Genomic DNA, 114,166 nt, shown 5'->3' on the forward strand with positions numbered 1-114,166 from the left:
ACTCCGGCCCGCGCCGGATCGTCGACGACGGCGAATCCGAGGCCGAAGCCCACTCCGGCCGTCGGCATCTCCGAGAAGACGGGGCGGCCGACGCTCTGGAGGTCGGCCCCGCCGGGGAGATGGTTGCGCAGCATGTGCCGTACGGTGCGCGGGCCGAGGACGCGGACGCCTTCGTGGCTCCCCTCGCCCAGCAGCATCTGGGAGAAGCGGTGGTAGTCGGCGAGGGTCGTCACCAGGCCCGCGCTGCCCGAGAGCGCGGCGGGCCGGTGGAGCGCCGCGGCTCCGAGTGCGTCGGCGCGGACCGCCTTTCCGTCGGCCGGGTTCACCGTGTAGAAGGCGGCGAGCCGGTCGGCCTTCTCCGGCGGCACCTGGAATCCGGTGTCGTGCATGCCGAGGGGTTCCAGGATCCGCCGGGCGAAGAACTCCGCCAGGCTCTGCCCCGAGACGACCTCGATGAGCCGGCCCAGGACATCGCTGGAGACTCCGTAGTTCCAGGCGGTGCCGGGTTCGAAGAGGAGCGGGAAGGAGGCCCACTGCTCACAGCAGGCGGCGAGGTCGAGGCCGGGCGGGGTGGCCCATTCGTAGCCGTTCCTGGTGTAGATCTCGTCCACGGGGTGGGCCCGGTGGAAGCCGTAGGTCAGTCCTGAGGTGTGGCTGAGCAGATGGCGCACTCTGATCGGTTCGGCGGCGGCGGTGGTGACCGGGCGGTCCACCGGGCCGTGCCGATAGACCCGGACCCCGGCGAAGGCGGGGAGATGGCGGTCGATCGGGTCCTGAAGCCCTATCAGTCCTTCCTCCACGAGGATCATGGCGGCGACCGAGGTGATGGGTTTGGTCATCGACCAGGCCCGGTAGAGGGTGTCGCCCTCGGCGGGCAGGCCGTTCTCGACGTCCCGTGCTCCGTACTCGGCGAGATGCGCGACCCGGCCGTGCCGGGTGATCGCGAGCTGCCAGCCGGGCAGTCGTCCGTCGTCCACATAGGCGGCCAGGGCCCGGTCGAGCCGGCGCAGCCGGTCCGCGCCGAGCCCCGCGTCCGCCGGGTCCACCTCGATTTTGAGCCGGGACACATCGCCTCCTGGTGAGCCTGGAACGGCCATAACTTCAAAGGTTCGCGAGTAATAGAACTATAGAATCGGGAGAGTGTGCCGACAAGGCCGCCGGCAACCGGCAGTTGGCCGGCGCTCAGTCCAGCGGCGCGAGGGCCCGCAGCGCGGCGAGCATCGCGTCCGGGCCCGCGCCGAATTCCGGTGCGGGCACCACCGCCAGCAGGGGTGTGGTCACTCCGGCCCCGGCATAGCGGGCCACGTGCTCGCGGCACCGCTCGGGGCTGCCGTGGACGAGGAGTTCGTCGACCAGCGCGTCGGGCACCGCCTCGCACGCCCCCCGGTGGTCGCCCGCCGCCCAGGCGCGGCGGGAGGCCGCCAGTTCCTCGCCGCGCCCCAGCCAGGAGTGGAAGGCCGAGTAGGTACGGGCGTTGAGGATCGGGCCGAGGAGCGCGCGGCCCCGGGCCCGGGCGTGGCCGACGTCCCGGGTGGGGCAGACGAAGATCCTGGCGACCACCTCCTTGCCCGCGCCCCCGGGGCCCATCGCCGCCAGCACCGGGCGCAGATCCCGTACCGCGAGGAAGTTGGTGACCAGCCCGTCGGCCTCGCGCGCGGCGAGCCGGAGCATCTGGGGGCGGAGCGCGCCGACGAGGACGGGCGGCGCGGGGTCGGGGCGGACGGCGGGCCGGTACTCCTCGATCGTGAAGGAGTCGAAGACCCCTCGTACCGGCTTTCCGGCCAGCGCCCGCTTCAGGAAGCGCACGGTGTCGCGGACCTGGCGGTAGGGGTGCTCGAAGGGGATGCCGTTGATCCGGGTGACGAAGGGCGGCCCCGAGGAGCCGACGCCCACGGCGACCCGCCCGGGCGCGGCCTCCGCCAGGGTCGCCACCGTCATCGCCAGCAGCGCCGGGCCCCGGGTCTGGACGGGCACCACGGCGGTCCCCAGCCGCAGGGAGGGGGACCAGGCGGCGGCGAGCGCGAGCGGGGTGAATCCGTCGCGGCCGGCCGCCTCGCCGGTCCAGACGTCGGTGTAGCCGAGGTCGGGGAGTTCCTCGACGACGCGCCGGTGCTCGGACAGCGGCACGGTGCTGAGCGGGATCGTCACTCCATGGCGTGTCACACGTCCCCCAAGGCTTCGATTGTTCTATGATTTTCGAATCATCTGGGACTCATCAAGCTAGGGCCGGGCCCGGACGCTGTCAACGCCCCGCCCGCATCACATGTCACGGCCATATGGGGGACATGCCGGAACATTTCCGGACCATGGGCCGTTGACCGTAGTGCGGCTACGGAGGGGACAGTGTCCCCGGGCCCTGCCCTTGGCCCCTGAACCTCAGGGAGCCCTCGCCGAGAGGCGACCGCCCTCCGTGTCCGCGCTTGCCGCCCCCGGCTGGTCATCCCCCCGTCCAGCCGGGGGCTTCCCTCTGCCCTTCGCCCTCTGTCCGAAACGCGCTCTGAAACGCTCTGGAGTCGGCGCGATCGCGTCTCCTGCCGGGGCACGCGGGTGGGCTACCTTGCGGCAGGCGTGTGGTGTCCGCCGTGTCTGTGGCCCAAGGCCCAAGGGGGCGGGATGAACACATGGGCGGTGCCCGGGTACACGGAGTCCGGGAAGGGGGAGCTGGGGTCCGGGGCGAGCGGGCGGGTGGTGCTCGCCGTCCACGACGGGACCGGCGTCCCGGTGGCGATCAAGTATCTGAGCGAGCGGCTGCGGACGAACCCCGTCTTCGTCCAGGGTTTCCGGAGCGAGGCCCGGCTGCTCGGAGAGCTGGCCTCCCCTCATGTGGTGGGTCTGTACGAGTATGTCGAAGGGCCGCACGGCGCGGCCATCGTGATGGAGCTGATCGAGGGCATCGCCCTGCGCGCACTGCTGCGGCAGGAGGGGGCGACCGGGCCCGAGGCGGCCCTCGCCGTGCTCAAGGGCTCCCTGCTGGGGCTGGCCGACGCGCACCGGGCCGGGGTGGTGCACCGCGACTACAAGCCGGAGAACGTCCTGATCGCGGCGGACGGCTCGTCCAGACTGGCCGATTTCGGCATCGCCGCCGGACTGGGCTCCGCGCCCGAGGTCGCGGGCACCCCCTCGTACATGGCCCCGGAGCAGTGGCAGGGGGAGCCCGTCTCCCCCTCGGCCGATGTGTACGCGGCGACGGTGACCTTCTACGAGTGCCTCACCGGCCGCAAACCCTTCACCGGGGAGAACATCGCCGAGCTGGCCCTTGAGCACATGAACGCGCCTGTGCCCGTCGAGGACGTCCCGGAGCCGGTGCGCGCCCTGGTCCTGCGGGGACTGGCGAAGTCGCCCCGGGAACGGGTGCGGAGCGCCGCGGTGTTCGTGGCGGAGCTGGAGCGGATCGCCCTGGCCGCCTACGGGCCGGACTGGGAGGAGCGGGGCAGACGCCGGCTCGCCGCGCTCGCCGCCCTGCTGCCGCTGCTGTTCCCGTCGGCCGGGGGCGAGCCGGCTTCCGCCACCGACCGGGCGGGCACCGTCTTCGGCCGTACGGCGGTGGCCGTCGGGGCGTGGCGGGCGCTGGGCGGCCGGCTGCACCCCCGCACCTGGACCGCTCTGCCGAGGAGGCTGCGGCTCGCGCTCTCCGCATCGGGGTCCCTGCTGGCCGCGCTGATCGTCGCGGTGCTGCTGTTCGGCCTGGTGGTGGCGGCGGAGCCGGACGGCGGACCCTCCCGTACCGACGCCCGGGCCCTCACCACCACCGGCGCGCGGCCGGACGGCGGGCCCGGACCGGAGCCCTCGCCCTCGGCCCCGGCGGCCTCCGGCTCCCGGCCGTCGGCCGGCCCCGCGAGCCCGCCCACGACCCCGGCCCCGGCCCCGGCCCCGTCGCGGAGCGCGGCGCACTCCTCCGGGTCCCGTACCCCCGGAACTCGCCCCTCCGCCTCCCGGACGCCACGGCCCGGGCCCGCCGTCCCCCCGGCGGAGAACGGCTCGCCCAAGCCCTCCTCCGCCGCCCCGGCCCCGTCCTCGTCCTCTCCCGGGACCGGACCCGGCACGGGTCCCACGGCGAGACCCACCGCGAGCGCCTCGGACTCGCCCTCCCCGACGCCGTCGGCCGCTCCCCCGGTACGGGTGAAGTCGGTGACCGTCTCCGATCTCCGGCGGACGCGGCGGGGCCCCGGGGCGACCGTGACGATCGAGGTGGTGACGGACGGGACGGGGCCGGTCAGCGTGCTCGTCAGCTGGTACACCGGTCGCATCGCGGGCGAACCGGGCACGCTGGACGGGACGGAGATCTTCGACCGGGGCGGCTCCCGGCGCTATGTCCTCACCCCCTCGCACCTCTTCGAGGGCGAGGGCTGCTATCTCGCGGTGCGGGCGGCCACCGACCCGCGCGCGGCCAACGGCAGCCCCTGGCAGCAGATCCCCCGGGGGTGCTCGGACCAGTGAGGGACCCACTCGACCGCGCCGCCGGAGAACCCGCCCCGGCCCCGGCCGACGACGACGGCTACCGCGCCACCGCGCTGGGCAGCCACTGGTTCGCCGGTCCGGACTCCGAAGCCGCCGCTCCGGAGAGTCCCGCCGCTCCCGCTCCCGCCCCCGCTCCGGTCCCGGCCGGTCCGGTCCCCCGCCCGAGGGAGGAGGGCGAGCTGCGCCGCTTCGGCCCCGGGGTGACCGCTTCCGCCCGGAGCCGGATCGTCGCCGATCCCGCGACGGCGGCAGCCGTCGCCGCCGGTGTGTGGCACGGCCCGCCCCGCCCCGGCCGGCTCCGCCGGCTGGTACGGCGGTACGCCCCGGCCGCCGTGGTGCTGGCGGTCGTGCTCGCGCTCCTGCTGTGGCAGCGCTACGGCCGGCCGATCGCCGTGGAGGCCGTGTCCGTCCGTGCCGTCGCGGCCTCGCTCGACTGCGGCGGCACGGCGGAGGTGGTGGCGGTGGTGGACACCAACGGACAGTCCGGCACCCTGGTGTACCGCTGGGTGCGCAGCGACGGCACCTCGTCGGGACGGCTGCGGCAGAAGCTGGCCCACGGCCAGGAGGAGGCGCGGCTGCGGCTGTTGTGGTCGTTCCAGGGCCCCGGGCGGTACCGGGCCGGGGCTGAGCTGCGCGTCGTCTCCCCCTCGGAGCACCGCTCCACCGCGCGTTTCGACTACCGCTGCGGCTGAGCCGGGCCCGCTCCTCAGCCGTCCGGCCCGCCGCCTTCCGGTGGCCGGGCGGCGGCGGCCGGGTTCAGCACCCGGTCGAGGAAGTCCCTCGTCCGCTCGTGCCTCGGGTCCCCCACGACCCGGGCGGCCGGCCCCTGTTCGACGACGACCCCGCCGTCCAGGAAGACGTTCCGGCTGTCCTTGAGCCAGCCCTGCACGACGGGGTGGTCGAGGACAACCCCGTCGACCTGTCCGGTGCGCAGTCCGTTCAGCACGGCGTCGGCGCTCTCGAAGGCGACGGGGTCGAAGCCCCGCGCCTTGGTGTAGCTCTCGCCGGTGGTCTCGGACTGGACGCCGAGTCTGGCCTCTCGGCTCCTGGCCTGGTCGAGTGAGGTGAGTCCGCTCTTCTTGGCGGTCAGCAGGGCCTGGGTGGCGTCGAAGTGGGGGACGGAGAAGTCGACGTTCTTCTTCCGCTCCTCGGTGATGGTCATTCCGGCGGCGGCGAGGTCGCACTCGCCGCCGCCCCCGCAACTCCGGCCGCCGCCGGGCCGCGCCCGCCGTCGCATAGGGTGGGGCGGAAGGGCGTGACCGGGACACAGGGGGGCGGGCGGATGCGACAGCGTGTGCGTCTGCTGGTCTCGACCTCCTTGCCGCCGCTGTTGCTGGGCGTGTGGGCGGTCTTCCTGGTGCTCGCGGGGTCCGCCCCCGCCGCCGCCACCGGAGCAGTCGCTTCCGCCTCTTCCGTGGCACCGGTCGTGCCCAACCGCACGGACGCTCCGTCACGGGCCGCGTCGCTGCGGGCCGAGGTGCGGCGGGCCCCCTCCGCCACCGTCCAGGAAGTGCTCCCGGCCGACCCGGGCAGCCGTCCGCCCCTGGTGTCCGAGACGCCCGGGGCCCCGGCCCCCTTCGCGTACGCCCCGCCGCCGGGCAGCCGTGAGTCGGCGGGGCCCCGGCAGGAGCGTGCGCCGCCCCGGCCCGTCCACGGCCCGAGGCACACCCGGGGACCGCCCTCCCCCACGAGCAGCTGAGGTCTCTTCGGCGTCCGCCGCCCGTCCCTGTGGCATGTCCACGGGCGCGCCGGCGCGCGATCGCCGCGTCCCTTACGTATCCGCGGCCGCCCCGACGGCGGTCCGCGTGCTGCCCGTGGAGTTGCCATGTCCTCTCGTGCCACGCTCTGGCGTGCGCTGTTCGCGCTCGTCGTCGTCGCGACATCCCTCTGGGTCACGCTGACCCAGCCGCCCCGGCTGGGGCTCGATCTGCGGGGTGGCACCCGTATCGTCCTGGAGACCCGGGACTCGCCCACCGTCCGCGCCGACGCGGCAGCGACCGACCGGACGATGGAGGTGCTGCGGCAGCGGGTCGACGCGCTCGGGGTCTCCGAACCGTCGCTGGCCCGCTCCGGTGAGCGCCGTATCGTCGTCGAACTGCCCGGGGTGCAGGATCCGCGCGAGGCCGCCGAGGCCATCGGGCGCACCGCGCAGCTCACCTTCCACGAGGTGCGGGAGGCGACGGCGGGGCCGGAGAAGGCCCCCGCGAAGGACGGCTCCCGGGTGCTGCCCGACCCCGATGTGCCGGGGAGTTTTCTGAGTCTCGCGCCGCCCGCGCTGACGGGCGAGGGCGTTAAGGACGCCGAGGCGGTCCTCGACAGCCAGAGCGGCCGGGGCTGGCTGGTCGATCTGTCCTTCCGGGGCGGCGGCAAGGAGTGGGCGCGGCTCACCGGCGAGGCGGCCTGCGCGGCGGTCGGGGACCCGGCGCGGCGGGTGGCGATCGTGCTGGACGACGCGATCGTCTCCGCGCCGGGCATGGAGTCCTCGGTGGCGTGCGGATCGGGCATCACCGGGGGATCGACGCAGATCACCGGCAGTTTCAGTGCGGCCGAGGCCCGCGATCTGGCGGCTCTGGTCAAGGGCGGCGCGCTGCCCGTGCCGGTGACGGCCGTCGAGCAGAGCGTGGTCGGTCCGACGCTGGGCGCGGACGCGATCCGGGCCAGCGCGATGGCCGCCGTGATCGGGCTGATCTGCACCGGGCTGTTCATCATCGCCGTCTACCGGCTGGTCGGAGCGCTCGCCACCCTCGCACTGGCGCTGTACGGGCTGATCTCGTACGCCGCGATCGTGGCGATGGGCGCGACGCTGACCCTGCCGGGACTCGCCGGCTTCGTGCTCGCGATCGGCATCGCGGTGGACGCCAACGTCCTCGTCTTCGAACGCGCGCGGGAGGAGTATCTCCTCGGCCCGTCCCGGACCGCGCTGCGGAAGAGCGAGCGCTCCGGCGATCTGCGGCGACCGCTGCGGATCGGTTTCGAGAAGGCGTGGAGCGCGGTCACCGACTCCCATGTGACGACGCTGATCGCGGCGGGGCTGCTCTTCGTCTTCGCGATCGGGCCGGTCAAGGGTTTCGGGGTGACCCTCGCCGTCGGCGTGCTGACCTCGCTGGTCTCGGCGATGGTGATCACCCGGCTGCTCGCCGACTGGGCGGTGGCCCGCACGGCGGTCCGGCGGCGGCCGGGGCTGACCGGACTGACCGAGAAGGGGCGCGTACGGAAGTGGCTGGAGCGCAAGCCGCCCCGGCTGATGCGGAACCGGCGGCGGTGGCTCGGGGTCTGTCTGGGGCTGCTGATGCTGGCGCTCGGCGGGATCGGGGTGCGCGGTCTGGAGTTCGGTGTGGAGTTCACCGGCGGACGGCAGGTGCTGTACGCGGCCGAGCGGCCGGTGGACGCCGACGCCGCCCGGGCGGCCGTGTCGGAGGCCGGGTTCCCGCGCGCCGTGGTCCAGACGACGGGCGACCGGGGCATCACCGTACGCACCGGTGAGCTGAGCAATCAGCAGCAGGAGGAGATCCGGGCCTCGCTCGGCGAGGTCGCCGGGAAGGTGACCGTGGAGCGGGACGAGAAGATCGGTCCGAGCCTCGGCGACGAGTTGCGCACCCATGCGCTGATCGCGCTGGCGGTGGCGGTCGCCGCGCAGCTCGTCTATCTCAGCGTGCGGTTCCGCTGGACCTTCGCCGCCGCCGCGGTCGCCGCGATGGTGCAGGACGTGCTGTTGGTGGTGGGCCTCTTCGCCTGGCTCGGCAAACCGGTCGACAGTGTGTTCCTCGCGGCGCTGCTGACGGTGGTCGGCTATTCGGTCAACGACACCGTCGTCGTCCTCGACCGACTGCGTGAGCTGCGGCGGGTGTCCCCGCGCGGCCAGTGGCCGGAGCTGGCGGACCGGGCGATCGCCCAGACCCTGCCCCGTACGGTGAACACGGGCATGGGCGCGCTCTTCGTGCTGATCGCGCTCGCGTTCCTCGGCGGGGACTCGCTGGCGGACTTCTCCGTCGCGCTCCTGGCGGGGGTGGTGGTGGGCATCGCCTCCACCGTCTTCACCGCGATGCCCCTGGCCGTGGGCCTCCAGCACCGCTGGCCCGACCGCCCCCGCACCCGGTCGGACCGCCCGCGCGACCGCAGCGGCTCGGGCGCGGTGGTCTAGGGTCCCGCCTTCGGCGGCGGGGGCCGTGCGTGCCCCCGCCGCCGTCCGGTCAGACGGTGTACTCCGCGCCGAGCCGGCCGTTGGCGGCGACGGTGCCGAGGGTGCCGGGGTGTCCTGGTGGATCGTCTGGAGCCTGCCGGCGTCCGGTCCGGCCGCCGAGCCGGGGACGTGGAGGGCTTCGCCGCTGAGGCTCTGCGGCCCGCTGCCGGTGTTCGGTCGCGAGTCGCCGATGACGACATCCTCGAAGCCGTCCTTGTTCACATCGCCGACATCGCAAGATCACAGAAATCGCGGGACGACCGGAACCTTCACCGCCCGGTGATGATCCACGCCTCGACCCCGCACCCCCACTCCGCTCAATTCAAGCCAATTCACCCCAGGGAGCAGGCGGTTCCGAGGCGAAGAAGCGCAGAAGCCCCAGGAGCCGGCCGGCCGGAGGCGCGGTCCAGTGGCGCTCCCCGGGCCTCGGCACGGGGTCGGGCAGCCGGCCGAGGGCCCAGACGAGATGGCACCAGAGCACTCGCGCCTCCCAGGAGTGGGCGCTGTCCGAGGTCTCCTCGCCGGCTTCCCGCCGATAGCCGTCGAGCATCGCCGGGACGAGGGACAGCGGAGTCTTGGCGAACTCGGTCGCGGGGTCCGCCCATTGGGCGTCGCCCCAGTCGACGATGCCGGTGAGTTCGCCCCGGCCCGGGGAGACGAGCAGGTTCTGCGGGGCGATGTCGCCGTGCACCAGAACCTGCCGCGCATCGGCGGGAAGGCGCTCCGCCAGCCGGTCGAACCACCCGTTGAGCCAGCGCGAGGCCCCGGCGTCGAGCCACCCTTCCGCCAGCAGCCGGCCCACCAGCGCCCAGGGGTCTCCCCCGCCGCCGCCGTCCGCCGGCAAGGTCTCCAGGCCCGCCGCCCCCGGGGAGACCCGGTGCAGCCTGGCCAGCTCCCGCCCCACTTGGCGATGGACGCGTTCCGCCTCCGCCGCGGGCAGTTCGACCTGTGCGAGATCCGCTCCGGGGGCCCGGGTCATCACCATGTAGGGCACCTCGACCACCGAGCAGGTGTCGTCGAAGGCGACGATGTCCGGGGCGCGCACACCGGCGCCCCGCGCGACGGGAATGACCATGGCCTCCTTGACCAGGTCGGGCAGGAACTCCTCCGTCCGGGGAATTCTCAGCACCAGCTCTCCGCCCAGCGGATAGACCCGGTTGGCGACCCCCGACGGCATCGGCCGCACCCCCTCGGCGGTGCTCCCGTGCCGGGCGGCGATGGCGGCCAGTGTCTCGTGACTCGCCTCGTACTTCTCGTACTTCTTCACGCTCTTCTCCACGGTCGAGCATGCTGCCACGGGACCGGGCGTCAGCCGTCGGCGCCGACCGGGAAGATCAGTTCGGGACGGTCCCAGGCCACCGCGGGCGGGTTCGCCGGGCAGGTTCCGGTGCGCCGGGCGCCGACGCTCAGATAGAAGCGCTCGGCCGGCGGATGGGAGATCACCCGTACGGAGTCGAGCCCGGCACGGCGGGCCTCGCCGAGCATGTGGCCGACGAGCCGGCGGCCGATGCCGAGACCCTGCGCGCGGTCGGCGACGAACATCAGATCCAGCTCCGGCGGGCTCAGCACCAGGGCGTAGAAACCGAGCAGTGCCCCGTCCCCGGCCACGGCCGCGTACACCGGGTGGGCCTCGATGTAGTCGGGGCCCACCCGGTACCCGGCGACCATCGCGGCGTACGGACCCTCATAGGCGCGTGAGCCGCGCACCAGGGCGGTGAGGCGCTTGGCGTCCTTGGCCGTCGCCCGGCGGATCCGTACCGCGTCGGTCATATGTGCACTCATGGAGCGAGTATTACATCCGCTGGTCACTCCACGGGGGCGAGGAACAGGCAGAAGGGGTGCCCGGCGGGGTCCAGCAGCACGCGGACATCGCTCTGCGGCTGGGCGGCGGCCTCGGTGGCACCGAGGGAGACCGCGTGCCGGACGGCCGGGTCGAGGTCGTCGACGCGGATGTCCAGATGCAGCATCTTCTGCTGGGCCCCCGGTTCCTCGGGCCAGAGCGGCGGCTCATACTCCGGTTCGCCCTGGAGGGAGAGGCCGAGAGCGCCGTCGGGGGAGCGCAGATGGACCCAGTCGTGCTCGCTGGCCTTCACCTCCCAGCCGAGGAGCCGTGCGTAGAAATCGCCGAGGGCGTGGGCGTCCTGGCAGTCGATGACCAGGCTCGCCAGAGTGAAGTGCGGGGTGGTGGTCATGGCCTCTCCCTGTCCGGTGGAATTCGGTCGGCGCGCCGGTCCGTGGGGGCGGTCGCCCCGACAGGCTGCCAGAAGCGGGTCTGGCGCGCGGCGCGGATACGCGGTGGAATGTGCGCGCGCCCCCGCGTGATCGTTCACCTTCCGGATCTGGAGGCACGATGGCAAGAAGCTCCGCGTCACACCCGGCCCGTGCGGTACGGAGGCTGGGGGTGCCCGCGCTGGCGCTCTGTCTCCTCGGGTCGCTGCCCGCGCCCGCCGTCGCCCGCCCGGCCCCGGCCCCGGCCCCCGCCCCGGCGCTCAGCGTCACGGACGGAAGCACCCAGCCCGTCTTCTCCCGTGCCGACGCCGTGTTCCAGCTGGTGGACGTGGAGACGGAGGCCGACAGCGACGAGGACGGCCGGCGGGACACCGTACGGATGCGGATCCTGCGGCCCAAGGAGACCGGCGACGGGCTGAAGGTGGCCACGATCATCGAGGCCAGCCCCTACTGGGGCGGCGGCAACGACGTCCCGTTCCACCCCGTGGACATCGACGAGGACGGGCTTCCGCCGCAGCACGGCGTCGGTCCGGAGACGGCGCGGCTGCCGGGGCTGGTCAGCCCGTCGGCCCCGTTCTCCGGGTACAACGACAACTACTTCCTGCCGCGCGGCTACGCGGTCGCGCAGCTCGACAGCGTCGGCACCGGCGGTTCGACGGGCTGCCCCAGCTCCGGCGGGCGCGGGGAGACGCTCGGCGCGAAGGCCGCCGTGGACTGGCTGAACGGCCGGGCCCGGGGCTGGGACCCGGACGGCCGTCCCGCCCGCGCCTCCTGGTCGACGGGCGACACGGCCATGATGGGGGTCTCGTACAACGGCACGCTGCCGACCGCCGTCGCGTCCACCGGGGTCGAGGGGCTGAAGGCGATCGTGCCGATCTCCGGCATCTCCTCCTGGTACGACTACTACCGGGCGAACGGCGGAGTGGTGGCCCCCGGCGGCTATCAGGGCGAGGACGCGGACATCCTCGCCAAGGGCGTGTACAGCCGGGCCGACCGGGAGATCTGCGGGCCGGTGCTGGACCGGCTGACGGCCGAGCAGGGGCGCGGTACCGGTGACTGGAGCCGGTTCTGGGCCGAGCGGGACTATCTGAAGGACGCGCACAGAATCACGGCCGGGGTGTTCGCCGTGCACGGCGGCAACGACTGGAATGTGAAGACCCAGCACTTCGGCCAGTTGTGGGAGGCGCTGAAGGAGCACGATGTGCCGCGCCGGATGTGGCTGCACCAGGCCGGGCACAACAATCCGATGCCGCTGCGGATGGAGGAGTGGCTGCGGCAGCTGCACCAGTGGCTCGACCACCATCTGTACGGCCTGGAGAACGGGGCCCTGGACGCCCCACCGGTGGAGGTCGAGCAGGCGGACTTCAGCTGGCGGCGGCAGTCCGACTGGCCGGCCCGCTCCACCCGGGAGCTGGCGCTGCGGCTGAATCCGGACGGGCTGGGGGTGCGGCCGGGGCGTGCGGTCCGGCAGTCGATGACGGACGCGGGCCGCACCGTGAGGGCGGAGGCGCTGGTGGCCGACCCCGCCTCCGCGCACCCCAACCGGCTCGCCTACACCACCGGTCCGCTCACGGAGGACCTTCGGGTCAACGGCGTCCCCCGGGTCTCCGTGCGGGCTTCGCTGGACGGTTCCTCGCCCTATGTGACGGCGCTGCTGGTGGACTACGGCCGGGACACCCGGGCGGTCGCGGGCACGGTGCCCGACGGCTCGCCGCCGGTCTGTTACGGACAGGGCGTGCCCGGCGACACCGGCTGCGCCCAGCGCACCCTGCACCGCACGGAGACCGCCGACTTCAAAATCGTCTCTCGTGGCTGGGCGGACCTCCGCAACCGGCACTCCATCGACCGGCAGAGCCCGGTGACGGAGGGGCGCGAGTACCGGCTGCGCTTCGGGATGCAGCCGCAGGAGTACGTCTTCAAGAAGGGGCACCGGCTGGGCGTGGTGCTGATCTCGACGGACCACGACTTCACCCTGCGCCACCCGGCCGGCACCCGGCTGACCGTGCGGACCGGGGTGAGCGCGGTGACACTGCCGGTGGTCCGCTGACCCGCCGCCTCCCGAGCCCGTACCGGCCCGGCCCGAAGCCCGAAGCGGGCCGGGCCGGTACGGGCCGGGGCGTCAGGCCGCGCGCCAGTAACCGAGGGCGTTGACGCGCTCCTTGGGGAGGGCGAGTTCCTTGCGGGCGTACGAGGTGAGGGAGCGGGTCGTCACCGTGTCGCAGGCGATCCAGAGGTACGCGCCGGCCGGGTCGTCCAGCAGGGCGGGCAGCGCCGACCTCACCTCGGCGACCAGATGGGCCCCGCCGTCCCGGCGCGGGACGCAGCGCAGTTCGTGGTGGTCCGCTTCCAGCCGCAGCGGCAGCCGCGGGTCCGATTCGTGGCTGGTCTCGAACCAGATCGTGGCGGGCACTCCGGGCAGTGCCCCGAGGAGCGAGTTGATCGCGGGCAGGGACGCCGGGTCGCCGACGACGAAGAGCCGGGCCGGGGCCGGGGAGGGCGCGGTGAACCCGGTGCCCTGGAGCGTGGCCTGCACGGTGTCGCCCGCGCGCGCCGCCCGGGCCCAGTCGCCCGCGCGCCCGCCGTGCAGGGCGAACTCGATGCTGAAGGTGCCCGCCTCCGGGTCGGGGTCGACCAGGGTGTAGGCGCGCTGATGGGGCTTGGCGCCGTTGTCGAACCAGACCCGGACCCACATCGTGGGGTGCACCCCGGTCCGGGCGAGCATCCCGCCGTCGGAGAAGTGGACGCGCAGGAAGTGTTCGGTGACCTCTTCGCTTCCGGTCACGGTGAAGACGAAGTCCTTGCCGCGCATCAGTTTGAGTACGACGCCCTCCCAGCCATGACCCACGACAAACCCCTCCCCATCGGTCCGGTTCGCTCACCGGACAACCCCTATGAATTTAGGCAAGCCTAACCTAAATCAGCCGGGCGGGGATCACTCGGCGAGGAAGTCTCCGACCAACTCGGCGAACTCGTCCGGCGTCGCCGTACGGGTGCCGAGCTGTTCGGCCTTCTCTCTCTTGGACCCCGCGTTCTCCCCGGCGACCAGGAGCGAGGTGCGCCGGGAGACACCGGCGGAGGACTTCCCCCCGGCCCGCTCGATCAGCTCGTTCATCTGATTGCGCGACAGGGCGGCCAGCGCCCCCGTCATCGCCCCGGTGACCACGACGGTCATACCGGCCAGCGGCCCGGCCTCAGCCTCGGTACCGGCGTCGGCGTCGGCGGACGCGGCCTCCGCCGCCCCGGGCCCGCCCGCCACCACCGTCACCGCCGGGGACCGCGGGGCCGGCGGGGTCGCGCCCGGCTCGCTCATCCGCACACCGGCGGCGGTCAGCTTGTCGATGAGCGGGGCCAGTTCCGCGAGTTCGGCGACGACCACGCGCGCCTTCTCCGCGCCGATGCCGTCGACCTGTTGCAGCGCCTCGGCGTCGGCGGCCCGGATGAGATCCATGGTCGCGAAGTGCCGGGCTATCCGGCGGGACATCGAACGCCCCGTGCCGCGCACCCCCAGGGCGCAGAACACCCGCGACAGCGGCCGCCCCTTCGCGGCCTCCACCGCCGCCAGCAGATTGTCGGTGCTGGTCTCCCCCATCCGGTCCAGGTCCAGCAACTGCTCCCGGGTCAGGGTGAACAGATCGGCGAAGTCCCCCACCAGACCCGCGTCCACGAGCTGGACGACCCGGGTGACGCCCAGCCCCTCGATGTCGAGCTGGTCGCGCCCGGCCGCGTACGAGACACAGGCCACCAGCCGGCAGTCCCGCCCCCGGACACAGCGCCACCGCTGCTCGGAGCCGTCGATCTCCGAGCCGCACCGGGGGCAGGCCTCGGGGAAGACGATCGGCAGCTCGTCCCCGGTGCGCAGATGCGCCACCGGGGCCTCGACCCGCGGGATGATGTCCCCGGCCTTGTGCACCATCACCCGGTCGCCGATCCGGAGATCCCGGCGGGTGATGTCCCCGGGGTTGTGCAGGGTGGCGTAGGAGACGGTGGATCCGTCGATCTCCACCGGCTCCAGAACGGCGCGCGGCGCGATGATCCCGGTGCGTCCCACATTCCACTCGACGGCCAGCAGGGTGGTCATCCTCTCCACGGCGGGCAGCTTGTGGGCCACCGCCCAGCGCGGCGCCCGGGAACCGGATCCCGCCGCCTCCCGGTCCTCGGCGAGATCGGCCTTGACGACGATCCCGTCGATGCCGAACGGCAGCCCGGCGCGGAGCGCCGCCATCTCCTCGATCACGCCCTGGAGGGCCCCGGCCTCCAGAACCGTGCGCGGCGCGACGGCGGTGGCCTCGGCCGTGTGGACGCCCAGCTCGCCGACATAGGCCATGAGCGCGCTGTGCGGGGAGCGGGTCAGCCGCTCGGCGAGCCCGTCGCCGGAGCCCGCCAGCGGCAGCGCGCCGTACCCGAAGAAGGTCATCTCCACCCGGTACTCGCGGTCCCTGGCCCGCAGGGTGCCCGCCGCGCCGTTGCGCGGATTGGCGAAGGGCGCGCCGCCGTGGGCGGTGCGCGCGGCGTTGGCCGCGTCGAACTGCTCGCCGGTCATCAGCACCTCGCCGCGCACTTCGAGCGTGACGTGCTCGGCGAGCCGGTCCGGGAGGCCGACGATCGTGCCGATCGCGTGGGAGACGTCCTCGCCGGCCGTGCCGTCGCCCCGGGTGATCAGCCGGGAGAGCAGGCCCTGTTCATAGCGGGCGGCCACGGCGAGCCCGTCGAGCTTGGCCTCGACGCTCCAGCGCCCGACGGGCCGGCCGATCCGGCGCTCCAGGGAGGCGGTCCAGGTCAGCAGCTGCTCGGCGGAGAAGACATTGTCCAGCGAGAGCATGGGCACGGTGTGCGGCACATCGCCGGTCGCCGCGCCGCCCGCCACCTTGCCGGTCGGCGAGTGGGGCGACGTCTCCCCGGGATGGGCCGCCTCGTAGTCGGCGACACCGCGCACCAGCCGGTCGTACGCGTCGTCGTCCAGAGCGCTCTCGCCCGTCGCGTAGTACGCGGCGGCGGCCCGTGCCGCGGTCTCGACCGCCGACGCGTACGCCTGGGGGTCGACGAGCAGCACCGAGGGGGCGGACTTCGCCTCGGCGGGAGCGGGGGCGGCGGAAGAGTTCGTCATGGTTCACATGGTGCCGCCCACCACTGACAATGCCTCCAAAACCGCCTCCGGCCTGGGCTTTCACCAGGTTCACCGCAACCGGAAGCCGGCCGGGAGGCGGCCGGGAGCGGGGCGGGGGCCGGTCGTGACCCACCGGTGTGAGCCGTGTCGCCGTCAGCGCGTCGGCCATCTTCACAGCAGGCGATTCTCCGCCATTCGGGCGTCCTTTCCCGAAAGAGCACCCCGCGCGCGCCCTTGGCCGGTTCTCCCTCCCCCGGACGCCCGCGCCAACGGCCCGATCCCCCTCCCGAAGACACCCCGGGCAACCGGAGTCGCCCGATCCATGACGCGGCGGCGCGCCCGGCGCGGGACGGTACCGGCGTACAGCGGGAACGAGGAGCCCCAGCTCACCGGCGATCGGCCGGGTGACGGACCGTTTCCCCCGCCGGACGACGGCACGGCCTCCCCGGGGCGCGTCGGCGGATCCGGCGCGCCACGCCCGGGGCCCGCCGGATCCGGAAACCGCGCATGTCCCCGCCGAGCTGCGAGAACACCGCTCCGCGCACATTGGCCTGAACCGTACTCCGTGGACCGTTCGTCCACGACATATGACCCGGGCACCACCCCGCCTAGTGTCGCCAAATCCCTTACGGGTCCTCCCGGCCTGTGCGAGAGTCGTAGCGACCCTTTCTCAAGACCGTTGCTTAAGACCGTGTCTCAGACCTGGCCGAGGCCACGCCTGTATCGGAGTACGACATGCCGTCCCATGTGTTCGCGGAACGTCCCGCATCGCAGCCGCCGGAGCGCGGTGACGTCGACGCTCTGATCAACCGGACGCGTCGGCTGCGCGGCGATGTGGACGCCGTCCGCCGGGACGCCGTGGTGGACGAGGACGGTCCGCACGGCCGGTGGCAGCGCGCGCTGTGCGATCTGGCGGTGCATCAGCTCGATGACCTCGGGGCCCATCTGGGACAGCTCAGGGAAGGGCTGCCGGTCGCGGGGGAGGACGCCTACGCGGACGCGCTCGCCGGGCACACCGCCGACAGCGCCCAGCGCACCGGCTCGCTGCTCAACCGGGTCGGCAGTGCCGAGTGGAACCTCCTCACCGACGAGGTGAGCTGGTCGGACGAGCTGTACCGGATCCTCGGACGCAGCCGCCGGAGCGGCCCCATGACCCTGGACGAGCTGCCGTCCGTCGTCTTCGCGGAGGATCAGGCGCTGCTCACCTCGCTGGTGACCGGGTGTCTGGTGGACGGACGGCCGATCGACGGCGAGTTCCGCATGGTCCGCTCGGACGGCCGGGTGCGGACCGTCCATATGACCGGTGAGCCCGTGCTGGACGCCGACGGCTCGACGGCCTCCATGTGGGCGGTGTTCCGCGACGTCAGCGAATTGCGCCGCAGCGAGCGGACGGTCCGGGAGAGCCGGGAATCGCTCCATCGCAGACAGCGGGCCGAGCACACCGAGCGCCGGCTCGCGGTGGAGCTTCAGGAGGCGGTGCTCCAGCCCTGGCGCGGTTCGCCGCGCTCCCCGGGGGACACGCCCGGCGGGCTGGATGTCGCGGCCCACTCCTTCCCCTCCGCGAGCGGCACGGTGATCGGCGGTGACTGGTACGACGCGTTCCCCCTGCCCTCGGGGGCCTCACTGCTCGGCGTCGGCGATCTCACCGGACACGGTGTGAGCACCACATCGGCCATGGCGATGCTGCTGGGGGCGCTGCGCGGACTGGGGCTCGCGGGCATCGCGCCGGGCGCGCTGATGGGACATCTCAACCAGCTCCTGGAGACTTCGGCCCAGCCCGCCCTGGGCAGCGCGGTGTGCTGCCGCTTCGACCCGGCGAGCCGCACCCTGACCTGGGCACAGGCGGGACACCCCGCCCCGCTGCTGTTCCGCGGCGGGACGGGGCGCGCGCTGACGCCGCCGGACGGCGTGCTGCTCGGCGCGGCCTCGGGGGCCTCGTACGAACAGGCGGACATCCGGCTGCTCCCCGGCGATCTGCTGGTGCTGCACACCGACGGTCTGACCCGCGCCGACGCCGTGGGCGACTGCGATCCGGGCCGGCTGCTCGCCCTGGCCCCGCGGCTCGCCCGGGCGCATGACGCCCAGGAGTGCGTACGGGTGATCGTGGAGAGCCTCGGCGTCAAGGGTCGCGAGGGCGGAGCGTGTGTGATGGCCGTGAAGGTCGGTCTGTAGCCGGTAGCCGGCAATCGGTGATGGGCACGGCCGGAGAGAGGCCGTCCCCGGTGGCGGTGCGGGAGAGGGGGAGCCGGGCTAGGCCATGGCTCCTCTCGGCTTCCTCAGCGGGCTGTTGGGCAGTGCGAGAAGGATCTCCTGGCGGAGGTCGTCGATTCTGCCGTGCCCCGCGTAGTGCCCGGTCAGCCGGTACATCTCCCGCAGTCTGTCCCAGGTGCGATGCGAGGAGGTCTCCCCCATCGAGACCAGCGCGAGCCGGGCGTAGCGGTCGGCCTGCTCGGGGTCGTCCCCGATGAAACAGGCGGAGGCCATCGAGATGTAGTCGAAGATCTTGGACCGCTGCCGTCCGCCCTCGCGCAGCTCCAGGGCCATTCTGGCGTGGCCCTGGGCGATGCCGGCGGCGGCCGGTTCGTGTTCGGCGAGGGTGCGGTACGCCAGTGCCTCCATGCCGTGGAGATCGGCCTCGTCGAACATCTGCATCCAACTGGGCGGCGGTACGTCGGACTTGTCGGAGACGAAGAGTTCCTCGGCCTCTCCGAGGGTGCGGCGCATGGCCTTCCCCTGGCCCATGGAGGCCTGTGCCCAGGCCTCGATGGTGTGAAGCATCGCCCGGGTGCGCGGCAGGGTCTCGTCGCCGGATCCCGACTTGGCGAGCTTCATCAGATCGAGTGCGTCGTCGGGCCGGCCCAGGTGGACCATCTGACGCGCCGCGCGGGAGAGCGCCTCGCCGGCGCGGGGCCGGTCGCCGCCCTCGCGGGCCGCGTGGGCGGCGATGACGAAGTACTTCTGGGCGGTGGGTTCGAGGCCGACGTCGTGGGACATCCAGCCGGCGAGTACGGCGAGATTGGCGGCGACGCCCCACAGCCGCCGCTGAAGATGGTCGGGGTGGCGGTAGGCGAGCATGCCGCCCACTTCATTGAGCTGGCCCACCACGGCCTTCCGCTGGAGCCCGCCGCCCCGGGAGGCGTCCCAGGCGCGGAAGACGTCGACGGACCGTTCCAGCGCGTCGATCTCCTCGGACCCGATGGGGGCCGCCTCGTAGCGGTCGTACCCCACGGGGTCGGCGTGCGATGGATTCCCGGTGTGGGGGGCGCCCTGAGCGGGGTCGGTCTGCAGCCAGTCGTGCATGGCACTGCTGAGCGTTGTTCCCGCGGCGAGCGCGGCGCCCGCGCCCACCAAGCCGCGTCGGTTGAGCATGAGGTCCATTCCCGTGAATTCGGTGAGGACCGCTGCCGTCCGGTCGGGCGCCCACGGCAGGTCGTCAGGGTTCTCCGCGCCCTGCCCTTCCTTCCGCCTGCCCGCTCGCCCGTTCCGTACGAACCCGAGGTCCTCAATGGTCACGACACGACCGAGGCGCTCGGTGAACAGGGCTGCCAGCACCCGGGGCACGGGGTCGCGCGGGGTCTCCCCCATGTCGATCCAGCGCCGCACCCGCGAGGTGTCGGTCGCCAGCTGGGGGTGGCCCATGGCCGCCGCCTGCCGGTTCACGAGTCTCGCGAGTTCGCCCTTGGACCAGCCGGTGAGGCCGAACAGGTCGTACAGGCGGGTGTTGGGTACTCCGGTCACGTCAAGCCCCCAGGTTCTCGGCTGAGTTGACAGTAGCCCTCCGGCGGGGGTGTTCAGCTGGGCGGCGGCCATTCGCCAGGGTTCGCCAGGGTTCGCCAGATGGTGTGCCACCCGCGCGCTGGTGTGACGTAGGAACGCGCCACCCCGGCCCGGCACCGGTCGCATTCCCCAGGGTGCGGACGGAGCCGGGGCGGGCGGCGCACGCAATCTGTCGGCGCGCGAAGGGATCTGTCACCCTCATGCACACAGCATCGTCCTCCGTGTCCGCCCCCTATCGACCGCGGCGACCGACCTCGCCGCCCGGCGCCGGACCGTATCTCGACCCGGTGCACGCGGGCCGGTCGCGGCGGCCCGGGCCGACGGCCGGCCATCCGCTGAGCGGGAGGATCGATCTGTCCGGCCCGCAGGGCGCGCAGCTGCGCATGGCGGTGGCGGCGGTGCACCGGATCTGCCCGGAATTCGCTCCGGTGCAGGTGCTGCGCCGCAGTGGACGGTCCGTGCTGATCGTCGGCACGACGGGGAGGGCGACCGCGGTGGCCAAGTGCCTGCTGGACCGCTCGTGCGTCTGGATCGAGCGGTTCCGCCACGAAATAGCCGCTTACCGGGCCTTTGTCAGGCACCGTCCGCCGGTGCGGGCCCCCCGGCTGATCGCGGCGGACCCGGAGAACGGGACGCTGGTGATCGAGCGGATGGCGGGCCGTCCCGCGGCCCTCAGCAGGCACCCCGCCGAAGCGCCGCCGCGCGCCGACGTCCGGGCGGTTCTCGGGGCGATCGGGCGGCTCAACGCCTGGCGTCCGCCGGCCGAGCTGTTCGACCGCCCGCTGGACTACGCCTCCCGGATCTCGCGCTATCACGAGCTGGGGCTGTTCACCGACCGGGACCTGGGGGACCTTCAGAAGCTGCTGCACGGGCTGGCGCACTCGGGCGGCAGACAGGAGCTCAGCCAGTTCTCCCACGGTGACGCGCTGCTCTCCAATGTGCTGCTGTCGCCGACCGGGCCGGTCCTGGTCGACTGGGAGCACGCGGGCTGGTATCTGCCGGGCTACGACCTGGCGACGCTCTGGGCCGTCCTCGGGGACTCGCCCGCCGCTCGCCGGCACATCAGCCAGACGGCACAGCAGGCGGGATCCCAGGCCCGGGACGCCTTCCTGGTCAATCTGATGCTGGTGCTGACCCGTGAGATCCGTACCTATGAGACGGCCGTGCAGCGGACCATGCGGGAGGCCGCCCCGGCCGGGGGCCCGGCCGCCACGGCGACGCCCACCGGACTCTCGGCCGGCGAGGAGCAGCGGCTGCTGCTGCGCCGGCTCCACGACGACTGCGCCCGCGCCCGGCGGGCGGTGCGTGCCGCCGTCGGCACGCGCTGACCGTCACCCGAAGGGGGGAAGCGTGCCGCGCGCCCGACGACCGCACGGGCGCGCGGCACGCGGCACCGCCGGGCGCTCCCCCTCCGTCCGGGAAATCCGCGGGACAGCGGGGTGTCGGGCTGTCCACACTACGGACATGACTGATGACGATCGCACTTCGCCCGCCTCCGGTTTTCTGGACAAACCCGAACTGAGCGGGGATCTGGTGCTGCTCAGACCCATCACGGCCGACGATGTGCCCGCGCTGATTCCGATGTTCCGGGATCCGGAGTCCGCGCGGCTGACGGGCGGACACCGCGACTCGGCGATGGAAGAGGACCGGATACGGGCCTGGTACGGCGGTGTGGGCGACCGGGACGGCCGTGTGGATCTCGCGGTGGTGGAGCGCGCCACGGGGAGGGTCGTCGGGGAGGCCGTGCTCAACGAGTGGGACGAGGAGAACGAGAGCTGCAACTTCCGGATCTCCTGTGTGTCCGGCGTCCTCGGGCGCGGTCTGGGCACGGAGGCGACGCGGCTGCTCGTCGGTCACGGCTTCGAGACGCTGGGGCTGCACCGGATCTCGCTGGAGGTGTACGCGTTCAATCCGCGTGCCCGCCGGGTCTACGAGAAGGTGGGCTTCACCGCCGAGGGAGTGCTGCGTGACGCCCTGCTGTGGGAGGGCGAGCGGGTGGACTCCGTGGTGATGTCGATCCTCGCACCGGAGTGGGCCCGGCATCGGGGAAGGCCCGTCGAGGGCGACCAGCCCGGACCAACCAGCAAGCTCATATGACTAATTGATGTTGCGCGTGCGCCGTTCGGGGGACGGGTAAAGCTTTTTGCGCAGCAGCCGACTTGACTCGAAAGGCACCTCACGCAATGGCTCAGCCCTTCGTCCTGCCCGACTTCTATGTGCCGTACCCGGCACGCCTCAGCCCGCATGTCGACACGGCACGCACGCACACCCGGGAGTGGGCGCGCGGCATGGGCATGCTGGAGGGGTCGGGCGTCTGGGAGGAGAGCGACCTGGAGGCCCATGATTACGCGCTGCTGTGCGGATACACCCACCCGGACTGCGACGCCGACGCGCTGTCGCTGGTGACCGACTGGTATGTGTGGGTCTTCTTCTTCGACGACCACTTCCTGGAGATCTTCAAGCGCACCCTGGACCGGAAGGGCGGAAAGGCCTATCTGGACCGGCTGCCCGCCTTCATGCCGCTGGACCCGGAGAGCCCCGTGCCCGAGCCGGGCAACCCGGTGGAGGCGGGGCTCGCCGATCTGTGGAGGCGGACCGTGCCGTCCATGTCACCGGCCTGGCGGGCCCGCTTCTCGGAGTCGACCCGCAATCTCCTCAACGAGTCCCTGTGGGAACTGTCCAACATCAACGAGGGCCGGATCTCCAACCCCGTCGAGTACATCGAGATGCGCCGCAAGGTGGGCGGCGCGCCCTGGTCGGCGGGGCTGGTGGAGTACGCGGCGGGGGCCGAGATCCCCGATTCGGTGGCCGCCTCCCGCCCGCTGCGGGTGCTCACGGACGCCTTCGCCGACGCCGTGCATCTGCGCAACGACCTCTTCTCGTACCAGCGGGAGGTCGAGGACGAGGGCGAACTCAGCAATGGCGTCCTGGTCCTGGAGCATTTCCTCGGCTGTAGCACCCAGGAGGCCGCCGAGTCCGTCAACGACCTGCTGACCTCACGGTTGCACCAGTTCGAGAACACCGCGCTCACCGAGGTGCCGGGGCTCTGCCTGGAGAAGGGGCTGACCCCGGACGAGTGCGCCGCCATCGCGCTCTATGTGAAGGGGCTCCAGGACTGGCAGTCGGGCGGCCACGAGTGGCACCTGCGCTCCAGCCGCTACATGAACGAGGGCCTGGCGGTCCGGGAAGCCCCGCCCAGGGGGATCCTCGGCACCTCCGCGCTCGACATCAGGACGCTCTTCGGCCGGTCGGCGAACACCCGGCTGCGCACCCTGACCCATGTGCCGCATCACCGGGTCGGCCCCTCGCTGCTGCCGGAGTTCGACCTGCCGTTCCCGCTGACGCTCAGCCCGCACCACCGGGACGCCCGGGAGAAGTCCGTCGCCTGGGCGGACCGCATGGGGCTGCTGGGCGACATCTGGGACGGGCCGATGCTGCGCGGCTTCGACCTCGCGCTCTGCTCGGCCGGCCTGGACCCGGACGCCACGCCGGAGGAGCTGGAGCTCAGCGCGGAGTGGCTGACCTGGGGCACCTACGCCGACGACTACTACCCCTTGGTGTTCGGCCGGCCCCGCAATCTGCTGGGGGCCAAGCTCTGCAACGACCGGCTCATGGAGTGCATGCCGGTCGGGGAACCGGCCCTGGGCGCCGCGGCGGCGGTGAGCCCGATCGAGCGCGCGCTCGCCGATCTGTGGGCGCGCACCACCGGGCCGATGGGGCTGGACGCCCGCCGGGAGCTGCGCTCCGCGATCGGGGTGATGATCGAGAGCTGGCTGTGGGAGCTGCACAATCAGGCCCAGCACCGGGTTCCCGACCCGGTGGACTATCTCGAGATGCGGCGGACCACCTTCGGTTCGGAGCTGACGATGCTGCTCTCCAAACTGCGCCACGCGGGGCGGATCCCGCGGGAGCTGCTGCTGCACGGCACGGTGCGCGGTCTGGAGCTGGCGGCCCAGGACTACGCCGTTCTCCTCAATGACCTCTTCTCGTACCAGAAGGAGATCGAGGTCGAGGGCGAGGTGCACAACGCGGTGCTGGTGGTGCAGACGTTCTTCGGCTGCGACTATCCCGCCGGTGTCAGGATCGTGGACGATCTGATGCGGGGGCGGCTGAAGCAGTTCCTCCATGTCAAGGAGAATCAACTGCCGCTGCTGTACGAGGACTTCGCTCTCGACGAGGACCGGCGGGCCGCGCTCGACGGCTATGTCCGGGAGATCGAGGACTGGCTCGCGGGGATCCTGAACTGGCACCGCACAGTGCGGCGTTACCGTCCGGAGGATGTGCGCGGGGGCGCGGGCACGGCCCGGCTGGGGCAGCCGAGCGGGCTGGGCACGGCGGCGGTGCGGGTGGCGACGATGCTCGCTCGCTGAGAGGGATCTCCAGGGCCTCCCGTTTCACGAGAGGCCCTCGGCCCGGACGGGGACGCCGTTCCGGGCCGGGTGGTACGTGGGTGGTGCTCAGCCCTGCTGGAAGAGTTCCGCGGGCAGGGGCTTGAGCAGCGCGTAGAGATCGTCGGTGATGGGACGGTCCCAGCTGGCGATGGTGACCAGCACATTGTCGCTGCGGTCGAACTGGACGCAGGAGATCCGGCTCTCGGAGAGCTTCAGCCGGCGCACGATGAGCAGATTGTCGCCCTGCATGACCGGGACGTCCTCGGTGCTGACGACCTCGACGTGCTCGTCGTTCTCCAGGGCGAGCAGCAGTTGGGCCGCCTCGAAGGGGATCTCTCCCTCGTCCAGCTCGCGGGCGGGGGAGCCCTCGGGGAGGTTTCCGATGATCATCGCGGGGCCGCGACCGCCGAAGAGGTCGTACCGCAGGAAGACGCCCTGACAGGTGCCGTCGGGCGCGGGCAGGAGTCCCGCGCCGAGATTTCCGGGCCAGTCCCCCGGGTCCATGGCCAGGACGTCGAAGTCCGGGCCCGCGGGTGTGGCGGCGCTGCGGCGGCGGAGGAAGGACATACCGCCATGGTACGTGTCCGGGGACACCCGGCCGACCGGGGCCCGGGGCCGCTCGGGGCAGGTCGCCGCCGGGCGGCCGTCGGGCGGGGCGGCCCTCAGGTGAGGTCGAACTCTCCGCCGCGGGCGTTCAGCACGAAGGCGCGCCACTCGGCCGGGGAGAAGATCAGCGAGGGGCTCTCCGGCCGGCCTCCGTTGCGCATGGCGATGAAGCCCTCCACAAAGGCGATCTGGACGTCTCCCGCCCCCTGGCTGCCCGACTGCCAGTCTGCGTTGCTGAGGTCGAGTTCGGGCTTCTCCCAGCCCGAAAACAACTGCGTGGTGGTGGTGGTGCTCTCGGCCACGTCCGTGCTCCTCCCGCGTCGGCTCGGGCCACAGCCTAGCGATCGGCCCCCGTCCGGCACAGGCCGCCGACCGGCCGGGTCGGCCCTCGATTCCGTCCGGACCCTCATTCCGGTTCGGGTTCCGGTTCTGGTTCTGGTTCCGGTTCTGGTTCTGGTTCAAGCGATGGCTCAGAGCAGGCTCGGGGGCTCAGCCGGCCGGCGGATCCGTTCCGACCAGCCACATGGCGAAGAACTGCGAGCCGCCGCCGTAGGCGTGGCCCAGCGCCCTGCGCGCGCCGTCGATCTGGTGCTCGCCCGCCCGCCCGCGCACCTGGAGGGCGGCCTCCGCGAAGCGGATCATGCCGGAGGCCCCGATGGGGTTGGTGGAGAGCACCCCGCCCGAGGGGTTCACGGGCAGATCGCCGTCCATCCCGGTGACCCCGGCCTCGGTGAGCCGCCACCCCTGGCCCTCGGCGGCGAAGCCCAGATTCTCCAGCCACATCGGCTCGTACCAGGAGAACGGCACATACAGCTCCGCCACGTCGATCTCCCGGCGCGGATCGGTGATCCCGGCCTGCCGGTAGACATCGGCGGCGCACTCCTTCCCGGCCCTCGGCGAGACGAAGTCCTTGCCCGGGAAGAGCGTGGGTTCGCTGCGCATCGCCCCGCCGTGCACCCAGGCGGGCGGGGCGGGCGAGCGGGCCGCCCCCGCCCGGCCGGTGAGGACCATCGCGCACGCGCCGTCCGAGGACGGGCAGGTCTCCGAGTAGCGGACGGGGTCCCAGAGCATCGGGGAGGCCTGGACCTTCTCCAGGGTGACGCCGTGTTCATGGAGATGGGCGTACGGATTCCGGAGGGCGTTCCGCCGGTCCTTGTGGGCGACGAGGGAGCCGATCGTCTCGGGAGCGCCGGAGCGCCGCATGTAGGCGCGTATGTGGGGGGCGAAGAAGCCGCCCGCGCCCGCGAGCAGGGGCTGCTGGAAGGGGACGGGCAGGGACAGGCCCCACATGGCGTTCGATTCGGACTGTTTCTCGAAGGCGAGGGCGAGCACCGTGGTGTGGACCCTCGCCTTCACGAGCTGGGCGGCGACCAGCGCGGTGGAGCCGCCGACCGAGCCGGCGGTGTGCACGCGCAGCATCGGCTTGCCGACCGCGCCGAGGGCGTCGGCGAGATACAGCTCCGGCATCATCACGCCCTCGAAGAAGTCGGGGGCCTTGCCGATGACGACCGCGTCGATCTCCGCCCAGCCCAGCCCGGCGTCGGCCAGGGCCCGCAGGGCGGCTTCGCGGACGAGTCCGGCGATGGAGACGTCGCGCCGGGCGGCGGCGTGCCGGGTCTGGCCGACGCCGACGACGGCCACGGGCTCATGGGGCATCGCTCTCCTCCTCCTGCTCCGGGACGGCTTCCTGTTCCAGGACGGCGACCAGGTTCTGCTGGAGGCAGGGCCCGGAGGTGGCGTGGGCGAGGGCCCGGCGGGACTCTCCCCGGTGGATGCGGTCGGCGGCCTCGCCGATGCGGACGAGCCCGGTGGCCATCACCGGGTCGGCGGCGAGCGCGCCGCCGGACGGGTTGATCCGTACCTCGGGGCCGAGGCCGAGGGCCCGGCGGAGCACGACTTCCTGGGAGGTGAAGGGGGCGTGGAGTTCGGCGGTGTCGACGGGCCGTTCGAAGGCTCCGGCGCGGCGGGCGGCGAGCCGGGTGGACGGGGAGTCGGTCAGATCGCGGACGCCGAGGCCGTGGGCCTCGATCCGGTGGTCCATGCCCCGGATCCAGGCCGGGCGCTCGCACAGGTCCGGGGCCCGGTGGCGGGCGGCGAGGAGCACGGCGGCGGCGCCGTCGCGGACCGCCGGGCAGTCGCCGGTGCGCAGCGGGCGTACGACGTACTCGCCGCGCGGCGAAGGCCCGCGCCCGGGCTCCGGCGGTCCTGCGGTGTCCGCCCGCCGGGCCGGGCCTCGCGCGGCGATCGCGGCGAGTCCGTCCTCGTCGGTGTGTCCGGCGTCGATCAGGGCCCGCGCCTGGAGGGCGGCGAGCGCCACCCGGTCGGGCCAGAGGGGTGCGGTGCAGTACGGGTCGAGCTGCCGGCTGAGGATGTCGCGGACCTCGCCGGCGGACGGCTTCCCGTACGCGTACACGAGCGCGGTGTCCGCCTCGCCGGTGAGGATCTTCACCCAGGCCTCGTACAGCGCCCACGCGCCGTCGGTCTCGACATGGGACTCGGAGATCGGCGGCCAGGCCCCCACACCGTCCAGGGCCATGGTGAAGGAGAAGGCGCGCCCGGCGAGATAGTCGGAGGAGCCCGAGCAGGTGAAGTCGGTGTCGGCGGCGCTCAGCCCGGTCCGCTCCCGGACCTCGCGCAGGAGCGGCATCACCATCTCCGCCTCGGTGAGTCCGTCGTCGTGCGGCTGGTGGTCGCTCCGCGCGAAGGCGACGATCGCCACCTCCCCGGCGTGCCGCCGCCGGCGCGTCACAGCAGTTCCCGGTAGCTGTCGTAGGCGGCGTCGGGTTCGCCGGCGGGCCGGTAGTGGTCGGGGTGGGCGCCGCCGGGGAGCCACACCGGTTCGACTCGCAGTCCCATGCGGACCCTGTCGTACGGGATGCCGTCGATCCGGCCGTGGAGGGCGAGGTCGGCGCCGTCGAGGGCGATGTGGGCGTAGACGTACGGCACCTCGACGTCGAGGTTCGCGGCCTTGATGTTGACGACGCAGTACGTGGTGACCGTGCCGCGCGGGCCGACCTCGACCTGTTCGGCGGTGGCGACGCCGCAGACGGGGCAGACACCCCGGGGCGGTACGTACACCTTGCGGCAGCGCGGGCAGCGCTCGCCGGTGATCCTGTGGTCGGCGAGCGCGGTGAGGTGGGCGTGCTGGGCGCGGCCGGCGGTGTGGACGTAGTCGAGCCGGGCGGGGGCGGTGATCTCGGTGACGGGGTCGGCGAAGACTCCGTCGTGGGCGGTGGCGGGCCGGCCCGGGGCGCTGTCGAAGGGCTCGAAGCAGGCGATGTCGGTGATGGCTCCGGTGCGGTCGCGGGCCCAGCGGATCCGGACGCGCAGTCCGGTGCGCACCGCTTCGGGACCGGGGGCGTCGAGCGCGTGCAGGAGCGCGGTGTCGGCCCCGTCCAGGCGTACGAGCACCCAGGCGAAGGGGGTGGTCAGCGGCTGGCCCCGGCGGGGGGCCGGGTTCCAGGCCCAGGTGGTGACGGTGCCGGTGGGGCCGACCTCGGCCAGTTCGCGGATCTCGTCGGCGGTGACGGGGTCGTACTCGACGGGCGGCACCAGCACCCGGCCGTCGGTGGCGCGGACGCCGAGGACGGTGCGTTCGCGCAGGCCGGTGAGGAAGGCGCGCTGTACGGGGCCGAGGGAGCGGGTGAAGGGGAACTCCACCCTCAGCGGGGCGCGCGGCGGTTCGGGCATTCGCTCTCTCCTCGGTCCTCGGTCAGGCGCGCCGGTAGCGGGGTTCGCGTTTCTCGGCGAAGGCGCGGAGGCCTTCGCGGGCGTCCTCGGTGGCGAGGATCGGCCATCCCCTGTCGAGTTCGGCGGCGAGCCCCTCGGTCTCGGTGAGTTCGGCGCTCTCGTACACCGAGGCCTTGACGGCCTCGACGGCGAGCGGGCCGCAGGCGTTGACGCGCGCGGCGATGGCGAGCGCCCGTTCCAGCGCCGTGCCGTCGGGGACGACATGGCCGACGAGGCCGATCCGCAGGGCTTCCTCGGCGCTGTAGGGGCGGCCGGTGAGGAGCATCTCCAGGGCGTGGGTGCGCGGGATCTGGCGGGGGAGCCGCACGGTGGATCCGCCGAGGGGGAAGAGTCCCCGGGCGACCTCGAAGAGGCCGAAGACGGCGCTCTCGCCCGCGACGCGGATGTCGGTGCCCTGGAGCATCTCGGTGCCGCCCGCGACACAGGGGCCCTCGACGGCGGCGATCACCGGTTTACGGGGGCGGTGGTGGCGGAGCATGGCCTTCCAGTGAAGATCGGGGTCGGCTTTCAGCCGTTCCCGGTGGTTCTCTCCTTCCGGGTCCGCGCCGCCGAGGGCCTTGAGGTCCATGCCGGCGCAGAAGACGCCGCCCGCGCCGGTGAGGACGACGGAGCGGATCGTGTCGTCGCGGTCGGCCACCGTCCAGCCGTCGTGCAGACCGACCAGCATCGACGGCGAGAAGGCGTTCCTCGCGGCGGGCCGGTTGAGGGTGAGCACCAGGGTGGCGTCCCGGCGGTGCGCGGTGAGGTGCTCGGTGGCGAAGGATTCCGTGTCGATCGGCCGTTCTGCCATGCGCGGGCCTCCCGTCCCAGACCTGGAACAGGTTGCAGCAGGGGCGGTCCCAGTTCAATAGTTTTCTGACAGTCAGTCAGATTTCTTGGCCGCCGCCCCTTCACAGTTGCCGCCCCGAACGCTCTAATGACCGCCGGGCCGGGACGCGGACGGACGCGGCGGGACGCGGACGAACCCGGCCGGACGGGATCGGGTCAGCCGGAACCAGGTCAGGAGGAGCGGTGGAGTACAACCTTGCCGACCTTTTCGAGTCGGTCGTGGAGGTGGTTCCCGATCGCGAGGCCCTGGTCTGCGCCGATCTGCCCGGGACGGGCGCGGAGCGCCGGCTGACCTACGCGGAGCTGGACGCGGCGGCCAATCGGGTCGCCCACCATCTGCGGGACGCCGGCATCAGGCCCGGCGAGCACCTCGGGATCCAGCTCCGCAACGGGGTGGAGTACCTCCAGACCCTGCTCGGCTGCCTCAAGGCGCGGATCGTGCCGGTCAATGTCAACTACCGCTATGTGGCCGACGAACTGACCCATCTCTACCGGGACGCCGACCTCGCGGCCCTGGTCTTCGACGCCGAGTTCGCCGGGCCGGTCGCCGCCGCCGTGCCGAGGGCGGAGCGGCTGCGGCATCTGCTGCGGGTGGGGGACGCGCCCTCGGCCGCTCCCTTCGCCGTCGTCCCCTTCGCCGATGCCACGGCCTCGGCCTCGGCCGGGCGGGGGTTCGGCCCCCGGTCGGGCGACGATCTGTTCATCATCTACACCGGCGGCACCACGGGAATGCCCAAGGGCGTCATGTGGCGGCAGGAGGATCTGTTCTTCTCCGGCCTCGGCGGCGGCGCGCCGACCGGCGAGCCGGTCGCCTCGCCCGGGGAGCTGGCCCGGCGGGTCGCCGCCGGCGGCGACGGGATCACCTTCTTCCCCACTCCCCCGCTGATGCACGGCACCTCGACGCTGACCGCGTTCATCGCCTTCCACTTCGGCCAGCGGGTGGTGCTGCACCGGGGCTTCGCACCGGAGCAGGTGCTGCGGACCATCGAGCGGGAGGCGGTCACCAGCGTCTCCCTGGTCGGGGACGCGATGCTGCGCCCGCTGGTCGACGCGCTGGAGGGGCCGCTGCGGAACGTCGACCTCTCCGCCCTGTTCAGCGTCTCGTCCTCCGGCGCGCTGCTCTCGGAGACGGTACGGGCGCGGTTCGCCGCGCTGGCCCCGAAGGTGGCGCTGCTCAACAACTTCGGGTCCTCGGAGTCCGGCTTCAACGGCACGGCGACCGAGGACTCGGGCCAGGAGAAGGGGTTACGGCTGCGGGTCAACGACCGTACGGCGGTGGTCGACCCGGTGACCCGGGAGCCGGTCGCGGCCGGCGAGGTGGGGCGTATCGCCCAGCGCGGCCGGGTGCCGCTCGGCTACTACAACGACCCGGTCAAGACCGCGGAGACGTTCTTCCGGCGCGGCGCGGACCGCTGGGTGCTGCTCGGCGACATGGCGACGGTGGACGCGGAGGGCGTCGTCACCGTCCTGGGGCGGGGCTCGCAGTGCATCAACACCGGCGGCGAGAAGGTGTATCCGGAGGAGGTCGAGCAGGCGCTCACCTCCCATCCGGATGTGTACGACGCGCTGGTGGCGGGGGTGCCGGACGCCCGGTGGGGGCATCGGGTGGCGGCCGTGGTGCAGTTGCGCGCGGGCGCGCGGGAACCGAGTCTGGCGGAGATCCAGACCCACTGCCGGGCCCGGCTCGCCGGGTACAAGATCCCGCGCGGGCTGGTGGTCGTACCGGAGATCCGGCGCTCGCCGAGCGGGAAGGCGGACTACCGCTGGGCCCGGGCGGCGGCGTCCGGGCACGCCTGACCCTGCCGGGCCCGGGTCCGGGTCGGCCCGGGTCGGGGCCCCGGGGGGGCGGGCGGCTCAGATGCCGAATTCCCGCAGGGCGGCGAGGAACTCCTCCGGCCGGGTCTCGTGGATCAGATGTCCGGCCTCGATGGTGACCATCCGCGCGCCGGGGATCCGCTCGGCCAGCAGGGCCAGCCGGTCCTGCGGAACATGGCTGTCCGGTCCGCCGCCGATGACCAGGGTCGGGGCCTCGACGGCGGCCAGGCGCTCGCTCCAGGACGGGTCCGGCGCGTTCAGCTCGGCGTCGATGCTCAGCACCAACGGCCAGTCGAAGGCCTGCTCCCCCGGCTCCCGCCGGGCGGACGGCCTCGGCGGATCGAGCGGGAACGGCGGTGGCGGGTCCTCGACGACGAGCCGGTCCACCAGCTCGGGTTCCTCGGCCGCGAGCAGGAAGGCGGCCATCCCGCCCATGGAGTGGCCGACGATGTCGACGCTGTCCAGGCCGAGCCCCCGGATGAACGCGCTCAGCTCGTCGCGGAGCCGGGCGAAGCCGTACTCCCCGTGCCAGTCGCTCAGCCCGTGCCCGCCGAAGTCGGGCGCGTACACCCGCCGGGTGGCGGCGAGCCGCTCGGCGATCACGGTCCAGTCGGCCCCGCTGCCGCCCAGGGCATGGGCGAGCACCACCGGCGGGGCGGACTCCTCGCCCCAGGTGCGGTAGGCGAGCCGGACGCCGTCGGCGTCCAGGGCCCGGATGTCGGGGGCGAGGAAGGCGCGGACGGTACGGACGAACGCGCCCGGGTCGTCGAGCCAGGGGTGGTGGGCCGCCGCCTTGCTCTCGTACGGGAACAGCGCCGCCAGCTCGGCGGCGCGGGCCGGCCGGGGGCCGTTCTCGCGGGGCGCGGAGAGCAGCAGCACCGGCGCGTCGAGCAGGGCGAGCGCGGCGCGGGTGGCGGCCGGGTCGAAGACCCCGCCGGCCTCCGGCTCCGAGCCGTCGCCATTGCCGTTGCTGTTGCTGTTGCTGTCGCTGTTGCCGCCGACGCGGGTGCCGGGGGCGATGAGCGTCAGGGAGCGCACCCGCAGCGGGTGCCGGGCGGCGTACAGGGTGGCGAGATTCCCGGAGGCCGAATGGGCCAGCAGATGCACGCTCTCCAGGTTCAGATGCTCGCGGAGCGCCTCGATGTCGTCGGTCTGCAGATCCCAGCGGCAGGTGGCCGGATCGGCGGGTTCCGCGGAACCGCCGGTGCCGCGCAGATCCAGCAGCACCAGCCGGTGGTGGGCGTCCAGGCCGCCGAGCGTTCCGTAGTAGGCGGCGGCGCGCGTGGGGCCGCCCGGCAGGCAGATCAGCGGTTCGCCCGCTCCCTTCAGGTGGTAGGCGAGTTCCGTCCCGTCATACGCGGTGAACTTCGGCATGTGCCGATCGTTGCCCGCCCGGGGCCCTCGGTGCAATGGGCCCCGCCCAGGGCGGGCCGTCCTCTTGCCAGAGGCGCGGGCGAGCTGCCTTACTGATCCCCGAGGAGCACGACCGAACGACCGGTCGGGTGACGGGTGGAGGGAGCGGCGGATGACGGAACTGCTGGACGCCGGGGAGCGGCTGAGCCGGCCCGAGCTGGCCGCGCTCCAGCTCGGGCGGCTGCGGGCGACGCTGCGTCACGCGTACGAGAAGGTCGGCTTCTACCGCGAGTCCTTCGACCGGGCGGGGGTGCGGCCCGAGGACTGCCGTACGCTCGCGGATCTCGCCCGGTTCCCGTTCACGGCCAAGGCCGATCTGCGCGACCAGTACCCGTTCGGCATGCTCGCCGTGGACCGGTCCGAGGTGCGGCGGGTCCATGCCTCCAGCGGCACCACCGGCCGTCCCACCGTCGTCGGCTACACCGCGCGCGATCTGGACATGTGGGCCGATGTGATGGCCCGCTCGATCCGCGCGGCGGGCGGACGCCCCGGCCAGATGGTCCACGTCGGCTATGGGTACGGGCTGTTCACCGGCGGTCTCGGGGCCCACTACGGGGCCGAGCGGCTCGGCTGCGCGGTGGTGCCCGCCTCCGGCGGCATGACCGAGCGCCAGGTGCGGCTGATCCAGGACTTCCGTCCCGACGTCATCATGGTGACGCCCTCGTACATGCTCACCCTGCTGGACGAGTTCGAGCGCCAGGGCATCGACCCCCGGACCGCCTCGCCGTCGATCGGCATCTTCGGGGCCGAGCCCTGGTCGCCGGCGATGCGCGCGGAGATCGAGGAGCGGTTCGCGCTGGACGCCGTCGACATATACGGGCTCTCGGAGGTGATCGGCCCGGGGGTGGCGCAGGAGTGTCTGGAGACCAAGGACGGGCTCCATGTGTGGGAGGACCACTTCTTTCCGGAAGTGATCGATCCGCTCACCGGCGAGGTGCTGCCCGACGGGGAGCGGGGCGAGCTGGTGTTCACCTCGCTGACCAAGGAGGCCATGCCCGTGATCCGCTACCGGACCCGCGACCTCTCCCGGCTGCTGCCGGGCACGGCCCGGGTCTTCCGCCGGATGGAGCGGGTGACCGGGCGCACCGACGACATGATCATTCTGCGGGGCGTCAATCTCTTCCCGACCCAGATCGAGGAGATCGTGCTCCGGACGCCGGATGTCTCCCCGCACTTCGAACTGCGGCTGACCCGCCCGGACCGGCTGGACGTGCTGACCGTACGGGCGGAGGCGCGGCCGGACGCGACGGCGGGGCGGCGGGCGGAGGCCGCGCGGCGGCTCGCGGCGGCGGTGAAGGAGGGCGTCGGAGTCTCGGTGGAGGTGGAGGTGGTGGATCCGAGGACGCTGGAGCGGTCCTCGGGGAAGCTGCGGCGGGTGGTGGACCTCCGGGAGACCGGCTGAGAGTCCGAAAGGCTCAGGCGCTCAGGGGCTCAGGGGCTGAAGGAGAGGAAGACGAAGGCGGCGAAGAGCACCAGGTGCACGCCGCCCTGGAGCAGGGTCGCCCGTCCCGGCACCACGGTGAGGGCGCTCACCACGGCGGTCAGCGCGAGCAGGACCATATGGGTGGCGTCCTCGCCGAGCACCAGGGGTCCCTGGAGCCAGATCGAGGCGAGCGCGATGGCCGGGATGGTGAGCCCGATGCTGGCGATGGCGGAGCCGTAGGCGAGGTTGAGGCTGGTCTGCATCCGGTCGCGGCGGGCCGCCCGTACCGCCGCGAGGGTCTCGGGGAGCAGGACGAGGAGGGCGATCACCACGCCGACGACGGCGGTGGGCAGTCCGGCGGAGTCCACCCCGTTCTCGATGGCGGGCGAGACCAGCTTGGCGTTGCCGACGACGGCGACGAGCGCCACCAGGAGCAGTCCGACGCTCCACCAGGTCTCACGGTCGCCCGGCGGCGGCGCGTGCGCGTCGGGGTCGCTCTCGGTGCCGTCGGCGCTCACCGGGAGGAAGTAGTCACGGTGGCGTACGGTCTGGACGCCGACGAAGAGCGCGTACAGACAGAGCGAGGCCACGGCGGCGAAGGCCAGCTGGTCCCCGGTGAACTCCCCGCCCGAGTGGCCGGTGGTGAAGGCGGGTACGACGAGCGTCATGGTGGCGAGGGTGCAGACGGTCGCGAGCGCGCCGCCGGAGCCTTCGGCGTTGAAGACCGCGACCCGGTTGCGCAACGCGCCGACCAGCAGGGACAGTCCCACGATGCCATTGCAGGTGATCATGACGGCGGCGAAGACGGTGTCCCGGGCGTAGGTGGAGGCCTTTTCGCCGCCCCCCGCCATCAGGGTGACGATGAGCCCCACCTCGATGACGGTCACGGCGACGGCGAGCACCAGCGAGCCGATGGGTTCGCCGACCCGGTGGGCGACGACCTCGGCGTGGTGCACGGCGGCGAGCACGGCCCCGATGAGGCAGAGTCCGACGAGCGCCACGGCGACCCCTGCGAGGTCGCGGCCCCAGGCCAGCGCCAGGGCGAGCACCGCGACCGGGGGCACCCAGGTCGTCCACCGCGATCTGAGCCGTACCGCGCCGGTCGTCATGCCCGCCACGCTGCCAGCAGTCGGTGCGGCGCGCGCGGGATGCTGCGCCAACGGGTTGACGGATCCTAGCCGTGGCCCTCCCAGTAGGGGGCGCGCAGTCTGCGTTTGTAGAGCTTGCCGTTGGGGTCGCGCGGCAGCTCGGCGGTGAAGTCGACGCTTCTGGGCCGTTTGTGTCCCGCGAGCAGTCCCTCGCAGTGGGCGAGGATCTCGGCCGCGAGCGCGTCGCCGGGGAGGTGTCCGGCGGCCGGCTCCACGACGGCCTTGACCTCTTCGCCCCGGTCGGGGTGGGGGACGCCGAAGGCGGCGGCGTCCGCGACGGCGGGGTGGGTCAGCAGGGCCGCCTCGATCTCGGCGGGGTAGATGTTCACCCCGCCCGAGATGATCATGTCGATCTTGCGGTCGCGGAGGTAGAGATAGCCGTCCTCGTCCAGGACGCCGAGATCTCCGACGGTGAAGAAGTCGCCGACGCGGTTTCTCGCGGTCTTGGCCGGGTCCCGGTGGTAGCTGAAGCCCCCGGTGCTCATCCGCAGGTAGACGGTGCCCTGTTCGCCGGGCGGGAGCCGGACGCCGTCGTCGTCGAGGACGGCGATCTCGCTGATGGGCCAGGCCCTGCCGACGGTCCCCGGTCTTCTCAGCCACTCGTCGGCGGTGACGGACGTGCCGCCGCCCTCGCTCGCCGCGTAGTACTCCTGGACGCACCGGCCCCACCAGTCGATCATCGCCCGTTTCACCCCGGCGGGGCAGGGGGCCGCACCGTGGACGGCGTGCCGCATCGAGGAGACGTCGTACCGCGCCCGCACCTCCTCGGGAAGTGCGAGGAGCCGGTGGAAGTGCGTCGGGACCATGTGGGTGTGGGTGCAGCGGTACGCGTCGATCAGCCGCAGCATCTCCTCGGGCGTCCACCGGTCCATCAGCACCAGTGGATGGCCGATGTGCAGGGCCGCCGCCGCGAACTGGAGGACGGCCGTGTGGTAGAGCGGTGAGCAGACCAGATGGACATGGCCGTCGAAGGGTTCGATGCCGAAGAAGCGGAGGAAACCGCCGAGGGGAACCTCCTCGGGGGGTCTCCCGGGCAGCGGGCGGCGGACGCCCCTGGGCCGTCCGGTGGTGCCCGAGGTGTAGTTCATCACCGCGCCGAGGGTGCGGTCGGCGGGCGGCGCGCCGGACCGCCCGTCGAGGAGTCCGGCGTACGGGCGGAATCCGGCGATCGCGCCGACGGCGTAGCGGCGGCCGGCGGGCAGGGAGGCCTGGTCGGCGGCGGCGCTCGCGGTCTCCGCGAACCGCTGGTGGGCGATGAGCAGCCGGGCGCCGGAGTCGGCGGTGATCCAGGCGATCTCGGCGGCGAGGAGATGGTGGTTGACGGGGACGAGATAGAAGCCGGCCTGGGTCGCGGCGAGATGGGCGGTGAGGAGTTCGACGCCGTTGGGGAGCACGGCGGCGAAGGCGTCGCCGCGTTCGAGCCCTGCCGCGCGCAGGCCGTGGACCAGCTGGTTCGCCGCCGTGTGGAGCCGTCCGGCGGTCCACTCCTCGCCGTCGGGGGCGATCAGGACCGGGCGGTCGGGGTCCGCCGCCGCCTGGGCCCAGAAGCCGTGTGGGCGGGCGGTCACCGCTCGGCCCTGCCCGCGACGCGGTTGATCCGGTCCACGGCGCGTTCGAAGCCCCGGGTCAGATCGTCGACGACGGCCCGTACGCTCCGCTCGGAGGTCATCCGGCCCACGATCTGGCCGACGGGCGTGCCCAGCAGCGGGACCACCTCGTACCGCTGGATCCGGGAGACGGCCTCGGCGACCAGGAGGCCCTGGAGGGGCATGGGGAGTGCGCCGGGGCTCTCGGGGGCGTCCCAGGCGTCCGTCCACTCGGTCCGCAGCTGCCGGGCGGGTTTGCCGGTGAGGGCGCGGGAGCGCACGGTGTCGCCGGAGCCGGCGGCGAGGAGTTTGGCGGTGAGCGCGCGGGAGTGGAGTTCGGCCTCGGTGGTGGTGAGCCAGAGGGAGCCGAGCCAGACGCCCTGGGCTCCGAGGGCGAGCGCGGCGGCGATCTGTTCGCCGCTGCCGATGCCGCCGGCGGCGAGCACGGGCAGCGGGGCGACGGCCTCGACCACTTCGGGGGTGAGCACCATGGAGGCGATCTCTCCGGTGTGGCCGCCCGCCTCGTACCCCTGGGCCACCACGATGTCGATGCCGGTCTCGGCGTGGCGGCGGGCGTGGCGGGCGCTTCCGGCGAGGGCGGCGACGCGGACGCCGTGGTCGTGGGCGCGGGCGACGACGTCGTCGGGCGGTGGGCCGAGGGCGTTGGCGAGCAGGGCGAGGGGGTGGTCGAAGGCGATGTCGAGCTGGCGGCGGGCGACCTCTTCCAGCCAGCCGGTGATCCGCCAGCCGGAGGGTTCGCCGTCGGCGAGTTCGGGGACGCCGTGCCGGGCGAGGGTGTCGCGGACGTACTTCCGGTGGCCCTCGGGGATCATCGCCTCCGCGTCGGCCTCGGTCATGCCCGCGGCCCGGGTGGCGGGCATGACCACGTCGAGGCCGTACGGTCTGCCGTCGGTGTGGCGGTCCATGCGGTCGAGATCGCGCCGGAGGTCGTCGGGGTCGGTGTAGCGGACGGCCCCGAGGACGCCGAGGCAGCCCGCGCGGGTGAGGGCGGCGGCCACCGCCGGGAACGGCGTGAAGCCGAAGATGGCGTGCTCGATCCCCAGGGCTCTGCTCAGCTCCGTCTCCATGGACGGCAGGATGCCGCAGCCGGCCGGCCGGGGGAAGAGGTTTTCTGATGCTACGTCAGATGAAGGGGGCGGGGGCACGGGACGGTTGACGGCTCCGCGCTCCGGGAAGAAAGGTTTCCTTGGTGTTCGAGGGCCTTGATGTTCGGGGGCCTTGGTGTTCGAGGCTTTCAGGAGCAGGAGTGGGTGGCGGATGTCGGAGGACGCGACGGGGAGCGGGATCAGCCGGCGGCGGCTGGGGAGCGGAGTGCTCGCGCTCGGCGGGGCGCTGGCCCTGACGCCGATCCCGTTCGCGGCGGCGGACGGCGGGCCGGGCAGCGGTACGGGAAGCGGTACGGCCGTCGGCGGGGACCGGGGGCGGCGGACGCTCCGGCGCGGCACCCCCGAGCGGGCCGGACTGCTCCCCGGGCCGCTGGAGCGGCTCGTCGCCGACGCCGAGAGCTATCTCGGCCCCTCCCCCACGCACCCCTGGTACGCGGGCGCGGTGCTGCTCGCCGGGCGCGGCGACACGGTCGCCCTGCACCGGCCGATCGGCAAGGCGGTGCGCTACTCCTCGTACGACGAGAGCACCGGCACGGCGGTGGAGTTCCCCGCCGAGCGGCAGATCCCCATGGCCGAGGACACCGTCTTCGACCTCGCCTCCGTCTCCAAGCTGTTCACCTCGATCCTCGCGGTGCGGCGGATCGAGCGGGGCGAGTTGGAGCTGGAGTCCCCGGCCGCCGCGCATCTGCCGGAGTTCGGCGGCGCGGGCAAGGCGGACATCACGGTGCGTCAGCTGCTGACGCACACCTCGGGGCTGCGGTCCTGGATCCCGCTGTACACCGAGCCCACCCACGAGGGCCGGCTGCGGATGCTGTGGAACGAGCGCCCGGCGTCCCCGCCGGGCAGCCGGTATCTCTACTCCGACCTCAATCTGATCGCCCTGCAGCTGATCCTGGAACGGATCACCGGTCACCCTCTGGATGCACTGCTCCAGAACGAGATCACCGCTCCGCTCGGGATGCACCGCACTCGGTTCAACCCGCCCGCCTCCTGGAAACCCGGGATCGCCGCCACCGAGGACGCCAGACCGCCCTGGTCCGGCCTGGACCGAGGGCTGGTCTGGGGCGAGGTGCACGACGAGAACGCCTTCGCGTTCGGCGGCGTCGCAGGTCACGCCGGGGTCTTCTCCCGCGCCTGGGACCTCGCGATCCTCGCCCGCGCCCTCCTCAACGGCGGCGTGTACGACGGCTACCGCCTGCTGCGCCCCGAATCCGTCGAGCTGATGTTCACCGACTTCAACACCGCCTTCCCCGGGGACGAGCACGGGCTCGGCTTCGAGCTCTACCAGCACTGGTACATGGGCGCGATGGCCACCCCGCGCACCGCCGGTCACACCGGTTTCACCGGCACCAGCCTGGTCCTCGACCCGGGCAGCGACTCCTTCCTGATCGTGCTGGGCAACTCGGTGCACCCGGTGCGCTCCTGGCGCTCCGGCAGCGCGCCCAGGGCCGCCGCCGCCGACCACATGGCCCGCGCCGTCGCGGTCCGCCCCGAGCGGGGGCGCACCGCCTGGTTCTCCGGCACGGCGACCGCCGCCTCCGCGACCCTCACCCTGCCCGCGCTCCCCCTCGCCTCCCGGCGGGCGCGGCTGCGCTGCTCGCTGTGGTGGGACACCGAGCCCGGGGCCGACGGACTCTTCCTGGAGGGCTCGCCGGACGGCGGGGCGAGCTGGCGCGCGGTGCCGTTCACCACCGTACGGCCGGGGCACGACGAGACCTCGCACCCGTCGGGCTCGGTGACCGGCTGGTCCGGGCGGGTCTGGCACCGGCTGACGGCGGACCTCTCCGCGTGGCGCGGCACCGGGGTCCGGCTGCGCTGGCGGTACACCACCGACCGGCTGCGCTCCGGCCGGGGCGTGTACGTGGACGCGATCCGGGTCGAGGACGGCGGGCGGGCGGTCTTCGACGAGTCCCGGTCCGGCGACGCGGCCCGTATCGAGGCGGCGGGCTGGACGCCGTCCCGCGACTGACGGACAGCACCCGGGCCCCGCGCTCCGGCGGCCGGCCGGTCAGCGCCCCAGGACGGCCATCGCCGCGTTGTGCCCCGGCACCCCGCTCACTCCCCCGCCGCGCACCGCGCCCGCTCCGCAGAGCAGCACATTGGCGTGGTCCGTCTCCACGCCCCAGCGGCCGGTGGGCGAGCCTGCGTCGGCGTCGGCGTGGGGGAAGGAGAGATCCCGGTGGAAGATGTGGCCGCCGGGAAGGCCCAGCTCCCGTTCCAGATCGAGCGGCGACTTGGCCTCCACACAGGGCTCGCCGTTCGCGTCGAGGGCGAGACAGCCGGCGATGGGCTCGGCGAGATGCGAGTCGAGTTCGGCGAGGGTCGCCGTGAGCAGCGCGGCGCGGGCCCCGTCGGGGTCGGCGGCGAAGAGCCGCGCGGGGGTGTGGAGTCCGAACAGGGTCAGCGTCTGGCAGCCGTCGGCGGTGAGCGCGGGGCCGAGGATCGACGGGTCGGTCAGCGAGTGGCAGTACAGCTCCGACGGCGGCGCGGCGGGCAGCTCTCCCCCGGCGGCCTGCCGGTGGGCGGCGGCCAGCTGCTCGTACCCCTCGGAGACATGGAAGGTCCCGGCGAACGCCTCGCGCGGATCCACGGAGGCGTCCCGCAGCCGGGGCAGCCGCCGCAGCACCATGTTCACCTTGAACTGCGCGCCCTCGACGGGCGGCGGCGGGGGCTCGCCGAGCAGCGCGGCCAGTTCGTGCGGCGAGGCGTTCACCAGGACATGGCGGGCGGCGACCGTGCCCTCGGCGTCCGGGGTGCGGTAGGCGACCTCGGCCGCCGAGCCGTCGGTCTCGATCCGGGTCGCCTCGTGCCGGGTCGCGAGGTGCGCCCCGGCCTCCCGGGCGGCCTTCGCCAGGGCGTCGGTGAGCGCCCCCATGCCGCCGACCGGCACCTGCCACTCCCCGGTGCCGCCGCCGATGACGTGGTAGAGGAAGCAGCGGTTCTGCGCCAGCGAGGGATCGTGGGCGTCGGCGAAGGTGCCGATCAGCGCGTCGGTGAGCACCACTCCCCGGACCAGGTCGTGACGGAAGCTCTCCTCGATCACCACGCCGACGGGTTCCTCGAACAGCGCCCGCCAGGCCCTCTCGTCGTCGATCCGCGCCCGCAGCCGCTCACGGGTCGGCAGCGGCTCGGTGAGGGTGGGGAAGACCGCCCGCGCCACCCGGCCGGTCATCGCGGAGAACTCCCGCCACGCCGCGTACTCCCGCTCGCCCCCGGTGAGCGCGGCGAACGACTCCCGGGTCCGGCCGCCGCCGACGAGCAGCCCGCCGTCCCCGCTGGGCGTGTACGAGGAGACGGTGCGCTCGCGCACCCGGAAGTCGAGCCCGAGATCGCGCACGATCTTCCCGGGCAGCAGCGAGACCAGATAGGAGTAGCGGGAGAGCAGGGCGTCCACCCCGGCGAAGGGCCGGCCGGAGACGGCCGCTCCCCCGGTCTCCGCGCCGCGCTCCAGGACCAGGACCGAACGCCCGGCGCGGGCGAGATAGGCGGCGGCGACCAGTCCGTTGTGGCCACCGCCCACGATCACGACGTCGTACGAGCGGGAGTACGAGCCGGAGCGCGAGCCGGAGCCGGAGTGCGAGCTGTGTACGGGCATGGCCGGACTCTAGGCGGTGCCGGGCGGCGGCGGGAGAGGGCGGCGCGGCGCGGGCTCCCCGGGTGCCGCGCGGCTCAGGCTCCCCGGGTGCCGCGCCGTTCGCGCAGGGCGGCCACCCGCCGGTACAGCTCCACCGCCTCGGTGTGCCGGCCGAGCTGCTCCAGACAGTGCGCCTCGTCGTTGCGGCTGGCCAGCGCGTCGGGGTGGTCCGGTCCGAAGACCCGCTCGCGGGCGGCGGCGACCCGGGCGTAGAGGGTCAGCGCCTCCTCCCAGCGGCCCAGCCAGCCGAGGCCGACCGCCGTCTCACGGAGGCTGACGAGGGTGTCGGGGTGCTCCGCGCCCAGCACCCGCTCCCGCGCCCCGGCGACCTCGCGGGCCTCGGCGAGCGCCTCCTCCCAGCGGCCGAGCCTGCCGAGGTTGACCCCGAGGCCGTGGCGGGCCCGCAGCGTCTCGGGGTCGTCCGGGCCGTGCACCCGGGCGCGGTCGTCCGCCAGGGCCCGGTACAGCTCCAGGGCCTCCGCGCTGCGGCCGAGGCGGCCCAGGCTTATGCCCGCCTCGTAGCGGGCGGCGAGGGTGTCCGGGTGGTCCGGGCCGAGCGCCCGGGTACGGGCCGACGCCACCTCCCGGTAGATGTCCAGCGCCTGGGGCCAGCGGCCGAGGCGGCCCAGCGCGTACGCCACCTCGTAGCGGGTGACGAGGGTGTCGGGGTGCTCCGGGCCGAGCACCCGCTCCCGCGCCTCGGCGACCTCGCCCACCAGCCGGAAGGAGTCCTCCAGCCGGCCGAGCCTGCTGAGGTTGAAGGCGAGGTTGTGGCGGCAGCGCAGGGTGTCGGGGTGGTCCGGGCCCATGACGCGCTCGCGGGCGGCCAGCACGGCGGTGTAGACGTCGTTGGCCTCGAAGTGGCGGCCGAGCTGCCCCAGGACGTACGCGGTCTCCTGGCGGGCGGCGAGGGTGTCGGGGTGGCCGGGGCCGAGCGCGCGCTCCCTGCCGTCGGCGACCAGGCGGAATTCACTCAGCGCGCCCTCGGCCCGCCCGGTCCTGCTGAGGCTGAAGCCGACCTCGTACCGGCTGGCGAGGGTGTCGGGGTGGTCGGGCCCCAGGGCGTGCTGCCGTTCGGCGGCGACCGCGCGGTGCACCTCGCCGGCCTCCTCCCAGCGGCCCAGGCGGCCCAGGCTCAGCCCCGCGTTGTGCCGCCCGGCGAGGGCGGCGAGCAGCGCGGGCGAGGGCCGCGCGGGCCGCGTCCGGGGTACGGGGAACGCCTGGCCGCGCGGGTCGGCGAGGGTGGTCCACTCGCCGGTCAGACCCGCCGTGTGATCGGGCAGCACGGTCCGCAGCGCGGTGTCCACCGCCTTGTGACCCGCCGTCATGCCCCGGGTCCACCCCGGCAGCCCGCGCGCGCCCCGCTCCGCGGACCCGTCGGACGGCGCGGGGAGCGGGGCGCGGCCCCGGCCCTCCCGGACGATTCTGCGGCGCAGGTCCCCGGCGTCGGCGGGCCGCTCCTCGGGCGTCTTGGCGAGCAGATCGAGGACGATCCGCTGGAAGTGGCCCGGGATGTCGTCCCGGTGGTCGCTCAGCGGCGCGGGCGTCGTGTCCCGGTGCCCCACCAGGACCGACCAGGCGTCCTCGTGGTCGAAGGGCGGCACCCCGGTGGCGATCTCGTACAGCACACAGCCCAGCGAGTAGAGGTCGCTCCGGTGGTCCACCGGCCCGCCGGAGATCTGCTCGGGCGACATGTAGTGCGGGGTGCCCATGGCGATGCCGACGCCCGTGAGCTGGGAGGACGCGCCGATGCCCTCGCCGAGGCGGGCGATGCCGAAGTCGCAGATCTTCACCGCCCCGTCGGTGAGCCGCATGATGTTGGCGGGCTTCAGATCCCGGTGCACGATCCCGCGCTCATGGGTGTACGCGAGGGCGTCGGCGACCTGCTCGGCGATGTCGACGATCTCGTGGACCGGCAGCGGGCGCTGGTCGTTCGCCTCCAGGAGCTGGCTGAGGTTGTGTCCCTCCAGCAGCTCCATCACCAGATAGAGCACCCCCTCGTACTCGCCGAAGTCGTGCACGACGGTGACGCCCCGGTGCTGGAGCGCCGCCGCGACCCGCGCCTCACGGCGAAAGCGCTCCCGCAGCACGGTGGTGAACGTCTCGTCCCGCTCCGGCGACATCGGCTTGAGGCACTTGACCGCGACGCGCCGCCCCAGCGACTCGTCCACCGCCCGCCACACCTCGCCCATGCCCCCGCGCCCGATGACTTCGAGCAACCGGTACCGGCCCTGGATCAGCCTGGTCTCCGCCATCGCGTGCTGTCAGCCCCCGTCGTTCCGCTCCGCCCTCCCGGCAGCTCCAGTATGGCCGCCCGGCCACCCGATCCGCACGGGCCGACGGCGCGGGGGCCTCCGCGCAGGGGTGCGCCCGCGCGGGGGCCGGGGGCGGCCTCCCCGGTTCCGATGGGTCTGTTCACGCCAGGGCGGTGGGCTCCGGCCGCCCGATCGGCCTCGAAACGGCCACCGCGCCGACCGGCTTCGCGCTGTTCAGCGGGTGCGGGCGAGGTGATCACCGGGGACAAATCAGAGCGTTTTCATGCCAATACGACTTTCCCGTCGGCAGGGTGGGCAGGGTGAGGGTGCTCCGAACGGCACCGCGCCGTCCCGGCGTGTCGTGGAAGGACCGGCCATGTCAGCGATGCCCCCGCCGCCCGCGCTGCGCCATCTCGGCATCCTCCCGGACGGGAACCGCCGCTGGGCGAGGCGGCACCGGCTGCCGCCGAGCGAGGGGCACCGTCATGGCTTCCGCCGCATTCCCGGCGTGCTGGACTGGTGCGAGGAGAGCGGGCTGGAGTTCGTCAGCCTGTTCATGATCTCCGACCGGAACATCCAGCACCGGTCCGCGCCGGAACTCACGGTGCTGTACGAGACGGTGAGCGAGATCCTGCCGCGCCTCCTCGCCCGGCCCGCTCGGCGGCTGAGGCACATCGGCGTCGCCGAGCTGCTGCCCGCCCCGCTCGTGGCCGAGCTGCGCGACGCCGAGCGGGACAGCGGCGCGGGTGCCGGGATGACGGTCAACCTCGCTCTCGGCTACGGAGGCCGTGCCGACATCCTCGCCGCCGTCCGGAGTCTGGTCTCCGAAACCGGCGGTCCCGGCGGTCCCGACGGCACCCTGACGGAGGAAACGTTCGGCCGAAAGCTGTCCACCGGCGGCCAGCCCGACCCGGACCTGATCGTCCGCACCTCCGGCGAACGGCGTACGTCCGGGTTCCTGTCCTGGCAGGCGTCCCAGGCCGAGTGGTACTTCAGCCCGAAGATGTGGCCCGAGTTCGAGCGCGAGGACTTCGACGCGGCCCTCGCCGCCTACCGGCGGCGCGACCGGCGGCTGGGCGCGTGAAGAGCCCGGCGCCACCGCCACCGCGGCGACCGCTGGCCGTCCTGGACATGGACGGCACCCTCTTCCCCGGCACCCTGGGCACCGAACTCCTCGCCCGTCTGGCACATGCCGGAATCACCGATACCGCCCACGCCGAAGCCGCACGGGCCGCGCTCCGGCGGTACCGCGACGGCCATGCCCCCCTCACCCCGGCCGCCACCGCCGTCTACGCCCACTACGCGGCGGCGCTCAAGGACCGGCGTCCCGCCGACGTGGAGCGGGCCGCAGACGCGGTCTGGGCCTCGGCCCGCCGGCGGCTGTTCCCTTTCGCCCGGCCCCTGCTGAAACGGCTGAGGGACGCCGGCTTCACCTGCGTACTCGTCTCGGGCAGCCCGCAGGAGGTGGTCCGCCTCGCCGCGGCGGACCTGGGCATCGTCCATGCCCGCGGTACGACCGCCGAGATCCGCGGCGACCGCTACACCGGGACGCTCACCGCCGCCCTCGGTCTGCCGGGCGGGAAAACCGGCGCCCTGGAGGCACTGGGCGTACACCCGCCACCCGCCGCCGGCCCGGACATCGCCTTCGCCGTGGGCGACTCCATCAGCGACGCCGAGATATTCCACCGCACCGCCCACCCGGTCGCCTTCGAACCCGATGCCCAGCTCGCCCTGCTCGCGCGCCGGCACGGGTGGCCGATCGCCCACCGCCACGATCTCCTGGAGATCGTCGACGCCACGGGTCCGTTGCTCCGCTGAGGTGCCGGGACGGGGACGGCGGTGTCAGGCGGGGCCCGGCGGGGGCGGCTCGTCGAGTTCCGCACGCGACTGTGCGAAGAGCCGGGCCAGGTTGTGCATCTGGTAGCAGCCCGGTCCCATCGACATCAGAAGCCCGGTGTCCACCAGGCTCTCCAGCAATTCCTCCGTCGCCTCCGCGCCGCGGCCGAGCCGAGCCGCCATGACCGGCAGGGTGACGAACGGGCCGGCGAACGAGCCGAACAGGCGGAGCGCGCGCTTCTGCTCCTCGTCGAGCTGCCCGTAGCCCAGCTCGAAGGTGGCCTTCACGGCGAGGTCCCCGGCCTGGAGCTCGTCGAGCCGATGGCGTTCGTCCGCGAGTCTCGCCGCGAGGACCGAGACCGTCCAGGTGCGGCGGGCCGCGAGGCGGGAGGCCGCGATCCGGATGGCCAGGGGAAGGAAGCCGCAGGCCGTCACCACGTCCAGGGCCGCCGTGCGTTCGGGGGCGACCCGCTCTTCGCCCACGATCCTGGTGAAGAGCTGGAGCGCCTCCTGCGGGGACATCTCGTCCAGGTCCACCAGATGGGAGCCGGCCAGGTCGAGCATGCGGATCCGTGAGGTCACCAGGGTCGCGCAGCCTTCGCCGCCGGGCAGCAGGGGCCTGACCTGGGCCGCGTCCCGGGCGTTGTCCAGAAGGACCAGCACCCGGCGTCCGCCCAGCACCGACCGGTAGAGCGCCGAGCGCTCGACGAGGGTCTCCGGGATCGCCGAGTCCGCCGTGCCGAGCGCCCGCAGGAACGCCCCGAGGACCGTCCGGGGGTCCGCGGGCCGGGAGCCGGTCCCCTGGAGGTCGGCGTACAGCTGACCGTCGGGGAAGTGCGGGCGGGCGGCGTGCGCGACGTGCACGGCGAAGGTGGTCTTGCCGACGCCGCCGATTCCGCCGATCCCGGCGAGCGCGGACACCGCCATCGCGTCGCCCTCCGCGCGCGTGAGCCGCGCGGCCAGTTCGCGTACGGAGGAGACGCGCCCGGTGAAGTCCGGTACGGCCGCCGGGAGCTGGGCGGGGCGCACCGGGGCCGGGGCGCTCTCCCGCACGGCCTCGCCCGGCCGGGCGAGCTCCTCGTCGGCCCGGAGGATCCGCTGCTGGAGGCGGGAGAGTTCGGGGCGCGGGTCGACGCCGAGTTCGTCGGCGAGGAGACGGCGGGTGTCGGCGTACACGGCCAGCGCCTCGGCCTGCCGCCCGCTGCGGTACAGGGCGAGCATGAGCAGCTCGCGGAGGCGTTCGCGCAGGGGGTGGGCGGCGGTGAGCGCGGTGAGTTCGGAGACCGCCTCGGCGTGACAGCCCGCCTCCAGGTCCAGGTCGAGCCGCACCTCGGTGAGCTGGAGACGCCACTCCTCTAGCCGGGTGCGCTGGGTCTCGGCGTACGGCCCCGGCACGTTCGCCAGGGGCTCGCCCTCCCACAGGGTGAGCGACTCGTTGAGGAGGGTGCGGGCCCGGTGCCGGTCGCCCCCGGCCCGCGCCTTCTCCGCGGCCATCGCCAGCTCCTCGGCGGCGTTGAGGTCGAGGGTGCCCGCGTCGACGCGGATCGCGTAGCCGCCCGACTCGCTCACCAGCACCCCGGGGCCGAAGATCTTGCGCAGCCGCGAGGCGTAGGTACGGAGCGCGGCCAGCGCCTGGGAGGGCGGGTCCTCGCCCCAGATGCCGTCGATCAGCTCGGAGGCCGTCGCGGTGCGCCCGCCGCGCATCAGCAGGGCGGCGAGCAGCGCCCGCTGCTGCGGGGAGCCCGAGGGCAGGGGGTGACCGTCGAAGGAGACCCTGACCGGCCCGAGCAGCATGAAGTACGGGCCCGGCGCGGGCACGGGGGCGGGTGCCTCGATCACCGGCCGCGCCGTCCGCGGGGCCGGTGGTGCCGGCGGGCGCGGGCCCGGAAGGGCGCCCGGGGCCGGGGCGGCGCGCGGGGCCGGGGGGATGCGCGTCCCCAGGCCCAGTGCGCGCCGCCACGCGGTGATCCACGGCTGATGGGCCGCCTCGGCCGTGCGGCACGCCGTCAGATATCCGATCAGCTGTCGCTCGTCCCGCGGCACGGTCCGGCCGAGCACGATGCGGTGCGCCGTGCTGTGCGGAAGCCTGCCCAGTCCGCCGGCCCGCCGCTCCATCTCCCGCATGGACGGCCGCCCCGCCGACGCGTGCAGTTCCAGCAGTCCCGCCCGGAGCGCGTCGATGTCCTCGATCTCCTGGGGATCCGGCGCGCGTCCGCTCGTGACACCGCGCCGCTCCGCCCTGCGGGCCGCCACCCACAGCTCCATGGCCGCGTCGACGGAGGCTCCGCACGCCCGCGCGTACTCCTTCACACTGCGGGCGCTCGGTACCGCCCGCCCCGACGCGGCCCGTTGCAGGGTCGTGGCATGGCAGCCCGCGCGGGACGCCAGTTGTGCGTACGACCAGCCCCGGGCCGCCCGCTGGTCACGCAGCCACTGCGCCAGCGTAACCAGCGCCCGGTTGGACGTCCTTATCGGATTCTCCCTGCGTCCCGCCACCGCGATGCTCTCAGGGCGCGGAGATCGCGTGTGCCATACGCATGATCGTGCGGCCCGGCCCCGGGGTTCCGCACCGCAGGACCCGCACCGTGACGGCCGCCACCAGGCCCGCGCCGCCCAGTACCGCGAGGATCGACGCCGGTGCCAGGCCGGACACCGACAGCCCGCAGGCCAGCACGGCGATGACCACGATCACGACGGCGTCGGACAGGGAGTGCCGATGCGGACCGGGAACACCCTGCACGACACAGCGCGCCGGCGGAGAGGTACTCGACATGGTGCTGCCTCCTGAGAATCGAAGCCCACGCGCGGGGCGTGTGGGCGTGTTGCGGGCTCCAAGGGCATTGCGTCCGACCGGCGTTTGCCGACGCCGGCGGGATCTGAAGCGTGCCACCCTCCCGGGCGCTCGCGGCAGCCCCCGGGAAGTTGATGCGCGCGCGTCCACGCGCCGGAAGCGGCCCCTCGCGGGCCTCTCGCACAAGAACCCGATCTCGACCTGCTGGTCCGCGCGGGGAAGGACGCCCGGGGCGCGATGCGCGGCGTATTGATGCAGGGGCGTCCCAGTGTTGATGCACGGCCGTCCCAGCCGCCTTCACCGTTCGCTTAAAGGTCTCGGCGATTCTCTTCAGGCGACCGGAACACTCCGGCCGTTCCTGAGAGTTGCGGGCTCCAGCCACACGATCAGGAGACCGGTGGGGCACGTTGCCGCGTGTGCCGACCGAGATCGGCGCTCCGCCCGGCGGAGCGCCGATCCAGGCCCTCGTCGGCCGCTCAGCGCCGTACGCGGGGCATGCCCAGGCCGATCCAGGCGATGATCTCGCGCTGGATCTCGTTGTTGCCGCCGCCGAAGGTGAAGACCACGGAGGAGCGGTAGCCGCGTTCCAGCTCGCCGTGGAGGACGGCGGAGGCGGAGCCCTCCTTGAGGGGGCCGGAGGCGGCGAGGATCTCCATCAGCCAGCCGTAGGCGTCGCGGCGCGCCTCGGAGCTGTAGACCTTGACGGCGGAGGCGTCGTGGGGGGTGAGGGTGCCGTCCTCGACGGCGCTGACCATCTGCCAGTTGAGGAGTTTGAGGGCGTCGAGGCGGGTGTGGGCGCGGGCCAGGAGGGTGCGGACCCAGGAGAGGTCGACGACGCGGCGGCCGTCGGCGATTTTGGTGGCGGCGGCCCAGTCGCGGACGTCGCTGAGGGCCCGAATGGCTGTCGCGCCGTGGGCGGCGAGGGTGACGCGTTCGTGGTTGAGCTGGTGGGTGATCAGCCGCCAGCCCTCGTTCTCGGGGCCGACCCGGCGGGTGGCCGGGACGCGGATGTTCTCGTAGTGGCTCGCGGTGGTGTCGTGGGAGGCGAGGGTGTTGATGAGGGTGCAGGAGTAGCCGGGGTCGGCGGTCGGTACGAGGAGGATGCTGATGCCCCGGTGCGGGGGCGCGGCGGGGTCGGTGCGCACGGCGAGCCAGACCCAGTCGGCGGTGTCGCCGTTGGTGGTCCAGATCTTCTGGCCGTCGACGGTGTAGTGGCCGGTCAGCTCGTCGCCGGAGCGCACGGCGCGGGTCTTGAGGGCGGCGAGGTCGGTGCCGGCCTCGGGTTCGCTGTAGCCGATGGCGAAGTCGATCTCGCCGCTGAGGATCCGGGGGAGGAAGTGGGCCTTCTGCTCCTCGGTGCCGAAGCGCATGATCGTGGGGCCGACGGTGTTGAGCGCCATCAGGGGCAGTGGTACGCCCGCCTGGGCGGCCTCGTCGAAGAAGATGAACTGTTCCATGGGGCTCAGCCCGCCCCCGCCGTACTCCTTGGGCCAGCCCGCGCCGAGCCTGCCGTCGGCGCCGAGGCGGCGGATGGTGGCGCGGTAGAAGCGCTTGCGCTCGGCGGGGTCGGCGTGGCGGGCGTAGGCGTTCTCGGGCACGAGTTCGGCGAAGTACTCGCGCAGTTCGGCGCGGAGCCGCCGCTGTTCGGGTGTGTGGGCGAGGTGCACGGCCCCTCCAGAGTCTCGGTCCGTACCGGACGCGGCGCACACGGTAGAACGTGTTGCAAGAATCTGGAAGGGGCGCGGATCCCCGGACTCCGCCGGGCCGGACGGCCCGGAAGACCGTCCGGCCCGGCGGAGGCGGTGGTTCCTACAGCTCGGTCCAGGTGAAGGCCACCCGGTCACCGGCCTTGATCCGGAACTGGCAGCCGCCGACCGGGGTCGCGACGCCGTTGACGGAGATGTTCCAGTACGCCGTGGAGCCGCCGGCGCTGCCCGCGATGGTGGTCACGAAGTAGTCGTCGAACGACGGGTACCAGACGCCGTCCCAGGTGAAGCCCGCCGCGCTCGCCGCGTCGTCGAGGGCGGCGGTGGGGGTGGCGCCGGGGGTGGGGTTGTGGCCGTTGTTGGTTCCGTCGCAGATGTGTGTGCCGCCGGAGGCCGTGGTGACGTTGTGACCGGTGGTCGTGATGTTGGAGCTGTAGATCGTGGAGGTGGGTCCGGTCACCGTGAGGTGGACGGTCACCGGGGTGGCCAGGGCCGTCGCGGGGGCGGCGGTCGCCGCGGGGGCCCAGAAGGTGAGCGCGAGGGCGAGGGCCGCGGTGGCCGCGGCGAAACGCCGGGAGATGCTGCCGATCATGGGGTGGTTCTTCCTCTCGGGAAGGCGGGTGGAACGGAGATGGGGGGTGGTCAGGAGGCGCGCCGGCGCAGACGTACGGCGTAGAGCGCGCCGCCTCCGCAGGCGATGAGGGCCAGGGCCGTCGCGCCGTAGGTCAGGGCGGTCGATCCGGTGGCGGCGAGCGGACCGCCGGAGGAGGCTCCGGTGGAGCCCGTGCCGGTGGAGCCGGAGGCCGCGGTCTCGGTGGCCGTCGCCGTGGCCGTGGCGGACGCCGTCGCGGTCGAGTCGGAGTAATCGGGGTACGAGTCCGAGGAGTCCGACGGATCGGCGGAGGTCGGCGAGGTGTCGCCGGGGGTGTCGGACGACGTCCTGCTCGGCGTCTTGCTCGGCGTGGGCGTCGGAGTCGGCGTGGGAGTGGGCGTCGGAGTGGGGGTGGGGGTGGGGGTGGGGGTGGGAGTGGGCGTCTCCTCCGGAGCGCATTCGATGGCCGCGAGGTCCTCGGCCGCTCCCCTGCCGTCGATGTCGGCGAGCGACTCGCCCGCGAGCGCCGGGACGACCTGCGCGGTGGCGCGCAGCGCCGATCCGTCGGCCTTGGGCTCCATGTAGCCCACCGCGCCCCGGTCGGCGGCCGGCGCGTCACAGCCGAGCTGCATGCTCCGCAGCCAGGCGATGCCCTTGACGGCGGCCTCGGCACGGCCTCCGGCGGCCAGTGCCTGGACGGCCAGGGCGGTGGAGTTGGAGTTGCCGGCCGTGGGTGTGCCGAAGCCGTTGTCGCCGAAGCCGCCGTCGGACCGCTGCTGCTGGATCAGCCAGCGGAGCGCGGGCTTCACGTCCGCCTTGCGGTTCGCGCCCAGGAGCGCCTGGACGGCTATGCCGGTGCTGTCGGTGTGGGACTTGCACTTGGCGGGATCGGCGCGGAAGTTCAGCGGATATCCGCCGTCGGCGCAGCGGGAGGCGGCGAGGAAGTCGACGGCCTTGGCCGGGAGTTTCCCGGTGCGTTCCAGGGCGAGGACGGCCAGGGACTGGCCGAACTGGTTGGACATGTCGCCGCCGACCCGGTCGTCGGTGAAGCGGCCGTTCTCCTGGAGCCGGCCGAGCAGCGTGGCCTCCAGGTCGTGGCCGCCGAACTTCTTGGGGTCCCGGCCCTGGACGGCGGCGACCAGGGCGAGCTTGGCGGTGCCGCCCATGTTGACCCTGCCGGGTGTGCCGCCGGTGATATAGCTCGTGGCGTTGAGCTCCAGCCAGTCGGTCGCCCTGGCCGCCGTCCTGCCGCCCTTCCCGGTGGAGGCGAGGGCGAGGACGATGTCGGCGGTGAGCCCGTGGTCGCCCTTGGCGTTGCTGCCGTCGGCCAGCTTCGAGGCCATCCAGGTGGCCGCCGCGTCCGAGGGGGAGAACAGCGGTGCGGCGGCGGGGCCGTTCGCGGCGGCGGTGTGCGTGCCGCTCACTCCGGCCGCCGCGATCGCGCCCGCGACGGCGAGGGCGGGTAGCGCTGCGGCCAGTCTCCGCAGGGGTCGCGTGGGCGTGCTCATCGGTACTCCTCGGTACGGCGGGGCGGGATCGGGTACGGGATCGGGGCGGGATCGGGGGCGGTCATGCGCGGGGAGGGTCGAAGGTGACGGGAGCGTCGAAGGCGGCGCGCCGGGACGCCCGGCGCAGCACGGCCAGTACGGCGGGGCCGACCAGCACGATGGCGAGGAGGTTGGTGAGCGCGCGTCCGGTGTCCCAGCCGAAGGTGGAGGTGGTCAGCGTGAAGATGAGGAAGGTGTGCAGGTTCTCGGCGACCGGGGCTCCGGGGTCGAAGGAGAGCTGGGTGTCGGTCCCGGCGGTGAAGGGCCAGAACCACATGTTCATGAGGAGGCCGAACGTGTAGGCGGCGACGACTCCGTAACAGGCGAGCAGGGCGATCTCGGCCCGTCCGGTGACCCGCCGGGGCAGCAGCCCCGCGCCGAGCCCGATCCAGGCGGAGGAGATCATCTGGAACGGCAGCCAGGGGCCGACTCCGGCGGTGAGCAGCGCGGAGGCGAAGAGCGAGAGCGCGCCGAGCACGAAGCCGAACCCCGGGCCGAACACCCGTCCGGCGAGGACCAGGAGGAAGAAGACGGTCTCGATGCCCGCCGTGCCCGCGCCGAGCGGGCGCAGTCCGGCGTTGACGGCGGAGAGCACGCCGAGGAGTGCGAGGACCTTGGGGTCGATGCCGCCCGAGGACATCTCGGCGAGGACGACGGCGAGGACCACCGGCATCACGATGATGAAGATCAGCGGGGCGTCGGCGGAGTGGGCCACGGCCTCGGGCCGGGGCGGGGCGAACAGCGGCCAGAAGAACATGACCAGTCCGGCGGCGCTCGCCAGGGCCAGGACGACGGAGGTGCGCGGCCGTATCCGCAGCACGGAGACGCGCCGGCCGCCGGGGCTCATGCCGTGGCCTCCTCTGCGGCGGCGAGGGCGGCGGCGATCTGTTCCACGGTCAGCCAGGGCTCCGGCGCGAGCACCTTGGCGACCTGTGGGGCGAACGCGGGTGAGGCGACCACCACTTCGGCGGTCGGCCCGTCCGCGACGATCTCCCCCTCGGCCATCACGATCACCCGGTCGGCGGCCCCGGCCACGAACTCCACGTCGTGGGTGGCCACCACCACCGCCCGGCCCTCGGCGGCGAGCCGACGGACGATCCCGGTGAAGCGGGCCTTGGCGTGGTAGTCGAGCCCCCGGGTGGGCTCGTCGAGGAGTACGGTCCCGGGGGCCGCGCCCAGCTGTACGGCGAGCACGAGGGCGAGCTGCTGGCCCTCGGAGAGGTCGCGGGGGTGGCGGTCGCCGGGGATCCCGGGGGCGATGGAGTCCAGCAGTGCGCGGGAGACGCCCGTCGCCGCGCCGGACTCGGTGTCGCCCTGGGCGCACTCGGCGTCCACGGTCTCCAGATAGAGCAGGTCGCTCGCGGTCTGCGGCACCAGGCCGACCAGTGCGCGGGCGGCGCGCGCCGACACCTTCCCCGGGTCGGAGCCGAGCACGTCGACCGTGCCGGACCGGCGCGGCCCCGAACCCTGGAGCGCCCAGAGCAGCGAGGACTTGCCGGAGCCGTTGCGGCCCATGAGCGCGACGACCTCGCCGGCGCGGAGTTCGAGATCCACCTCCCGTACGGCGATGGTCCCGCCGTACGCGACGGTCACCCGCGCTCCCGTCAGCAGGGTCTTTCCGGCGGTGGGCGCGGGGGCGGGCGGGGTGCTGCGGGCGAGCCGGCTCCTCAGCGGTCCCGCGGCGCGGCGGGCGTCGCGCACGGACAGCGGGAGCGGTCGCCAGCCGGCGAGCCGGCCCAGCCGTACGACCGGGGGCGCGACGTCACTGTCGGCCATCAGCTCGGCGGGCGGGCCGTCGCGCACGGTGCCGTCGCCGACGAGATGGAGCAGCCGGTCCGCGTACGGCAGGACCCGCTCCACGCGGTGTTCGGCGAGCAGCACCGTCGTACCGAGGTCGTGGACGAGCCGGACGACGGCGGCGAGGACCTCCTCGGCGGCCGTGGGGTCGAGCGCGGAGGTGGGCTCGTCGAGTACGAGGACCCGGGGGTGGGCGGTGAGCACCGAGCCGATGGCGACGCGCTGCTGCTGGCCCCCGGAGAGGGTGCGCAGGGCGCGGCGGCGCAGTTCGGCGATGCCGAGCAGATCGAGGGTCTCCTCGACGCGTTTGCGCATCACGTCGGAGGGCAGGCCCAGCTGTTCCATGCCGTAGGCGAGTTCGTCCTCGACGGTGTCGGTGACGAATCCGGCCAGTGGGTCCTGGCCGACGACGCCGACGAGATGGGCGAACTCCTGGGGCGGATAGTGGGCGGTGTCCTGGTCCGCGACGCTCACCCGGCCGCGCAGACGGCCGCCGGTGAAGCGGGGCACCAGCCCGTTGACCGCGCCGAGCAGGGTCGATTTGCCGACTCCGGTGGCTCCGGTGACGAGGCAGAGTTCGCCCTCGCCGATGTGGAGGCCGACGTCGGCGAGGGCGGGGCGGTCCGCGCCGGGGTAGTGGAAGGTCACCTGTTCGAAGGAGATCACGCGGCCGGCTCCTTGGCGGTGGACACCGGTACCGGTTCCGGTTCCTCCTGGGTGAGGGCGGGCGGGGGTGCCAGCCAGGCGGGCAGCGCGCCGACGAGGATCGCCAGGGCGGGCAGAGCGGAGAGTTCGGGCCAGGTCAGAGGGGTGAGGGAGGGGTAGAGGCCGGCGGGGTCGACCTGGGAGCTGAGATACATCAGGGTCGCGGCGGCGATTCCGGAGAAGGTGACGGCGAGTTCGCCGGCCCGCCAGCGGTCCGGGCGGTAACGGCTGCGGCGCAGCCGCCGTCCGCCGAGCACGAATCCGGCGACGGCGACGAGGAGCCCGGCGGTCAGCATCGGCGCGCCCAGATAGACGGGGGTGGTGGCGTCCATGACTCCGTACAGCCCGGCGCAGATCCCGAGCAGGCCGGTGATCACCAGGAGTCCGGTGATCAGCCGGGTGGCGGGGTCGATCCGGCCGGTGCGGCCGTAGCCGTGCGAGGCCATCGCGGCGGCGAGCGCGAGTGAGCGGTTCAGGGCGTCCTCCAGCACCGGGACGAGGATCCCGCGCAGGGCGCGCGGCCCTTTCCGGCCGCCTGCCCGCAGCCGGCGGGCGCGGCGCACCCGCTGCACGCTCTCGACCAGTTGCGGGGCGACGGTGAGCGCGACGACGACGGCCGTGCCGATCTCGTACAGCGCTCCGGGCAGGGTCTTGAGCATGCGTTTGGGGTTGGCGAGCGCGTTGGCCGCGCCGACGCAGACGACCATGACGGCGAGTCTGAGCCCGTCGTAGAAGCCGCCGAGGAGCTGCTCGGCGGCGACCGGGCCGAAGAGTCTGATGCCTGCGGCCCAGGCGGGCAGGGGGATCTGCGGGAGGGTGAAAAGGACGATGTCGCCCTGTCCGCCGCCGAAGACGATCCGGAACACCACGCGGCCGGTGACGATGAACGCGCCGAGCAGCAGATACATCCGGAAGGCGAGGGCCCAGGGCGCGTCGCCGCGCCGCCGGACGACCACATGGCCGCAGACCGCGAGGATCAGCGCCAGCAGCAGGGGGTTGGTGGTGCGGCCGGCGGCGGTGGCCAGGGCGAGCGCCCACAGCCACCACGCGCCGGGGTGCAGGGCGCGGGGCAGCGGCGGGAACCGGAGGGCCGCGAGGGGCGGGAGGGAGGGGCGTGCGGTCATGCGGAGTCGTCGGCTCGCGCCGCGCGCCGTCTGCGCCACGCGGTGGCCCCGGCGGCGAGCAGCAGCAGGGCGAGGGCGGTGAAGCCGGCGACCGTGCTGAGCGGGATGCCCCGGCCGGCCGCCTCGCCGCTCTCGGTGGCCTCGGCGGCGGAATCGGTTCCGCTGTCGTCGGCTCCGGTCCACTCGGGGGCCTCACTGGGGGTGACGGCGGTGCCCGGGACGGGTTCTTCGGACGCGGCCGGTGCGGTCGCGGCGGAGGGGGCGGAGGGGGCGTCGCTCTTTCCCTCTGTCTTGGCGGGGGCACTCGGTACCGCCGGGCGGGAGGCGTCGGCCGATCCGCCGCCGCTGCCGCCGCTGCCGCTGCCGGAACCGGAACCGGAACCGGAGCCCGTCGAACCGGTGCCGCCCGTGGAGCCGGTCGAACCGTTGGAGCCGCCGGACGAGGAGCCGTCGCCGGTGGGCCCGGCGGTCGGCCCGGACGACGGTTTCGGCTCCGGCTCCGGCTTCGGCTTCGGCTTCGGCTTCGGAGCGGGGGACGGTGCGGGGCGTAAGGGGGCGAGGCGCGGCGGCGTACTGGCCGTCTCCGTCTCGTTCATGGAGAACGACCAGCCCTCGAAGCTGCCCGGCGGGGGCTTGCGGTTCATCACGCCCCACTGGCTGTAGCTCCACTTCCCCCGGTCGGGGGCGTGCCAGTACGACCAGTAGGCGGAGGCGGGCGGGGTGTCGACGCAGGACTCGTCGGCCGGGCCGGGCCTGCCCTCGATCCGGCAGATGAACGCCTCGCCCCAGCGGTTGGTCCCGGCGATCCGGATGCCCGCGTTCTTCAGCGCGGCATGGCCGGTGGCCTGGTCGCCGGGGGCACAGCGGACGATGGTGGTGCCGCCGAGCCTCTGGAAGTCGATGACGACGGTCACCCCCTTGTCGTCGGGGCAGTGTCCAGGCGTGCCCTTGTCCTGGTCGATCGCGAACGCCGGTGGCGCGGCGGCGACTTCACCGGTGAGCCCGATTCCGGCCGAGGCCGCCGTCAGGGTGAGCGCGAGGCCGATCGCGCGCGGGGCGCGGAGGCCGCGCCGGTCGGTTCTCATGACGGCGTGCCCTCCTGGCGCTGCGGGGCGGGGTGTTCGGCGGGGCACGCGGCGGCCTGCGGCGCGACCGCCCGTAATGTCCAGTGCATGACATCCCAGAGGACGGGGGCCGGGCGGGCCGAGGGGCGCGAGGCCCTACGGGGGAGGTGCGGCACACGGCGGGCGTCGACGGCTCGCGCCGTCGCACCCGGTGTCCCGGCCGCGACTCTGGCGACGGGTCTGACGCCGATCATCCGAAGGACCCTCCCGGAGAAGGCCGGCATCGGGATCCCGGGCGGGCTTCGCACACGACAAACCCCTGACGCGTATCCACGGTGAGGACGGATACGTCAGGGGCCCGAGTGGTTCAGATACCGGGCTCCACTCTGCAGACCATGACAGTGAGAAGCAGTGCGCACACACGGCTGGGCGGTCCGACTCGCGGCACAACGGATGCGGTGCCGCTCACGGTTGCAGGTCAGCGCCGGATTCCCACCGGCTTTCCCCATCCGTATGCGTATGAAGTTGTCGGCCCCGGCCACATGGATCACTCTGTTCACGCGGGCAGAGACAGCGGCATCCTATGTGCGTCCCGACCGTGCCGCCACCCCCTGGGCACGGCCACGAACATCACTCGGAAGGAACGGCCCATGGCCCCGGACGCGACCGAAACCGTACTGCTGCGCTCCGAGGGCCGCGCGGCCCGTATCACCCTCAACCGGCCGCGCGCCCTCAACGCCCTGACCCGCCCGATGGTCCGGGCCGTCGACGCGGCGCTCGCCGCGTGGGAGCGGGACGGGAGCGTGGCCGCGGTGGTGATCGCGGGGGCGGGCGAGCGCGGGCTCTGCGCGGGCGGCGACATCCGGGCGATCCGCGCGGACGCCCTCGCCGGCGGGCGGGCCTCCCTGGATTTCTGGCGGGACGAGTACCGGCTCAACGCCCGCATCGCGCGCTTCCCCAAGCCGTACGTCGCCCTCATGGACGGCATCGTGATGGGCGGCGGGGTGGGCGTCTCGGCCCACGGGAGCGTACGCGTCGTCACCGAGCGCTCCTCGGTGGCGATGCCGGAGACGGGCATCGGCTTCGTCCCCGACGTGGGCGGTACGTATCTGCTGTCGCGCGCCCCCGGCGAACTGGGCACCCTGCTGGCCCTCACCGGAGAGCCGGTGGGCGCGGCGGACGCCCTGCTGTGCGGGCTCGCCGACCACTTCGTACCGGCGGCACGGCTGACCGGCTTCGCCGCCGCCCTGACGGACTCCGAGGTCATGGACGCCGTGCACCGGTACGCCGGCCCCGCTCCGGAGGGCCTCCTCGCCGGCCGGCGGGAGTGGATCGACTCCTGCTGCGCGGGGGACTCGGTGGAGGAGATCGTGGAACGGCTGCTCGGCCACGGCGACCCCGGGGCGAAGGAGGCGGCGCGGACGATTCTCACCCGGTCACCCACCTCGCTGAAGGTCACCCTCGCTTCGCTGCGCCGGGCGCGGGCGCTGGCTTCGCTGGAGGAGGTGCTGGAGCAGGAGTACCGGGTGTCGTGCGCGGCGTTCCGCTCCCCCGACCTGGTCGAGGGGGTACGGGCCCAGGTCGTCGACAAGGACCGGAGTCCGCGCTGGTCCCCGGCGGAGCTGTCCGGGGTGTCGGAGGCGGCGGTGGCGCGGTTCTTCGCCCCGCTCCCGGAGGGGGTGCCCGGTCTGTTCGGGGACGGGGAGGAGTACGGGGAGGAGCACGGGAAGGGGAAAGGGCTCTAGCGGGTGGGGCGGAGCAGGAGGAGGGCGATGTCGTCGCCGTGGCGGCCTGCCGGGGTGTCGGGGCCGACGAGGGCGTCGGCGATGGCTTCGAGGGGGCCGGTGGCACGGGCGAGGCGGGCGGCGAGGGCGGCGAGGGCGTCGTCCATGTCGGTGCCGGGGCTCTCGACCAGCCCGTCGGTGTAGAGGGCGAGTACGGATCCGGGGCGCAGGGTCATGGTCGTGGTGGGGTAGTCGGCGGCGGGGTCGACGCCGAGCAGCGGGCCGCCCGCGATGTCCAGGACGCGGACGGTGCCGTCCGGTTCGCGGAGGAGCGGGTGGGGGTGTCCGGCCCGGGCGAGGTGGGCGCGGTGGGCGCGCAGATCCAGGTGGAGGTAGGCGCAGGAGGCCAGCAGGTCCTGGTCGAGGTCGATCAGGAGCCGGTTGGTGGACTCCATGACCTGGCCGGGCGGCTGGCCGACGGCGGTGTAGGCGCGGACGGCGGTGCGGACCTGGCCCATCAGGGCGGCGGCGGTGACGTTGTGGCCCTGGATGTCGCCGATGACGGCGGCGGCGGTCCGGCCGGTGGGGATGAGGTCGTAGAAGTCGCCGCCGATGTCCATGCCCTCGGTGGCGGGCCGGTAGCGGGCGGCGACCTCCAGTCCGTCGAGGGCGGGGAGGGAGCGCGGCAGCAGGGCCTCCTGGAGGCCGTGGGCGAGGCGGTGTTTGGTGTCGTACAGCCGGGCCCGCTCCAGGGCCTGGGCGATCAGCCCGCCGAGGCCGGTGAGCACGGACCGTTCGTCGGTGGAGAAGCGGTGTTCCTCGGCGAAGCCGAGGACGCAGGTGCCGACGGGCCGTCCGGAGGCGATGAGCGGGAGATAGGCCCAGGCGGCCATGCCGTCGGGGGTCGCGTACCGCTCGGGGTAGACGCGCTCCAGCTGTTCGCGGGACTCGAAGAACGAGGGCACTCCGGTGATCAGGGACTGGGCCCCGGGGATCTGCGAGGTGAGCGGCACTCCGTCGAACCGCTCCACGACCTCCGGGTCGCGGTAGCCGCGGTGGCCCAGGACGCGGAGGCGGCCGTTGTCGGCGGCGAGGATCACCAGTGCGCTGCCGCCCAGGGAGGGCATGATCTCGTCGGCGACCAGGCCGATCACGTCGGAGACGCCCACGGCCTCCGTCAGCGCGATCGCCAGGTTGGCGATGTGGGAGATGGTGACCAGCCGGGGCGGACGCTCGTCCCGGCTCTCCCCGGCGGCGATGTCGCTCACCCCGGCCCGGGCCGGGGTGATCTGGACGCTGACGCCGTCGCGGCCGGGGTGCAGCCGGAAGGCGAGCCAGTCGCGCGGCGGTCTCAGGACGCTGAAGGAGGTGGTGTGCTGGCTCAGCATCGCCGCCCGGTAGCGGTCCTCGTACACGGGGTCGTTCAGATAGGGCAGCGCGGTCCACAGCTGGCTGCCCGCGAGCAGGGGGACCGGGATGCCGAGCAGTTCGCCGGTGGCGGCGTTGGCGTAGGTGACGCGCCCGTTCACATCGAGGCCGCACACGCCGTCCGGCAGCCGGTCGAGCATCCGTACCGCCTCGGTCGCGGCGGAGGCGGCGGCCGGGGCGTCGGAGCGGGGGAACTGCGGCTCGACGACGAGCGGGCGGCCCTGTTCGGCGGCGCGCCGGAATCTGAGCGCGAGATGGTCGCAGGCGGCGGTGATCAGGGCGCGCTCGGTGGTGGACAGCTCGGGCGGGTGGGAGGCGGGCCAGGTGATGTAGAGGGCGCCGTAGGGGATTCCGGCGCTGATGAGCGGCGCGGCGGCGAGGCAGTACGGGTACGGCAGGACGACGGCGATGCGCGGATAGCGGCGGGCCATGTCCTCCTCGCCCGCGACCCAGACCACCCGGCTCTCGCGCACCGACTGGGCGACAGGGATGGGGGCGGTGAGCGCGACCCGTTCCCAGGGCGCGGAGAAGGCGCGGGGCAGGCCCGCCTTCACGACCATCTCCAGCATCCGGCCGCTGTCGCCGCCGCCGGCCGGTGAGCCGCTGAGCAGGTACAGCGCGCCCGAGTGCGCGTGGACGTCCTCCATCAGCCCGGCCAGGGCGAGTGACAGCGACGGCTGGAAGCCGCCCTCGTCACCCCGGCGGGCTCCGTCGCCGCCGCGGCCCGACGCTGCGGCCCCGGGGGCACGCGGCCCGGTCAAGCTGAAGCACCTCCTCAAGCCCGCTCATCACCAAGGCTGCCGGGTGAGGCGGTTTCTCGCACGGCGGGACGGGTGACGGCGGGCCGTGGCCGGGGCGGCGGCCCGTACGGTGTGACCGGCGGCGGCCGGGACGGGGGCCCGGGCCACGGCCGGGGCGGCGGCCGGCACCTCGATCACGGCGTGCTCGGTGACCCCGTTCACGGTCACCGCGAGGGTCGCCGTCCCCGGGCGCAGTGCCGTGAGACGGCCCGTCGCCGGGTCGAAGGCGGCCGTGTGGCGGGGACCGGCGGTGTGTGCCGGGCCGAGGTGGAGGCCGCGGGAGCCGGTCCAGTCGACGCTGAGCGGGAAGGCCGCGGGAACCCGGCGTACACCCTGCGTGACCGTGGCCCGGACCTCTCCGGCGGAGCCCGGCGGCAGCAGGGCGGGGGCGTCGAGGGTGAGGGCGTCGACATGGGCGCGGGTCTGCACCGAGAGCCAGTCGGGCCGGGACTGCCAGGGCCTGCGGCGGGCGGCGGAGCGCTCGTCGGGGCCGACCCGGTCGACGCCGACCAGGGACCAGCCGGTGAAGCCGCCCCGGTCGGCCGGGCCCGCCGGGCTCTTCCCCGAGTTGCCGTTGATCAGATACGGCACGCCGTCGATGTGTTCGGCGTGGAAGACTCCGGCGTGCGCGCCGATGAACGCGGCCCCCTTGCCGGTCGTACGGCGGAACTCGGCGAGCCAGCGCTCGATCAGCGCCGCCTCCTTGCGGTCGCTCAGCCGACTGCCCTGTCCGGGCGTCGGATCGCGCGGCGGCACATGCTGGACCAGGACGACCGAGCCGGTGTCCGGGTCGGCCGCCGCCTCGTCGAGCCGCTCGCGCAGGGCCTTGATCTGGGCGAAACCGCCGCCGCGCAGGGTGAGCCGGGAGGTGTCGAGGGTGATCAGCCGGGTGCCCCGGTGGTCGAGGACGCGGTGCGCGGGGCCGAACTCGGCGGTGAAGTTCCCGATGCTCCCGCCCATGACCTCGTGGTTTCCCGGAACGTAGAGCCAGGGCAGCTCGCCGCCCAGCTCCTCGGTGAGCACCCGCCGCGCGAACGCCAGATCCGCCGGTGCGCCCTCGTCCACCAGATCGCCGTTGACGAGGAGGAAGTCGGGGCGCGCCGCTCTGATCTCGCGCAGGGTGCGCCGGGCCTGCCGGACGATGGCGCTGTCGGGGTCGCGGGCGACGAACTGCGCGTCGGACATCACCGCGAACCGCCACTCCCGGCCCAGGGTCTCGGCCCCCGTGTCGATCAGCGGATCGGGGGCGCGCGGCCGGTCGGGCAGATCGACGGTGGGCGGCACCTGCGCGGCGAGGCCGTCGACGACGACCTTTCCGGTGTACTGCCGGGCGGCGGCGGTCTCGGCGAGATAGAAGCGGTGCACCGACAGCGGTGTCGCCGCTGTCGGCGGCACGGTGAAGGTCACCCGCCGCCAGCCGGTCCAGGTGAGATACGGGCCGCGCAGCAGCTGGTCGGAGCCTGTCGCGTCCTTGAGATGGAGGGTGGGCCAGGCCCCCTGTCCGTCGCCGTCGATCCAGAGGGTCAGCGATCTCGGCCGTCCGGCCAGGGCGATCGGGCGGGGCGGGACGGCGTAGGCGGCGCGGGTCGCCGTCGAGCGGGTGAAGTCGTACGTCAGCTCCAGGCCGGTGCCGTCGTGGCCCTGCGGGGTCGCCGCGACCGAGCCGCCCGCGCGGGCGTGGGCGAAGGTCCAGGACCCGGCGTCGTCGAAGTCGGCGACCGGCTGTTCGGTGAGGCCGGTGGTGACCGCGAGCGAGGTGGTCACGGCCCGAGCGCCCCGAGCGCCCCGGACGGTCGCGGTGACCTCTCCCGCGCCGCCGCCGGTGAGCGCGGTGACGGTGAAGGATCCCCCGCCGTCGTCGGCGATGCCGAAGAGCGAGCCGTCGTGGGCGAGGCTCACATCGGCGGGCTCGACGGGCGCGCTGTTGCCCTGGGCGTCGAACCCGACGATCCCGAAGGTGCCGGTGGACCCCGCGCCGTCGAGTCCGAGACGGCCGGTGGTGGGCTCGATCCGTACGAGGTCGTCCAGCACGGTCAGTTCGACGCTGCCCCGGGCCCCGGCGCGTTCGGCGTGCACGGCGGTCGTGCCGCCCCGGCGGGCCCGGAAGACGCCCCGGGCATCGACGCCGCCCACCCGGGGCCGGGCGGTGCGCCAGTTCGGGGACCCCGCGGCGGGCCCGTAGCTCTCGTCGTACCCGGCGGCGGTGAGCCTCCGTGTCAGCCCGGGGAAGACGCGCTCGGGGTGGCCGCCGCGCACCGGGTCGGCGGTGGGCGCGCCGGCGGCGGGCGTTCGGGTGCGCACCCAGTAGCCGTGCGGCTTCCCGCTGCCGTCGGGCGCGGTGAGCGCGAGCCCGTTGGGCACGGTGCGCTCGCTGCCGTCGGACGGGCTGTTCTCCACCTGGAGCGCGTCGCTGCCGGGGGTGCGGGCGAGGAGGGTGGAGGAGCCGCCGCCGTCGAGGTTGAGGGCGCTGTGCGCGCCCGCCTCCTTCAGCATCACCCCGAGTTCGGTGAGGGTGACACCGCCGCTGTCGGCCTGGCGTCCGTCGACGGTGACGATCCGCAGGGCGGAGCCGTCCCGGGAGAAGCCGACGGCGGTGCGGGGCGCGGCGGTGTTGTTCGGCCTGCCCTCGTGGTTCTGCGGCACTCCGTCCACGACGAGGAGTTCGCGTCCGCCGACCGCCGTGCGGGGCACCGGGCCGCCGTCCGCGCGCGGCCGGAACTCCAGGCTCACCGCGTCGCCCGGGCGCAGCGCGGCGAGCCTGCGCGCGCCGTCCTCCCGGCCGGTCAGCACGGTGGTGCCGGGGGCGGGGGGCCCGCTGCCGGGGCGGTCGGCCACGGAGACCACGCGCCCGTCGCGGACGGTCGCCTCGGCGACCGGGCTCGCGCCGTCCACGGTCAGGGCGCGGTCGGCGCTTCCCCAGGCGGGGGTGTAGACCCCGATGCCCCCGGCCGGGACATTGGCCGCGTTGTAGGCGGTCAGCGGGTGCGGGCCCGTGGGCAGGGTGAGCGTTCCATCGAAATAGAGCCGCAGGATCCGGCCGGCGAGGCCGGGTCCGACGCCGACGGCGTGGTGCGCGCCGGGGGCGGGCGAGTGGGTGATCTCGCCGTTCCGGATGCCGGGGCCCTGGGGAGCGCCGGTCTGGCCGATGTCGAAGAAGTCCGCGTTGACGGCGGCGACGGTGCGCCGCCCGGGCCCCGGGTCGTGACGGGCGGCGAGGCCGGAGACGGTGTCGCGCCCGGTGACCTCGCCGGTGGAGAGGTAGTCGGCCGCCACTCCTTCGGCGGTGAGGTCGACGGAGAGCGCGTCGACACGCAGCCAGCGGTCGGATTCGAGACGGTCGTACGAGGTGAGGCTGATCCCCCGGGCGATCGGCCGGGATTCACGGGCGGTCTCGATGCCGTCCCCGTCCACCACGGCGCGCGGCCTCCCGGCGGAGCCCGTACCGCCGGTGCCCGGCGCGCTCGCGGGCGGCGGTGCGACGGGCCGCAGGACTTCGGCGGCGTTCCCCGGGCGGGGGTTCTCGTCTGAGTCGGCCGCGGCCGGGGAGAGTGCTCCCGCCGCGAGGGCGGACACCGTTCCGATCAGCACGAGAACGCGCCGGGTTCCGCCTGTTCCGCCTGTTCCGCCTCGGCCCACGATGCCTCCCGGGTGACCGCCGGCCGCGCGCCGGCCGAGCGCCGTCAGCGGACAGCATCCCGGGGCCTGCCTCCGGACACCAGGGCGCGGGCGTCGCGCGTCACGCCGGGGGGCTCCTCGGGCGGAGTGCCCGGGGGTGTGTCACCGGGAGTGCGCGCCCCGGCGCGGGGGGCGGCGCACGGGCCGAGGCCCGTACCCCCTGGGCCCCGTCCCGGTACCTCCGGCTCTCCCGGGACCGGCGGGAGGCGTGAGCGGCGGACCGGGGCGGCTCCGGGGCGGCCGTTCTCGCACCCCCGCGCGGCGGGAGAGCCGCCGGGGCGTTCGTCACTCGTACGGGCGATGGCGTCCCCGGCGGGTGGGCCGGGCCCGGACGGAGGGGTCAGTGGGCCGGGCCGTCGCTCTCGGTGTGGGTGCGGGCGCGGGCGCCGGCGCGGGTGCGGCCGGCTGAGACGGGGCGGTCCGGATGGCGGCGGAGATACTCCTCCTCCAGCTCGGCCATCCGGGTGGTGTGCGCGGCGAGCGCGGCCGGGGCTCCGTGCAGCAGGGTGTCGTGCCTGCTGCGGTGGATGTTCTCCAGCTCCCGGATCAGCTCCTGCTCGCTGAGGCGGGCGGCCTCGATGCCCCTGCGCTGGTTCTCGGACTCCGTCATGGCGGCCGTTCTCCTTCCGTCCGGCGGCCTGGGCGGGGTCTCGCCCACACCGGGCGGCCCGGGTGTCATTCCCGACTCTGCGGGAACCCGTGGAGTGCGCGCCATCCGGCAACCGTGCCCGGCCGCCGTCCCCCCGGCGGGCCGCGGGACACGCGCGGGAGGCCCGTGACTCGCGGGGAGGAGGGCCCGGGGGCAGGATGGGAGCCGAATCCCCGCCGCGCACCCCGGCCTGGGGAGTGTCTTCGAAGTAGCGTCGTCCTCCCGCAGGGAGGGTCTGGCGGGGTCTGGTGCGTGCGATCGCAAGGCGGAGGAGGGAGTCGACGCGGAGCGTCGGCGACCGACGACAACGCGGCGAGCGTGCGTGCCAGGGCACGACAGGCAGACGGGACTTCGAAGACACGACCCAGCGCCCGGGTCCGCCGAGGGCGGGCCGTGGACCGCGTACATCCCATCCCAGGACATGAGAGCGATGAACGAGAAGACGGACCCGGCCTTCGCGCCGGGGATGGCATCGAGCACCGAGATGGTCGGCGCGCCGTGCTGGGTCAGCCTCATGGCCCGGGACCTCGCCGCGTCGCAGGAGTTCTACGGCTCGGTCCTGGGCTGGGACTTCCGCAGGGGAAAGCTGGGCGACGGATTCAGTGTGGCTCTGGACGACGGCGCTCCGGTGGCCGGGATCGGGGGCCTGGCGGGCACCCTTCAGGTGGCCGTCGCCTGGACGCCGTACTTCGCCGTCGCCGACGCCGACGCGGCGGCGGCGCGCATCCGGGAGCGCAGCGGCACCGTCGCGGTGGGCCCGCTCGCCTTCTCGCTGGGGCGGGGCGCGCTGGCGGCGGACCGGGACGGGGCGGTCTTCGGCATCTGGGAGGGGGCGCTGATCCCCGACTGGCAGTCCGGTCACCAGGACGCGCCCGCGTGGCTGCTGCTGCGGACCCGGGACGCGTTCGACGCGGCGATCTTCTACGGCGAGGTGCTGGACTGGGCCGCCGAGCGGTCCGGCAGCTGCGATGTGAGCTACGAGAACGACGAGGTCGTGCTCATCAGCAATGGGCATGTGCTCGCTCGGCTCGGCTCGGGGGCGCGGGGCGCGGCCCCCGACCCGATGGCGCGCCCGCGCTGGGACATCCACTTCCCGGTCTCCGACGTGGACGCCACCTGCCGGGCGGCGCGCGACGGGGGCGGCACGGTGCTCGGCCGGTGGACGACCGACGCGGGCGTGGACGAGGCGGCCCTGGCCGATCCGGACGGCGCGCTGTTCACGATCACCGGCCGCTGACGGACGGGCGGGGCACGGCCCGCACCGCGCCGCGCTGTCCGCGCGGCGTCACCGGCCCTCCTGCCTGCGGCGGCGGGCCTCCCTCAGCGCGGCCTCCTCGCTCCGGCCGCTCTCCTTCTCGCGCAGCCCCTCGGCCCGCAGCCGCTCATTGTGCAGCGCGATGCCGTCGGCCTCCTTCTTGCGGCCCTTCACCTGCCTCAGCTTCGCCTTCACCCAGCCCATGGCCCGGCCTCCCTCGTGCATCCGGTGGTGTGCCGTACCCCCAGTGTGGCGCGTGCCCCTCCGTACCGCCGTGCACGCCGGCGGGCGGGCCCCCGGAATCCGTCTAGCGGGGCGGGGTGATCTCCGCCCAGACGACCTTGCCGCCGTCGACGGGCTCCGCCCCCCACTTCAGCGAGAGCCGGTCGAGCACGATCAGTCCGTGGCCGCCGGGCTGCGAGACGGCGCGGGGGCGGCGGCGCGGGAGGTCGGGGCTGGGGTCCGACAGTTCGATCCGGAGGCGGTCGGGGGTGTGGCGCAGGACCAGTTCGGTCGGGCCGCCGGCGTGCAGACAGGCGTTGGTGACCAGTTCGGAGACGAGGAGGAGGACGTCCTCGGTCCGTTCGGCCCGCCCGCCGCCCTCCGGGGTCCAGCCCCAGTCGGCGAGCGCGCGCTCGGTGAAGTCCCGGCAGCGGCTGACCACCCGGGCCGTTCCGGACAGCGGCAGCCGCCTGGTCTGGCTCTGCCGCTGCTGTCGCTGCCGCTGTTGTTGTTGTCCGGAACGAGCCGGGTGGTCCGTGCTCATCGGTCTCCTCCGGCCGTCGCTCTGTCGAGACTGGCAGGGCGGGGTGCGTACCGCCAGTGGGACCCGGGTCAGTGCCGTGCGGTACGGCGGTGCTTCCGCTCCTCGGCCCTCCGGCGGAGCGCGTCCAGCCTCGGATGCTTCTCGCGCTGCTCCCGCGCGCCCCGGTCCAGCTCCTCCAGCAGCCGCCGGGAGCGGTGCCCGGGGTCGAGTTCATCCAGGATCCGGTCGATCTCGGTGAGCAGCGCGCCGTGCAGCTGCCAGTGGCGGGGATCGCGGCGGACGCCGTCGAGCAGCAGCTCCGCCGTGCGCTCGCGGGCGGCCGAGGCGGAGGCCAGCTCTCCCGCCAGGCGTCGCTCCGCCGCCTCGGCACTGGCGGTGACCTGGCTGGTGACCAGGACCGCGAAGCTCACCAGGGCGTCGGCGACATGGGCGAGCAGCTCTTCGAGGGCGCGCCCCACCTCCGTGGGGAAGAGCCGCTCCTCGCGGCGTTGCACGGCGAGGTCGGTCATGGTCCGGGCCATCACCCGCAGCACCACCGCGCAGATCTCCAGAGTGTCCAGGCCGGTGCGGAGCACCACCCGGTTGAGCAGCCCCTCCCTCACCCTCGGGTTGAGCCTGAGACTGTCCTCGGCCTGCCGCAGGGCGGCGTCCACCTCGGCGATGTCGTCGTCGATCCGGCGGGCCTCGTGGAGCCGGGCGGCGGCGGTCTCCACGGTGGTGGGGCTGCTCAGCTCCTCGCCCATGCTGAGCAGCAGTCCGCGCATCCGGCGCGACAGGCCCGCCAGGGACTCCCCCGCGCTGCCCACCCACACGGGCGGCAGCAGCACATTGAAGAGCAGCCCCACCACCGCGCCGATGAGCGTTTCCAGGACCCGGTCCCAGGCGGTGTCCGCCACTCGGGTGACGCCGAGGACGAGCATCGCGCTGATGGCGACCTCGGGGACGAACTCGCCGACGCGGACCGTGTATCCGACGGCCAGCGAGGCCAGGATGATCAGCCCGAGGCTCCACCAGGAGAGCCCCACGAGAACGCTGAAGGCGCTGGCGATGAGCACGCCCGCGACCACGGAGTTCACCCGGCGGATACCGGTGGTGAGCGTCGAGTACAGGGTCACCTGGACCACCAGCAGGGCGGTCAGGGGCGCGGTGAGCGGGGCGGGTTCGCTGCTGAGCCAGAGGGCGACGGCGTACGCGATGGTCGCGGCGGCGGTGGCACGCAGGGTCTGGACCACGGCGGGCTCGCCCCGGCACCGTCTGATGAAGGCGGCGATCCGCTCGATCCGCTCCCCGGCCGTCCTGCGTGTCTCAGCCAATGCCGCCACCCGGGTGCCTCGGGGAGCCGGCCGTGCTCCCCCCGCCCGCCAGGGTCACGAAGGAGTACGGGGCCCAGGGGCCGGAGAGCACGGCGCGCACGCCCGGCGCGCGGGGGCTCAGCCAGTTGAACTCCTCCACGAACGCGGCGCAGGCCGCTCGCCGTACGAGATAGGCGGCGTCCAGGAGTACGGGACCGGACCCACCGGACCCACCGGACTCGCCGGGCCCACCGGACTCGCCTGCCGCACCGGGCCGGGGCGTCCCGGGGCCCGTGCGGACGTCCTCGGCGTGCCGGGCGAGCCGTTCGTGAAGCAGCTTCGGCACCGCGCCGACGGGCTCCCCGGTCCGCCGTCCGGGCCCCTCCGGGTAGACCGTCACGCCCCATTCGAGCCGTCCGTCGAGCCGCTCCAGCGTGGGGAGGAACCGGGCGCGGCCGTAGGCGAGCAGCTCGCGCACGGCGTCGTCGTCCGGGCGGACGGTGGCGAGCGGCAGCGGCAGCGGGGAGGTGACGGAGACCAGGGCGGCCACCACGTTCTCGTGGGCGCGGGTCAGTTCGGCGAGCCGGGCGGGGTCGTCGAGGCACCGCAGCAGCGGGATCTCCGCGAAGTCGGCCTCGGGCACGGAGGACACCACGGCGACCAGGCCGCCCTCCGCGACGGTGTGGGCCGGCGCCCCGGCGACGCCGGTGAGGGCGACGGGCAGCGGCGCGCGGAAGGGGCGCGTCACCGCGTACGCATAACGCACGGTGCTCATGCCGGACTCCCATCCGTTCCACGTTCCGCCTCCCCCGCGGTGGGGCTCTCCCAGTGTGCGGGTGGCCGCCCGGGGCGCGCCGGGTGAGAGTGGGAGGGAGCGGGCGGGAAGGAGCGGCCATGGATCCCCGGGAGGCGCTGGACCGGATCGCGTTCCTGCTGGAGCGCTCGCTCGCGAAGACGTATCGGGTACGGGCGTTCCGCGGCGCTTCGGCGGCGCTCGCCCCGCTGTCCGACGAGGAGATCGCGGCCCGCGCCGCCGACGGGACCCTGGAGAAGGTCAAGGGCGTCGGCCCCAGGACGGCCGGGGTCGTACGGGAGGCACTGGCCGGGGAGGTGCCCGAGTACCTCCGGCGGCTCATGGCGGAGGCGTCCGTGCCGCCGGCCGAGGGCGGGCGGGAGCTGCGCGCGCTGCTGCGCGGGGACTGCCATCTGCATTCGGACTGGTCGGACGGCGGCAGTCCCGTCGAGGAGATGGGCCGGACGGCGATCGCGCTGGGGCACGAGTGGGCCGTGCTCACCGACCACTCGCCCCGGCTGACGGTCGCGAACGGTCTGTCGGCCGCCCGGCTGCGCGAGCAGCTGGAGAAGGTGGCGGAGCTGAACCGGGGGTGGGCCCCCTTCCGGCTGCTGACCGGCATCGAGTGCGACATCCTGGCGGACGGTTCGCTCGACCAGGACCCGGAGCTGCTGGACGAGCTGGATCTGGTGGTCGCCTCGGTCCACTCCGAGCTGCGGATGGAGCCGGCGAAGATGACCCGCCGGATGGTCGGGGCGGTGAGCAGTCCGCTGGTGGATGTGCTCGGGCACTGCACCGGACGGCTGCTGATCGGCCGTGAGCGGACGGGCCGGGGCCGGTCGGGCACCAGCGGCACCCGCCCGGAGTCGCGCTTCGACGCGGCGGCGGTGTTCGAGGCGTGCGCGGCCCACGGCACCGCCGTGGAGATCAACTGTCGGCCGGAGCGGCTGGATCCGCCGATGCGGCTGCTGGACACGGCGCTGGCGGCGGGGGTGTTCTTCGCCGTGGACACCGACGCGCACGCGCCGGGGCAGCTCGACTGGCAGCTCATCGGCTGCGACCGGGCGGAGCGCGCCGGGGTGGAGCCGGAGCGGGTGATCAACACCTGGAGCGCCGGGGAGCTGCTCGACTGGACCCGGGGCCGGGGGCCGGGGTCTGGTCCCGGCGGCCGGGGGTAGACGAGCCGGTATGACGGTCGCGAAGACAAGTGTGCTCGTACTGGACAGTGCCGAGCCGATGCAGCTGGCGGAGTTCTACGCCGCGCTGCTCGGCGCGGACCTTCATCTCGGGGACGACCCCGAATTCATCGAGATCATCGGACAGCGCGGGGTCCATCTGGCCATCCGCCGGGACCTCGGCCACGCCCCGCCGAGCTGGCCCCGCCCCGAGGGCTCCCACCAGGCCCATCTGAGGATCCTGGTGGACAGCGACGACATGGACGAGGCGGAGCGGGAGGCGGTCGGGCTGGGCGCGCGGCCGGTGGACGCCAAGGAGAACAGCGGGCCGCGCGAGGTCAGAATCTACGCCGACCCGGCGGGGCACTCGTTCTCGCTGGCGGTCTCCCCGCCGCCGCTGCCGCTCTGACGGCGCACGGCGCACGGCGCACGGCGCACGGCGCACGGCGCACGGCGCACGGCGGACGGCGGACGGCGTGGCTACGGGGTGCCCTGCTCGCGGAGTACGCCGATCTTGTCGATGCGGTGTTCGGGGTTGCCGTGCTCGTCGCGCCAGAAGTTCCCGGCGGCGTCGTCCTCCGGGGTGGCGCAGGTCGAGATGGTGATCATGGCTTGGGTGGGCCGCTCGCCGGGGTGCCCGGGGACCGGGGCGCGCTGTTCGGCGAGGGAGCGGGCGGACCGGAAGGAGGTCCCCCGGGTCTCGGTGATCTCGTACGTATGGCTCCGGCCGCCCGCCGTGACGGTGACGGTGTCGCCCGCGCTCAGTCGCGGCAGCTCGCGCAGCGGGCCGCCGGCGGTGAGCCGGTGCGCGGTCACCAGGTAGTTCCCCTTCTCGCCGGGGCCGACTCCGCCGTGTTCCCCGTAGGGGCTGGCGGCGTCGCCCCGGTTCTGGATGCGGGTCCCCTCGGTGTCGTCGGTGGTGCCCTCGTAGGGGACCACGGGCAGATCACGGAGCCCTATCGCGGGGATGGACAGCTTCGCGGTCAGCGTCCGGGCCTCGCTCTCGGGCGGGGGTGTGGGCGTGGGAGTGGGCGTGGGTGCTATCGCCCGCGCGCTGGTCGCGGCTGTCTCCGCGGGCATCGCGTCCGCCTCGGTTCCACAGCCGGCGACCAGCGCCAGCAGTGCCGAGGCGAGGGCGAGCGACAGGGTTCGGGATGCGGCCATGGGCGGTCCGAAGGGTCGGCCGGCGAGGGCCGGCGGATGTCGGCGGGGGCCGTGGCGACGGGTCGGTCACGTGTTCCCGTACTCCCTCCACCATGCCGACCCGGGCCGGTCATGGCAACGCCGGGGCGGGAGGCCGGGCGGGCCGCAGCGGCCCCGCACGGGAAAACCGCCTGCGTGGCGGGGCTCCCCCGGTGGAGGATGCGTCTGCCGATCCGCCCCCGCCTCTCCCGCGTGGGCGGCTGCCGTTCCACGAAGGGAAACCCGGTGCCCACCCCGGAGAGCATGTTCCTCGCCCACGCCTCGGAAGTCGCCTTCGACGCGGGCCTCGACCGCTTCCGGGTCTCCTCCCTCACCCTCGGATCCCGGCGGCTCGGCCTCACCGAGGCCGACGGCCCGCCGCAACCGCCCGTCTACCGGGACGGAGAGCCCCCGGTACCGGGGCGCGAGGGACGGCGTGCTTACGACTGGCAGCCCGCCGCCGACGCGCCGTCCTGGATGAACATGGCGTGGCTGCTGGAGGATCTGGCGGTCTGGGTCCATCAGATGGCCGACGACCGGATCACCGTGACCGGCGTCGAGGCGCCGGAGCCGGACTGGTGCGACGTCCTGGTGCTCGACGGGGACAGCCGCTACCGGGCCCGGCTCCGGCTGGCCGGCCGGGACGAGCCGCTGGACTTCCCCGGCATGTATCTGCGCGACCTCTTCGCCGAGGGCCGATGGCGGGACCGTCTCGTACCCGGCCGCGTCGGCGGCGTACCCGTGGTGGATCTGCGCGACACCGTCTGAGAGCCCGGCGGGCCGTGGGCGTCACGCGAGGGCGGTGCGGACGCCGAGGGCGAGGAGCACCACGGCGGTGACCCGGGCGATCGCGCGTTGGAAGCCGGCTCCGCGCACGAGGTGCGAGGCCCGGCGGACCAGGAGGGTCCAGAGCAGCAGCCAGAGGGCGATCAGCAGCACGTGCGCGGTGGCCAGGGCGAGGATCTGGCCACCGAGACCGAGGGGGTGCTGACGCACGGCGAACTGCGGGGCCAGGGTCAGATAGACCGACGCGGCCTTCGGATTGAGGACATTGGCGAGCAGCGCCTGTACGTAGACGGAGTCCGGGCCCTTCGGCGGTGGCGGGCGGGAGGGGGCGGGTGCCGCCCTCCGGGTGGCGGACCACCAGGTCCACAGGCCCAGGCCGATCAGACAGGCCGCGCCGACGAGCTTGACGGCGGTGAACGCCCGGGCGGAGTTCATGACCAGGGCCGACAGACCGACCGCGGCGAGCGTCGCGTGGATGTACAGGCCCGTGGCGGTGCCGAGGACGACGGGCAGCGCCCGGCGGCGGCCACCGTCGGCGACGTGCTGGATCAGCAGGGCGAGACTGGCCCCGGGGGTGACGGTCAGGGGAAGGACCGCCGCCAGGAACCCGGCGACGGCGTAGAGGGTGACCACGGTGCCTCCGGGGCTCGGGCGAACGGGTTCGGGGGGGTCAGGGGGTCAGGGGGTCAGGGGGTCAGGGGGTCAGGGGGTCAGGGGGTCAGGGCACGACGCGGTAGTGCGTGGTCAGCCGCCGGTCGTCGCCCAGGAGGTGGAAGGCGAGGCCGGGCGGCTGGTCGCGGTCCGCCGGGTTCTCGCCCTCCCAGGGCATCCGCAGGGTCCAGGTGACGGCCGGTGCGACGATCAGCGGACGCCCGGCGAAGGTCGTGGCGGCGGCGGTGTGGGCATGCCCGGTGAGCACGGCGGCGACCCGCGGGTGCGCTTCGAGCAGGGCCGCCAGCTCCTCGGGCCGCTGGAGCCGGCAGGAGTCGGGCAGCGGATGGTGGAGTTCCACGGGCGGCTGATGAAAGGCGATCAGCGCCGGGGTGTCCCGCGGCAGTCCGGAGAGGGTGGCGTCCATCCAGGCGAGCGTCTCCGCGTCGAGGAGCCCCTCGTCGCGGCCCGGGATGGTGGAGTCGCACATCAGGACGGCGGTGCCGCCGATGTGGTGGACCGTGTTGACCGGCCCGTCACCGGCGGGCGCGCCCAGCAGCGCCTTGCGGTAGGCCGGGCGCGCGTCGTGGTTGCCGGGGCAGCTGAGCACCGGGAAGGGCACGTCGAGTATCCGGGCCGCCTCCTCGTACTCGGACTCCTCGCCGTGGTCGGCGATGTCCCCGGTGACCAGGAGCGCGTCGACCGGGCGGGGCAGGGCGCGCAGATGTTCCACGACCCGGACGGCACGCCGGGTCGACCTCTCGTAGCCGTCCAGATGCAGATCACTGATGTGCGCGAGCAGCAGCGTCATCGTTCCGTCCACCCCAGTCTCTAATGGAAGTTCTTCGTTATCCATTAGGAACTGTAGAGTGGGCGGACGGGGTTGACCAGAGGGCCGACGAATCGGCGGGCGGGAGAGGGGACTTCCTGTGGAGCACAGGCCGGTGCTGGAACTGGTGAGCACGATCCGTCACGACGGGGACGGCGGTGTCGCCGACGACCTGGACACGGTCGAGGGGGCGGCCCGCTGGATCGGGCGGCAGGACCCGTCGGGAGAGGTCTCGGCGGACGAGGAGCTGCGGCTTCGGCTCGTCGAACTGCGGCGGTCAGTACGGGCGCTGTTCGCCGAGGCGGTGCGTCCCGCTCCCCCCAGCCCGGCGGACGCCCATCGGCTGATGCCCCTCGACCGGGCGCTGGCGCATCTCAACGCGGAGGCGGCTCGGGAGCCCGTGGCCCCCCGGCTGGAGTGGCCGGACGGCCGAGCGCCCTCGGTGCGCACCCTGTCGGCGGAGCCGGATCCGGGCGTCCGGCTGGTCGCCGCCCTGGCGAGGGACGCCATCGACTTTTTGGGCGGGCCCGCGCGCGAGGGGCTGCGTGCCTGCACCGCGCCCCGCTGTGTGCGGTATTTCCTCAAGAGCCACGGGCGGCAGGAGTGGTGCAAGCCCGCCTGCGGCAACCGCGCCCGGGTCGCCCGCCACTACCGGCGGCGCGGCGGGGACGGGGACGGGGAAACAGCGCCGAAGACGCCTTGAGCCCGTACGGTCAGCCCGGACCGGCCAGGGGGACCCGCCACACCAGCTGGGTGCCGCCGGTCTCCCCCGGTGCCGTCGTCATCGTGCCGCCGAGGCGCTCCGCCCGCTCGGCCAGATTCCGCAGACCGCCGCGCCGGCCGCCCCCGCTCGCCTTCCCGTCCCCGTTCGCGCTCGCGTCGAGGCCCACGCCGTCGTCGGTGATCTCGGCGGTCAGGGTGCCCGCGCGCACCACGAGCGAGACCTCGGCCCTGGAGGCGCGGGCGTGCCGGGCCACATTGGTGAGGGCCTCCCCGAGGACCGCGACGACCTCGTCGGCGACCGGGCGGGGCACATCGGTGTCGATCAGGCCCTCCATCCGCAGCCCGGGGGCGAATCCGAGGGTGCGGGCCGCCTGCTCCAGGGCGCGGACGGTACGCACCCGCAGGCCGGGCGAGGCCTGCGGGTTCTCCCGCTCGCGGAGCCCGAAGATGGTGGATCGGATGATCTTGATGGTGTCGTCCAGGTCGTCGATCGCCCGGACCAGCCGCTCGGTGGCTTGGGGGTGCTCGACGAAGCGGCGGGCGCTCTGGAGCGTCATCCCGGTCGCGAACAGCCGCTGAATGGCGAGGTCGTGCAGGTCGCGGGCGATCCGGTCGCGGTCCGCGAGCAGCGCCATCTGCTCGGAGTCCCGCCGCCGGTCCTCCAGTTCGAGCGCGAGCGCGGCCTGTCCCGCGAAGCCCGGCAGCGGTGCGGTCTCCGCCTCGGTGAACGCGGGCTCGCCCGCCCGGCGGGCGAGCACCAATACGCCCCTGGCCCGTCCCGTACCGCCCACGGGGACGGCGACGGCGGGTCCGAAGCCGGCCGCCTTCCCCTCGGGGGAGGCGATCAGCGCGCCCGCCGCCAGCGCGGCGGCGGCCAGGCCCTCCCGGTCCGCCCGCTCCGTGCCCGGGGGCGTCCGCCCGCCGTCCTCACCGAGCGCGAGCGCCTCGCGCAGCTCTCCGCCGGGTCCCGTGAGATAGACGACGCCCAGCCCGGAGGAGGTGATCCGGCGGGCCCGGTCGGTCATCATCTCCAGGACCTCGATCTCGGAGGAGCCGGCGAGCAGCGCGCTGGTGAAGTCGGCGCTGGCGGTCAGCCAGCGCTCCCTGAGCCGGACCTTCTCGAAGAGCCGGGCGTTCTCGATGGCGATGCCGGCCGCGACCGCGAGGGTGGTGAGGACCGACTCGTCCTCGGCGTCGAACTCGCCGCCGCCGCGCTTCTCGGTCAGATAGAGATTGCCGAAGACCTCGTCCCGGACCCGGACGGGCACCCCGAGGAAGGAGTGCATCGGCGGATGGTGGGCGGGGAAGCCGGCGGACGAGGGGTGTTCGGACAGCTCCGCGAGCCTCAGCGTCTCGGGGTGCCGGATCAGCTCGCCGAGCAGTCCGTGACCGGACGGCAGCTCACCGATCCGCCGCCGGTCCTCCTCGCTGACCCCCGCCGTCAGAAAGCTGGTGAGGTTCCGCTCCTCGCCGACGACGCCGAGCGCGCCGTACTCGGCGTCCACCAGGACGACCGCCGCCTCCACGATCCCGCGCAGCACCTGCGGCAGATCCAGTCCGCGTCCGACCGAAAGCACGGCCTCCAGCAGGCCGTTGAGCCGGTCGCGGCTGCCGCGCACCTCTTCGACGCGCGAACGGAGTTCGCCGAGCAGTTCATCCAGCCCGAGGCGCGCGACCTTGCCCGCGCCGCCCTCGTCCGCACCCATGAGCCCTCCGAGACTCTCCACCCGACCCGGCCTGCCAGGAGCGCATTCACCGTATCGCCCGCGCCCGCCGCCCTCGCGGGCAGGGCCGTTCGGCCCCCGGGCCCGGCCCCGCCCGGCCCGCGCGGCACGGGGGTCCGCCGCAGGATCCTCGAAAGCGTCAACCGGCCGCCGGAGAACGGGTTCCCGGAGGCGGGATCGAGCACGGAGAGGGACGGTGGGCACCCATGAGGACCACGATGAGCGCTCTGTCGACGGAGCACCGGGGCCGGCTGCTGGACATCGCGCGGGAGGTGCGCTTCGAACAGGGGACGAGGATTTTGGACGAGGGCGGTGTGCCGGACCGGTTCTGGATCGTGCGGACCGGACTGGTCACCCTCGATGTACGGGTCCCCGGCCGCCGGGCGGCGGTGGTCGACTCGCTCTCCCACGGGGAACTCGTCGGCTGGTCCTGGCTGTTCCCGCCCTCGGGCTGGCAGCTGGGCGCGGAGGCCATGACTCCGGTGCGGGCCCTGGAGTTCGACGCGGCCCCGGCCCGGCGGCTCTGCGAGGCGGACCCCTGGCTGGGCCGCGAGGTCGCGATGTGGGTCGGCTCGGTCCTCGCCCACCGGCTGCGCGCGGCGCGGACCCGGCTGCCGGCCATGTACGCCCCGCACTGAAACGGAGCCTTCCAGGACACACAGGGCCGAACGGCCCCTGTCGCCCACGCCGGTGACCAGGCACTCTCGTAACGTACAGTCAAGATCCAGGGAGCCACTCACGTGACCGCGACACCCGTCTTCTCTCCAGAGCGCCCCATCCGGGTCTTCCTCCTCGACGATCACGAGGTGGTACGGCGGGGTGTGCACGACCTGCTCGGCTCCGAGCCGGACATCGAGGTCGTGGGCGAGGCGAGTACGGGCGAACAGGCGCTGGTACGGGGCCCGGCGCTGCGCCCGGATGTCGCGGTGCTCGACATCCGGCTGCCGGACGGCGACGGGATCACGGTCTGCCGGGAGCTGCGGTCACGGCTGCCCGGCACCGCCTGTCTGATGCTGACCTCGTTCGATGACGACGACGCCCTGCTCGACGCGATCATGGCGGGCGCGGCGGGGTACGTCCTCAAGCAGATCAAGGGCTCGGACCTGGTGACGGCGGTCCGTACCGTCGCGGCCGGGCAGTCGATGCTGGACCCGGCCACCACGGCCCGGCTGATGAACAGCCTCCGCGCGCCGGAGGAGCCGCCCGCCGGGGAGTCGCAGCTCGACCATCTCTCCGCCCGGGAGCGGGAGATCCTGGCCCTCATCGGCGAGGGGCTGACCAACCGGCAGATCGGCGAGCGGCTCTATCTCGCCGAGAAGACCGTCAAGAACCACATCTCCCGGCTGCTGGCCAAGCTCGGCGTGGAACGCCGGATCCAGGCGGCCGTCCTCGCGACGCAGTTCGGCCACCCGTCGTAGTGCGGCAGGAGCCACTGCGGGGGCCGGGGGCCGGGGGTGACCACGGGAGCCGCGGGCCGGAACGTGACGGAGCCCGGGAGCATGTCCAGCTCCCGGGCTCCAGCTTGCCACCCATTTGCGCACACCGGCGGCGTTGAAGAACCGCGGGTCATCTTGAGATCGACGTGTTCTACCTTTGAACTACAGCGCCACGAGAGAGGCGCCGGGGGGACTTGAACCCCCATCCGTCGATGTTCGCCCACGCTCGGTCGATCCGGTGTTCGGCGGCGAATACTGAGACTGGAGCGAGAATCTGAGTTTCACGGGGCCGCCTCTGCCAGGCTTGGGCCACCCCCGCACGTGGTGCGGGGAGAGGGATTCGAACCCCCAACTGACACCCCTTGATCAGCTTCAACATCAGTTTCAGCTTGCGCTCATCGCGCACCCTCCGCTCGCGACGGAGGGCGTGTGTGGGGCTACCGGAAGAGGTAGCCGAATACCGCGTCGCCGACCCGCTGCTCGGTGACCTCGGTGTTGTTCGCCTCCTCGCGGGCGAACTTGACGGACTGCTGGAGCTTCTCGACGCGGTCGAGAAGCTCGTTGACCCGCCGGGCGGGCAGCGCGCCGGAGAACTTCACCGTGGTCCAGTAACCGACCGGGACGTCCTCGTAGTACACCTCGACCTGCGCCGGGTGCTTCTCCGTGGCCTCGGCCTTCACATGGTTGCGCGGAACCTTCTTCGTGCGGATGGTCCGCACCGGGTCCGTCTTCCACGAGTCCGTCGAGGGGTCCACGTTCCACGACTCGGAGGCGTCGAGCACCGGCAGCTTGCGCACGAAGGTGTGCAGATCGGTGAGCTGCTTCTCCAGGAACAGCAGATACGGGACGGGCACCTGGGGCAACAGCACCGTGCCGTCGACCACCACGTCCGCGACCGCGGACCGGTTCGCCCAGTCCTTCGTCGCGGTCACGTCGAAGAGACGCGTCAGCGTCCCGGCGGTCGCCCGCAGAGCGTCCTCGGCCTTGATCTGCACCCGCGTGGACTCGGGCGGCAACTGCTCGCCCTCCTCGTCCTTGGGCTGGTAGGTCCGGGAGATACCGGCCAGCAGGGCGGGCTTCTGCACGTCCTGGTGAGCCTGGGTGAGCTCCTGGAGAGCCTTGGACTTGACGCCCTTTTCGACTGCGATGATCTGATTCAGCTTCGGCACACAGCGAACATAACAACCCCGCGCCGCACGCACATCCGATTAATTACCCGCTCCGGCCGGCGCTTGACCTAAACCTTGGTTGATGTACGAGAGTCGTGTCATCGAACAGCGAGACGAGGAGATGGCGATGACACAGCCCAGGATCCTGGTGACCGGCGCGACGGGAAAGGTCGGCGGCGCGGTGGTGGCCCAACTGCACGCGATGGGCGTGCCCGTGCGGGCGCTGGTGCGAGGGGAGTCGGACTTCCCGGAGGGCGTGCGGGCGGTGCGCGGCGATCTCGGCGATCCCGCGTCGCTGGACACGGCTCTGGAAGGCGTCGACTCGGTCTTCCTGGTGTGGCCGTTCCTGAGCGCCGAGGGCGCGTCGGAGGTGATCGACGCGATCGGGAAGCACGCTCGACGGGTGGTGTACCTGTCATCCGCCGGGGTGGGGAACGAGAAGGAGAAGGAGAAGCCGGGCGAGGCGATCACCATGTTCCACACCGAGCTGGAGCGGCTGATCGAGGCATCGGGCCTGGAGTGGACGGCGCTGCGGCCCACCGGGTTCGCGAGCAACACGCTGGGCTGGGCGGAGGAGGTCCGCACCACCGGTGCGGTACGGGCGCCGCTGGCAAGGCTGGCCCGCCCGCTGATCCACGAGGCGGACATGGCCGCGGTCGCCGTTCAGGCACTGACCACCGACGCCCTGCTCGGAGCCCGCCCCCTGCTCACCGGCCCCGAACTGATCACCCAGGAACAGCAGGTGGCCCTGATCGGCGAGGCGATCGGGCGACCGGTGCGGTTCGAGGAGATCGCGCTCGACGAGGCCGCCGAGCGGATGAGGGCCGCGGGCTACCCGGCAGAGCTGGTGGCGGCCGTGCTGCCGGCCCAGGCGGAGATGATCGACAATCCGGAGCCGGTCAACGGTGAAGTGGAACGCATCACGGGCGCCCCGGCCCGGTCCTTCCGGGAGTGGGCGGTGGACCACGCCGCGGACTTCCGCTGAAAGAGCCGTCGGAGCGGGTGGATGCGGCTCTTGGGAGATGTCGCCTCGCCCGGCGGGGGCGGGCGGGAAGGTGACGACAGGCTCTAGACCCGCTCCAGCGGGCGGTGGGGAAGGGGCGGGGTTTCCACCCGGACGGAATCACCGGGGCGGACGGCCCCTCCACGGCGGACCACCGCCATGACACCGGACTTGAAGGTGAACTCGCCGGACACCGAGTCGATGGCGAAGACCTCCCCGAGGAGCCCCTTGCGGAAGTCATTGATCTTCGAGCACGGGTTGCGCAGTCCCGTCACCTCCAGCACCGCCCGCTCCCCGAGGTGGAGCAGAGCGCCGGTGGGCAGGCCCAGCAGATCCACCTCGCGTGTGGTGATGTTCTCGCCGAGCTGCCCCGCGGAGACCTCGAAGCCCTTGAGGGCGAGTTCGCCGAAGAGTTCCTCGTGCATCAGATGGACCTGGCGCAGATTGGGCAGGTCCGGCTCGTAGGTCATGCGGAACTGGTGGCGGATCGTCTCCCCCGCGTGGACGTCTCCTTCCACTCCGAGCCCCGCGAGCAGCGTGATGGAATCGCGGTTGGTCTTGCTGAACGTGTACGTCTCATCACGGCTTACAGCGGTGACCCGACCAGTCATCCCGTTCTCCCACCTGTCGTCGTTCCGCGGCCGGTCGATTTTAAGGGAACCACCGGCCCCAGGAGGGGGATTCGCTCGGCATCGTCCTGTGCCCCCGGCGTCCGGCCGGGCGTCAGAGAGGCATCCCCCGGGCGCTGGAGACGCGGATGGTCGGGGGCGAGGTCGTACTCGACGGCCCGGCGGGCAGGAGGGAGCGGGCCCGTGGTGGTGGTGTCGTCTGCGTCCGGAGAGTGCCGCATCACGGGATCGTGCAGAAAACCGGTTTCGCGACCGGCCCTCGGGACCGTACATTGTCGATCATGAAGTAACGAGTCACGCAGGCACCTTGGCCCCGCCGAACGCCGTCCGAGCCCTCGCTCCGGCGTTCGTCCGCCGTGCCTCGGAGCACGTCCGTACGTCACTTCACACGATCAGGATCCTTATGAACGACGCTGTTTTTGTCTCCCATGTCGCCGAGCGGCTCGCCGCGCTGCCCTCCGTGGAGGCGGTCGCCCTCGGCGGTTCGCGTGCGCAGGGCACGCACACCCCGGAGAGCGACTGGGACTTCGCCGTCTACTACCGGGGCGGCTTCGACCCGGACGATCTGCGGGCCGTCGGCTGGGAGGGCGAGGCCTCCGAGGTGGGCGGCTGGGGTGGCGGGGTCTTCAACGGCGGGGCGTGGCTCACGGTCGAAGGGCGGCGGGTCGATGTGCACTACCGGGATCTCGACGCCGTCGAGCACGAGTGGGCCGAGGCGCGGCTGGGGCGGTTCCGCTGGGAGCCGCTGATGTTCCATCTGGCGGGGATCCCGAGCTATCTGGTGGTCGCCGAACTCGCGCTCAACCAGGTGGTGCACGGCGTTCTGCCCCGGCCCTCCTACCCTGCGGCGCTGCGTGCGGCGGCCCCGGGTGTGTGGCGCGAGCGGGCGGAGCTGACGCTCGGCTACGCGCGGGGGGCCCATGCCCCGCACGGTCGGGCGACCGAGGTCGCGGGGGCGCTGGCGACGGCCGCCACGCTGACGGCGCACGCGGTGCTGGCGGCGCGCGGGGAGTGGGTCACCAATGAGAAGCGGCTGCTGGAGCGGGCGGGGCTGCGGGGGATCGACGCGATCGTGACCGGGCTGCGGCCGGGGGCGAAGGCTCTGGCGGAGGCGATCGGGGAGGCGGAGAAACTGTTCCGGGCCGGGTGACCCGGCCCGGGGAGGGGCAGGCGTGCCATGGACACCGGAGCAGGATTCGAACCCGCGTCCACCCGGGTGCAGCCGGGCGCTCCACCGCTGAGCTTCCCCGTCGCGGGCAATCTTGACATCGGGGACCGATCGGCTCCAGCGGATATGGTCCACCGCCGCCCGGCCCGGGGGCTTCGGGCGCACGGCAGGGCTCAGCCGCCGTCCCCCGTGTCCCCCGTGTCCACCTCCAGCACGCAGTCCCGGAGTTCGTAACTGCCGATGGCCTCGATGAAGCCGACCGTCGGCGGGCTCGTCATCCGCACTCCGGGCAGGGCGAACAGCCGGCTGAGGAAGACATCCGTCTCCAGGAGCGCGATGTGCAGCCCCGGGCACTTGTGCGGACCGTCGCCGAAGGCCAGTCCCGGCACCCCGGCGTCCTTCATGGCGCGCCCCGGACGCAGACGGCCCGGCCGCGCCCCGACGGTCCGCTCGTCGATGTTGACCCGGTCGACCAGGATGTCGATCCGGTCACCGGCCGGGACGGTGAGTCTCCCGCCGTCGGCACCGGGCAGTTCCAGCGGTTCGGTGGTACGGCGGCTGAGACGGCCCACCACCGGTTCGAGGCGCAGGATCTCTCCGAGCACCGCGAGCCTGCCCGGCTCGTCCGCCGCCCGGTAGTGCGCGAGCAGAGCGGCGTCGGAGAACAGGTGCCAGGCCGCCGCGCCGATGAACTCCCGCGTGGTGACCATGCCCGCCGCCGCGAAGGTGAGGCACTCCCCGAGGATCTCCGTGTTCGAACAGCCGTCGTCGATGAGGTGGGAGATCAGATCGTCCCGCCGGACGCGGCGGCGGGCCCGCACGGCGGGCCGTACATCGCCCAGGTACACCCGCAGCCAGTTGGTGTTCTGCCGCAGCGTCCAGTACAGGCCGTGCCAACTCGTCAGTCCCGGTGTGCCGAACCGCTCCGGGAAGAAGCGCTCCAGCCGTTCCTTGATGCCGGGCCTGCCGTCCGTCAGACCGACGACCGCGCAGGCGACCTCGATCGCGAGATCGAAGCTGAGATCGGACAGCCTGGCCCGGCCGTCGGCGCGGAGCCGGTCGATCCGGGCCTGCGCGACGCGGACCATGATCTCGCGGTAGTGCTCGTCGACGCGGCGCGGGGTGAAGAACCGGGCGGTCTGGCGGCGGTGTTCGCGATGCTCGGGACCGTCCCGGTAGAGCACCGGCCGCCGAACCCCCTTCGGGAGCTTCGACACCATCTCGACCCCCAGCCCCGCCTGCACGGTCGCCGTGGCGCGCAGCACGGCACGCGCCTCCTCGTACCCGCGCACCTCCCACACCCCGTCGTCACCCCGCACCACGGGGCACTCCCCCGCCGTCCCGTCCCGCTCGATCCTGCGGAACCCGAACCCCTCGTCCGCGCCCGCCCCGGCCCCGGCCCCGAACTCACCCGACTCGTCTCCCATGAGCGGCACCTCCCTCTCCCGGGTGGTTCCTTCCCGCCGCGACGGCGCGGGAAGCGGGTGAGGGCGGGGGCGGGGGGACCCGGGCCAGATGGTGCTGGAGCCGGGCGTGGCGGAACTGGTAGAAGGCTCCGTTGCGGCGCAGTACGCCGCGCCGGTGGGCGTCCTCCAGGAAGGCGCTCACGGCCCAGGGCAGCCGGCCGGTCAGCGGGAGCCAGCCGCGCGCCAGGATCACCCAGCGGCCCCAGGCGGTCAGCGCGAGCGCGGCCCCGAGCGCACCCCCGAATCCGGCCAGGGTCCCGTTGCGCAGCCCCAGGGCGGGGGTCCACACCAGGGGGCTGCCCCATAGGTGGCGGGGCAGCAGGCTCGCCATGATCCAGCTTCCGAGCAGGATGAGAAGCCCGAACACCACTCCGAGCACCAGCGCCTGACGGAGCACCGTCGCGCGGTTGGTCCTCAGCAGACCGGTGGGGCTGGTGGCCTCCTCCGTGTCGATGGGCTCCTCGAACCAGGCCGTGGAGGCGAGGACGAGCCCGGCCGCGATGCCGACTGCCAGGCCCCAGAATCCCGCGTTCAGCACCCTCGACAGTATCCAGAACGGCTCCTGGCGGGCTGCCGCGTCCACCGTTCCGGAGAACAGATGGCTGGTGGCCGGAGCTGTCATCCCCGCCCCGAACCCCGCCATGAACCGGGGCAGGGCCCTCGGGCGGACCCGCCCGGTCCGCCGGCCGCGCAGGCTCAGCCGTACGCGTGACGGCTGGAAGATCCCGTCGGTGAACCTGGTCGCGGCCGCGTGCGCGAGCCCGAGGGGCAGCCCGGTCACGGCCCCGTTGACCAGCCCGCTCACCAAGATGGCCGGGAGCCCGTACCCGCCCACCCCGTTCACCAGGCAGGACAGCAGTCCGTACACCAGCGCGACGGCGGTGCCGACCAGCACCGCGCGCGAGGCGAGGGGCACGGTGGTGCCGAGCTGCCACCAGGCCAGATCGGGTGTGCGGAGCGCGCCGAGGTGCCGGGCGAGGAAGCTCAGCCAGCGGCGGGCCTCCTCGCCGCTCCACCTCCGGGGGTCCTCCCCGGGCAGATCCCGGGAGTACACGGCCGGGAGGAGGCGTCGCAGCAGGTGTTCCTCCACCGCCGTCCGGTCGGCGAAGCGGCGGGCCCCTCCCTCTTCGGCGAGCAGCTCGGCGGGGTCGGCGGCGGTGTCCGCGTAGGCGGTACGGGCGAGCCATGCCATCAGCGGGGTGGACAGCGCGCGGGCCACCGGGCCGCCGGGGGCGCTCTCGATCTCGGCGAAGAGGGGGTCCCAGCCACCGGTCCGGGCGGGGATCGTGCTCACCCGCAGATAGGCCCGCAGATCGGCCGGGTCCAGCGGGCACAGCTCGACCACCGCGGCGGCGGTGAGCACCGCGCCCTCCACGGTCCGCTGGTACTCGTCGGCCCGGCAGGTCAGCACCAGCGGCTCGCCCCGTCCCAGCTGCCGGCTCAGGGCCGCCAGCGCCTCCAGCCGCAGCTGCGGGGGCATCTCGTCCAGCCCGTCCAGCACCGGCAGCACCCGCCCGGAGGCGATCAGTTCCCGGCCGAGGGTCGTTCCCGAGCCCGACCGGGTGCGCAGGGCGGGGTCGTCCTCGGCCAGTCGGCGGGCCATCCAGGAGTGCAGGGTCTCCCGGGCCGGGTGCCAGGATCCCAGGGAGAGGAGGACGGGCACCCGGTCTCCCTCCCGGCGGTGGTCGAGCAGATGCAGCACCAGGTTCAGGGCGAGGACGGTCTTGCCCGCTCCCGGTGCGCCGAGGATCACGAGCCGCTGTGACGCCACCCGGTGGAGGACGGCGGCGATGCCTTCGTCGTCCGCCCGGCCGTCCCCGTGCAGCCGGCCGGACAGATCCACCGGTTCACTGCGGCCGGGAGCGCCGTTGATCGCCTCCCAGTGGTCCGTCACCGGCCGTGTCGTGTTCTCCCATCGCAGCGGGAGCGGCCAGGGTGTCTGCAACTGGAGGGCCGTCTCCTCCCTGCGCCACTGCTCGGCCACCGCGGTGGCCAGTGTCTCGGCCAGCTCCGCCACCGGCCGCGGTCCGTTCGGCTGTCCGGCCATGGAGCCCAGTACGACGAGGGCCGTGGCCGCCATCAGGAGGACGACCGCGAGGGTGGTCCGCTGTTCCATCCAGGCGATGAACGGCGGCGGATTCTCCTCCATCCACTCGCTGAGAGGGCCGAAGTAGATCGGCAGCCACATGCCCAGTACCGCGAACGCCATGAGCAGTCGGCGTCGCCCCCGCGAAGGGGGCGGACGGTTTCTACGCACCCGCTCCTCCGGCCCGTCCACCGGAGCCGTCCGCCTCACGCACAGTCAACCGCGCCCCCCATCTCTCCGCCCCGGGCGATGGCACCGGTCCGCCGACTCCCCATCGGCCCCCTCATTCTGGCCGACCGACGGTGCCGGAAGGGCGGTAATGACCGTTTCGACGCCCAGAGGACGGACTGTCAGGGTTTCATGGGGTCTCCGTCTCCCATGGCGACCCACCAGATTCCGTCGTCGCGGGTCAGCTCGACGACCTGCCGAGCACCTCCGTCGAAGCGGAGTTCCACCTGAGCCAAGCAGGGGACGACGGGCTCCCGCACGACGGCCCGCACGGGACCGCCCGCGGCCTCCCCGTACTTCCGGATCGAGGCGCGGGCCCGCGCCTCGCGCCCCGTGAACCAGGGCGCGCCGACTTCGGCCAGCCGGTCGGCGTCGCCGGCGAGGAGTCGCTGGACGTAGACCCTGACCAGCTCGCTGACGTCCTCGGCGGTTTCCCGGGTGTCGGGGTAGCGGGAGTTCTCGGCGCGGACCTCGACCCGTACCGCCGGACTGTCCTGGAGGCCGTAGGGCGTGGTGTCCCCCTCGACCCACCGGAGGACACCGGCGGTGCCGATGCCCGCGACGGCGACGGCGACGGCGACGGCGGCCCGGCGGCGGGCGGGAGCAGTCAGTAACATGCCGGCTTCACTCTCACGATCATTCCTCGGGATCCTTGTCGCACGGGGAGATGCGCTCGCCGGAGAACCGGTTCGGACGGCCGGCATCACGGATCGATGTCATCGCCGTCCTCGGGTCGTTCGGCACGGACCTCCGGAAGGCACCATGAGACGATATGTCTGATGATCTTGAGAGAGGCGCCGTGACCGTGGGCGGCGTGAGGAGCCGGGTGTGAGTGCGGGTGGGGGGCCGGGCGGTTCGTCCGTGTCCGACGAGGAGTGGGAGCGATTCCTGCGGGAATCGGTGGACGGCGCGCCGGGCGCGCCCGAGGAGCCGTCGGCGCGGGCCAGGATGGTGACGCGGAGGCTGCGGGAGAACCCCGGGAAGCCGGAGGCGTGGCGTGCCCACACTCCGGCCCGGCCCAGGCGGCGGCCGAGGCTGAGGACGGTCTGGTACGCGACCGGGCTGGTGTGCGCCGTCGCCCTGCTGGTGGTGGCGGTGGCCCCGGGGCCGGTGGCGGGCTGGTTCGGCGGCGCCGGGGCCGGGGCCGGGGAGCCCCTGGCCGCGGAGTCGGAACGCCCCGGCGGGCCGCCGGCCACGGAGGCGGCTCTCCGGCCGTCGGTCGAGGAGCCGTTCAGAGGGTCGCCGGCGGCGCGCTGGGCGAGCGGCACGGCCGGGATCACGGTCCCCGCGGCCAGGGCCACCGGCTGGATGAGCACGGCGCAGGTGAAGCAGGCCCTCGGCCGGAGCCTGGACTTCCTCGCCGCCTCCAGCCTGGATCCGGACGTTCTGCGCGGCGAGCGCCCCGAGCGGGCGATCGCCCTGATCAACCCGCTTCAGCAGGGTGTCGAAAGCTATCTGTCGACCGCGTTCCGGGCCCCGGACGAGAAGAACGACCCGCTGACGCTCTTCAGCCGGTTCGACGACACGCGGGTTCGCCTCGTCGGTGACGAGATCAGGACCCGGGGCCGCATCACCTATCGGGAGGGTGAGCGCGGCACCCTCCGGGTGACCGCCGATGTCACCTATGTGTACCCGGTCGGACCGGCGGCGGGCGGCGACGAGGTCACGCGGACGATCGTGCGGCGCGAGACGGTGCTGAGCTGGGACGATCCCGCCCGAGTGAGGACCAGTCCCGGGACCTTCTCCCTCGTCTCGCACTCGGCCCACACGACCAACGGCGGCTGCGGCGCCGTCACCGGCTACTTCACCCCGCGGTTCGGCGACGCGGGCCGACCGGCCGACGCGGAGGCCGGTCCCGAGGTCGATCCGTACGACCGCGGTACGCCCATGGCCGAGCGGATGCGGAAGTCCGGCGACCGAGAGTGCGGGATCGCCACGCGGTCCTGAGCGGGCGGCGGTCCCGATTCCGGGGTTCGTCATGCCGCGTACCGCGCCGGTCGGCGACGTGCCTCCCGCGTACCGCCGGTAGCGGGGGCCGGCCCCACCCCCGATCAACCGGACAGCCGGATGGCCGGGAGAACGCCGTGTCGGCGACGGTGAGGGCTGTCCCGGCAAATCACCTGCAACGAAGGCAGGATCATGCGCATTCTCCTGGCCGCCGCCGTCACACTGGCCCTCGTCGGCGGAGCCGCGCCGACCGTGACCCCGGCCGCCCCGCACCCGGCCGCCGACGGAATCTGGCGCGTGGACGGCTACGGAACAGTGCTGTCGATCCGGAACGGAACTCTCCAGGAGTACCAGACCACCGCCGTCAGCTGTCTTGAGGGCGACTCCGCGCGGCGGACCGGTCCCGGCACCTACACCACGCCCGACGGCACTGTTCTCACGGTGCGGACCCGAGGGGATCGCGACCGCGGCTCCATGCGGGCGGACGGCTCCGTCGGCGACCGGAACCTGCGCCGGACAACGGAGTTGCCGGACATCTGCACACGTCCGGCCCCCGAGGGGCCGCTCGCCGCCTTCGACATCTTCTGGCAGTCCTTCGAGGAGAACTATCCCTTCTTCTCCGCCAAGGGCATCGACTGGCACACCGTCCGCGACCAGTACCGGCCCACCGTGCACACGAAGACGACCAGGGACGAGCTCTACGCCGTCTTCAGCGAGATGGTCAAGCCGCTCCACGACTCCCATGTCGCCGTTCAGGACGGCGACCGCGTCCTTCGCACAGGGCCGCCCCGGCACCGTCCTGCCCACCCTGGAGTTGGACGCCAAGGTCAAGACGTTCATCGTGGCGCACCATCTCAAGAACGCGCGGAACCTCCAGGACTTCGCCAACGGACGAATCACCTACGCCGACCTGCCCGGCGGGCAGGGCTACTTGCGGATCTCCGGCTTCGGCGGATACGCGGGCGCAGGCACCCCCTACGCCGCCCAGCTGGCCGAGCTCGACAGGGCGCTGGACACGATCCTCAGCCATGAGCGCACCCAGCGTCTGAAGGGCCTCATCATCGACCAGCGGATCAATGGCGGCGGCTCCGACGCCCTGGGCATCCACATCGCCGAACGTCTCACCGACACCCCCTACCTCGCCTACTCCAAACGAGCTCGCAACAATCCCACCGACCCCACCCGGCACACCCGCCCCCAGCCCGTATACGTCACACCCGCCCAAGGTCCCCGTTACACCGGGCCGGTCGCCATGCTGACCGGCGGCTCGACCGTCAGCGCGGGAGAGACCTTCACCCAGGCCCTCATGGACCGGCCCGGCGGGGCGGTCCGGATCGGGCAGCCCACACAGGGCGTCTTCTCGGACGTCATGACGCGCAGGCTCCCCAACGGCATGTCCGCCTGGCTGCCGAACGAGGAATTCCTGACCCGCTCGGGCAGGACCTTCGACGGCACGGGCATTCCGCCGCACCTCACTGAGCCGGTCTTCACCGAGGAAGAGTTCGACAAGAAGCGGGACTCAGCCCTCTCCAGGGCTCTCGACGTCCTGCGGACACCCCGGCTTCCGGCCGGCGCCCTCGCCCTCCGGGCGCGCAACGGGACCTGAGCAGTACGGGCAGCGCGCCTTCGCACGTCCCGTGTGAACCCTGAGCGGCCCCGGTCCTTCACTGGTGCGGGATCACCGCGACCGGTGAGGCCGCGTGGTGGAGGACCGCGTGGGCGACGGATCCGATGCGGCCGCCGAAGGGGGTGGCCCGGCGGATACGGCGGCCGACGACCAGGAGGGAGGCCTGGCCGGAGGCCTCGACCAGTTGGTCGACGGCTTTGCCGGGGAGGGCCTGTTCGACGACCTGGACCGAGGGGTAGCGCCGCCGCCAGGGGTCCAGGACGGTGGTGAGGGTGCGGGACTCGACATCGCCGAGCTGGGCGTTCAGCTCGGGGTCCGGGGGCAGTCCGTAGGCGAAGTAGGGCGGCAGGTTCCAGCTGTGGACGACGTGGAGAGGCGATTGGCCGCGTACGGCGGCCTCGAAGGCGAACTCGATCAGAGCTTCGTCGGGGGCGTTGGCGTCGAGGCCGAGCACGACGGGACCCTCGGCCGGCCCGGGGGCCTCGTCCTCCTCGTCCTGTGGTGCGCGGACCAGGACCACCGGCCGCCCGGCGCGGGCCACGACCGCCTGGCCCACGGACCCGAGGAGGAAGCCGCCGAGGCCGCCGAGCCCCCGGGAGCCCAGGACCAGCAGCTCGGACTCCTCGGCCGCCTCGGTGAGGATCTCGGCGGGACGGCCGGCGACCTGCTCCCAGCTGACGTCGAGTTCGGGGTGGCGGCGCAGCAGCGCCTCGGCGGTCTCCCGGGGGATCCGCTCGGTCGCGGACGGCTCGGGCCACGGCTGGGTCTCACCGCCGATGAAGGGCGCCTGAAGCAGGGGGGTCGTCTCGCGCACATGGATCAGTCTCAGCGGCAGCCCGCGCAGCTTCGCCTCGTGGGCCGCCCATACGGCGGCGGCCAGGCTCTCTCGGGAGCCGTCGAGACCGGCGGTGACGGTGCGGGACATGGTGCACACCTCCTGGAACGATGGGATCCGTTGCTCGATCCCCTCTTCTTCCAGCATGCGGGCACCGCCACACCGCTGCGAGGGCCGCAGGTCCCCGTACGGCGGACGCAGGTCCCGGGCCCGGGACCGGCCGGCCCGGCCGAAGGGCCCGGGGAGGCTCCGGGCGGGCGGCGGCGCTTGACCTTCAAGCCGGCTGAAGGCCCAGAATCGCGGGCATGGACGGCACCACCGAACGACTGACCATCAGCGCCTTCGCCCGCCGCGTCGGTCTCGCGCCGAGCGCGCTGCGCTTCTACGACGACTGCCGGGTGCTCCCGCCGGTGTCCGTGGACGAGACGACCGGCTACCGCTACTACAGCCCGGACCAGGAGGAACGCGCCGTGCTGCTGCGCGGACTGCGCGGCGCGGGACTGCCGCTGGCCGAGGTCTCCCTCGTCCTGGACGGCGATCCGGCGCGGGCCCGTGCCGTGCTGGAGCACCACCGGGAACGGGAGCGGGAGCGGACCCGGGCGGCCGACGCCACGATCGCGTCGGTGCTGCGCGCGCTGGGCGGGGCCGGGGAGCGGACCTGGGCGACGCTCGGCGGCGCGGAGCTGGCGAGCGCGGCCCGTCAGGTCGCGCCCGCGGCCGGGCGGGATCCGGAGCGCCCCGTCATCGGATGCGTCCTGGTCGAGATCGACGACGGCGAGGTGCGGTTCGCCGCCACCGACCGCTACCGGCTGTCCCTGCGCACGCTGCGGTCCTCGGCGGTACGGGGGCCCTCGCGGCGGCTGCTGCTGACGGCCGCCGACCTGGTGGCGCTGGGCGTCTGGGCGGCCCGGGCCGCCGATGTGACCCTGGAGGCGGGCCCGGACGGGGTCGTCGCCCACGGCGGCGGCCGGAGTCGCGAACTCGAACCGGCGGAGGGCGAGTTCCCCGCGTACCGCGAGATGCTGGCGGCGCTCGACCCGCCCGCGCACCGGCTGATCGCGGACCGGGCCGCCCTCCTCGGCGCGGTCGGGGACTGCGGCGACGTCCGTGCCGTCGTGCTGCGGCCGGGCCCCGACCGGCTGTCCGTCGGTCTGCCGGACGGATCCCGTACGACCGTGCTGCCCGCCGTGCGCCAGGACGGTGGATCGCCCCGGGTCGCCTTCGACCCCGCCGTGCTGGGGCCCGCCCTGGAGTCGGGCGTCGGCCCCGACGCCCTGCTGGAGATCGCCGCCTCCGATCGGCCCGTCGTGGTGCGCTCCGCCGACCAGGGCGATTTCACCACCCTGGTCATGCCCGTCGCGCTCGACACCCCCGGAAGGACCCGCTCGTGAACCCGGAGAACCCCGTCGTCAGGCTGTGCGCGCGAGGCATGAGGGCGGAGGCGGAGGGCCGCGCCGACGAGGCCGCCGGACTGTTCCTGCGGGCCTGGGAGGCGGCCGAGGACGACTACGAGGCCTGTGTCGCCGCGCACTATCTCGCCCGGCACCAGGCCACGGCCGAGGAGACACTGCGCTGGAACCAGGAGTGCCTGGACCGGGCCGACCGGGTGGGCGACGAACGGGTCCGGCCGTTCTACCCCTCGCTGCACGGCACGATGGGCAGGGCCTGGCTCGATCTGGGCGACCCGGTGCGCGCCCGGACGCACTTCGAGGCGGCGGCGGCGCGGCTGGACGATCTGCCGCCGGGGCAGTACGCGGAGTGGCTGCGGCTGTGCGTCGCCCGGGGGCTGCGCGCCACCGCCCCGGAGACGGCGGCGGACGAGCCGCTCAGGGCGCTGCTGGAGCGGCTGTGCGCCCGGGCCGATCTCGATTCGCTGGGGCTGCTGCTCCCGGCGTATCTGGGCGGTCTGGGCCGGCTGGAGGACGCGGAACGGCTGACCACCGCGCTGCGCATGCTCCACGCGGAGCGCCGGCTCCCGGAGGCCGAGCAGTCCGCGCTGAGCGAGGCGATCGCCCTGCGGGAGGCGGGCTGACCACCGCGCGGGACGGTCCTCGCCCGGAGATCACTCTCCGGGCGGGGCCTCCGGGGCTTCCGGGGTCTCCGGGGTCTTCTCGAAGACGATCCGGCTCCAGTGCACCCCGCTCCGGCCGAGCCGGTCCTCGCCGCCGGACCGGTGTATCCGCCGCAGCCCGTACTGGGCGGCGAGCGCCTCCGTCTCGTCGGCCGACACGTCGAACATCCGCCGGTCGCGCGGCGGTTCCCCGTGCCGCAGGGTCATGAGCAGCCGGCCGCCCTCGGTCAGCAGCCCGGCGACGCGCTCCATGGCGAACGGCCGCTCGTCCTCGTCGAGATGCATCCACACCGCGGAGAGCAGCAGCAGCTCGAACGGCCCCTCGACCCGGCTCAGCTCGGGCAGCGCGTCGGCCACCCACTCCACCGGCTGCTGATGCAGCCGGGCCGCGACCGCCCTCATCTCGCGCACGGGCTCCACCGCCGTCACCCGGTACCCCCGCCGGGCCAGCGCCGCCGCGTCCCGGCCGGTCCCCGCGCCGATGTCCGCCGCCCTGGCGGGCGCGTCCGGCAGGAACGACAGCATCCCTTCGTACAGCCCGTCAAAGGTGAGCGCCTCATACCGGTCCGCCAGCGCCTGCGCGTACTGCTCGTAGTACCACTGCACCCCGGGCTGCGCCTCTGTGTACGTCCCGCCCGTCCCGCCCGTCTCCCCCATGCTGTTCATACCCCCAACCCTACGAGCCCCCACCGACAGCGGCCAGGCCCGGCCCCCGGGCCCGGCCGCTTCGGGGGAAGGCGGGTTCAGGAGGTGCCGCGGTTCCGCTCCCAGAGCGTGCGCAGGGCGGCGACTTCGCGGGAGACGTCCACGTGCGCGCTGTCGAGCCAGGGCAGCCGGGTCCGTTTGCCGTTGTGGTGGTGTACGTCCGCGAAGTAGGCCGGAGCCAGGCGGTTGCGGTCGGCCGCGGGGTTGGGGCGGGCCCGGATGTCCTGGATCTGCGCCCAGGAGAAGCGGGTGCGCCGGAAGTAGCCCCGGACCTCGATTCCCCGGGCGTCGGCGAAGGTCCCCCCGCGCCGCAGCGCGAACCGCAGCCGGCCGACGAGGCCGAGGAAGAACGCCGCGACAAGCAGCTTCAGCCAGGTCGGCACATCGTCGTCGCCGAGCAGCGCCACGAGCACGCCGATACAGGGCGCGCTCACCCACACCAGCGCCAGCCACATGCGGCCCGCTTTCAAGCGGTACTCGCGCGGCGGTGATTCCTGACCCATGTGTCCGTCCCCCATGACTCTGCCGTCCTCCGGCGGGCCGCAGTCTAGGTCGTGTCCTCACACCGGCGGCGCACCGGGGCAGGCCGAAGCCGGGGCGGGGGCGGGGCAGGCCCGTGCTCCCCCGACCGGGTGATTCCCGGCCCGTCGGCCCCTCGTCCGGGAGACCGCCGGGATGCGGTGCCGGACGGCGGGAGGGACCGTGGTCACCAAAGGCCGCCCACCGCCCCGCCCGGGGCGCGTCCGACGGGGAGATGGAAGATGGCGACAGCACAGGCCGCGCCCGCGCCGCACGCACCGGGGGGTCCCGGCCCGGCGGCCGTCCCCGTCAGGGCCGCGGTGGTACGGGGGAAGGGGGAGCCCTTCGCACTGGAGGACCTCGAACTCGACGCGCGGATGCGGCCCGACGAGGTGCTGGTCAGGGTGGTCGCCACGGGCGTGTGCCAGACCGATCTGCACGCGCGCGACCAGCGGCCTCCCGTCCCGCTGCCCGCGGTCCTGGGGCACGAGGGCGCGGGGGTCGTGGAGCGGGTGGGCGACGCGGTCACCGCGGTCGCGGCGGGTGACCGGGTGGTGATGTCGTACCAGGCGTGCGGCCACTGCCGGTCCTGTCTGAGCGGGGCTCCCGCCTACTGTGTGCGGACCTTCCCGCTCAACTTCGGCGGCTCCCGGCCGGACCGCACCAACGCGCTGAGCGGCGCGGGCGGCGAGACGGTCCACGGCCATTTCTTCGGGCAGTCCTCGTTCTCGACCCATGCCCTCGCCACCGAGCGCAATGTGGTCAAGGTGGGCGACGAGGTGCCGCTGGAGCTGCTCGGCCCGCTCGGCTGCGGTATCCAGACCGGCGCGGGCGCGGTGCTGAACTCGCTGAAGGTGCCCGCCGGGGCGTCCCTGGTCGTCCTCGGCTCGGGGGCGGTCGGGCTGGCCGCCGTGATGGCGGCGCGGATCGCGGGCGCGGGGAGGATCGTGGCCGTGGACATCGTCCCGGGACGGCTCGAACTCGCGCGGGAGCTGGGGGCCACCCACACGGTGCACGCCGGGGAGGAGGACACCGCCGCCCGGATCGCGGAGATCACCGGCGGCGGCACGGACTTCGTCCTGGAGATCACGGCCCGCCCCGAGATGCTCACCCTCGCCGTCGACGCGCTCGCCCCGCTGGGCACGGCCGCCCTGATCGGCGGAGCGCCCCCCGGCACGCACGCGCCCGTCAGCATGAGCGCGCTGCTGGGCGGGCGCTCCGTGCGCGGCATCGCACAGGGCGACTCGGTGCCCCGGCTGTTCATCCCCCGGCTCATCGACCTCCACCGGGCCGGGCGGTTCCCCTTCGACCGGCTCATCTCCTTCTACGGCTTCGAGGAGATCAACCGGGCCGTCGCCGACGCCCGGAGCGGGGCCGTGGTCAAACCCGTCCTGCGCATCGGCTGAGGGAGCAGGGAGCAGGGAGCAGGGAAGCTCGTCAGGGGGCGGGCGCGCCCGCCCTGACCGCGCTCAGCGCCCTGGCGACCGGCAGGACGTCGTCCACGGCCATCTCGATCCGCTCGTACACCTCCGGATTGAGGATGACGGTGCCGTCGAAGTCCCCCGAGCCGAGATACACCCCGGCGGGTGCGGTCCAGGCCTGGAGGAAGGCGAACAGCGGGCGCATCGCGTGCTCGATCACCAGGGCGTGCCGGTCGCTGCCGCCGGTGGCGGCGAGCAGCACCGGTTTGGCGGCGAGGCCGTACTGGTCGACGAGGTCGAAGAAGTGTTTGAACAGCCCGGTGTAGGAGCCCCGGAAGACCGGGGTGGCCGCGATGACGAGATCGGCCGTCTCCACCGCCCGCAGCGCGTCCTCGACCCCGGCGTCGAGCCCCTCCCGACCCGCCGCGCCGGTGAAGGCCGGTCCGAGGGTGTGGAGTTCGATCAGCCGTGTCTCGGCCTCGGTCCGCGCGGCCAGGGTCTGGAGCATCAGTTCCGCGAGCGCGGTGGTCCTGGACGGACTCCGTACGCTGCCGACCACCGCGACCACGCGCAGCGGCCCGGTCATGACGCCGCCTCCGCGCCGGAGGCGCTCAGGGCGGCGATCTCCTTGCGCACGACGGGGGCGACCTCGGAGCCCAGCAGTTCGATCGCCTTGAGCGCCTCCTTCTGGGGCAGGGTGCCGAAGCCCAGCTGGATCATCATGCGGTCGTGGCGGAAGAGCCGGTACTGGGCGAGGATCTTGTCGATGACCTCCTGGGCGCTGCCCAGGAAGAAGGCTCCCCCGGGGGTGGCCTGGGCCTCGTACGCGCGCCTGGGCATGGGCACGCCCTTGCCGCGCTGGTGGTGGTTGGCCATCCAGCCGGCCTGGAAGTAGGGGTGCGAGACCTCGATGGCCTCCTCGTGGGTGGCGGCGACGAAGCCCGGTGAGTTGATCGAGACCTTCAGCGCCGACGGGTCGTGTCCGGCCTCGGCCCCGGCCTGCCGGTAGAGGTCGACGAAGGGCGCGAACTGGCGGTAGCCGCCGCCGATGATCGCCAGCGAGAGCGGCAGCCCGAGCCGGCCGGCCCGTACGACGGAGGCGGGGGTGCCGCCCACCGCCACCCACACCGGAAGCTCGCGATCCGGCCTCGGGGTGATGTCGGCGTCGTTCAGCGAGGGCCGCAGCGAGCCCTGCCAGGTGATCGGGTTCTCCGCGCGCAGCCGCAGCAGGAGGTCGAGCTTCTCGGCGAAGAGCTGCGCGTAGTCGTCGAGGTCGTGGCCGAAGACCGGGAAGGACTCGATGTACGAGCCGCGCCCGGCGATGATCTCCGCCCGGCCGCCGGAGAGCAGATCGACGGTGGCGAACTGCTGGAAGACCCGGACGGGGTCGTCCGAGCTGAGCACGGTGACGGCGCTGGAGAGCTTGATCCTGCGGGTGTTCTCGGCCATCGCGGCCAGGAGGACGGCGGGGCTGGAGACGGCGAAGTCGGTACGGTGGTGCTCGCCCACGGCGAAGACGTCGAGCCCCGCCTCGTCCGCCGCCCTCGCCTGCTCCACCAGCTCTCTCAGCCGGGGCCCGGGTGCGGGCGTGATCCCGGTCGTGGGGTCCGGAGTCAGCTCACCGAAGTGGTAGATACCGAGTTCAAAGGCCATGAGAAAGCCCCGTCCAAGAGATTTCGATGGTTGCGCAACGAACAACCTGGCGGGTCTCGGGGCTATTCCCCCGGAGCGGTCGCCGGGCGCGGCCCGGGGCGCGCCCGGCGGCGGGTGATTTGACGGACCGGTGAGCGCCCCGCCGACAATGGCGTCATGCCGACTCGCCCCGCCCGCCCCCGCCGTACCACCCCGCTGACCTCGGGTTCGATGGTCGCCACCGCGCTCCGGGTGGCGCGGGACGAGGGGCTCGCGGCGGTGAGCATGCGCAGGCTCGCCGAGGAGTCGGGGGTGTCGGCGATGGCGCTGTACCGGCATGTGACCGACCGTGAGGACCTGCTGATCCGGATGCTGGACGCGGTGGCCGAGTCCATCCCCGCTCCCCCGGCGGCGGGGACCCCCCGGGAGCGGCTGACGGTGATCATGCACGGGATGTACGAGGCGTTCCGCCGCGATCCCTGGGTGGTGCAGGTGCTGGTGACCGAGGGGCTGGCGAGCACCCGGGTGCTGCCGGTGCTGGAGGGGGTGTTCGCGGCGTTCGCGGACGCCGGACTCGAACCGGCGCGGGGCCGTGACGCGTACGCGCTGCTCTTCAGCTTCCTCTTCGGCGAGACGCTGGTCGCGCACCACGACCGGGCGGACACCCAGGCACGGCGGATGATGCTGGCCGTCGACCCGGAGCGCTTCCCCCGGCTGCGGGAGGCGATCGCGGCCGGGTACCGGACCGGGGACCTGGCCGGCCCCCGCGACCGGGAGCGTTTCGCGGCCCATCTGGATCGCGTGCTGGACGGCGTGCTCGGCCCCCGCTGATCCCGTCCGCACCCCCTCCCCGCCCCCTCCGCACCCCTCGCCGTTCCGCCTTGACAGTAGACCTCTACTTAGTACAGCCTCACCTAAGTATACGCCGTATACAACGCACGGAGGCGGTATGCCCGGAACCACGGACCAGCAGCAGCGGCCGGCGGACCACGATCCACCCGGCAGCGGTGCCGGGACCACCGAGAACGCACCCGCCACGGAGGGCCCGGAGGCCGCGCCGGCCGTCGGGCTCGGCGAACTCCTCGCGCCCGTCCGGGGCCGGCTCGTCCTCGCGGTGACCCTCCAGGCCCTCGCCTCCGTCGCCTCGGTCGTGCCGTTCATCGCGGTCGCCGAACTCGGCGTGGTCCTCCTCGCGGAGGGCCCCGACGGCTTCGACCGGGAACGCGCCTGGTGGGTGGCCGGCATCGCGGCCGCGACCATGCTCGCCGGGCTCGGGCTCACCCTCGCGGCCGGCGCCCTCGCCCATCTCGCCGACAACGACATCAGCCTCGATCTGCGCCGCCGGCTCGCCGCCCACCTGGGCCGCGTACCGCTGGGGTGGTTCACCGAGCGCAACTCGGGACTGGTGCGGAAATCGGTCGGCGACGACGTCTCCGCCATGCACCACCTCGTCGGCCACACCGTCACCGACCTCACCCGCGCGACCGTCGTCCCCCTGGTCTCCCTGGGCTGGCTGTTCGCCACCGACTGGCGGCTCACCCTGGTCACCCTGATCCCGGTCTGCGCCGGACTGGCCATGTACGCGCGGATGACGGGCAGCGCCTCGGCCCGGGCAGGCTTCGAGGAGTACGGCCGCGCCCTGGCCCGGATCGGCAGCGCGTCCGTGGAGTTCACCCACGGCATCACCGTCGTCAAGACCTTCGGCCGCAGCGGCCGGGCGCACCGGCGCTACACCGAGGCGGCCGACGATCTGACCTCGTTCTTCCTCCGCTACGTGCAGAGCATGTTCCGTACCTCGGCCGCGTCCGAGCTGGTGCTCTCCCCGGTCTTCCTGCTGCTGTGGATCCTCGGGGTCGGCGGCGCGTTCGTCTCCCGGGGCTGGGCGGACGCGGTGGATCTGCTGCCCTTCGCCCTGCTGGGCCTCGGCCTCACCGCGCCCGTGCTCGGCCTCGGCTACTCCTTCGACGAGATACGCAAGGCCCGGGCGGCGGCCGAACGGGTCGCCGCCGTCCTCTCCACCGAGCCGCTGCCCGAACCCGAACCCGGCACGGAGGGCGAACCCCTGGGCACCACGGTCGAGTTCGACCGGGTCTCTTTCGGATACGACGACCGGAGCAACGCCCTGGAGGAGGTGAGCCTGACCCTGGAGCCAGGGACGGTGACCGCGCTCGTCGGCCCCTCCGGCTCCGGGAAGACCACCCTGGCCCGGCTGCTCCCCCGGTTCTACGACGTGACCGGCGGCGCGATCCGGATCGGCGGCGCCGATCTGCGGCGGCTGCCCGCCGAACGGCTCTACCGGCTGGTTTCCTTCGTCTTCCAGGACGTGCAGCTGCTGCGCGCCTCCGTGCGCGACAACATCGCGCTCGCCCGGCCGGACGCCACCGACGAGGAGGTCCACGCCGCCGCGCGGGCCGCCCGGATCCACGACCGGGTACGCGAACTGCCCGGCGGATACGACGCGATCGTCGGCGAGGAGGCGCGCTTCTCCGGCGGCGAGGCCCAGCGTCTGTCGATCGCCCGGGCGCTGCTGGCCGACACCCCCGTACTCGTCCTGGACGAGGCCACCGCCTTCGCCGACCCCGAGTCCGAGGCCGCGATCCAGGACGCCCTGTCCCGGCTGGTCGCCGGGCGCACCCTGCTGGTCATCGCCCACCGGCTGTCCACCGTCGCCGGCGCCGACAAGATCGCCGTCCTGGAGAACGGCCGGATCGTCGAGAGCGGACGGCACGCCGAACTCCTCGCGGCGGGCGGCCGCTACGCCCGCTCGTGGGCGATCGACGAACGCTCCGGCCGATGGGCCCCCACGGCCGCCGCCCCTCTCACCCCGGAGGCCGCCCAGTGATCCGCCGACTCCTCACCGTCCTCGAACCGCCCGAAGCCGCACTGCTGCGCCGGACGGTCGCCGGGCTGCTGATCTGCGCGGTCCTCCAGGGGATCGCCTTCGCCCTCCTCGTACCCCTGCTGCGGGAACTCCTCGGCGACGGCGGAATCTCCGGGGCGCTCCCCTGGCTGGGCACGCTCGCGGCGGTGTTCGCCGGGTACGCGGTGGCCTACTGGTCGAGCACCGTCTCCGGGTACCGGACGGGCGCGGGGCTCTCCAGGACGCTGTACCACCGGCTCGGGGACCATGTCTCCACGCTGCCGCTCGGCTGGTTCACCGCCGAGCGCACCGGAGGGCTCGCGCAGCTCAGCTCCAAGGGCGTCGTCGATGTGATGGGCGTTCCCGCGCATCTGCTGCGGCCCGTGATCACCGCGTTCGTCACCCCGCTGGTCGTGGTGGCGCTGATGTTCGCCTTCGACTGGCGGCTCGCGCTGGCGTCACTGGTGACGCTGCCGTCGGCGGCGGCCGCCTACCGGGTGACCGGCCGGGCGATCGACGGGCAGGAGCGGGCGCACGACGCCGCCTCGGCCGAGGCCGGCGGCCGGGTGATCGAGTTCGCGCGGGCGCAGCCGGTGCTGCGGGCCTTCGGCCGTACGGTGCACGGGCACCGGGATCTCGACGACGCCCTCGCGGCCCAGCGGGCGAGCGGCCGTCGGCTGCTGCTGCGCGCGGTGCCGGGCTTCGCCGCCTTCGTCTTCTCGGTGCAGTTCGGCTTCACCGCCGTGCTGATGGTGGGCACGGTGCTGGCGCTGGGCGGTTCGGTGGACGCGCCGGAGCTGATCGCGCTGCTGGTGCTGGCCGCCCGCTTCGTCGAACCGCTGATCACGGCCGCCGATCTGGGGGCGACGCTGCGGATCGCCGACGGGGCGCTGAACCGCGTTCAGACGGTGCTCGCCACCGAGCCGCTGCCGGAGCCCGCTGTCCCGGCGGTGCCTTCCGACCCTGCGGACACCTCGGTGGAGCTGGCGGGGGTGTCGTTCGGCTACCGGCCGGGGGCGCCGGTGCTCAAGGGCTTCTCGCTGCGGGTCCCGGCGCGCACCATGACCGCGCTGGTCGGTCCGTCGGGTTCGGGCAAGACCACCGTCACCCGGCTGGTCGCCCGCTTCTTCGACGCCGAGGAGGGGCAGGTGCGGGTCGCCGGGGTCGATGTGCGCGAGCTGGGCACCGAGGCGCTGATGTCCCGGGTGTCGCTGGTCTTCCAGGACGTCTATCTCTTCGACGCCACGATCGCCGAGAACATCCGGCTGGCCAGGCCGGAGGCGAGCGAGGCGGAGTTCCACCGGGCGGCGCGGCTGGCCCGGGTGGACGAGATCGCGGCGCGGCTGCCCGACGGCTGGGACACCCGGGTCGGCGAGGGCGGCACGACCCTGTCGGGCGGGGAGCGGCAGCGGGTCTCCATCGCCCGGGCCATCCTGAAGGACGCGCCGATCGTGCTGCTGGACGAGGCGACCGCCGCGCTCGACCCGGAGAACGAGCACGCGGTGCAGGACGCCCTGGCCGCGCTGGCGGCGGACCGTACGCTGCTGGTGATCGCCCACCGGCTCCAGACGATCGCGTCGGCCGACCGGATCGCGGTGCTGGACGAGGGGCGGGTGGCCGAACTGGGCACCCATGACGAGCTGCTGGCCCTGGACGGCCGGTACGCGCGCTACTGGGCCGAGCGCTCCCGGGCGGGCGGCTGGCGGCTGACCGCCGCGCCGGAGACGGCTTCCTGACCCCTGGCCGGCCGCCGCGGCCCGCCGCACCGTGATGTCACGGCGCGGCGGGCCGTACCTCGTGGCTCTCCGGGGCCGGAGCGGCCCCGGCGGGCGGGCGGCGCGCGCCGGGGCGGAGGGTGAGCACCATGGTGAGGCCGCCGCCGGGGGTGTCCTCCGCGTTGAGGGTGGCCCCCACGGCCTCGGCGAACCCCCGGGCGACGGCGAGTCCGAGGCCCACTCCGGCTCGGCGCGGGCCGTCCCCGTACCGCTGGAAGGGGGCGAAGATGCGCTCCTTGGCCTCATCGGGGACGCCGGGCCCCCGGTCCACCACGCGCACTTCGACCCGGTCGGCGATCGCGCTGGCCGCGACGAGCACGGCCTGGCCCTCGGGGCTGTGGCCGACGGCGTTCTCCACGACATTGGCGACGGCGCGCTCCAGCAGGCCGGGGTCGGCGGAGACCATGGGGAGGTTCTCCGGGATGTCGAGGACCACACTGCCCTCCGGGACCCAGCCGAGCGCCATCGGCACGACCTCGTCGAGATCGACCTCGCGGATGAGCGGGGTGACCGCGCCGGTCTGGAGCCGGGACATGTCCAGGAGGTTGCCGATCAGATGGTCGAGGCGGTCGGCCCCGCTCTCGATCCCGGCCAGCAGCTCGGCCCGGTCCGCCTCGGACCACTCGATGTCGTCGGAGCGCAGCGAGGTGACCGAGGCCTTGATGCTCGACAGCGGGGTGCGCAGATCGTGGCTGACGGCGGCCAGCAGGGCGGTGCGGATGCGGTTGCTCTCGCCGAGTTCGCGGGCCTGCTCGGCCTGGCCGACCAGCCGGCGGCGGTCGAGCACCACGGCGGCCTGGGCGGCGAAGGCGGAGAGGACCCGGCGGTCCTCGGCGGGGAGCACCCGGCCGGAGAGGGCGAGGGCCATACGGTCGCCGACGGGCATGTCCACGTCCGCGTCCTCGGGCCGGGCGAGCGGCCGGCCGGACGGGCGGGCCTCGCCGACGCTGCTGACGCAGGTCCACGGGCCGGTGTCGCTCTCCCGCTCCAGCAGGGCCACGGACTCCATGCCGAAGGTCTCCCGTACCCGCTCCAGCAGGGCGTCCAGCGTGGTCTCGCCGCGCAGCACGCTCCCCGCGAGGAAGGAGAGGATCTCCGACTCGGCGCGCAGCCGGGCCGCCTGATGGGTGCGCCGGGCGGCGAGATCGACCACGGAGGCGACCGAGACGGCCACCCCGATGAAGATCACCAGGGCGACGACATTCTGGGGATCCGCGATGGTCAGCTCGTGCAGGGGCGGGGTGAAGTAGTAGTTCAGCAGCAGTGATCCGAAGGCGGCCGACGCCAGGGCCGGGATCAGTCCGCCGATCAGCGCGGCGGCCACCGTCAGCGTCAGGAACAGCAGTACGTCGTTGGCGAGCCCGACGTCGGGGGCCGCGCTGTCGAGCAGCAGGGTGAGGAGCACCGGGCCCGCCACGCCTACCAGCCAGCCCCAGACGGCCCGGGAGCGGCTCAGCCGCGCGCCGCGCGCCATGGGCAGGCCCCGGCCCTTGGCGGCCTCGTCGTGGGTGACGATGTGGACGTCGAGATCCGGGCCCGACTCGCGGGCGACGACGGCGCTGACCCCGGGCCCGAAGGCGTACTGCCAGGTCCGGCGGCGGCTGACGCCGAGCACTATCTGGGTGGCGTTGACCCCGCGCGCGAAGTCGAGCAGGGCGACGGGGATGTCGTCGCCCAGGACGTGGTGGAAGGTGCCGCCGAGATCCTCCACCAGGGTCCGCTGCACGGTCAGTTCCCCCGGCGAGGCCGAGGTGAGGCCGTCGCTGCGGGTGATGTAGACGGCCAGCACCTCGCCGCCCGCGCCCTTCTCGGCCAGCCGGGTGGCGCGCCGGATGAGCGCGCGGCCCTCGGGGCCGCCGGTGATGCCGACGACGATGCGCTCGCGCGCCTGCCAGGTGGCCCGGATGTTGTGCTCGATCCGGTACTCGCGGAGGTGTTCGTCGACCCGGTCGGCGACCCAGAGCAGGGCCAGCTCCCGCAGCGCGGTGAGGTTGCCGGGGCGGAAGTAGTTGGAGAGCGCCGCGTCGACCTTGTCCGGTTTGTAGATGTTGCCGTGGGCCATCCGTCTGCGCAGCGCCTGCGGCGACATGTCGACCAGCTCGATCTGGTCGGCCCGGCGGACCACCTCGTCCGGGACGGTCTCCCGCTGCCGCACCCCGGTGATGGTGGCGACGACGTCGCCCAGGGACTCCAGGTGCTGGATGTTCACATTGGTGACGACGTCGATCCCGGCTTCGAGGAGTTCCTCGATGTCCTGCCAGCGCTTGGCGTTGCGGGAGCCGGGGATGTTGGTGTGCGCGAGTTCGTCGACGAGGGCGACGGCGGGTCTCCGTATCAGGACGGCGTCCACGTCCATCTCGGCGAAGACGGAGCCCCGGTACTCCAGCTCCCGGCGCGGAATGTGTTCCAGACCGTGCAGCATCACCTCGGTGCGAGGGCGTTTGTGGTGCTCCACGAAGGCGATCACGCAGTCGGTGCCGCGTTCGACGCGCCGGTGCGCCTCGGCGAGCATCGCGTAGGTCTTTCCGACGCCCGGTGCGGCGCCGAGGTAGATCCGAAGCTTGCCGCGTCCCATGTTCCGTTCCCTGTGGTCGAGTGGCTGACGCCGTGGGCCCCGCGCGTGCGTCCCTGGGACGCGCGGAAGCGGTGGAGCGCCTCACATCTCGAAGCGATAGCCCATTCCGGGGAGAGTGATGAAGTGCCGGGGGTGCGAAGGGTCGCCCTCAAGTTTGCGCCTCAACTGGGCCATGTAGACACGGAGATAATTGGTCTGTGTGCTGAAGGACGCGCCCCACACCTCGTGGAGGAGTTCCTTCTGGCTGACGAGCCGTCCGCGGCTGCGAATCAGCGCCTCCAGCAGATGCCACTCGGTGGGGGTGAGCCGTACGTCGCGCCCCCGCCGTCTGACCTTCTTCGCGAGCAGGTCCACCGTGAAGTCCTCGGTCGCGATGAGATGGACGTCGTCGGCGGGCGCGGCGGACTCGACCCGGCGGACCGCGGCGCGGAGCCTGGCGACCAGTTCGTCCATGCCGAACGGCTTGGTGAGATAGTCGTCGGCCCCCGCGTCGAGCGCCTCGATCTTCTCCTCGGAGGTGCGCCGGGCCGAGACGACGATGATCGGGACCCGGCTCCAGCGGCGGAGACGTCTGATCACCTCCACGCCGTCGATGTCGGGCAGTCCGAGGTCCAGCAGGACGATGTCGGGGTGGGCCTCGGCGGCGATCCGCAGGGCGGTGGCTCCGTCGGGCGCGGCGTCCACCTCGTACCGGCGCGCTCTGAGATTGATCTCAAGAGCCCGCACCAGCTGGGGTTCGTCGTCCACGACCAGCACCCGGGTCACCGGTGTACCGCCTTTCTGGGGATGGTTCACGGGAACTCCCGGCCGTTCCGGGGCGGTTCCCTGGGTCTCGCCGGGTTCGGGACTTCTCCGGAACTTCTCCGGCACTTCCCCGGGCGACGGATCAAGGCTCCGCCGCGCCGCCCCCGACCGCCCGCGTTACGGGGAGGTTTGACGTCTTCCTGACGCGCTCCGGCCACCTCTTGACAGGTGCTTGACGCCCGGCGGACGGCCGCTGTCAGAGGGCCGTAAATTCCTCGCGGGGCCCCGGGCGCGGCGGGGCGGGCGGGCCTAGATTCCCCTTCGGCCGCTCCAGGATTTCCCTTTCGGCCGCTCCAGGTCGCGCACGCCAGTGGCAGGTCGCCGGCCGGCGCTCTCGTCGGCGTCCGGCCGGGCACACGGCGGTTCTTCCCCGGTCGCGCCCGCCCGCGGCCGTGCCGTCACCGCTCCCCCGGCGGCGGCACGGCCCGAAACGCCCGCACCGGAACACCGGTGACCGGACTTCTCATCAGAAGGTGCGCGATGCCTCCCGCGACTCGCCCGCAGACCCCGACCGTCCCCCTCGACCGCGCGTCCGGCGGCGCGGACCGCCCCCGGCCGGGCGGGCACGGCCGCTCCGGTGGACTCTTCGACCCCTTGCAGCTGCTGAAGGCGTTCCCCGAGGCCGTCCACAAACTGCATCCGCGCGCGCTGGCGAGGAACCCGGTGCTGTTCGTCGTCGCCGCCGGATCGGTGCTCACCACCCTCTCGGCGCTGGTCCACCCCTCCCTCTTCACCTGGGTGATCAGCGTCTGGCTCTGGCTGACGGTGATCTTCGCCAATCTCGCCGAGGCCGTCGCGGAGGGCCGCGGCAAGGCCCAGGCCGATTCGCTGCGCCGGGCGCGCACGGACACCGTCGCGGTGCGGCTGCGCGACAACTGGCGGATCGGTACGCATCTCCCCTCGGCGGAGACGGAACTCGTCGCCGCGACCGATCTCCAGCCCTTCGACTTCGTGGTGGTGGCGGCGGGCGAGGTGATCCCGGCGGACGGCGATGTCGTGGACGGCGTCGCGGCGGTCGACGAGTCGGCCGTCACCGGGGAGTCCGCGCCCGTCGTCCGGGAGTCGGGCGGCGACCGTTCGGGCGTCACGGGCGGCACGACCGTGCTCTCCGACCGGCTCGTCGTACGCGTCACCTCACGGCCGGGGCACTCCTTCATCGACCGGATGATCGCCCTGGTCGAGGGCGCGTCCCGGCAGAAGACCCCCAACGAGGTCGCCCTCAACATCCTGCTGGCCGCCCTGACCACCGCCTTCGTCCTGGTGGTCCTCGCCCTCCAGCCGATGGCCGCCTACGCGGACGCCGACCAGTCCACGACCGTCCTCGTCGCGCTGCTGGTGACCCTGATCCCGACCACGATCGGGGCGCTGCTCTCGGCCATCGGCATCGCGGGCATGGACCGGCTCGTGCAGCGCAATGTGCTGGCCATGTCGGGCCGGGCCGTCGAGGCGGCCGGCGACATCAGCACCCTGCTGCTCGACAAGACGGGCACCATCACCCTGGGCAATCGCGAGGCCGCAGATTTTGTACCGATGCCCGGTGTCGGTGAATCGGTCCTGGCCGAGGCGGCCCAGCTCTCCTCGCTCTCGGACGAGACCCCCGAGGGCCGGTCGGTGGTGGCCCTCGCCCGGCGCAAGCACGGGCTCCAGGAGCCCGCCGACGGCGAGTTGGGCGAGGCCCGGTTCGTGGCGTTCAGCGCGCGGACCCGGATGAGCGGGGTCGATCTGCGGTGGGACGACAGCGCCGTACGGCACATCCGCAAGGGCGCGGCGGCCCAGGTGATCGAGTGGGTGCGGCTGCGCGGCGGTGAGGTGCCGCCCGAGGCGCGGTGGTTCTCCGACGCGATCGCCGCCTCGGGCGGCACCCCGCTGCTGGTCGCCGTGGACGACTGGGACGGGCCCCGGGTGCTGGGGGCCGTCTACCTCAAGGACGTGGTGAAGGAGGGCATCCGGGAACGGTTCGCGGAGCTGCGGCGGATGGGCATCCGTACGGTCATGGTCACCGGCGACAATCCGCTGACCGCGCGGGCGATCGCCCAGGAGGCCGGGGTGGACGACTTCCTCGCCGAGGCCACCCCCGAGGAGAAACTCGCCCTGATCAAGCGGGAGCAGGAGGGCGGCCGGCTGGTCGCGATGACCGGGGACGGCACCAACGACGCCCCGGCGCTCGCCCAGGCCGACGTCGGCGTGGCGATGAACACCGGCACCTCGGCCGCCAAAGAGGCCGGCAACATGGTCGACCTCGACTCCAACCCGACCAAGCTCATCGAGATCGTGGAGATCGGCAAGCAGCTCCTCATCACCCGGGGCGCGCTCACCACGTTCTCCATCACCAACGACGTGGCGAAGTACTTCGCGATCATCCCCGCCATGTTCACCGGCGCCTATCCCGGTCTGGAGGCGCTCAACATCATGGGGCTGCACAGCCCGACGTCCGCGATCACCTCGGCGATCATCTTCAACGCCCTGATCATCGTCGCGCTGATCCCGCTCGCGCTGCGGGGCGTGCGCTACACCCCCGCGTCCGCCCACGAGCTGCTGGTCCGCAATCTCACCGTCTACGGCCTCGGAGGGCTCGTCCTGCCCTTCGTCGGCATCAAGCTGATCGATCTGCTCGTCTCCACGGTCCCCGGCCTGGGCTGAGCCGAGCTGAGCTGAGCCGCCATGAGGTACATCACAAGGTGAGGCAAGCCTTCCCTGCGGCGATTCCGTTCTGGTACAGGTGGACCATCCCTTCGACATACCGGAAGAAACGCCATGAACCCAGCTGAACCAGTCGATCACATACCGTTCATGATCGACCTCTCCCTGGAGGAGACCCGCCGCCGGGCCTCCGTCATGGCCGCACTCGGTCCGGAGTGGGACCCGGCGGCCGTCCTCCGGGGCGAGGACGAGGCGTACGCCCTGCTCTACTCGGGCCTCGACGCCGAGCAGCGGCGCGTCCACGAGCGGCTGGTCGCGGCCGGTGTGCTGCCCGGAGAGGGGCCGGGCCGTGCGGCTGCCCCTTGACCCCCAGGCGGACGACGCCCGCCGCGCCTGGGTGGCCTGCCCCGGCTGCGACGACGCCCGTACCTGCGCGACCTGCGCCGACCGGCGCAACTGCCGTGACCACTGGCGCTATCTGATCTCCAACGACGGCCCGGTCGTCCATCTCCAGTGCCCCGGCTGCGCCCACACCTGGTCGCTCGACACCCGGCCCGGCGTCACCCGCCGGGAGGACGACGCGGCCCTCTCCCGGCCGCTCTCGGCGGACACTCCGCCCTCATGACTCCGCAGCCTGTAGCCATGCGGTCACGAATAGGCTAACTTTTCCCGCAGTAGTCGTGGTTCCGAAGTCTCAGCGCCCGCGGTTCACCCCCGTGGGCGCTGTGCTGTGCGGCAGTGCCCGAGGACCAGGGCGATCACCTCACCCAGGGGCGCTGAACAAGCCGGCGCCCCACGACCCTGGACAAGGGGAACACCATGGCCACCGGATCCGTGAAGTGGTTCAACGCCGAAAAGGGCTTCGGCTTCATCGCCCAGGACGGCGGCGGACCTGACGTCTTCGTGCACTACTCCGCCATCAACGCGTCGGGCTTCCGCTCGCTCGAGGAGAACCAGCAGGTGACCTTCGACATCACCCAGGGCCCGAAGGGCCCGCAGGCGGAGAACGTCATCCCCGCCTGACCCGACTCCCCCGCGCCATCGGCGCACGGGTAAGTCCACCGGGGGCCGGAACGCTGAGCGTTCCGGCCCCCGGCCGGTCCCCGGACAGCCTCAGAGCCCCTGTTCCGCCGTGTCCCGGGACCGCTCGGCGAGCTTGCGGAACCAGGTCCAGCTGGTCTCGTTCGGCTCGCTCCACGCCTCGGGGGCCGTGGCGAACTCCGGGTGCCGCGCGGCGATGTACGCCCGGGTGCGCTCGGGGACCTCGGACCACGACGCCAGCTTTCGGCCCCGGCCGTGGAAGGCGAGGCCGCCGGGCCGCTGCCCCTGTGCCATCCAGGGCAGCCAGGGCGACATCCGCGTCCACGACATCGTGCTCGGCACGCTCGGCCCCCCGGTCCTCAGGGCCTCGGCCGGGGCGAAGAACTGGAACATCTCCAGGGCCCGGTAGGTGTCGTCCGCCGAGTTCTCGGGGAACTCCGCCACCGGCAGCGGCGACGGGTACGCCAGCGGTATCTCCATGCTGAAACAGACCTGGTCGCCGAGGTCCGTCAGGGGAATCGGGAAGGGCCGCCACTTCTGGTTCGCCGGATCGTTCCAGACATGGATCACCGGCTTGTCCTCCCAGGTCTCCAGGATCTCCCGGGTCCGGGGGTCGAGATAGAACGCGGCCTCCCGCGACAGCATCAGATATCCGTCGCCGTCCTTCACCAGCCGTGCGACATTCACCCCTTCGAAGCCGAAGACGCGCCGGTAGGGCTCGCCCGGTCCCCAGCTGTGGACGTCACCGGTCCAGTGGAAGGTCACCTCGGAGCCGTCGAGCGAGGCGCGGGTGCGGGCGAAGGCCTGGAGGAGTTCGGCGGGCGTCATGGGGGCGAGTCTGCTGCACGGCACCGTCCGCGTCGAATCCCGCCCCGGGAGCCCCGGAGGAGACCGGAGAGACCAAGGAGCCCCGGCGATCGCCGGGGCTCCCTCGCTGCGGCCGTGCCGTGCCGCGCTGTGCCGTGCTGAGCCGTGCTGAGCCGGCAGGACTCAGACCAGTTCGGGCTGCGGCTTCAGCCGCGGGGCCGGTGCGGGCTCCGCGTCCCACAGCTTGGCGGTCCGCACATAGGCGTAGATCACCGAGAGCATCGCCAGAATGAGAAGGGGGCCGAACAGCCACGGGTACTCGGCCATCCGCATCGGCAGATAGCGGTACGACACCAGGAACGCGGTGAAGACCGTCGCGCCGTGGGCGACCAGCAGGACTCCCGGCCGGTCCCAGCCCCGGTCGTACGAGCGCAGTGCCGCCTCGATGGTGAGGGTGAACACCACACCGGCGATGATGTCGACACCGTAGTGGTAGCCGAATCCCAGCGTCGCGCCGAGGGTGGCGATCAGCCAGAACGTGCCGCCGAGCCGCAGCAGGCGCGGGGCCTTCCGGGAATGGATGAAGATCGCGGTGGCCCATGCCGTGTGCAGGCTGGGCATGCAGTTGCGCGGGGTGATCTCGTCGAAGGGCATCCACTGCGGGGTGCCGATCGTGGGCGCCGTCTCCGGCCATATGTCGGCGACCGCCCAGTTCCCGCCGTCGGGGCCGTACGCGAAGATCGGTCCGACCACGGGGAAGATCATGTAGATGCCCGGCCCGAGCAGACCGATGACCAGGAAGGTGCGCACCAGGTGGTGGCGGGGGAAGCGGCGCTCGGTGGCCACATGGCGCAGCTGGTAGACGGCGAAGACGACCGCGGCCACCGCGAGCTTGACGTAGACCCAGTCGAGAACGTGGGCACCGACCGGTCCGGTGGCCTCGACCATGCGGCCCACCACCCATGACGGGTTGCCCAGCGCCTGGTCGGCGGTCACCAGATACTGGTCGAGGACGTCCGGGCGGGTCTTCGAGGTGATCAGCAGCCAGGTGTCGCCCGTCTTACGGCCCGCCACCAGCAGCAGTCCCAGTCCGACGCCCTTCAGCAGCAGGACGCGTTCCCGGCCGGTGCGGCGGGTGAGAGCGATGACCGCGCAGCCCAGGATCACCCACAACGCGCCGTTGCCGTAGGTCAGCTCGGCGCCGATCGCCCAGCGCACGAGCAGGATCGCGAGGTCGATGCCGATCGCGGCGCCGAGTGCGACGAATCGCTGCCGCCAGGTGAGCACCACGGCCATCAGGGCCATGCTGGCGTAGAGCAGCGGGCCCGAGGCGGGGACGAATATCGCCTCTTTCGCCTGGTTGGTGATCGGCCCCGGCAGACCGTAGTGCCGCGCGGCGATCTCCAGGGCGATGAAGAATCCGAGGGCCACGACAACGGCCGCGGCCCACAGTATCGCCCTCGACCGGCTCCATCCGGCGAACATGGTGCTGTTTCTTATTCGCGATATAAATGTCAATTTTTTGGCCGATTTGCTTGCTTTTGACGAAAAGAAGGAAGGATGATCATGATGATTCGGATTGAATCCGATCATCCTATCGAAGGACATACGGAGGTTTCACCGGTCGCGGGCGGACAAGCTCCTTGAACCCCAAAGCCCTGTTCGCCCCCCGTATCGGGGGCGAACAGGGCTTTCGACTTCAGACCCGGCCGGCCGGGCGGCGGTCTCGAAACCTGATCGGATCAGAGACCGAACTCGTGCGGGGGCACTCCGAGCGCCGCGCACGCCTCTCGCAGAACCTGCTCCTCCGCGGGGGCGATGTATCCGTCCGCCCCGGCGACGACGAAGCCGGTCTGCACGACCGCCCTGGCCTCCGTGGGCTTCTTCGCCGCCTTGGCGATCTCCTGCATGACCTCGGCCCGGCCCTGCTGGAAATTGAACGTCAGCTGGTCGACGTGCTTGTTGAACCGCTGCCGCAGCTGGTCGGCCGGGAAGTTCTGCAAGACGTCGTTCTGGAGGATCAGCGACTCCACATGCTGCCGCTCAGCCGGGTCGACCGACCCGTCGGCGGCGGCGACCAGGGCGCACATCGCCATGCTGGCGTCCCGGTAGGAGCCGCTCTTCAGCTCGGTCTTGAGGGAGGTGAGCTGGGTCTTGAGCAGCCCCACGAGCTGAGCCTTCGATCCCCCGCCGGCTCCCGATCCCGATCCCGACCCCGGCTGCCCGTGGCCGCCGCCGGAGCCACGGGCCCCCTGCGACTGCTGCTGCAGCCCCTTCGCCTGGTCCTTGATCCGGTCCCACATCGCCATCCGTGCCACCTCGGCTACCCGTTACTCGTCCGCGGCGTGTCGCGCGTCCACAGGGGGAACGTTTCCGCACCCCCCGCAGTTCCCGATTCGCACGTACGCACGTACGGCGGCGGCCCGGCCGCCCTCAACCGGCGGTCAACCGGCACCCGGCTGACGGTCAAACAGCGCTCAACCGGCGGTCAACCGGCGGTACGGAGCGACACCACGCCCGCGCTCCCGTCCACGGTGACGACGTCCCCCGTACCGATGTCCTCCGTCGCGCCGCGCACTCCCACCACCGCGGGGATTCCGTACTCCCTCGCCACCACCGCCCCGTGCGAGTTGGCCCCGCCCATCTCCATCACCAGCCCGCCGGCGGTGAGGAAGAGGGGCGTCCAGCCGGGGTCGGTGGACGGGACCACCAGGATCTCGCCCGGTTCCAGCCGGGCTCCGACCGGGTCCATGACCACCCGGGCCGGCGCGGTGGCCGTCCCCGCCGACGCCGGAGTGCCCGTCAGGGAGCCGGGGGCGACCGGCGGACGGGGAGCCTCCGGGGCCGTGCCGTCCGAGAGCAGGACCCGGGGGACCGGACGGCGGCGCAGCTCCCGGGCGTAACTCTCCCGGCGTTCGGCGACGATAGGGCGGAGGTCCCCCCGCTCCGACTCCATCTCGGTGAAGTCGAGGAAGAACACGTCCTGGGGCTCGTCGATCCGGCCCCGCGCGTGGAGCAGCGCACCGCGCTCGGCGACGCGCTCACGCACCATGGCGAACAGCCTGACGGCGAGGTACTTCGGGTACTCGCGGAGTCCCGCGAGCAGCCGGGTGCGGCGCAGCGCGAAGCGCACCAGCGGGCCCCGCGCCCCGGCGCGGCGGGCGAGGCGCTCGACCATGGCCTCGGCCTCGGCCCGGGAGCGCGCGAACACCGCGTCCGGGCGGGCCGCCGGGTCGTCGGTGCGCAGAAGGTTGGCGATGACGCCGACGATGTGCGAGGGGTCCTCGGACCAGCGGGGCAGACCGATGTCGATCTCGGCGACGGCCCGGTGGCCCCAGCGGTCCAGGAACTCCCTGAGCCCGCGCTGGGCGGTCTCCGGAAGCTCGCCGTCCAGATACGCGCGGGTCAACTCGTCGGCTCCGCGCCCCGGGTCCTGGAACGCGCGGGCCGCGAGGGGGTCCGCGCGGACGGTGTCCGCGAGCTGACCCAGGGCCAGATCCATCTCGGTGGTGACGTTGTGCGGCAGTCCGCGCAGCACCGTCTGGAGGTCGCCCGGTTCGGTGCGGACGATCCGGCCGGTGAGCGCCAGCATCGCGAATCCGACGAGCGCGGCCGGGGCGAGCGCGGGCAGGACGGGGACGACATGGTCGCGCAGCGCGCCCCGGGCGGTCGTGGACCGGGCCGCCGCGACGATCGCCGGTTCCAGCCGGCGCGCCTCCCGTACCGCCGCCTCGGGGCGGACCAACGCGCGTACCGCCGCGGCCGGGACATGGAACCGGCGGGCGAGGCGCAGCGCGCGCCGGAGGGCGGGGCGGACCGAGGTGGCGGTGAGCGCCAGGCGCGGGTCCCGGGCGCAGAGGTCGGCGAGCACCTCGGCCGAGCGGGCCTCCATGAGGCCGAGCAGTCTCAGGACGAAGGCCCGGCCGGCCCTGTCGCGCAGCGCGCCGGTGAGGTCGAGGAAGATCCGCCCGCCCGCCTCGGTGTAGCCGGTCGACGCCGGGTCGCCGATGACGATCTCGTTGACTGACCGGGCGATCTCACGGAAAGCGGCGCGCCCGGCCGGGGTGATCGGGCGCTGGAGGCCCTGGGCGAGGCTGAAGCAGAAGTAGACGTGGAAGCCGTCCCGCTCCGGTACGGGAAAGAGTGTGGTGATCGGCCGGGCCTGAGTCAGTTGGAGCGCGCCGTCCTCGTCGATCGCCCACTCGATGTCCTGGGGGCTGCCGTAGTGGTCCCGCACCGTGCCGCCGAGGGCGGCGAGCCGCCGGATCTGGTCGTCCGTCAGACAGGGCGTCTCGTCGGCCTCGGCCTCGATCCGTTCCGTGCCGCCGTCCGGGAGCGAGCGGATGATCAGCCTCTTGTCGCCCGGTCGCCGTTCCACGATCGTGTCGGCCTCGACGACGAAACGGTCGGGGTCGACCGCGCCGGAGACGACGGCCTCGCCGAGTCCGGGGCTCGCGTCGACGACGGTCTGCCGCCGGTCGCCGGTCACCGGGTTCGCGGTGAACAGCACCCCGGAGACCGCGGACTGAACCATCGTCTGCACGACCACGGCGAGGTACACGGAGTCGTGGGCGATGCCGTTGGTCTCCCGGTAGGCGACCGCCCGGTCGGTCCACAGCGAGGCCCAGCAGCGCCGTACCGCCTCGACGACCCGCTCCGCGCCGATGACATTGAGATACGTGTCCTGCTGTCCGGCGAAGCTCGCGAACGGGAGATCCTCCGCCGTGGCACTGGACCGCACCGCGACCGGCACCCCCTCGCCGAGCCGGCCGGAGGCGGCGACGACCGCTTCGTACACCTCCCGTGGCACCGGCGCGTCGAGCAGCCGCCGCCGGGCCAGGTCCGGGGCGAGCCCCGTCAGTTCGCGCGTGGCCGGCACCGCCCGGTACGCCTCCGTGGTCACACAGAACCCCGGGGGCACGGGCAGCCCGGCGCGGATCAGCTCGCCCAGGTTCGCGGCCTTCCCGCCGACGAGCGCGGACATCGTGGCATCGACGTCGCCGAGGTCGATCACAAGCGGCATGGCGGCCCTCCGAGCGGCCCTCCAAGGGGGTGGGCTCCTGCCAGGCTAAGAGCAGGCGTACGGGCACACCACCGGGCGTGTCACGCTGTGACGGTCGCCGAAGGGCAGGAAGGAAGAGGGGGAAGAGATGACCGAGAAGCCACTGACGCAGAAGCAGGCGCTCGCCGCGGTGATCCGGGCGCTGGGCGGCAGCTGGGACACCGGGCGCGCCGTACTCGCCCTGCGGCTCGCCGGGTACGAGCCGGCGACCGACGAGGCCGCGGGCAAGGCGGCCCGGGGCCATCTGCGCGACCTCGCCGAGGACGGGGTGATCGTGCGACCGGATCCGGACCGGGCGGTTTACCGGCCCGTTTGACCGGGT

General features: G+C 73.4%; 91 protein-coding genes, 4 pseudogenes and 1 riboswitch (1 of these 96 only partly in view). Of the genes and pseudogenes, 37 read left to right on the forward strand and 58 right to left on the reverse strand.

Annotated features, from left to right (window positions below; all coding sequences use genetic code 11):
- Together ABD371_RS21900 and ABD371_RS21905 are read right to left on the reverse strand one after the other, a co-directional pair.
- On the reverse strand, positions 1-1,067 hold the 5' portion of the coding sequence (locus tag ABD371_RS21900) for a serine hydrolase domain-containing protein (RefSeq protein WP_344479393.1). It extends 169 nt beyond the left edge of the window; 1,067 of the gene's 1,236 nt are visible here — the first part of the coding sequence; it begins with the start codon at positions 1,065-1,067; the stop codon falls past the left edge of the window.
- Positions 1,068-1,182: 115 nt separating this feature from the next.
- On the reverse strand, positions 1,183-2,148 hold the full coding sequence (locus ABD371_RS21905; protein WP_344479395.1) for an LLM class F420-dependent oxidoreductase: 966 nt from the start codon (positions 2,146-2,148) through the stop codon (positions 1,183-1,185).
- Positions 2,149-2,613: 465 nt separating this feature from the next.
- On the opposite strand from ABD371_RS21905, the gene ABD371_RS21910 reads away from it, so the two are divergent.
- The gene (locus tag ABD371_RS21910; protein ID WP_344479397.1) at positions 2,614-4,437 is read left to right on the forward strand and encodes a serine/threonine-protein kinase; all 1,824 of its coding nucleotides are present in this window, start codon (positions 2,614-2,616) and stop codon (positions 4,435-4,437) included.
- Complete coding sequence (locus ABD371_RS21915) at positions 4,434-5,150, forward strand: hypothetical protein (protein WP_344479398.1); 717 nt, start codon at positions 4,434-4,436, stop codon at positions 5,148-5,150. The genes ABD371_RS21910 and ABD371_RS21915 overlap by 4 nt, the downstream gene beginning before the upstream one ends.
- A 14-nt stretch (positions 5,151-5,164) precedes the next feature.
- Here the strand turns inward: ABD371_RS21915 and ABD371_RS21920 are convergent.
- Positions 5,165-5,647: pseudogene (locus ABD371_RS21920) on the reverse strand (transporter substrate-binding domain-containing protein); the annotation flags it as partial.
- Positions 5,648-5,740: 93 nt separating this feature from the next.
- Here ABD371_RS21920 and ABD371_RS21925 point away from each other — a divergent pair.
- Together ABD371_RS21925 and secD are read left to right on the forward strand one after the other, a co-directional pair.
- On the forward strand, positions 5,741-6,157 hold the full coding sequence (locus ABD371_RS21925; RefSeq protein WP_344479400.1) for a hypothetical protein: 417 nt from the start codon (positions 5,741-5,743) through the stop codon (positions 6,155-6,157).
- Positions 6,158-6,283: 126 nt separating this feature from the next.
- Positions 6,284-8,599 carry a protein translocase subunit SecD gene (secD, locus tag ABD371_RS21930; RefSeq protein ID WP_344479401.1) on the forward strand — a complete coding sequence of 772 codons (2,316 nt, stop codon included), beginning with the start codon at positions 6,284-6,286 and terminating at the stop codon, positions 8,597-8,599.
- A gap of 361 nt (positions 8,600-8,960) precedes the next feature.
- Here the strand turns inward: secD and ABD371_RS21935 are convergent, their stop codons facing one another.
- Genes ABD371_RS21935 through ABD371_RS21945 form a run of 3 tightly spaced genes read right to left on the reverse strand, consistent with a single transcriptional unit; the run spans position 8,961 to position 10,830 of the window.
- Complete coding sequence (locus ABD371_RS21935) at positions 8,961-9,917, reverse strand: phosphotransferase family protein (protein WP_344479403.1); 957 nt, start codon at positions 9,915-9,917, stop codon at positions 8,961-8,963.
- Positions 9,918-9,946: 29 nt separating this feature from the next.
- Positions 9,947-10,420, reverse strand: coding sequence for a GNAT family N-acetyltransferase (locus ABD371_RS21940; RefSeq protein WP_344479404.1), 474 nt, complete (start codon positions 10,418-10,420; stop codon positions 9,947-9,949).
- A 23-nt stretch (positions 10,421-10,443) separates the two neighbouring features.
- The gene (locus ABD371_RS21945; protein WP_344479406.1) at positions 10,444-10,830 is read right to left on the reverse strand and encodes a VOC family protein; all 387 of its coding nucleotides are present in this window, start codon (positions 10,828-10,830) and stop codon (positions 10,444-10,446) included.
- A gap of 158 nt (positions 10,831-10,988) precedes the next feature.
- Between ABD371_RS21945 and ABD371_RS21950 the strand changes: the two genes are divergently transcribed.
- The gene (locus ABD371_RS21950; RefSeq protein ID WP_344479407.1) at positions 10,989-12,914 is read left to right on the forward strand and encodes a Xaa-Pro dipeptidyl-peptidase; all 1,926 of its coding nucleotides are present in this window, start codon (positions 10,989-10,991) and stop codon (positions 12,912-12,914) included.
- 72 nt (positions 12,915-12,986) lie between these two features.
- Here the strand turns inward: ABD371_RS21950 and ABD371_RS21955 are convergent, their stop codons facing one another.
- Both ABD371_RS21955 and ligA read right to left on the reverse strand, forming a co-directional pair.
- Complete coding sequence (locus ABD371_RS21955; RefSeq protein ID WP_344479409.1) at positions 12,987-13,712, reverse strand: siderophore-interacting protein; 726 nt, start codon at positions 13,710-13,712, stop codon at positions 12,987-12,989.
- Between the two features lie 87 nt (positions 13,713-13,799).
- Positions 13,800-15,971 carry an NAD-dependent DNA ligase LigA gene (gene ligA, locus ABD371_RS21960; RefSeq protein ID WP_344479410.1) on the reverse strand — a complete coding sequence of 724 codons (2,172 nt, stop codon included), beginning with the start codon at positions 15,969-15,971 and terminating at the stop codon, positions 13,800-13,802.
- A gap of 735 nt (positions 15,972-16,706) precedes the next feature.
- On the opposite strand from ligA, the gene ABD371_RS21965 reads away from it, so the two are divergent.
- Complete coding sequence (locus tag ABD371_RS21965; protein ID WP_344479412.1) at positions 16,707-18,143, forward strand: PP2C family protein-serine/threonine phosphatase; 1,437 nt, start codon at positions 16,707-16,709, stop codon at positions 18,141-18,143.
- Between the two features lie 78 nt (positions 18,144-18,221).
- Here ABD371_RS21965 and ABD371_RS21970 read toward each other — a convergent pair whose 3' ends face one another.
- Positions 18,222-19,709 carry a DNA-binding protein NsdB gene (locus ABD371_RS21970; RefSeq protein WP_344479414.1) on the reverse strand — a complete coding sequence of 496 codons (1,488 nt, stop codon included), beginning with the start codon at positions 19,707-19,709 and terminating at the stop codon, positions 18,222-18,224.
- Between the two features lie 239 nt (positions 19,710-19,948).
- Here ABD371_RS21970 and ABD371_RS21975 point away from each other — a divergent pair, with 239 nt between their 5' ends.
- The 3 genes from ABD371_RS21975 (at position 19,949) to ABD371_RS21985 (ending at position 24,118) form a co-directional block, all read left to right on the forward strand.
- A complete protein-coding gene (locus tag ABD371_RS21975; protein ID WP_344479415.1) occupies positions 19,949-21,076 on the forward strand; it encodes a phosphotransferase in 1,128 nt (375 codons plus the stop codon).
- Between the two features lie 136 nt (positions 21,077-21,212).
- A complete protein-coding gene (locus tag ABD371_RS21980; protein WP_344479417.1) occupies positions 21,213-21,845 on the forward strand; it encodes a GNAT family N-acetyltransferase in 633 nt (210 codons plus the stop codon).
- Between the two features lie 86 nt (positions 21,846-21,931).
- Positions 21,932-24,118: a terpene synthase family protein gene (locus ABD371_RS21985; RefSeq protein ID WP_344479419.1), complete on the forward strand. Its 2,187-nt coding sequence runs from the start codon at positions 21,932-21,934 to the stop codon at positions 24,116-24,118.
- Positions 24,119-24,205: 87 nt separating this feature from the next.
- On the opposite strand, the gene ABD371_RS21990 is transcribed toward ABD371_RS21985, so the two are convergent.
- The 6 genes from ABD371_RS21990 to ABD371_RS22015 form a co-directional block, all read right to left on the reverse strand.
- Entirely contained in the window at positions 24,206-24,706 is a 501-nt protein-coding gene (locus tag ABD371_RS21990; RefSeq protein WP_190122963.1) for a hypothetical protein, read from the reverse strand.
- Positions 24,707-24,801: 95 nt separating this feature from the next.
- Positions 24,802-25,047, reverse strand: a complete 246-nt coding sequence (locus ABD371_RS21995; protein WP_344479421.1) for a DUF397 domain-containing protein — start codon at positions 25,045-25,047, stop codon at positions 24,802-24,804.
- A gap of 187 nt (positions 25,048-25,234) precedes the next feature.
- Positions 25,235-26,401 carry a thiolase domain-containing protein gene (locus ABD371_RS22000; RefSeq protein WP_344479422.1) on the reverse strand — a complete coding sequence of 389 codons (1,167 nt, stop codon included), beginning with the start codon at positions 26,399-26,401 and terminating at the stop codon, positions 25,235-25,237.
- Complete coding sequence (locus ABD371_RS22005; protein WP_344479424.1) at positions 26,391-27,494, reverse strand: thiolase domain-containing protein; 1,104 nt, start codon at positions 27,492-27,494, stop codon at positions 26,391-26,393. Before ABD371_RS22005 ends, ABD371_RS22000 begins: the two co-directional genes overlap by 11 nt.
- Entirely contained in the window at positions 27,491-28,435 is a 945-nt protein-coding gene (locus ABD371_RS22010; RefSeq protein WP_344479425.1) for a Zn-ribbon domain-containing OB-fold protein, read from the reverse strand. The genes ABD371_RS22005 and ABD371_RS22010 overlap by 4 nt, the downstream gene beginning before the upstream one ends.
- 22 nt (positions 28,436-28,457) lie before the next feature.
- Positions 28,458-29,285: a crotonase/enoyl-CoA hydratase family protein gene (locus ABD371_RS22015; RefSeq protein WP_344479427.1), complete on the reverse strand. Its 828-nt coding sequence runs from the start codon at positions 29,283-29,285 to the stop codon at positions 28,458-28,460.
- 221 nt (positions 29,286-29,506) lie between these two features.
- Between ABD371_RS22015 and ABD371_RS22020 the strand changes: the two genes are divergently transcribed.
- Complete coding sequence (locus ABD371_RS22020; protein ID WP_344479429.1) at positions 29,507-31,120, forward strand: acyl-CoA synthetase; 1,614 nt, start codon at positions 29,507-29,509, stop codon at positions 31,118-31,120.
- A 57-nt stretch (positions 31,121-31,177) separates the two neighbouring features.
- Here the strand turns inward: ABD371_RS22020 and ABD371_RS22025 are convergent, their stop codons facing one another.
- On the reverse strand, positions 31,178-32,512 hold the full coding sequence (locus tag ABD371_RS22025; protein WP_344479430.1) for an alpha/beta fold hydrolase: 1,335 nt from the start codon (positions 32,510-32,512) through the stop codon (positions 31,178-31,180).
- 151 nt (positions 32,513-32,663) lie between these two features.
- Between ABD371_RS22025 and paaK the strand changes: the two genes are divergently transcribed.
- Entirely contained in the window at positions 32,664-33,953 is a 1,290-nt protein-coding gene (gene paaK, locus ABD371_RS22030) for a phenylacetate--CoA ligase PaaK (protein ID WP_344479432.1), read from the forward strand.
- 29 nt (positions 33,954-33,982) lie between these two features.
- Here the strand turns inward: paaK and ABD371_RS22035 are convergent, their stop codons facing one another.
- The 3 genes from ABD371_RS22035 to ABD371_RS22045 form a co-directional block, all read right to left on the reverse strand.
- Positions 33,983-35,083, reverse strand: a complete 1,101-nt coding sequence (locus ABD371_RS22035; RefSeq protein WP_344479434.1) for a calcium:cation antiporter — start codon at positions 35,081-35,083, stop codon at positions 33,983-33,985.
- Between the two features lie 65 nt (positions 35,084-35,148).
- Complete coding sequence (locus tag ABD371_RS22040) at positions 35,149-36,690, reverse strand: acyl-CoA synthetase (protein WP_344479435.1); 1,542 nt, start codon at positions 36,688-36,690, stop codon at positions 35,149-35,151.
- Positions 36,687-37,796, reverse strand: coding sequence for an NAD(P)H-dependent flavin oxidoreductase (locus ABD371_RS22045; protein WP_344479437.1), 1,110 nt, complete (start codon positions 37,794-37,796; stop codon positions 36,687-36,689). The genes ABD371_RS22040 and ABD371_RS22045 overlap by 4 nt, the downstream gene beginning before the upstream one ends.
- A gap of 190 nt (positions 37,797-37,986) precedes the next feature.
- Between ABD371_RS22045 and ABD371_RS22050 the strand changes: the two genes are divergently transcribed.
- Positions 37,987-39,804, forward strand: coding sequence for a serine hydrolase domain-containing protein (locus ABD371_RS22050; RefSeq protein WP_344479439.1), 1,818 nt, complete (start codon positions 37,987-37,989; stop codon positions 39,802-39,804).
- A 39-nt stretch (positions 39,805-39,843) separates the two neighbouring features.
- On the opposite strand, the gene ABD371_RS22055 is transcribed toward ABD371_RS22050, so the two are convergent.
- On the reverse strand, positions 39,844-41,430 hold the full coding sequence (locus ABD371_RS22055; protein ID WP_344479440.1) for a phytoene desaturase family protein: 1,587 nt from the start codon (positions 41,428-41,430) through the stop codon (positions 39,844-39,846).
- Positions 41,431-41,504: 74 nt separating this feature from the next.
- Entirely contained in the window at positions 41,505-43,724 is a 2,220-nt protein-coding gene (locus tag ABD371_RS22060) for a serine/threonine-protein kinase (protein ID WP_344479442.1), read from the reverse strand.
- A gap of 376 nt (positions 43,725-44,100) precedes the next feature.
- On the opposite strand from ABD371_RS22060, the gene uppS reads away from it, so the two are divergent.
- Together uppS and ABD371_RS22070 are read left to right on the forward strand one after the other, a co-directional pair.
- On the forward strand, positions 44,101-44,808 hold the full coding sequence (gene uppS / locus ABD371_RS22065) for a polyprenyl diphosphate synthase (RefSeq protein WP_344479443.1): 708 nt from the start codon (positions 44,101-44,103) through the stop codon (positions 44,806-44,808).
- Positions 44,805-45,542 (forward strand): HAD family hydrolase, encoded by a 738-nt coding sequence (locus tag ABD371_RS22070; protein ID WP_344479445.1) that lies wholly within the window; start codon positions 44,805-44,807, stop codon positions 45,540-45,542. The genes uppS and ABD371_RS22070 overlap by 4 nt, the downstream gene beginning before the upstream one ends.
- 39 nt (positions 45,543-45,581) lie before the next feature.
- Here ABD371_RS22070 and ABD371_RS22075 read toward each other — a convergent pair.
- The 10 genes and pseudogenes from ABD371_RS22075 to ABD371_RS22120 form a co-directional block, all read right to left on the reverse strand.
- A pseudogene (locus tag ABD371_RS22075) lies at positions 45,582-47,354 on the reverse strand (AfsR/SARP family transcriptional regulator); the annotation flags it as partial.
- 486 nt (positions 47,355-47,840) lie between these two features.
- Positions 47,841-48,056 (reverse strand): annotated as a pseudogene (locus ABD371_RS22080) (helix-turn-helix domain-containing protein); the annotation flags it as partial.
- A 10-nt stretch (positions 48,057-48,066) separates the two neighbouring features.
- Positions 48,067-48,333 carry a hypothetical protein gene (locus ABD371_RS22085; protein ID WP_344479447.1) on the reverse strand — a complete coding sequence of 89 codons (267 nt, stop codon included), beginning with the start codon at positions 48,331-48,333 and terminating at the stop codon, positions 48,067-48,069.
- 494 nt (positions 48,334-48,827) lie between these two features.
- The gene (locus ABD371_RS22090) at positions 48,828-50,018 is read right to left on the reverse strand and encodes an acyl-CoA dehydrogenase family protein (RefSeq protein ID WP_344479448.1); all 1,191 of its coding nucleotides are present in this window, start codon (positions 50,016-50,018) and stop codon (positions 48,828-48,830) included.
- A gap of 142 nt (positions 50,019-50,160) precedes the next feature.
- The gene (locus ABD371_RS22095) at positions 50,161-50,649 is read right to left on the reverse strand and encodes a DUF4430 domain-containing protein (RefSeq protein WP_344479450.1); all 489 of its coding nucleotides are present in this window, start codon (positions 50,647-50,649) and stop codon (positions 50,161-50,163) included.
- Between the two features lie 50 nt (positions 50,650-50,699).
- Positions 50,700-52,157, reverse strand: coding sequence for a prenyltransferase/squalene oxidase repeat-containing protein (locus ABD371_RS22100; RefSeq protein ID WP_344479451.1), 1,458 nt, complete (start codon positions 52,155-52,157; stop codon positions 50,700-50,702).
- Positions 52,158-52,218: 61 nt separating this feature from the next.
- The gene (locus ABD371_RS22105) at positions 52,219-53,043 is read right to left on the reverse strand and encodes an ECF transporter S component (RefSeq protein WP_344479453.1); all 825 of its coding nucleotides are present in this window, start codon (positions 53,041-53,043) and stop codon (positions 52,219-52,221) included.
- Positions 53,040-54,659 carry an ABC transporter ATP-binding protein gene (locus tag ABD371_RS22110; protein ID WP_344479455.1) on the reverse strand — a complete coding sequence of 540 codons (1,620 nt, stop codon included), beginning with the start codon at positions 54,657-54,659 and terminating at the stop codon, positions 53,040-53,042. The genes ABD371_RS22105 and ABD371_RS22110 overlap by 4 nt, the downstream gene beginning before the upstream one ends.
- Complete coding sequence (locus tag ABD371_RS22115) at positions 54,656-55,822, reverse strand: CbiQ family ECF transporter T component (protein ID WP_344479456.1); 1,167 nt, start codon at positions 55,820-55,822, stop codon at positions 54,656-54,658. The genes ABD371_RS22110 and ABD371_RS22115 overlap by 4 nt, the downstream gene beginning before the upstream one ends.
- Complete coding sequence (locus ABD371_RS22120) at positions 55,819-56,907, reverse strand: hypothetical protein (RefSeq protein WP_344479458.1); 1,089 nt, start codon at positions 56,905-56,907, stop codon at positions 55,819-55,821. The genes ABD371_RS22115 and ABD371_RS22120 overlap by 4 nt, the downstream gene beginning before the upstream one ends.
- Positions 56,908-57,296: 389 nt before the next feature.
- Positions 57,297-57,440: riboswitch (cobalamin riboswitch) on the reverse strand.
- Positions 57,441-57,536: 96 nt separating this feature from the next.
- Here ABD371_RS22120 and ABD371_RS22125 point away from each other — a divergent pair.
- A complete protein-coding gene (locus ABD371_RS22125; protein ID WP_344479459.1) occupies positions 57,537-58,631 on the forward strand; it encodes an enoyl-CoA hydratase/isomerase family protein in 1,095 nt (364 codons plus the stop codon).
- Here ABD371_RS22125 and ABD371_RS22130 read toward each other — a convergent pair.
- From ABD371_RS22130 to ABD371_RS22140, 3 genes are all read right to left on the reverse strand, one after another.
- Positions 58,628-60,685 (reverse strand): SpoIIE family protein phosphatase, encoded by a 2,058-nt coding sequence (locus tag ABD371_RS22130; protein WP_344479639.1) that lies wholly within the window; start codon positions 60,683-60,685, stop codon positions 58,628-58,630. The two genes, ABD371_RS22125 and ABD371_RS22130, sit on opposite strands and share 4 nt — an antisense overlap.
- 141 nt (positions 60,686-60,826) lie before the next feature.
- Complete coding sequence (locus tag ABD371_RS22135; protein ID WP_381734247.1) at positions 60,827-64,426, reverse strand: phosphodiester glycosidase family protein; 3,600 nt, start codon at positions 64,424-64,426, stop codon at positions 60,827-60,829.
- A gap of 427 nt (positions 64,427-64,853) precedes the next feature.
- Positions 64,854-65,123 (reverse strand): DUF6158 family protein, encoded by a 270-nt coding sequence (locus tag ABD371_RS22140; protein ID WP_344479461.1) that lies wholly within the window; start codon positions 65,121-65,123, stop codon positions 64,854-64,856.
- A gap of 469 nt (positions 65,124-65,592) precedes the next feature.
- On the opposite strand from ABD371_RS22140, the gene ABD371_RS22145 reads away from it, so the two are divergent.
- The gene (locus ABD371_RS22145; protein WP_344479462.1) at positions 65,593-66,399 is read left to right on the forward strand and encodes a VOC family protein; all 807 of its coding nucleotides are present in this window, start codon (positions 65,593-65,595) and stop codon (positions 66,397-66,399) included.
- A gap of 48 nt (positions 66,400-66,447) precedes the next feature.
- Here the strand turns inward: ABD371_RS22145 and ABD371_RS22150 are convergent, their stop codons facing one another.
- The 4 genes from ABD371_RS22150 to ABD371_RS22165 form a co-directional block, all read right to left on the reverse strand.
- The gene (locus tag ABD371_RS22150) at positions 66,448-66,621 is read right to left on the reverse strand and encodes a hypothetical protein (RefSeq protein WP_344479464.1); all 174 of its coding nucleotides are present in this window, start codon (positions 66,619-66,621) and stop codon (positions 66,448-66,450) included.
- A gap of 103 nt (positions 66,622-66,724) precedes the next feature.
- The gene (locus ABD371_RS22155; protein WP_344479465.1) at positions 66,725-67,183 is read right to left on the reverse strand and encodes an ATP-binding protein; all 459 of its coding nucleotides are present in this window, start codon (positions 67,181-67,183) and stop codon (positions 66,725-66,727) included.
- 68 nt (positions 67,184-67,251) lie between these two features.
- Positions 67,252-68,496, reverse strand: coding sequence for an FUSC family protein (locus ABD371_RS22160; protein ID WP_381734250.1), 1,245 nt, complete (start codon positions 68,494-68,496; stop codon positions 67,252-67,254).
- Positions 68,489-69,250: a GvpL/GvpF family gas vesicle protein gene (locus ABD371_RS22165; protein ID WP_344479467.1), complete on the reverse strand. Its 762-nt coding sequence runs from the start codon at positions 69,248-69,250 to the stop codon at positions 68,489-68,491. Before ABD371_RS22165 ends, ABD371_RS22160 begins: the two co-directional genes overlap by 8 nt.
- Positions 69,251-69,369: 119 nt before the next feature.
- On the opposite strand from ABD371_RS22165, the gene ABD371_RS22170 reads away from it, so the two are divergent.
- Together ABD371_RS22170 and ABD371_RS22175 are read left to right on the forward strand one after the other, a co-directional pair.
- Positions 69,370-70,446 (forward strand): PHP domain-containing protein, encoded by a 1,077-nt coding sequence (locus tag ABD371_RS22170; RefSeq protein ID WP_344479468.1) that lies wholly within the window; start codon positions 69,370-69,372, stop codon positions 70,444-70,446.
- A 10-nt stretch (positions 70,447-70,456) separates the two neighbouring features.
- Complete coding sequence (locus ABD371_RS22175; protein ID WP_344479470.1) at positions 70,457-70,852, forward strand: VOC family protein; 396 nt, start codon at positions 70,457-70,459, stop codon at positions 70,850-70,852.
- A 71-nt stretch (positions 70,853-70,923) separates the two neighbouring features.
- Here the strand turns inward: ABD371_RS22175 and ABD371_RS22180 are convergent, their stop codons facing one another.
- On the reverse strand, positions 70,924-71,607 hold the full coding sequence (locus ABD371_RS22180; RefSeq protein ID WP_344479471.1) for a class E sortase: 684 nt from the start codon (positions 71,605-71,607) through the stop codon (positions 70,924-70,926).
- Between the two features lie 264 nt (positions 71,608-71,871).
- Between ABD371_RS22180 and ABD371_RS22185 the strand changes: the two genes are divergently transcribed.
- Positions 71,872-72,393 (forward strand): hypothetical protein, encoded by a 522-nt coding sequence (locus ABD371_RS22185; RefSeq protein ID WP_344479473.1) that lies wholly within the window; start codon positions 71,872-71,874, stop codon positions 72,391-72,393.
- A gap of 21 nt (positions 72,394-72,414) precedes the next feature.
- Here the strand turns inward: ABD371_RS22185 and ABD371_RS22190 are convergent, their stop codons facing one another.
- Together ABD371_RS22190 and ABD371_RS22195 are read right to left on the reverse strand one after the other, a co-directional pair.
- Positions 72,415-73,044: a LysE family translocator gene (locus tag ABD371_RS22190; protein ID WP_344479474.1), complete on the reverse strand. Its 630-nt coding sequence runs from the start codon at positions 73,042-73,044 to the stop codon at positions 72,415-72,417.
- 85 nt (positions 73,045-73,129) lie between these two features.
- Positions 73,130-73,873 carry a metallophosphoesterase gene (locus ABD371_RS22195; protein WP_344479476.1) on the reverse strand — a complete coding sequence of 248 codons (744 nt, stop codon included), beginning with the start codon at positions 73,871-73,873 and terminating at the stop codon, positions 73,130-73,132.
- A 118-nt stretch (positions 73,874-73,991) separates the two neighbouring features.
- On the opposite strand from ABD371_RS22195, the gene ABD371_RS22200 reads away from it, so the two are divergent.
- Positions 73,992-74,594, forward strand: a complete 603-nt coding sequence (locus tag ABD371_RS22200) for a CGNR zinc finger domain-containing protein (protein WP_344479477.1) — start codon at positions 73,992-73,994, stop codon at positions 74,592-74,594.
- 10 nt (positions 74,595-74,604) lie between these two features.
- Here the strand turns inward: ABD371_RS22200 and ABD371_RS22205 are convergent, their stop codons facing one another.
- Positions 74,605-76,320, reverse strand: a complete 1,716-nt coding sequence (locus ABD371_RS22205) for a sensor histidine kinase (protein WP_344479478.1) — start codon at positions 76,318-76,320, stop codon at positions 74,605-74,607.
- A 224-nt stretch (positions 76,321-76,544) separates the two neighbouring features.
- Here ABD371_RS22205 and ABD371_RS22210 point away from each other — a divergent pair, with 224 nt between their 5' ends.
- Complete coding sequence (locus tag ABD371_RS22210; protein WP_344479479.1) at positions 76,545-76,976, forward strand: Crp/Fnr family transcriptional regulator; 432 nt, start codon at positions 76,545-76,547, stop codon at positions 76,974-76,976.
- A 102-nt stretch (positions 76,977-77,078) separates the two neighbouring features.
- Positions 77,079-77,756: a response regulator gene (locus ABD371_RS22215; protein ID WP_344479480.1), complete on the forward strand. Its 678-nt coding sequence runs from the start codon at positions 77,079-77,081 to the stop codon at positions 77,754-77,756.
- A gap of 455 nt (positions 77,757-78,211) precedes the next feature.
- On the opposite strand, the gene ABD371_RS22220 is transcribed toward ABD371_RS22215, so the two are convergent.
- Entirely contained in the window at positions 78,212-78,943 is a 732-nt protein-coding gene (locus ABD371_RS22220) for a DUF7873 family protein (RefSeq protein ID WP_344479481.1), read from the reverse strand.
- 127 nt (positions 78,944-79,070) lie between these two features.
- Between ABD371_RS22220 and ABD371_RS22225 the strand changes: the two genes are divergently transcribed.
- Entirely contained in the window at positions 79,071-79,928 is an 858-nt protein-coding gene (locus ABD371_RS22225; RefSeq protein ID WP_344479483.1) for an NAD(P)H-binding protein, read from the forward strand.
- A gap of 83 nt (positions 79,929-80,011) precedes the next feature.
- On the opposite strand, the gene ABD371_RS22230 is transcribed toward ABD371_RS22225, so the two are convergent.
- Complete coding sequence (locus ABD371_RS22230; RefSeq protein WP_344479484.1) at positions 80,012-80,557, reverse strand: MOSC domain-containing protein; 546 nt, start codon at positions 80,555-80,557, stop codon at positions 80,012-80,014.
- A 421-nt stretch (positions 80,558-80,978) separates the two neighbouring features.
- Between ABD371_RS22230 and ABD371_RS22235 the strand changes: the two genes are divergently transcribed.
- On the forward strand, positions 80,979-81,725 hold the full coding sequence (locus ABD371_RS22235; protein WP_344479486.1) for a nucleotidyltransferase domain-containing protein: 747 nt from the start codon (positions 80,979-80,981) through the stop codon (positions 81,723-81,725).
- Between the two features lie 191 nt (positions 81,726-81,916).
- On the opposite strand, the gene ABD371_RS22240 is transcribed toward ABD371_RS22235, so the two are convergent.
- The 3 genes from ABD371_RS22240 to ABD371_RS22250 all read right to left on the reverse strand — a co-directional run bounded on the left by ABD371_RS22240 (position 81,917) and on the right by ABD371_RS22250 (position 86,140).
- Positions 81,917-83,170, reverse strand: coding sequence for a cytochrome P450 (locus ABD371_RS22240; protein WP_344479488.1), 1,254 nt, complete (start codon positions 83,168-83,170; stop codon positions 81,917-81,919).
- Positions 83,151-85,418, reverse strand: coding sequence for an NACHT domain-containing protein (locus tag ABD371_RS22245; RefSeq protein ID WP_344479489.1), 2,268 nt, complete (start codon positions 85,416-85,418; stop codon positions 83,151-83,153). Before ABD371_RS22245 ends, ABD371_RS22240 begins: the two co-directional genes overlap by 20 nt.
- Positions 85,419-85,645: 227 nt before the next feature.
- The gene (locus tag ABD371_RS22250) at positions 85,646-86,140 is read right to left on the reverse strand and encodes a hypothetical protein (protein ID WP_344479491.1); all 495 of its coding nucleotides are present in this window, start codon (positions 86,138-86,140) and stop codon (positions 85,646-85,648) included.
- Positions 86,141-86,351: 211 nt separating this feature from the next.
- Between ABD371_RS22250 and ABD371_RS22255 the strand changes: the two genes are divergently transcribed.
- Both ABD371_RS22255 and ABD371_RS22260 read left to right on the forward strand, forming a co-directional pair.
- Positions 86,352-87,470 (forward strand): hypothetical protein, encoded by a 1,119-nt coding sequence (locus ABD371_RS22255; RefSeq protein ID WP_344479492.1) that lies wholly within the window; start codon positions 86,352-86,354, stop codon positions 87,468-87,470.
- A 192-nt stretch (positions 87,471-87,662) separates the two neighbouring features.
- A pseudogene (locus tag ABD371_RS22260) lies at positions 87,663-89,076 on the forward strand (S41 family peptidase).
- A 58-nt stretch (positions 89,077-89,134) separates the two neighbouring features.
- On the opposite strand, the gene ABD371_RS22265 reads toward ABD371_RS22260, so the two are convergent.
- Positions 89,135-90,022 carry a universal stress protein gene (locus tag ABD371_RS22265; RefSeq protein WP_344479494.1) on the reverse strand — a complete coding sequence of 296 codons (888 nt, stop codon included), beginning with the start codon at positions 90,020-90,022 and terminating at the stop codon, positions 89,135-89,137.
- Positions 90,023-90,237: 215 nt separating this feature from the next.
- Between ABD371_RS22265 and ABD371_RS22270 the strand changes: the two genes are divergently transcribed.
- Both ABD371_RS22270 and ABD371_RS22275 read left to right on the forward strand, forming a co-directional pair.
- Entirely contained in the window at positions 90,238-91,323 is a 1,086-nt protein-coding gene (locus tag ABD371_RS22270; RefSeq protein ID WP_344479495.1) for a DNA polymerase III subunit beta family protein, read from the forward strand.
- Positions 91,320-91,964 carry a tetratricopeptide repeat protein gene (locus tag ABD371_RS22275; protein WP_344479497.1) on the forward strand — a complete coding sequence of 215 codons (645 nt, stop codon included), beginning with the start codon at positions 91,320-91,322 and terminating at the stop codon, positions 91,962-91,964. The genes ABD371_RS22270 and ABD371_RS22275 overlap by 4 nt, the downstream gene beginning before the upstream one ends.
- 30 nt (positions 91,965-91,994) lie before the next feature.
- Here the strand turns inward: ABD371_RS22275 and ABD371_RS22280 are convergent, their stop codons facing one another.
- Both ABD371_RS22280 and ABD371_RS22285 read right to left on the reverse strand, forming a co-directional pair.
- Positions 91,995-92,669, reverse strand: coding sequence for a class I SAM-dependent methyltransferase (locus tag ABD371_RS22280; protein WP_344479498.1), 675 nt, complete (start codon positions 92,667-92,669; stop codon positions 91,995-91,997).
- A 77-nt stretch (positions 92,670-92,746) separates the two neighbouring features.
- Positions 92,747-93,211, reverse strand: a complete 465-nt coding sequence (locus ABD371_RS22285; RefSeq protein WP_344479500.1) for a PH domain-containing protein — start codon at positions 93,209-93,211, stop codon at positions 92,747-92,749.
- Between the two features lie 258 nt (positions 93,212-93,469).
- Here ABD371_RS22285 and ABD371_RS22290 point away from each other — a divergent pair, with 258 nt between their 5' ends.
- The gene (locus tag ABD371_RS22290; protein WP_344479502.1) at positions 93,470-94,633 is read left to right on the forward strand and encodes an NAD(P)-dependent alcohol dehydrogenase; all 1,164 of its coding nucleotides are present in this window, start codon (positions 93,470-93,472) and stop codon (positions 94,631-94,633) included.
- Positions 94,634-94,664: 31 nt separating this feature from the next.
- Here ABD371_RS22290 and ABD371_RS22295 read toward each other — a convergent pair whose 3' ends face one another.
- Both ABD371_RS22295 and ABD371_RS22300 read right to left on the reverse strand, forming a co-directional pair.
- On the reverse strand, positions 94,665-95,234 hold the full coding sequence (locus ABD371_RS22295; protein ID WP_344479503.1) for an NAD(P)H-dependent oxidoreductase: 570 nt from the start codon (positions 95,232-95,234) through the stop codon (positions 94,665-94,667).
- Positions 95,231-96,301 (reverse strand): LLM class flavin-dependent oxidoreductase, encoded by a 1,071-nt coding sequence (locus ABD371_RS22300; protein ID WP_344479505.1) that lies wholly within the window; start codon positions 96,299-96,301, stop codon positions 95,231-95,233. The genes ABD371_RS22295 and ABD371_RS22300 overlap by 4 nt, the downstream gene beginning before the upstream one ends.
- A 156-nt stretch (positions 96,302-96,457) precedes the next feature.
- On the opposite strand from ABD371_RS22300, the gene ABD371_RS22305 reads away from it, so the two are divergent.
- From ABD371_RS22305 to ABD371_RS22315, 3 genes are all read left to right on the forward strand, one after another.
- Complete coding sequence (locus tag ABD371_RS22305) at positions 96,458-97,111, forward strand: TetR/AcrR family transcriptional regulator (protein ID WP_344479506.1); 654 nt, start codon at positions 96,458-96,460, stop codon at positions 97,109-97,111.
- 118 nt (positions 97,112-97,229) lie between these two features.
- Positions 97,230-99,122, forward strand: coding sequence for an ABC transporter ATP-binding protein (locus ABD371_RS22310; protein ID WP_344479508.1), 1,893 nt, complete (start codon positions 97,230-97,232; stop codon positions 99,120-99,122).
- Positions 99,119-100,876, forward strand: a complete 1,758-nt coding sequence (locus ABD371_RS22315) for an ABC transporter ATP-binding protein (protein WP_344479509.1) — start codon at positions 99,119-99,121, stop codon at positions 100,874-100,876. Before ABD371_RS22310 ends, ABD371_RS22315 begins: the two co-directional genes overlap by 4 nt.
- Before the next feature lie 37 nt (positions 100,877-100,913).
- On the opposite strand, the gene ABD371_RS22320 is transcribed toward ABD371_RS22315, so the two are convergent.
- Both ABD371_RS22320 and ABD371_RS22325 read right to left on the reverse strand, forming a co-directional pair.
- Positions 100,914-103,490, reverse strand: coding sequence for a DUF4118 domain-containing protein (locus tag ABD371_RS22320; protein WP_344479511.1), 2,577 nt, complete (start codon positions 103,488-103,490; stop codon positions 100,914-100,916).
- An 81-nt stretch (positions 103,491-103,571) separates the two neighbouring features.
- Positions 103,572-104,255, reverse strand: coding sequence for a response regulator (locus tag ABD371_RS22325; RefSeq protein ID WP_344479644.1), 684 nt, complete (start codon positions 104,253-104,255; stop codon positions 103,572-103,574).
- Positions 104,256-104,774: 519 nt separating this feature from the next.
- Here ABD371_RS22325 and kdpB point away from each other — a divergent pair.
- From kdpB to ABD371_RS22345, 4 genes are all read left to right on the forward strand, one after another.
- Complete coding sequence (gene kdpB / locus ABD371_RS22330) at positions 104,775-106,934, forward strand: potassium-transporting ATPase subunit KdpB (protein WP_344479512.1); 2,160 nt, start codon at positions 104,775-104,777, stop codon at positions 106,932-106,934.
- Between the two features lie 114 nt (positions 106,935-107,048).
- Positions 107,049-107,300, forward strand: a complete 252-nt coding sequence (locus ABD371_RS22335; RefSeq protein ID WP_344479514.1) for a DUF6400 family protein — start codon at positions 107,049-107,051, stop codon at positions 107,298-107,300.
- On the forward strand, positions 107,284-107,559 hold the full coding sequence (locus ABD371_RS22340; RefSeq protein WP_344479516.1) for a hypothetical protein: 276 nt from the start codon (positions 107,284-107,286) through the stop codon (positions 107,557-107,559). The genes ABD371_RS22335 and ABD371_RS22340 overlap by 17 nt, the downstream gene beginning before the upstream one ends.
- 194 nt (positions 107,560-107,753) lie before the next feature.
- On the forward strand, positions 107,754-107,957 hold the full coding sequence (locus tag ABD371_RS22345; RefSeq protein WP_190123041.1) for a cold-shock protein: 204 nt from the start codon (positions 107,754-107,756) through the stop codon (positions 107,955-107,957).
- A gap of 90 nt (positions 107,958-108,047) precedes the next feature.
- On the opposite strand, the gene ABD371_RS22350 is transcribed toward ABD371_RS22345, so the two are convergent.
- The 4 genes from ABD371_RS22350 to ABD371_RS22365 form a co-directional block, all read right to left on the reverse strand.
- On the reverse strand, positions 108,048-108,803 hold the full coding sequence (locus ABD371_RS22350; RefSeq protein ID WP_344479517.1) for a DUF1838 family protein: 756 nt from the start codon (positions 108,801-108,803) through the stop codon (positions 108,048-108,050).
- 162 nt (positions 108,804-108,965) lie between these two features.
- A complete protein-coding gene (locus ABD371_RS22355) occupies positions 108,966-110,267 on the reverse strand; it encodes a phosphatase PAP2 family protein (protein WP_344479519.1) in 1,302 nt (433 codons plus the stop codon).
- Between the two features lie 257 nt (positions 110,268-110,524).
- Positions 110,525-111,091, reverse strand: a complete 567-nt coding sequence (locus ABD371_RS22360) for a tellurite resistance TerB family protein (protein ID WP_344479520.1) — start codon at positions 111,089-111,091, stop codon at positions 110,525-110,527.
- 179 nt (positions 111,092-111,270) lie between these two features.
- Positions 111,271-113,805, reverse strand: a complete 2,535-nt coding sequence (locus ABD371_RS22365; RefSeq protein ID WP_344479522.1) for a PEP/pyruvate-binding domain-containing protein — start codon at positions 113,803-113,805, stop codon at positions 111,271-111,273.
- Between the two features lie 127 nt (positions 113,806-113,932).
- Here ABD371_RS22365 and ABD371_RS22370 point away from each other — a divergent pair, with 127 nt between their 5' ends.
- Positions 113,933-114,160 (forward strand): hypothetical protein, encoded by a 228-nt coding sequence (locus ABD371_RS22370; protein ID WP_344479523.1) that lies wholly within the window; start codon positions 113,933-113,935, stop codon positions 114,158-114,160.
- Positions 114,161-114,166: the final 6 nt, after the last annotated feature.

The sequence above is a fragment of the Streptomyces amakusaensis genome, assembly GCF_039532665.1.
Classification (GTDB): domain Bacteria; phylum Actinomycetota; class Actinomycetes; order Streptomycetales; family Streptomycetaceae; genus Streptomyces; species Streptomyces amakusaensis.

What these genes read in the sequence shown, in the direction of transcription:
- ABD371_RS22205 (WP_344479478.1), bottom strand. Translation starts at nt 76,320, where the DNA reads ATGGGTGCGGACGAGGGCGGCGCGGGCAAGGTCGCGCGCCTCGGGCTG.
- ABD371_RS22235 (WP_344479486.1), top strand. Translation starts at nt 80,979, where the DNA reads ATGAACGACGCTGTTTTTGTCTCCCATGTCGCCGAGCGGCTCGCCGCG.
- ABD371_RS22225 (WP_344479483.1), top strand. Translation starts at nt 79,071, where the DNA reads ATGACACAGCCCAGGATCCTGGTGACCGGCGCGACGGGAAAGGTCGGC.
- ABD371_RS22175 (WP_344479470.1), top strand. Translation starts at nt 70,457, where the DNA reads ATGACGGTCGCGAAGACAAGTGTGCTCGTACTGGACAGTGCCGAGCCG.
- ABD371_RS22365 (WP_344479522.1), bottom strand. Translation starts at nt 113,805, where the DNA reads ATGCCGCTTGTGATCGACCTCGGCGACGTCGATGCCACGATGTCCGCG.
- kdpB (WP_344479512.1), top strand. Translation starts at nt 104,775, where the DNA reads ATGCCTCCCGCGACTCGCCCGCAGACCCCGACCGTCCCCCTCGACCGC.
- ligA (WP_344479410.1), bottom strand. Translation starts at nt 15,971, where the DNA reads ATGACGAACTCTTCCGCCGCCCCCGCTCCCGCCGAGGCGAAGTCCGCC.
- ABD371_RS21980 (WP_344479417.1), top strand. Translation starts at nt 21,213, where the DNA reads ATGACTGATGACGATCGCACTTCGCCCGCCTCCGGTTTTCTGGACAAA.
- ABD371_RS22105 (WP_344479453.1), bottom strand. Translation starts at nt 53,043, where the DNA reads ATGAGCCCCGGCGGCCGGCGCGTCTCCGTGCTGCGGATACGGCCGCGC.
- ABD371_RS22355 (WP_344479519.1), bottom strand. Translation starts at nt 110,267, where the DNA reads ATGTTCGCCGGATGGAGCCGGTCGAGGGCGATACTGTGGGCCGCGGCC.
- ABD371_RS22000 (WP_344479422.1), bottom strand. Translation starts at nt 26,401, where the DNA reads ATGCCCCATGAGCCCGTGGCCGTCGTCGGCGTCGGCCAGACCCGGCAC.
- ABD371_RS22345 (WP_190123041.1), top strand. Translation starts at nt 107,754, where the DNA reads ATGGCCACCGGATCCGTGAAGTGGTTCAACGCCGAAAAGGGCTTCGGC.
- ABD371_RS22085 (WP_344479447.1), bottom strand. Translation starts at nt 48,333, where the DNA reads ATGTCGAGTACCTCTCCGCCGGCGCGCTGTGTCGTGCAGGGTGTTCCC.
- ABD371_RS22125 (WP_344479459.1), top strand. Translation starts at nt 57,537, where the DNA reads ATGGCCCCGGACGCGACCGAAACCGTACTGCTGCGCTCCGAGGGCCGC.
- ABD371_RS22230 (WP_344479484.1), bottom strand. Translation starts at nt 80,557, where the DNA reads ATGACTGGTCGGGTCACCGCTGTAAGCCGTGATGAGACGTACACGTTC.
- ABD371_RS21965 (WP_344479412.1), top strand. Translation starts at nt 16,707, where the DNA reads ATGCCGTCCCATGTGTTCGCGGAACGTCCCGCATCGCAGCCGCCGGAG.
- ABD371_RS21985 (WP_344479419.1), top strand. Translation starts at nt 21,932, where the DNA reads ATGGCTCAGCCCTTCGTCCTGCCCGACTTCTATGTGCCGTACCCGGCA.
- ABD371_RS22180 (WP_344479471.1), bottom strand. Translation starts at nt 71,607, where the DNA reads ATGGCCGCATCCCGAACCCTGTCGCTCGCCCTCGCCTCGGCACTGCTG.
- ABD371_RS22150 (WP_344479464.1), bottom strand. Translation starts at nt 66,621, where the DNA reads ATGGGCTGGGTGAAGGCGAAGCTGAGGCAGGTGAAGGGCCGCAAGAAG.
- ABD371_RS22320 (WP_344479511.1), bottom strand. Translation starts at nt 103,490, where the DNA reads ATGGGACGCGGCAAGCTTCGGATCTACCTCGGCGCCGCACCGGGCGTC.
- ABD371_RS22240 (WP_344479488.1), bottom strand. Translation starts at nt 83,170, where the DNA reads ATGGGAGACGAGTCGGGTGAGTTCGGGGCCGGGGCCGGGGCGGGCGCG.
- ABD371_RS22165 (WP_344479467.1), bottom strand. Translation starts at nt 69,250, where the DNA reads ATGAGCACCGTGCGTTATGCGTACGCGGTGACGCGCCCCTTCCGCGCG.
- ABD371_RS22295 (WP_344479503.1), bottom strand. Translation starts at nt 95,234, where the DNA reads ATGACCGGGCCGCTGCGCGTGGTCGCGGTGGTCGGCAGCGTACGGAGT.
- ABD371_RS22265 (WP_344479494.1), bottom strand. Translation starts at nt 90,022, where the DNA reads ATGTCCCGCACCGTCACCGCCGGTCTCGACGGCTCCCGAGAGAGCCTG.
- ABD371_RS22130 (WP_344479639.1), bottom strand. Translation starts at nt 60,685, where the DNA reads ATGGAGGACGTCCACGCGCACTCGGGCGCGCTGTACCTGCTCAGCGGC.
- ABD371_RS22310 (WP_344479508.1), top strand. Translation starts at nt 97,230, where the DNA reads ATGCCCGGAACCACGGACCAGCAGCAGCGGCCGGCGGACCACGATCCA.
- ABD371_RS22280 (WP_344479498.1), bottom strand. Translation starts at nt 92,669, where the DNA reads ATGAACAGCATGGGGGAGACGGGCGGGACGGGCGGGACGTACACAGAG.
- ABD371_RS22095 (WP_344479450.1), bottom strand. Translation starts at nt 50,649, where the DNA reads ATGATCGGCAGCATCTCCCGGCGTTTCGCCGCGGCCACCGCGGCCCTC.
- ABD371_RS22350 (WP_344479517.1), bottom strand. Translation starts at nt 108,803, where the DNA reads ATGACGCCCGCCGAACTCCTCCAGGCCTTCGCCCGCACCCGCGCCTCG.
- ABD371_RS22285 (WP_344479500.1), bottom strand. Translation starts at nt 93,211, where the DNA reads ATGGGTCAGGAATCACCGCCGCGCGAGTACCGCTTGAAAGCGGGCCGC.
- ABD371_RS22360 (WP_344479520.1), bottom strand. Translation starts at nt 111,091, where the DNA reads ATGGCGATGTGGGACCGGATCAAGGACCAGGCGAAGGGGCTGCAGCAG.
- ABD371_RS22210 (WP_344479479.1), top strand. Translation starts at nt 76,545, where the DNA reads ATGAGGACCACGATGAGCGCTCTGTCGACGGAGCACCGGGGCCGGCTG.
- ABD371_RS21910 (WP_344479397.1), top strand. Translation starts at nt 2,614, where the DNA reads ATGAACACATGGGCGGTGCCCGGGTACACGGAGTCCGGGAAGGGGGAG.
- ABD371_RS21940 (WP_344479404.1), bottom strand. Translation starts at nt 10,420, where the DNA reads ATGAGTGCACATATGACCGACGCGGTACGGATCCGCCGGGCGACGGCC.
- ABD371_RS21975 (WP_344479415.1), top strand. Translation starts at nt 19,949, where the DNA reads ATGCACACAGCATCGTCCTCCGTGTCCGCCCCCTATCGACCGCGGCGA.
- ABD371_RS22045 (WP_344479437.1), bottom strand. Translation starts at nt 37,796, where the DNA reads ATGGAGACGGAGCTGAGCAGAGCCCTGGGGATCGAGCACGCCATCTTC.
- ABD371_RS22155 (WP_344479465.1), bottom strand. Translation starts at nt 67,183, where the DNA reads ATGAGCACGGACCACCCGGCTCGTTCCGGACAACAACAACAGCGGCAG.
- ABD371_RS21925 (WP_344479400.1), top strand. Translation starts at nt 5,741, where the DNA reads ATGCGACAGCGTGTGCGTCTGCTGGTCTCGACCTCCTTGCCGCCGCTG.
- ABD371_RS22300 (WP_344479505.1), bottom strand. Translation starts at nt 96,301, where the DNA reads ATGGCCTTTGAACTCGGTATCTACCACTTCGGTGAGCTGACTCCGGAC.
- ABD371_RS22335 (WP_344479514.1), top strand. Translation starts at nt 107,049, where the DNA reads ATGAACCCAGCTGAACCAGTCGATCACATACCGTTCATGATCGACCTC.
- ABD371_RS22250 (WP_344479491.1), bottom strand. Translation starts at nt 86,140, where the DNA reads ATGTTACTGACTGCTCCCGCCCGCCGCCGGGCCGCCGTCGCCGTCGCC.
- ABD371_RS21945 (WP_344479406.1), bottom strand. Translation starts at nt 10,830, where the DNA reads ATGACCACCACCCCGCACTTCACTCTGGCGAGCCTGGTCATCGACTGC.
- ABD371_RS22145 (WP_344479462.1), top strand. Translation starts at nt 65,593, where the DNA reads ATGAACGAGAAGACGGACCCGGCCTTCGCGCCGGGGATGGCATCGAGC.
- ABD371_RS22115 (WP_344479456.1), bottom strand. Translation starts at nt 55,822, where the DNA reads ATGACCGCACGCCCCTCCCTCCCGCCCCTCGCGGCCCTCCGGTTCCCG.
- ABD371_RS22370 (WP_344479523.1), top strand. Translation starts at nt 113,933, where the DNA reads ATGACCGAGAAGCCACTGACGCAGAAGCAGGCGCTCGCCGCGGTGATC.
- ABD371_RS22015 (WP_344479427.1), bottom strand. Translation starts at nt 29,285, where the DNA reads ATGGCAGAACGGCCGATCGACACGGAATCCTTCGCCACCGAGCACCTC.
- secD (WP_344479401.1), top strand. Translation starts at nt 6,284, where the DNA reads ATGTCCTCTCGTGCCACGCTCTGGCGTGCGCTGTTCGCGCTCGTCGTC.
- ABD371_RS22035 (WP_344479434.1), bottom strand. Translation starts at nt 35,083, where the DNA reads ATGACGACCGGCGCGGTACGGCTCAGATCGCGGTGGACGACCTGGGTG.
- ABD371_RS21990 (WP_190122963.1), bottom strand. Translation starts at nt 24,706, where the DNA reads ATGTCCTTCCTCCGCCGCCGCAGCGCCGCCACACCCGCGGGCCCGGAC.
- paaK (WP_344479432.1), top strand. Translation starts at nt 32,664, where the DNA reads ATGACGGAACTGCTGGACGCCGGGGAGCGGCTGAGCCGGCCCGAGCTG.
- ABD371_RS22140 (WP_344479461.1), bottom strand. Translation starts at nt 65,123, where the DNA reads ATGACGGAGTCCGAGAACCAGCGCAGGGGCATCGAGGCCGCCCGCCTC.
- ABD371_RS22290 (WP_344479502.1), top strand. Translation starts at nt 93,470, where the DNA reads ATGGCGACAGCACAGGCCGCGCCCGCGCCGCACGCACCGGGGGGTCCC.
- ABD371_RS22305 (WP_344479506.1), top strand. Translation starts at nt 96,458, where the DNA reads ATGCCGACTCGCCCCGCCCGCCCCCGCCGTACCACCCCGCTGACCTCG.
- ABD371_RS22120 (WP_344479458.1), bottom strand. Translation starts at nt 56,907, where the DNA reads ATGAGAACCGACCGGCGCGGCCTCCGCGCCCCGCGCGCGATCGGCCTC.
- ABD371_RS22195 (WP_344479476.1), bottom strand. Translation starts at nt 73,873, where the DNA reads ATGACGCTGCTGCTCGCGCACATCAGTGATCTGCATCTGGACGGCTAC.
- ABD371_RS21950 (WP_344479407.1), top strand. Translation starts at nt 10,989, where the DNA reads ATGGCAAGAAGCTCCGCGTCACACCCGGCCCGTGCGGTACGGAGGCTG.
- ABD371_RS22245 (WP_344479489.1), bottom strand. Translation starts at nt 85,418, where the DNA reads ATGGCGTTCGCGGTACTGGGCATGTGGCTGCCGATCTACTTCGGCCCT.
- ABD371_RS22055 (WP_344479440.1), bottom strand. Translation starts at nt 41,430, where the DNA reads ATGCCCGTACACAGCTCGCACTCCGGCTCCGGCTCGCGCTCCGGCTCG.
- ABD371_RS22025 (WP_344479430.1), bottom strand. Translation starts at nt 32,512, where the DNA reads ATGCCGAAGTTCACCGCGTATGACGGGACGGAACTCGCCTACCACCTG.
- ABD371_RS22170 (WP_344479468.1), top strand. Translation starts at nt 69,370, where the DNA reads ATGGATCCCCGGGAGGCGCTGGACCGGATCGCGTTCCTGCTGGAGCGC.
- ABD371_RS22270 (WP_344479495.1), top strand. Translation starts at nt 90,238, where the DNA reads ATGGACGGCACCACCGAACGACTGACCATCAGCGCCTTCGCCCGCCGC.
- ABD371_RS22010 (WP_344479425.1), bottom strand. Translation starts at nt 28,435, where the DNA reads ATGCCCGAACCGCCGCGCGCCCCGCTGAGGGTGGAGTTCCCCTTCACC.
- ABD371_RS22060 (WP_344479442.1), bottom strand. Translation starts at nt 43,724, where the DNA reads ATGGCGGAGACCAGGCTGATCCAGGGCCGGTACCGGTTGCTCGAAGTC.
- ABD371_RS22050 (WP_344479439.1), top strand. Translation starts at nt 37,987, where the DNA reads ATGTCGGAGGACGCGACGGGGAGCGGGATCAGCCGGCGGCGGCTGGGG.
- ABD371_RS22100 (WP_344479451.1), bottom strand. Translation starts at nt 52,157, where the DNA reads ATGAGCACGCCCACGCGACCCCTGCGGAGACTGGCCGCAGCGCTACCC.
- uppS (WP_344479443.1), top strand. Translation starts at nt 44,101, where the DNA reads ATGTCAGCGATGCCCCCGCCGCCCGCGCTGCGCCATCTCGGCATCCTC.